This window comes from Streptomyces sp. NPDC085927 (assembly GCF_044540975.1).
Taxonomy (GTDB): domain Bacteria; phylum Actinomycetota; class Actinomycetes; order Streptomycetales; family Streptomycetaceae; genus Streptomyces; species Streptomyces hirsutus.
The window spans coordinates 439194-550671 of record NZ_JBITSN010000005.1 but is presented as its reverse complement, the minus strand read 5'-3'; the positions used below and the strand labels follow the sequence as shown (position 1 = coordinate 550671).

Below are 111478 nucleotides of genomic sequence, written 5' to 3'. Positions count from 1 at the left end.
GGCCGGGCACGCGGCAGCGGAAGCCGTCGATGAACGGCAGGAGGACCTGGGCCACTGCGGCCGACATGTAGCCCACCTCCAGCGTGCCGGCGATGCCGTGCCCCGCCGCGGTCGCCCGTGCGATCGCGGCCTGGACCTGCGCGTGCGCGGGCCGCAGATCGTCCTGGAGCTGCCTGCCGAGCGAGGTCAGTTCGACCCGGCGGGTGGTGCGGCGGAACAGCGGCGCGCCGAACCGGCGTTCCAGCTTGGCGACGGTCTGGCTGATCGTCGCGGCCGAGACGTGGAGGCGCCCGGCCGTGCGCGCGAAGTGCAGCTCCTCGGCGAGCACGAGGAACACCTCGATGTCCTGACGCTCCACCGCTCCCTCATTCTTCAGTAGGTGCGAACAATTGTTCCAGATCTCCTCATTGATGCGACCGTGCGGTGAACGCGAGGATGTGTCGGCACACCGACGATCACAGGGGGAACGATGGCGAACATGAGCGCGGCGGACGGACCGGCGCCCACGGGCGGGCACGGGACCGCACCGATCACGGATCTCACCGCCGGGCACCTGGCGCACCTGTCCCCCGGCCGGTGACCGGCATGTGGGAGACGGTTCCCCGGCTGCTCGGCGACAGCCGCTACCTCGTGCTCGCCACCGCCGATCGCCAGGGGCGGCCGTGGGCCACCCCCGTCTTCTTCGCCGCCCGCGACGAGGACCGGCTCTTCTGGGTGTCGGCGCCGGACAGCAGGCATTCCCGCAACCTCGCCGAACGCCCGGACGTGGCCATCACGGTCTTCGACTCCCATGCGCGCATAGGCGGCGCCGAGGCGCTCTACCTCGAGGCGACCGCCGGCCCTGCCGGCGATCCCGCCGCGGCCATGGCGACGCTCAACGCCCGCCTCCCCGCGGGCAAGGGGCTCACCGGCGACGACCTCGCGCCGTCCGGCCCCCTGCTGGCCTACAGCGCCGACGTGCGAAGGCACTTCGTCCTGATCCGGGGCGGGGACTCGCGCTTCGACAACGTCACCGACGCGCGGCTCCGCGTCACACGCCCCCGGCAGGGGGCCCGGCCGTGACCGCGGGCATCCCGCGCGGATCCCCGGTGGCGAGCCGCACATCGATCATGAGATCCATGCTCAGGACAGGAAAGAAGGCTTACCATGGGCAAACTCGTCTACTCGATGATCACCTCCCTCGACGGCTACACGAGCGACAGGGACGGCGATTTCGGCTGGGGCGGCCCCGAGGAGGAGTCGCACAGGTTCATCAACGAGCACGGGCGATCGATCGGCACGTACCTGTACGGCCGCCGGATGTACGACACGATGGCCTACTGGGAGACCGCGCACACGGTGCCCGGCCAGGAGCCGTTCATCCTGGAGTGGGCACGGATCTGGCGGGCCGCCGACAAGATCGTCTACTCCACGACGCTGCGGAAGGTGGCCGGCGAGCGGACCCGGATCGAGCGGACGTTCGACCCGGAGGCGGTGTGGAGGCTGAAGGCCGAGACCGACCTCGACATCGCGGTCGCCGGGCCGCACCTGGCGGCACAGGCGATCCGGGCCGGGCTGGTCGACGAGTACCACCTCTTCGTCGGACCGGCGATCGTCGGCGGCGGCACCGCGTTCTTCCCCGACGACGTACGCGTCGACCTGAAACTGCTGGACGAGCGGCGCTTCGGTAACGGCATGGTCCATCTGCGGTACGGCGCCAGGGACGTCGCACGGGGCTGAAACGCCGGCGCCATCCCGCCCTGGCTCACTCTCCGCCACCTTCCAACCGATTACATCAAACGAAGGGATCTTTCATCAGAAGTAATCGCTTGGCAGATCCGCAGATGAGAGCCCTATCGCAACAAGCCGGCGACGGCTGCTGACTTGATCTCGCCACCGCCGCCCCACAGACGCGAGCAGCAGGCCAGCACCTCTCCGCGATTGAACTTCCTGTGTGAAGTGGTCGGAGATTTCATCCGCTGCAATAGCGTGCGCTTGGACCAGCGGTACAGCCCTTGGCGCCAGGACAGCTGGCTCGGACACCCTCTGCTCGCCGAGACCGATGGCTCTCTCCGGGAGAGCCTCCTGGAGGCCGGCTTCACCGAGGTGGCCACCGTTCGCTCCTACCACTGGAGCCCGCCGGGCAGCCACGAGACGACCCGCCCCGCACAGTTCCTCGACTGGCTCCACGACGACGGTCCGCTGTGGGACCGCTTCCACACGGTGTTCGACTTCAAGCCGAGCACCACCTACCAGCCCGCGATTACCGATCCTGTTCCTTCCGCGGTCTGGCACCTGCACTCCCGCCACCGCCTCGTCCCTGGCCTCCCCGCGGAGCTCGACGCGATGGTCCAGCGCGGACTGCCCGCCGCCACCGAGCCCGGAGAATTCGTCTACTGGCTCGGCTGGAATCACGACGGCTACCGCTACAGCCCCCGCCGTACCGACGTTCCCGGGCGGCCGCCCCGGCCCGGCAAAGGCACCTACCCCAACGGCGACTACTACCTCCACCTCACCGAGGACCTGCGTCTGGGCACCCTTCAACCACCCATGGGAACAGAGACTGACCGTCTGGGGAGCGGCGCTGCTCGCGGCCGTCGAGACGGAACTGACCGAACTGCTCGGAGAGGCGGTCAGGCGCCGCAACTGACGGCCGCCGCCTGATGCCGTGTCCTCGTCGCCTGTTCGGGACGGGAGCACCACGGCAGGCCAGGATCGGTTTGCCCGGCCACACCCGCTGCGGCGCAGGCTGAAGCGGTGCAGTTGGCCGGACTCCTTGACGCCAACGGCCGTACCACTGGTCCCCATGGCCGCAAAAGGCGGCGCCCTCCAACTCGGCGCCGAGGAACCCGGCCTGCCCGGACCGTTCGGCACCTGGACCGATCAAGGCAGTCAGGAAGACGAGCACGACCCCGCCGAGGACGCCGAGCTGCGCTGCCGATTCATCAAGATCATCTCGTGGCGGCTTTTGGGCTCACTTTGGCTGGACCCCCTGGTGAACCGGGAGCTCTACCTGCCGAAAGCCTGGACTGCAGACCGTGACCGCTGCCGGGCCGCGAAGATCCCCGACGACGGGGCCTTGCGACCAAAGGGGAACTGGCCCGGGACATCGTGCGCCGCTGCCTGGCCGCCGGCCTGCCCGCCGAGTGGGTCACCGCGAACGAGGCATACGGGCAGAACTGGAACTTCCGCCGCCTGCTCGAACAGCTCGACGTCGGCTACGTGGTGACGGTGCCCAAGTCCCAGCAGATCACGTCCCTGGCCGGCATCCGGCGCGTCGACGAGCTCGTCGACGACGCGCCGGGTGATGCCTGGCAGCGGCTGTCCTGCGGCAACGGGGCCAAGGGACCGCGCGTCTACGACTGGGCCGCGGCCAAACTGCCCGCCGACATCGTCTTCGACCCCCGAACAGCCGCCCCGTCACCGCTGGTGATGGCCCGCCGCAGCCTGTCCGACCCCGGCGAGATCGCCTACGCACCCGTCGGTACCGAGGTCGCCGACCTGGTCCGCGTCGCCGGCTCCCGCTGGAAGATCGAGGAATGCGTCCAGGCCGCGAAGGACGAGTGCGGCCTGGACGAGTACGAGGTCCGCCGCTCCACCGGCTGGTACCGGCACATCACCCTGGCCATGTTCGCCCACGCCGTCCTTGGCCGCACTCGCCGCCGAGGCCGGCGACGAGGCCGCGAAGGGGGCCGCAGAATCGGATCAGCCACCGTCCCGCTCACCGCGGCGAAGATCCGACGGCTCCTGGACACTCTCCTGTCCCACCCATGAGCCGACCACGATCCCGTCACCCACGCACTGAACCGGTCGGTCCGGAGAAGACGCCGCCAGGCCATCGCCCGCTGCTGCCACTACCGAAAACGCAGCTCAGGACACGAACCGCTGCTGGAGTACCAAAGCTGTTCAGGCGCACTGCGCGACCGCTCCGAGTCCCGCGTCCGATGCTTCTTCGCGAGCGCACAGCCTACGCTTACCAAGGACGCCCGACGCTTCAACCCCAACCCCGGTCGGCCCGTCCTGGAGCGTTCGTCGCATCACCAGATTCCGTCGATACCCTTCCGTGAGTCCGTTTCTCTGGACAGATCACGGCGTTTGCGCCGCGGGGTCGGTGCTCCCGCGCACGATCAGCCGATGCGGGATCGTCAGATCGGAGGCGGGCACCTCGTTTTGGGGACTGTAGATGCGGTCGGCCAGGCACTGCAGGGCACGCTGGGCGATCTGCCGCTTGTCGGGGGAGATGCTGGTGAGGGGCGGGTGGCTGAACCGGCCGTCCTCGATGTCGTCGAACCCGACGATCGCCAGTTCCTGCGGCACGAGCACCCCGCGGACATGCGCGGTGTGGAGGGCCCCCAGAGCCAGTTCGTCGCTGAACGCGAACACCGCGTCCGGGACGGCGTCGCCGTCGAGCAGTTCTGACATGGCCCGGGCGCCGTCCGCTCGGTGCAGTGAGGTCACGGTCCGCTCCCACTCCGGGCGGGGTGTGACGCCGGCACGGCGCAGTGCCCGGCGGTAGCCTTCGGCGCGCTGTTCCGCCGTGCCGTTCTCCAGGTGCGGCTGAAGGCCGATGGCGGCGATGCGGCGGCGCCCTTGCGCCAGCAGATGGGTGGTGGCCTCGTCCGCAGCGGCCACATTGTCCACTGCCACGCGATCCGCCAGCCCTTGGGGACTGCGCTCGCCGAGCAGCACGACCGGAAGTGAACGGGCGGTGGCCGTCAGATCCAGCGCACCCAGCGCCCAGGGGCTGATGACGAGTCCGTCCATCACCCGGCCCCCGTCGCCGGTCAGCAGACGCCGCTCCGCCTCGGCGTCCCCCTGCGTCTGGTCGATGATCACGGTCCACGACCGACGGCGCGCCTCGTCCACCAGCAGTCCGGCGAGTTCGCCGAAGTACGGCGAATGCAGCTCCGGGATCGCCAGGCCGATGATGCCGGTGCGGCCGGCCCGCAGGCTGCGAGCCGCGAGGTTGGGCCGGTATCCCAGCTCGTCGATCGCTTCCTGCACCCGCTGGCGGGTCTGCGCCGCCACCCGGGCGGAACCGTTGACCACGTTCGACACCGTGCGCGCCGAGACCCCGGCGCGGGCGGCTACGTCTTTCAGGCTGATCCTCACCCGCACATCGTGGCATGCGGCGCCCAGCGCGGAACAAGATCCCTCCAGGAAGGTATTGCCACGTTGAAATCAACGATGCAACATAGCTCGGACAGTTCTGCTGCAAGGAGGCACGCATGAGCCCGCACGCCTACCCCGGCATCGAGCCGACCGACCTCGACGTCGACGTGACGGCCGACGTGGAGGCCCTGTACTCGGATGGCATCACCGCGCGGAAGGGCGCGTTCACCACCGAATGGACCGACCGGCTTCGCGAGGACATCGAGGTGGCCTTCCAAGAGGCCCTGGAGCGGCCCGGCGGCGCGGTCGGACGCGGCCCGCACCGCTACTACGTGGAGATCCACCCCGAACAGTTGCGTGGCTTCGTCGACCTCGTCGAACACCCCTGGGTGCGTTCGGTCTGCACGGCCGCGCTCGGTCCTGACTACCGCATCGTCGAGCTGGGCTTCGATGTACCACTCGAAGGCGCTGTGAACCAGCCCTGGCACCGGGATTTCCCCATGCCGGAGGAGACCCGCGCCGAGCGGCGGCTGACGTCGCTGGCCTTCAACGTGACGGCCGTCGACACGGAGGAGGACATGGGCCCCTTCGAGATCGCGCCGGGCACCCAGTGGGACGACGGACCGGAGTTCGGGCACGGGATGTTCCCGCCCCGGTCGCGCTACCCGCGCTATGAGGAACGAGCCGTGCGGAAGTATCCGCAGCGCGGCGACATTTCGGCACGCACCGCGCTGACGATCCACCGTGGCACCAGGAACCACTCCGCGAAGTCCCGTCCCGTGCTGGTCCTGGGAGTCGACGGCCCCGAAGCCACGAACGGCGACCGGCACGACACCGCCGTGACCCGGTCCTACTGGGAGGGTCTGCCCGAGCGGGTCCGACGCCACCTGGGCTGCCCGGTCGTCGACGTACTGGAGCCGGTGACGCAGAAGCACACCATTGAAGGTCTGGTCATGGGTGATGCCTGAGCTGACCGCGCAGCCCCGGCGCGCCGATCCGTCCGCCGGCGCATCGCCCAAGGTGCCGACCGCGGTCTACGCGGTCTCGGCCGTGTCCGCTCTGGGCGGTCTGCTGTTCGGCTACGACACCGGCATCATCTCCGGAGCTCTGCTGCACCTGCGCGAGGATCTCCACCTCACCTCCCGTGAGCAGGAGATCGTCGTCAGCGTCATCCTGCTCGGTGCGATGGTGGGGGCGTTGCTGTCGGGACGTCTGGCCGTGCGCCACGGACGCCGCAAGATCATCGTCGCGGTCGCCGCGGTCTTCGCGCTGGGGGCCGCCGCGGCGGCGGCCGCCCCCGGAGTGGGCACCCTCATCGCCGCGCGTTTCGTCCTCGGGCTGGCCGTGGGCGGTGCATCCAACATGGTGCCGGTCTACATCGCCGAGGTCGCCCCCGCGAGAGTCCGTGGCCGCCTCATGGTGTTGTTCCAGCTGATGGTCGCCACCGGACAACTCATCGCGTACCTGTGCGGCTGGGCGTTGTCGGGCAGCGGTGGCTGGCGCGTCATGTTCGCGCTGGCCGTCCTGCCGGCCGTGGCGCTGGGCATCGGCATGCTGTTCCTGCCCGAGAGTCCTCGCTGGCTGGTCGAACGCGGCATGACCGACCGGGCGCTGACGGTTCTGACCCGGCTCCGGCCGGCCAGCACCGATGTCCGCCGGGAGATCGAGGAGATCGCCGAGGTGGCCTCGAGCACCCCCACCGGGGGCTGGCGCGATCTTCGGCGGCGCTGGGTGCGGCCCGCCTTGCTGATCGCCGTCGGAATCGCGGCCTTCAGTCAGCTGACCGGTATCAACGCCGTGGTCTACTACGCACCGACCATCCTCGTCGACGCGGGCTTCGGTGACTCGGTCGCGCTGCTCACGGGCATCGGCATCGGTGTGATGCTCGTCGTCGCCGGGGTGGTGGGGGCGGTCGCCGTGGACCGAGTGGGACGGCGGCGCACGATGCTCTGGTTCCTTCCCGGCTCCGGCCTCGCCATGGCCGTCATGGCACTGGCCTTCCTGGGGCAGGGGGGTTCGCAGGCCCAGCAATGGACGGTGATCGTCGCCCTGTTCGCGTACATCCTTTTCAACGGGGTGGGCATGCAGGCAGTGGTCTGGCTCATCGGGCCGGAGATCCTTCCCCTGAGCGTGCGCGGACCGGCGATCAGCCTCGCCACGGTCACCGTGTGGGGCTTCGACCTGCTCATCGCCCTGACCGCGCTGACAGCCATCGAGACCATCGGCCGGTCCGGGACCTTCTTCTTCTACGCACTGATGAACGTCGCCTGCATCGTCTTCGTCGCGGCGAAGGTGCCGGAGACCCGGGGCAGGTCTTTGGAGAGCATCGAACGGGCACTGCAGCGCGGAGGAAAGTTCCGCAAGGCGCTCGACGGCTCATGACTCCGCGGCCCGACAGGGCGCAGTGATCGGTGGACGCGCCGGAACCGGGAGGCCCGGTCGACCGTGTGGTGGTGGACCGGGCGTCCGGGGCCCGAGAGGACACGGGGGCAACCGCCATGCCGCTCTCGTAGTCAGTGGGAGCCGGATGAGTCCTGCGCAGGGCGGCCTCTCGGAAAGAGGCGGATAATCACTGAATATAGGCATCTGGGGTAAACGGGGCGACATGGTGGTGCACGAGCGGCAATCGTTCAACGCCGAACCGCCTCGTGTCGAACTGGCCGGCAGGTGGACCACGCCCCTGGACGCCTTCTGCAGCCGCAACCACGGCTCCATCCCCGATTTCACAACAGACCCTAACGAGCTCGTGCATGGTGGGCGGTGGCGCGTCGAGGGCTGCGGGCTCGCCCTCAGGTTCACATTCGCGGATCGCCGGACAGGGTGGCGGTCTGCTGGTGTGAGGGCAGTCCGGCGACGGCCTGGACGGTATCGGTCATGTGCTCGCGGCGGCCGTGGTGGTGTCACGACTCGCCCGCCCGTCTGCGCACCCAGTCCCTGATAGCCGGCATCAGCGAGGATCCTCCACTGCCGGCCCGCCCTCCAGGAGCTTGACCAGGCCCAACTGCCGGGCATGGGTGATGTCCGCGCAGCCGGCCGGCTCGGCCGGGCTGCAGAACAGCACCCGTCCGTCGGCGTCCGTGAGCACCGTGGACTTGACGGCGTTCTGCTTGTTCTTGCCGGAGATGAACTTCTTCCGGTCCCTGCGCCCGGTGGCCGGGCGGCGTACCCGGATCTCGATACCGTCGATGATCCCGGTCTGCCCGCTCGCACCGAGATGGTCGACGATCTCGGCGAGCGTGCGCAGTCGGATGCCGGGTGCGACGATGCAGCCCCGAATCGCCAGCAGCGGACGTACTTCGCTGATTGCGCGCGTGGTGGTGAAGCGGTCCACACCGAACCAGCAAGCCAGTACGTCGTGGATAGCGCCGTGTCGGAGGTGGACGAGCGTGGCCAACAGGCCGGTCGACAAAGACCAGTTTGTGTTTCGTCCCGGCACCAACGGCCGGCGGCGAGGACGTGAGGTCAGCACGGCCCGGTACCGCTCGTGCCACAACGGGCCGACCTCAAAGATGAGTTCAGCGATCGCATCGGGCGTCAGCCCCGTAATCTGCTGGCTTCAAATGATCGCTGCACGTGTCCGGTTCCCCACCACACAGACCATGATCAACGACCACTGCCTCGACGTGCCACCGCCCACCATGCACGAGCTCATTAAAGGCTGTCCCGTAACCGCGGGTCATCCCCTCAACGACGGGTCGCTCCGCGCTCCGTGGTTAGCCGAAGATGAGCTCAACGTCCTTGTCCACGCAGAACCGCATGACGGTGACCAACTGACTGACGTCTTCGATGCGACGTCGGAGGATGGGGTCGCTGTCGTCCGGCTGATGTTGGTCGAGAATTGCTTCCAGCCGGGGCAACATGGCCGCGCATTGAGCGGACGCGAGGTCGGGACCATCGTCGTCTGGATGGTTGAGTAGTGGCGCCAGCGTGGTGGAGACGCTGCACCACTGGCGATCTCCGCCGAAGCCGTCCATCTCCACGAGCGTGATCCCCTCGGCCTGGGCCAACCACTTCCTGAACATGCTGAAGCCGGTGTAGGACCAGGAGATGTCCGGGCTCGCCACGTCATCGTCGCCTGGGAAGAGCATCAGCCCCATCTTGTCCCCTTGCTTGCTCGGTGCCCAGGATCAGTCGTGGGGAGGGGCATCGGCAACTGAAATGATCCGCGGATGGCTGGTGTGATCACGGCGGCGGAGCCGTCCTGGATAGCCCCGTTCACTGGGCTGAGCCCGCGCGCCTTGAGCAAGTTGGTGACCCAGCTGCGTAGGGAGGGTGCCGACGCTCCGGGGCGCGGACGGCCTTGGAGGCTGCCGCTGGAGGACCGGGTGCTGCTGGTCGCCGCGTACTGGCGGACCAATCTGACGTTGCGGCAACTGGCGCCACTGTTCGGTGTGTCGAAGTCCTCGGCCAGTCGCGTCATTGACCACCTCGGCCCGAAGCTCGCGCTCGAGCCGCGCAAACGGTTCGCGAAGGACGCGGTGCTGATCGCGGACGGCACCCTGGTACCCACCCGCGACCGCAGCATCGCCGAGCAGTCCAAGAACTATCGGTACTCCACCGCCCACCAGGTCGTCATCGACGCCGACACCCGCGTGGTCGTGGTAGTCGGCCGGCCCGTGCCCGGCAACCGTCATGACTCCCGTGGCTGGGAGGAGTCCGGCGCCAAGGACGCCGTCGGTCACACCATGACCATTGCCGACGGCGGCTACCAGGGCACCGGACTCGTCATTCCGCACCGCCGCACCAAGGGCAAGGAACTCCCAGCTTGGAAGGAGGAACACAACCGCTCTCACAAGCGAGTTCGGGCGCGCATCGAGCACACCTTCGCCCGTATGAAGGGTTGGAAGATCCTCCGCGACTGCCGCCTGAAAGGCGACGGCGTCCACCACGCCATGCTCGGCATTGCCCGCCTGTACAACCTCGCCCTCACCGGATAACCGAGCCGACCGCTCCCCGGTCACCCGCGTCCGCATCGCCTCCAAGATCATTTACGGGACAACCTTTAGAGGACATCTCATTTGGCTCGGTAGGCTGTCGGCCGTGGCAGGGATCGTTGAGCGGCTGGTGCCGGATGAGTTGTGGGAACTGTTCCAGCGCGTGGTGCCGGAGGCGCCTTCGCGGCCCCAGGGCGGCGGCCGGCGCCGGCACGGTGACCGTGAGGTGCTGGCCGCGATCGTGTTCGTGACGACCTCCGGGTGCACGTGGCAGCAGCTGCCTGCCGCGTCGTTCGGGCCCTCCGGGGCCACGGCCCACCGCCGGTTCACCGAGTGGACCAAGGCCCGGGTGTGGGCCAAGCTGCACCGCCTGATCCTGGACGAGCTCGGCTCCCGGGGCGAGCTGGACTGGTCCCGTTGTGCGATCGACTCGGTGAACATGCGGGCCCTGAAAAGGGGGATCTGACGGGTCCGAATCCTGTCGACCGGGGCAAGTACGGGTCGAAGATCCATCTGATCACCGAGCGGACCGGTCTGCCCATCTCCGTCGGAATCTCCGGCGCCAACCTCCACGACAGCCAGGCCCTGATTCCGCTGGTGAAGGGCATACCCCCGATCCGCTCCCGCCGCGGCCGACGCCGCCGCAGGCCCGGCAAGCTCCACGCCGACAAGGGCTACGACTACCGCCACCTGCGGCAATGGCTCTCCCGCCGGGGCATCCGGCACCGCATAGCCCGCAAGGGCGTCGAGACCTCGCAGCGGCTCGGCCGACACCGGTGGACCATCGAACGCACCATGGCCTGGCTCGCCGGCTGCCGCCGTCTGCACCGCCGCTACGAGCGCAAGGCCGACCACTTCCTGGCCTTCACCAGCATCGCCTGCACCCTGATCTGCTACCGCAGACTCACCAAATGAGATGACTTCTTAGTCTGAGCAATCGTGAACAGACGGCGGCAGAAGAAACTGTCGAAGCGCCTCGTCGAGGCGGCGACGTTCGGCGACAGCACCCATATCAACGCTCTGCTAAGAGCCGGGGCCCGCCCAGAGGCAAGCGACACCGAGGGCACCACGCCTCTTTACGCGGCATCAGTCAACGGAGCCACCGACAACGTCCTGTGTCTGCTGGCAGCCGGGGCCTTGCCCGACACTGAAAGCGGAAGCGGCGCGGAAGGCACGCCCCTGTGCGCGGCCGCATGCTGGGGCCATGCCGAAACGGTGCGTTCCCTCCTCGCCCACGGCGCCGACCCGATCTCCGTGAAGACCACGGCAGGGGCCGTTCCCCGCTCGAATGGGCGATGACCGGGCCCTACCCCGAAACGATCGCCATGCTTCTCGCCGCAGGCACCCGACCACACGACCGAGCCGCATGACCCCTCCCGCAGCGTCAGGTCTCGTGATCCACTTTCAATACACGCCCTACGGGAGTTGCACCCACCTGAGACCTTCCGCTTCACTTCAGGCCTCAGGCGGGTCCGCTGCGCTCCCCCACCTGACGGTCCTTCCGGCTGCGCCTGCAGTCCCTCTGGCCCGCTGCCGCGGGCCGAGCCGACTGCGAAAGACGGATGTTCCGGCCCAGCCGGCGGCTAGTCAGGCATGCGCGTGGCGTGGTGCAGTTGCCCTCCGTGATGCGGCGTGGTGTGCAGGAGTGTCTGAACCTGCGGCCTTGAGACGTTGCAGCCACAGGGAGGCCGTGAGCAGGAGGCCTGTGAAGACAGCCAGGAGGAGGGCGGACACCCACATCTGCCGGCTCCCTGGAGACTGCCAGCCGGTCCAGGCGGTCGATGCCGCCCACAGCAGGACGCCTGCCATGTAGAAGGCACGGACCCGGCGCAGCTGCCGCACGGCCCGCAGGGACATGACGCGATCAGTCTTGGATGCCATGCCGACCCGTATACCCCGGTGGACGCTGTTCAGCGGTTCGGGTTCATCCCTGCTGTTTCGCTGGTTCGGTCACCTTTGCTCTTGCTGCTGGGTGCGGCCTTCGAAGTCGCGTCGTACTGCAGCACCTTGGTCTTCGATGAGCCCTGCATCGTCGGGGAGATCCAGTACGGCACCGCAGTGCCTACACAGTTTCCCGTCTTCGGCCGGCGTGCCGCACGCCTTGCAGAACCGGTTGCCCTTCTCGTTTTCAGTCTTCTGTGTCATGACTCTCCGGGACAGGGTGGACGGTGAGGGATGCAAAGTACCCATGACGTCTGTGTTGATGCGCTAAGGATTCGCAGATCATCAACGTGTTGCTTCCCGTTCCGGAGCTCGTTGACGTGGTATGCGCGTCCCGGACGAGACCTGCGGCCGGCCGTCCTGACCGACGGCAGGTCCCCGGCGCCCCGGGCATCGGCGATCTGCTGATCGAGTTCCTAACGGCAGGCGCCTCGGCGATCTCGCCGCCGGTCTGCGTCGAGTGCGGCAAGAAGCTGCGAACCTTCCAGCGCCAAGGCCAGGACTGGTACTGCTCGGTCTGCGGACAGGAGACCGCTGAGTGCACCGCCTGCGGCAACGTCCGACACGTCGGCTTCCGAGATCGCAAGGGCCTGCCGCGTTGCAAGATGTGTCCCGACCACGACGATCGCGATCCGGTCACGGTCGTCCACGAGGTGATCACCGCGATCGCCCCGGACGCCGACCGCGACGTGATCGCCGAAGCCCTCCGCCGCACGGCACCCCAGCGTCCCACCTACCGGCAGCGACTGGTCTGGTCCCTGGAGGAGAACCCTCGCCTGCTGACCGGAGAGGGCTGTCTGGCGCCACATCGCGCCACCCTGCGGTTCATCGACCTGCTGCACGAGGAAGGCGTCGCCGGGATCGTCCGGCCCGCCTGCCCCCGCTGCCACCGGGTTGTCCGCATCGACAAGCCGCTCGGCGGGCAGCGCGTCTGCCGCAACTGCATCGCCAAGTCCCGCATCGAAGAATGCGTACGCTGTGGTGCTCGGCGCGAACCGGCCACCCGCGACGCCCAAGGGCGACCGCTCTGTCCGAACTGGCTGATCAGGGACCCGGCCAACCGGGAGACCTGCACCGTCTGCGGCGAGTCACGAATGGTCAACTCCCGCACCCCGGCCGGGCCGATCTGCCCGAACTGCCGTCCCCCGCCCATACTGCTCTGCTCGATCTGCGGCCGCATCACACCCAGCACACTCTCGAAACTCACCGGCCTGCCCCGCTGCGGCGGCTGCGACAGACGCCCGGCTCACTGCACCGTCTGCGGACGACTCCGCGGCATCCACTCCGGCACCGCGCCGATGCCCCCGTCTGCGGCCCCTGCACCACACCGGACGCCGAGCTCTGGCGCCCCTGTCCCACCTGCGGACAAGCCGAACGGCTGCACGCGCCGGGTCCCTGCCCGCGCTGCACCCTCAAGCAGCGGCTCCACGAACTCCTCGCCGATGACACCGGCTCCATACGCCCGAAGCTGCAGCCCTCCACGAGGCCCTGGGCGGCACCGAACGGGCCGGCACCGCGATGCGCTGACTCTCCAAGGGCATCGTCGCCACCGTCCTGGCCGAATGCCAGATCCTGCCGCCCGCGCGTTGCCGGACGCGGCTTATCGGTTGAAGCTCCCTCCGAGCCCTGCGCCAAGGCCGAAGGCGAAAGAACCGGTGCCGGTCGTGCCGTCCACGGCACCGCGCAGGACCCACACTCCGCCGCCCCGGTCGTTCTCGCCAGGCGTGCCGATCACCAGCTCTGCCCTGCCGTCGCGGGTGGCGTCCACGAGCTTGACGGCCTTGCCGAACCAGTCGCCGCGTGTGGAGGTGCCGTTCTCGACCGTGCCGGGTATGCCGGGGGTGTCCTGGGTGAAGAGTCTGGAGCCCGCCGTGAGCAGTCCGTTCCCGCTTCCCCTGAGGAGGAGGACGCTGCCCGCGTTCCGTTTAGCGCCCACGTCCTCTCCGGGAGCCCTCACCGCGAGATCGGTGTAGCCGTCGCCGTCGGCATCCCCCACCGCGATGGAGCTGCCGAACTCGTCACCGGCTTCCGCGCTGCCCGGCACGCCCGAAGTGTTCTGATCGATGGTGCGCCAGCTACGGGTGTCCGGCCCGGTGGCGGAACCGCTGAGGACGCCGAGGACACCGCCCTTGCGGTACGCCTCTGAGGTCGAGACGTGCCCGACGACTATCTCGTCGTAACCGTCGTCGTTCAGATCGCCCAGGGCCAGGTCCCAGCCGCCTCTCACCGGGGTGTCGTCGAGGGTGACAGCTGCTGTCAGGCCGTCCCGCGACCCGGCGGCATACTGGATCAGCGGGGGAAGACTCGGAACCTCGTCTCCGTCCCCTTCGAGCTCGGCGGCGACGACGAGGTCGCTGATCCCGTCACCGTTGGGGTCACCCGCCGCGAGGCGGAATTCGGTCCAGTCGCCGTCCTGCGCGTCGCGGGCCGCCAGAGGCACCGCAGCGGTGCGCGCCGCATCGCCGTTGCGGGTGAACGGGCCGTGGTGGACGTGGGATTCGGTGGCGAGGTCGTGGTGGCCGTCCCCGTCGTAGTCCCCGGCGACCGCGTTCATGCCGAGGAACTGATCCCTCTTCGTACCCTTGATCACCGCGCCGCCGGACAGGCCGTCGCGGCCGCCCCACAGCACCGTGAGACTGCCGGCGTTGTCGATGGCGCCCGCGTCCTCCCCGTACGATCCGACGACGAGGTCGGCGTATCCGTCGCCGTCGAGGTCACCACTGGTGGCGGAAGAGCCGAAGCTGTCGAACTCCTCGGCCGTGCCCGGGACGCCGGGCGAGTCCTGGGTGAACGAAGCCCGGGGCGCTGTTTTCAGGGCCGGCGCCTTCGTCCCGTAGGAGACCGTGATGCCGCCGGCGTAAAGCTTGCCGCCGACCTCCGGGACCGACCGACGGGCCGAAAGGTCGTACCGAAGATCACGGTGGTGCGTCCGGGTGAGGACGCGGTGCCGCGCGGGATACGACATGTCGGCTTCCCGCCCCTGCGCAGACCCCGCATGCGCACCGGACAGCCGTCTGTTGTACCCCTTTGGTCCAGCACGTGCCTGTACCAAATCAGGATGGTTGTCACCAACGGCCTTTGCTGACCTACGGCTTCGGTACGGCGAGGCACGGCAGTTGTCACCAGGTCGGCGTGCTGCTCGTCACCAGCAGCGCGCAAAGCGTCGCTGTGGTCACCGGCTCCGGCGCTCCCTCGGCCACCTGGACTGCACGGCGCCCCTGTCAGCCTGCCCTGTGCGCCCTGTTCAGCAGACCTCTCACCCAAGACTGCCGCCAGCGGGGGTCCTCACGCGTGCCGGTGGCACGCGGCGGCAGCCCTCCGGAGGCCGGGTCCCGGACCGTCCGCCACAACTGCTCTTGACCTGGAGCGCGCTCCAGATCCGAGGATGAGCGGCATGTACACCACCGACCCCCAGATCGTCCTCGGGACGATGGACTTCGGCACCCGCGTTGCCCCCGATCGGGCCTTCGCGATCCTCGACTCCTTCGTCGCCGACGGCGGTAGTTGGCTCGACACCGCGAACTGCTACTCCTTCTGGACCGACCCCAGTGGTGTCGGCGGCTCCAGCGAGCGCCTCATCGGCGCGTGGCTCCGGGCCCGCCCGGGCGCGCGCGACGTGGTACGGATCGCGACGAAGGTCCGGCAGAACCCGCTCGTCCCACACTCCTGGCCAAAAAGCGCCGAAGGGCTCTCCGCCCGTGCCGTCCACACCGGTGTGGAGGGGAGCCTGGGGCGTCTCGGGGTCGAGCACGTCGATCTGCTCTGGGCCCACTCCGAGGACCGTACCGTGCCGCTGGAGGAGACGGTCGGCGCCTTCGGCGAGCTGGTCACGAAGGGAGTGGCCCTACGGGTCGGGGCGGCGAACCATGCCTCCTGGCGCGTCGAGCGCGCCCGGTCGCTCGCACGGGAACAGCACGTGGAACCGTGGACGGCCCTGCAACTGCGCCACTCACTCCTCCAGCCGCGCCCGTTCACCCCCCTCACGGAGGCCGGCCACCGCATGCTCACCGCCGAGGACCTGGACCTCGCCCGGTCGGAAGGGCTCGCCGTGTGGTCGTACAGCTCGCTGATGTGGGGTTCCTACGTACGCGCGGACAAGCCACTTCCGCAAACCTATGATCATCCCGGGACCACCCGGGTGCTCGCGGTCCTGGACGACGTCGCCGACGAACTCTCGGCCACAAGGAACCAGGTCGTCCTCGCCTGGCTGATGCGGCAGGGAATCGATCCCATCGTCGGCGCGAGCCGGGTGGAGCAGATCGAGGAGGCACTCGCCGCACGCCATGTGCGGCTCGGTGACGAGCACCTGGCGCGCTTCGCCGAAGCGCGGTAGCGGCGGTCACGAAAGGAGCCCCATGACCACCCTCACCCCGGCAGCGGCCGCCGGCCGCACCGGCGTCTCCATCGACACACTGCGGTACTACGAGCGTGAAGGGCTCATCGGCCCGATCCGGCGCTCCGCCGGCGGGCGCAGGGAGTACACCGAGGACGACGTCTTCTGGATCGGCCTGGTCACGTGCTTCCGCGAGGCCGGCCTTGGCATTGCGGACCTGCGGGGGTTCGTCGCCATCCTGCGCGCCGAGCACTCTCCGCAGGACCGAGTCGCCTTCCTCCGCGAACGCCGCGCCGCCTTGGAGCAGCGAGTGGCGGCACTGTGCCGGGCCATGGAGGTCCTCGATGAGAAAATCACCTACTACAGCTGAGCGCCAAGAGCCCCGGCGCTCAGCTCGCGCCCGGTCCGCCGCACGATCCCGAACTCTTCGGCGTCTGGAGCCGGCAGCGGCACAACGTCTGCCACTGACTCAGGCGGGCAAGCGGGCGGGCGGAGGATCTCCCCCCACTTCCAGCAGCCGAGCCTGTGGCGGTGAAGGTGGGCGTATGGATCGCCAACATCCGCGCTCGGCGGGGCAAGCTCGTCCAGGAGCAGCTGGACGAGCTGCGGGAACTGGGCGTGCAATGAACGTGACACCACTGCCGGCGGGTCGTTGAACCGGCCGTCTGTGTCACGCCCTCGCGCGGCAGGGGTTCCGGCCGTGGTAGCCGACAGGGATGCCGATGAAGACTTCTGGTGACGCGGACCGTTCATCTTGGTTCGGGCGGCTGCGCCGCGTGATCAGCCGTTCACCCGTCGGGCGCGGATGGCGGCGGAGCAGCGATCTCGAGTTGTGGTCGCGTGCGCTGGGCTTCGCAGCGCTGGGGTTCCTCACGCTGGTGCCGCTACTGATCATTGTCTCCTCTGCCGATCCCGAACACGGGCGGGGGTTCGCGCAGTGGCTCGGCGAAGGCCTCGGCGTGTCGACCACCTCCAGAGCAGAGGTCGAGCAGTTGTTCACCCGACCCGGCCAGGCCCTGCGGACCACGACCGCCTTCGGCATCGCCGCCCTTGCCGTGTTCGGCTTGAGCTTCGGGGCTGCGGTGCAGACCGGCTACGAGAGGGTCTGGGATCTCCCGCCGGCCCGCTGGGGGGCCAGGTGGCGGCATGTGGTGTGGCTCGGCGTCCTCACCGGGTTCCTCTTCGTCTCCGCCACCACCACGCTGCGGCGCGAGCCCCTTGCGGGTGGGGCCGTCGCGTCGCTGAGCGCCGTCCTGTTCCTCTGGTGGTCTCAGCGATTGCTGCTCGGTGGACGGATCCGCTGGCGTGCCCTGTTTCCCGGCGCGGTCGCCACCGTGATCGGACTGCTCGGCCTGAGGGTCTTCTCCCGGCTCGTCTTCTCTCCGCTGATCGCATCCAACACCGTCAGCTACGGCCCCATTGGAACCGTCCTGGTCATCCAGGCCTGGCTGGTCGGTGTGGGTGTCGTTGTCTTCGGCGGTGCGATGGTCGGCCGGCTGCTGTACGAGGAACTTCCACGCATGGCACACGCACTGAAACGGCAAAGGTGAGGGATCAAGGGACCAAGGGACCAAAAACAGCTTCACTGAGCTGAGTGCGGTGGGGAGGAGCGCGGTCGAGCTGTTTTAGGCGCGTGCCAGGCCTACGGGGGTGCTTCACCCGTAGGCGCATTGGCCGGGTGGGCGACGCGGCGGCAGCGGTCGGGAGCCAGCGAGCAGGACGCTCTGCAAGGCGCCTCAGCAGTCTCGCCCTCCAAGGAGTGCATGGAACGAGGGCGGTGAACAACAGGAGGGCCCCGCTGCGCTACCACCTGGGCGCGGCAGCGCCCAGCCCATGGCCATCAGGCCGACTGGGCGCTACGCCGGGTGTTCTTCCCAGCACGGGAGCCGAAACGGCCCGAGGCCGGGCAGGAGCCGGGGCCACCACCTCGTGCCCTTGTGCCATGGCGCTACGCCACCAGGCGATCAACACACTCTCGACACCGACCTGATGCAGGCCGACACCGGCCTGGAAGTCCCCGTCGACGTCACCCGCGACCACGCCGGCCGGCCGCGCCATCCCGCCCGGCCGCACCGCATGCGCACCGGCATCGAGGCCCAGCAGGTGCCGCTGTCCGGCAAGGACAGCACCTCGTCATGAGCCTGGTCAGGTCGGCCCCGTCGGCCCGCCCACACTGTCATGCCTCAGCTGCGTGCGCGGCCGGGCGCGGGCCCCGTGTCACTCGCGCAGCGCGGTGAGGACATCGTCCTCCCGCACCTCCCTGGACAGGACGGGGCCGGCAGATCGAGCCCGCGGACGCGGGCGAGGGCGGCGTGCATCGCATCCGCACCGCCGCCGTTGGTCATGACGCCCGTCCCGGCGGCGAGCCGAGCGAGCACCGCGGGATCGGCAATGCTCAAGCCGTCGGTGAAGCAGGCGCAAAACAGACGCTCGGCCCTCTCCCCGGCCTTTCCTTGCCCCGATGCCTGTGCGGCGAGACGGTGCGCATCGAAGGTATGGGCGAACACCGCACAGTGGAAACTGAGTTCGAGGCCGTCGTCGGCACCGAACGAGGTGCCGGCAACGAGCTGGACCGCTACGACCGCACCGCGCTCACACGACCAGACAGCGATCAGCGGCTCACCGGCCGACGACACGTCGGGCCGGAGCCGGACGGGGCGCGGCGAGGACCAGGAGGAACGAGAACTCCGGCTGGGGGCATGGATCGGTAACCAGCGGTCCCGGGCCGCGACGCTGGCACCGGAGCGTGTAAAACAGCTCTCCGCAATCGGCATGCGCTGGACGTAGCTGCGTACGGACAAACAGCGCGGGCCGGGCAGGAGTTCCTGTCCGGCCCCACTGACGTTCCGATACGGCATGAGATCTATGCAGTCAACCCGGTGGCTGCGGCTTCGGGGTCTCGTTGACGGCCGTTACATCGCTCAGCAGTGCGTGACATTGAGAAATGAGCTGGTCATAGGTCATGACGGTGATGCCGTGCATCCTGCTGTTGAGCCCGTGTAGAGCGTGCAGCTTCGTTTCGTCCCAGTCATGGGACCGTCCGATGATGACGACGGCACATGGGTGGTACGCGACGATGTCGGGGCGCGCGGGCCGCAGGCCGAACTCTCACATCCTCACCGGCGGTGGACGCTGACGGCATAGCCGCCGCCGTCGTAAGGGGCGGCGTCCCAGGTGGCGAAGCGGTCGACGAGGGTGAGGCCGGCTGCGGCGCAGCAGTCGTCGTACTCTGACAGCGTGATGCTGGGCGGCACGGGCAGGTGGGCTTCGTCCAGGCCGAAGCCGGCGACCATCAGACCGCCCGGACGCAGGGCCGCGGCCAGGCGCTTGACCACCGTGGCCTCGGTGCCGGCGGTGAGCAACGGGAAAACGTTGCCTGCAGCGACCACGAGATCGAAGTCCGCTGCGATGCCGAGCAGGTCCGGCTCGAACCCGGCCAGATCGACCTGGAACCAGGGCAGTCCCGGCGCCTGCTTCTGCGCCACTGCCAGCATCGACGCATCAACGTCCACCCCGACACAGTCGTACCCGAGCTCCGCAAGCCGGATCATGACCCGTCCGGTACCGCACCCGGCGTCCAGCACCCGGGCTCCGGCAGGCACGAGAGCTGCGCAGAACCGTGCCTCACCGTGCACATCCTTCCCGCTACGGGCCAGGGCCGCGAACCGTGCAGCGTAGTCCTCTCCGGACGTTTCCCCGGTCAACTCCCTCCAACAGCTCATGAGGCCAACTATAGGTCGACCGTGTGCCACGGGATCGGGTCGCCGTCCGACTCGGCGAGCTTGCGGGCCTCCAAAGCGACCGCGTCGGCGGTCAGGGCCCCGGCCCGGTAGGCGGCGGCCAGACCGGCCACGACCTGCTCGTGGTCCATGTGCCGGGCCGGCAACAGCACCTCGATCAGCGCACAGGTACCGACCCGCTCACCATGAGCGGTGGCCTCGGCGGCGTACATGATCTTCGTCGGCCGGGTGCCGACGGCAGTGCTGTCGGTCATGGCCGGCCTCTCCCGAAAACAGGTGTGCCCGAGTGCATCGCGCACAAGGTACTGACCGGTAGGGCCGGTCTCACTGCCAAGGGGTGGCGACCGCGGTAACGGCTGTCCGGGGACCCACTGCGCGGCGGGGGCGGCGGTCATCCCGCCGTCCCCGCCATGGGTGGCACGCGACCGGGCTCGCTCGCCCTGCCTTCAGCGGTTGCCCCCACGGTCACGCTCTCCGCGGCCCTGCCGATCGCGGTCGTTCTGGCCGTTCTGCTGATCGCGGTCGGTCTGGCCGGGCTGGGTGGTCTGGGGCGGCTTGTTGAGGCAGGCAGTACGGTTCAAGGCCTCCGCCTTGCCGGCTGTGTAACCGGCGAAATAGTCCGCGTTCCTTGGGCCTTCCTCGTCTTCCTGCGCGTCGGTCACAACGCGGCCCAGACGGCAGCCGGCCAGACCGTCCGCCAACCCGTCCCTGCGTCCCTCGTCCCGTACGGCAGTGGTTCCGGTTGCCGGGTCGGTAGGCGTGGGCGTGGTCACTGCCAGACCAACGCAGGTTGCAGTGATTCCCGAATCCCGGCCTACCAGGGTGTAGCTCCGAGCCGTCAAACTGATGTTGCTGACGCCGACTATGCCCGCGGCGTTTGCGGTTGGGTTCCTGATGGTTTGCCCGTCCGCGGAGATCCGAACCTGTTCGTTGGGCGAGAATCCGCTGCCCCGGATCCCCCCGAAGGGGTTGGGGGGCGCGTCGGCAATCGCCGAACAGACTGCGCTGGGCACAACCGATGGCGAGGCTTCCGCCGCCTGGGCCGAGCCGCCCGGGACCAGCATGAACGAGGCGCCGAGCGGTACACCGAGCAGCGCGAGATAGCGCTTGGGACGCATGAGTCGCTCCTTTCGTTGCAACCCCCTCAGCGTTACCTCGCGGGCGTGACGCGGGCGTGACGGCCGCGTGTCCCAGGTGCCAGGAGGCCCGGTTTCCGGCGAGCGCAAGGTCGGCGGGCGCGGTCCGCCCCCGTCCCCGCCCGCTGCGCGAGCCGCCACAGCTCCTCGCGCAGCCGCTCGACCTCCCTCGCGCCCAGCCCCGCCGCCGAGAGCAGCGTGCCCGGCACCCGCGCCGCGCGCTCGCGCAGTTCCTCCCCTCGCCCGGTGACCGCGACGAGCACCGACCGCTCGTCCCGGGCCGACCACCCCCGCCGCAGCAGACCGGCCGCCCCCAGCCGCTTCAGCGGTGGGGAGACGGTGCCGTAGTCGAGCCGCAGCACGCCGACCAGGTCCTTGACCGTCGTCTCGCCGTGCTCCCGCAGCGCCAGGTACTGGGGACAGGTGAGACCCAGGTCGTCGAGGAGCGGCCGGTGGGCAGCCGTCACCGCGCGCTGCGCCGCGTACAGCGCGAAGCACGGCGGTCGTCGAGCAGCAGCGTGCCCTCGACCGCATACGAGGCCGCCTGCGTTGCCCGCCCCTTCCCCCAGGCCGTGAAGAACTTCTTGCTCGCCTCCTCGGCCTAGCCCTTGTCCGGCGGCACGGACTTCTTCGTCTCCGACGCGCTCGCGCCGCTGCCCCGTCACCGCTCACAGCCGAGACGATGTTGTAGGCACCGTACCCGGCCCCGTCCACCATCACCGCGAACACACCACCGATGACGGCGGCCTTGACCCCCTTGCCCATCGGGTGTTCCCTTTCGCCGCCGGACCCCACGGCTTTCTGAACGTATTCAGAAAGCCCGACGGAAAGCGGTTTATAGGAAGTGAGTGACGAGCGGGGCGCCCGTTTCCGTTTGTTGGCCGAACGGAGATCAGCCGACTGGACCGGACCGCGGACAGAACAGAGCGTTCCGTGTCAGTCCCGGGGGGCGGGTCGACGGCGCCGGTGGCCCGGGAGGGACGGTGCGGCGATCGCGCACTGCCTATCGCCGCAGCGACCCGTTGACACTGTGCGTCCGCCGGACATCGGCCACGAGTTGGTGCAAGCGTTTCGTGGGGCACAGTCCCAGCTCGTCGCCGAGGCGCTGCGCGTACCATTCGAAATGGTGTACGGCCTCGGAGGTGTTGCCCTCGGCGAGGTAGGCGCGGATGAGAGAGGTCTGGCTGCTCTCTCGCAGAGGATCCGCCTGAACGGCTGCTTGGGCAGCCGACACCGCTCCGGCGAACTCCTTGATGTCGATGAAGGCGTTCGCCAGCGCCTCAAGGGCGTGCAGGCGCAATTGGCGCCAGATCTCGGCCTCCAGGAGGGCCCACTCGTCGTACCAGCCGGGCAGCAGGTCCGCGGAGAGTTCGTCGACGGTCGCCGCCGTCACGTGAAGCGCCTCCGCCGGGACGCGGGGCGCTAGGAGCCGCTGGGCCAATGACCGCGCGTGGTACAGGTCCACTGTGACGTTCCGCGCGAGCCGGATCTCGGTGGGGTGCACCTCCAGCGCCCTCCTGCCGATGGTTCGGAGCCGTGACAACGCCGCCCGCAGGTTCGTGTACGCACAGTGCTCGGGAACCTTGGGCCAGAGGTTTCCGGCGATCAGGCTCCGGGGCACGGGAGTGCGGCAATTGAGCGCTACGAATGCCAGAAGTCTTTTCGAGCCCACGGGGGCCGCCACCGGAACGTCGTTGACCAGGAGGTCAAAACCGCCGAGGAGGGTGATGTGTACGGAGGGCCGGGTCTTCACGGCCAGAGCGGAGGAAGCGAGATCACGTGCCGTCATAGTTGCCTTGACCCTTAGGCGGTTGGCCATGGCCTTTCGTCGGCCGACCGCGCTGTCGTCGCCCAGAGGCTTACGATCTACTGTCCTACAGACCCATCTTGCTGTGCCGGTGCGCGCTTGTCGAATTGTTCCTGCTTGTTGAAAGCAGACGTCGTCCGCGGTGGCTTTCCAGGGCCTGAGCCGGCGCGAAGGATATCCCATCTCTCAATCGTCTGCTATTCAGTTTTTCGAATAGTGATTCTCGGGGTGAGGTCAATTGGGTGCGCCATCCTCGATCTTTCGTGACGGCCCGTCGGTTTCTTTGGCGGGCCGTTTCGGTGTTTTGGCTGGTGGTGGGCGCTCTGGTGGCCCGGCTGTCGCGTCGGGTGAGCGCCGGGTTCCACGGCTCCGACCGGGGTGATGCTGGTTGGAGGGGCGGAAACGTGCTGGTCAGCCAGGGTTCAGAAGAGTTTCGAGTCGTGTCAGGGCGTCGGTGATCGCACCGGTCCAGGGCCAGTGGCGTGCGAGGCGGAGGATGCGACGTCGGCCGGTGGTGACAATCTGGGCGGTGGCAGAGAAGAGGCGGAGCCTCAGCAGGCGGGGCTACCACCCGCGGGTTGTGCCGGTCAGAGCGAGCATGGGCATCCAGGCCAGTAGGTCGAGGGAAATCTGGACGATCTCCAGCCAGATCTGGTTCTGCGCGGTGTCGTGCAAGGGCAGGTTGCGCAGGCCGGCGGGCCCGGGCCGCGCGGATGCGGTCCTCGGCGCGGGCCCGCCGGCGGTGCCGCGGCTCCAGCTGGGCGATCAGGATGTCGGCGGTGTTGGTGGCTAACGCAGTGAGCCGCATCCCGTCGGCGTCGGTGAAGCGCAACTGGGCCCCGGGTGCGGGCGTTTCTTGCGGACGATCAGCTGCATTCCCTTCGCCAGCCGGTGAGACAGTCGTCGGCAAGTTCGGCGACCCGGGCGCCGTAGCGGATCTCGCCGCCCGGTTCGGTTCCAGCACCCCGGTACGGGGGTGCGGCGGTAGGCTCATAGTCGGAGTGCGGGAAACGGGTGAATGCCCGCCCAGCCGGGAATAGCAGGCACGGGTCGTTGTTGATCACACCATGACTTCTGAGACGCGCGAGGCATTCGGACGGGTCGGCATCTGGAGCAGTGCCCTGCACGGGTCGCGGGCGGACGACGCGGGCAAAGAGGCGATCGCGGATGCGGTCGCCGAGCTCGAAGAGCTGGGGTACGGCACTCTCTGGATCGGGGGCAGTCCCTCGCCCGACGACGCCGCGGCTGTCGTCGCCGCCACCCGTACGGTCACTGTGGCCACCGGCATCCTCAGCATCTGGGACCACACCGCCGAGGAGGTGGCGGCGCGAATCGCAGCGATCGACGCGAGTGCGCGCGGACGATTCGTCCTCGGCTTGGGCGTCAGCCATGGCCCGATGGTGCCGCGGTACGCGAAGCCGTACAGCGCGATGGTGGCCTATCTCGACGCACTCGACGCCGCCGCCCCGCCCGTGAACTCCGGACATCGGGTCCTCGCGGCGCTCGGCCCGAAGATGCTGAAGCTCGCGACCGGCCGGGCGCTGGGCGCACACCCCTATCTCGTCACCACCGAGCACACGGCGGAGGCACGCGAGGTGCTCGGCCCCGACGCGCTGCTCGCCCCGGAGCTGTCGGTAGTCCTCGACACCGACCTCGACCGGGCCCGCACCACTGCGCGGAACATGCTGAGGATGTACCTTCGACTGCCCAACTACACCGACAACCTGCTGCGCCTTGGGTTCGCGGAGAGCGACTTCGAAGGCGGCGGCAGTGTCCGTCTCCTCGACGCCCTCTTCGCCCTGGGTGACGCCGAGCACGTGAGGGCCCGGACGCGGGAGTACCTCGACGCCGGCGCCGACCACGTCGCGCTCCAGGTGCTCACCGCCGACAAGGGCGGCGCCGGCCTGCCGCGGGCCGAATGGCGTCAGCTGGCCAGGGCACTTGCCGACGAGCTGTAGAGGACGGCTCGCACGGGCAGCCGGACATGAAGGTGCTGCCACCGCTGACTCTCATCTCGTTGAGCTGGTCAATCTCACGAGGCGGACGAATACTTCTCAACCAACGCATGTAAAGCCCCGGCTCAGCACCGCTCAGGCCCGACACCAAAGTGACCCGGCAGCACGGCAACGGAGCGAAAGTCAGCAGCCACCCGGAAGGCCGACCAGATCGAGTAGCGGCGTGTCGAGGGCCTGTCGGTGGAGTCGTCGGCCGGGGCCATGCCGCCCGAACGGCGTGAGCAGTTGGAGAGGCGCTGCCACGTTGTTGGGTGTGTGAGTGTCTGAGGGAGCCGTCAGGGCGTGGGGGCGAGATCGGCCCGCTCACCCTTCAGCCTCACCCGGGACGGCAGTGGGCCGAACACGGCGGACGGGACAAGAACTCCGGGCGGGAGCCGGCGGGATCACCGCGCTCGTCGAGGGCGCGCTTGTCGTCGGCTCAGTGCCGGGTGGACTCGCTCCATGCGTGGACACTCGGCACTCACCCACCAGCCCTGGCCCGTTGCCGTGACGACAGCCACATTGACCGGGCTCCCTCACCCCGCACCATTCCCGGTGGTTCCCGCGGTCCCGGCGTGGGCGGCCCGCGCCGGGTGGCGCGTCTTCGTCACCGTCCGAAGCGGATTGTGGCGTACGCGTAGGCCTCGCCCTCCCGCGGCGCACGGTTCCAGGACCGTGTGGTCAGTTGCGGCAGTATGCCCTCGACCAGGGCGTGCCAGGGAAGGGACAGACCGAACTCGTCCTGCACGGCGGCCAGCAGGCACCGCTCGCGGTCCGCCTCGCCGACGCCGTGCAGGACCCGTTCCGGATCAAGGGTCCCGGGCACCGGCCCCGAGCGTTCGACGTCTGTGCCGCGCAGCGTGTACGCGTACAGCTCCTCGCCCCGCTCGGTGACCGACAGGTGGAACACCGCCAGGCGGCCGTCACGAGCGCTGCGCGCCCGCAGCACCACCGCGCGTCCACCGCGCGAGGCGTCGGCGGCCGGGGAGACGAAGAAGTGCCCGGCCGCCGACGTCCGCGGAGCCGCGTCACAGGCGAACGCCCACCCGGAGCCCGTCCGGCCCACCGACACAACGGCCCGGTCCTCCCACGGCGCCAGGTCGTCCCACTGCCCAGGACCGTGGTGGAACCACCCGGTCCGGCGGCCGGACGGAGCGGTCAGGCCTGCGCACCCGCCCTCGCCGACCAGGTCGGGCAGCGCCTCCGGTTCCGCGCCCTCCACCCACAGACACCGGTAGGAGTCGTGCGGGGCGTTCCACCGCGGAGTGTCCGCCAGCCAGCACAGTCCCGGCGGATCCAGGTCCGGCACCGGATCGGGCACAGGGCCCGCCCGGCCCGCTACGGTCCTCCTCACCGCGGTGACGACCGCCGCTCGCGCCGCCTCCGGCGGGTCTGTCGAACGAACGGCCCTGTCTCACATTCGGTGGTAGCGGAGAGTGGCACCAGGGCGTGTTGCGAAAGTGCGTGCGGCGACGGACGGGGCGTAGTACCCCTGGACAGTGCTGGATCCGTGTCTGTTCTCATCCGGAGTCGTCGATGGCCGTTCGCCGTGTCATGCCCATCATCCAGTCAGAGGCTGCGCAGGAGAGTCGGGAGTTCTATGGCCTGCTGGGCTTTGAGGAAGTCATGAATCTCGGCTGGATCGTGACGCTTGCCTCGCCGTCTAGTCCGACGGCGCAGGTCAGCGTTATGACCGGCGACAAAACCGCCCCAGTCACCCCCGATATGAGCGTCGAAGTCGACGACGTGGAGGCGGCTTACGTGGTCATGCGTGACAGCGGCGCGGAGATCGTTCACCCCCTGCAGGACGAGGAGTGGGGAGTACGGCGGTTCTTCGTCCGCGACCCCAACGGCCACGTGGTCAACGTTCTGAGCCACCGCTGACCTTCACGCGCCAGGAGGACAGCGCTGGTCACATCCACTCGTTGAGGACTGCGACCAGCACGGTCGCCTCGTAGCGGACGGCGAGTTTGCCGTATCTGGTGGCGACCGCGCGGCGGCGTTTGAGCCGGTTGATGCTGTATTCGACCGCGTGCCGGGCTCGGTAGTCATCCGGGCTGAACCTGGGAGGGCGGCCGCCGCGGCGGCCGCGGCTCTTGCGGTGTTGTTGTTGGTTCGCTGGTCCGGGAATGGTGCAGGCGATGCCTCGTCGGCGCAGGTAGGCGCGGTTGGCGCGGGAGCTGTAGGCCTTGTCGGCCCGGACCTTGCCGGGTCGTGTGCGGGGACGGCCTGCGCCGATGCGCGGGACGTTGATGCCGTCCAGGACGGCCTGGAACTGGGGCGAATAGCCGCGCTGCCCAGCGGTCACGACCAGGGACAGCACCTTCTGGCTCTGTTCACAAACCAGGTAAATCTTGGTGTGGTCAGCCCGCCGCGGGAGCGTCCCAGCGCGTGGCCGTTTGGTTCTGCCGAGAGGCCACCGGCGGCTCTTGCCGCAGCCCAGGGTGTCGGCGGGCGCCGGCGGCGTGCCGGTCCGCCCGGGCGATCGTTGAGTCCGCGCTGACGCCCCAGGTGATCAGTCCGGCCGCGTCCGCCCGGGTTTGCAGGGTGGTGACGATCTGCGTCCATGCCCGGCCCGCTGCCGCCGCCGGAACAGCGTATACACCGCCCGCCAGGAGCCGTAGCAGTCCGGGACGTCCCGCCAGGGCGTACCGGCCCGCACCCGCCACCTGATCCCGTCGATGAGCTGCCGTTTCGTCCACGCCGACAGCCGAGCCGACCGCGTGGGCACAGGCAACGGCGGTTCCAGTCGCGCCCACTGCTCATCGGTCAGGTCAAGCCGTTTCGTCACCGCTGGGGTCGTCACGAGGTCTCCGGTGTTCAGGTTCTTCTTGGTCGATGAACCCTCTACCGGAGACCTCGGCGTGACCGATGAGCATCAGAGTGGGGCGAGGCGGGCCTTGAGCAGGCAGAACTCATTGCCTTCGGGGTCGGTCAGAACATGCCACTGCTCCTCCCCTGTCTGGCCGATGTCGGCCGGGCGCGCACCGAGCTTCAGGAGGCGTTCGAGCTCGGCGTCCTGATCGCGGTCGGTGGCGTTGACGTCGATGTGCAGCCGGGATTTCCCCTTCTCCGGCTCATCCCTGCGACTGAGGATGATCGTCGGCTGCGGACCGCCGAACCCTTCGCGCGGCCCGATCTCGATGCAGTCGTCCCCTTCGCGATCGAGCACGACGAAGTCCAAGACCTCGCACCAGAACCGCGCCAGCACCTCAGGGTCGCGGCAACCGAGTACGAGTTCACTGATACGACATGCCATAACGAAACCTGCTCTCAGCCTGGGAACTGCCGGGGAGGCCGCACGCGAACCCCATGGGCTCCCAGCAGTGAAAACAATCCCGCGACCGTACCGGACGAGGCGGGCACGGGCGAATGATTTCAGGGCCGACCCTGTCCGGGCAGCTGGGCAAGGCCGTTGGCCATGCGGAAGGGAAGCCGACTTTGAGACACGACCCAGGAGCTGGTCCGTCACCCAGTACGGGGCGCCGGTCGCCTCCGAGTGGCCGGAATGCGGGATTGGCGGCCCCCGCGGGCGGTGTCGGATCGTACGGCCGCACGGTTGCGGGTGGGCCATGCCCTGACGGTGACGGAGAGCGGGCTGGTGTTCGTGCAGGACGCCCGGCACCGCAGCCATCACCAGCTCACCCGACCGGGATCAGCAGGGCGTGATCCTGGGGACCTCGACGACGCCCGTGCCATATATAGCGTGCTCGAGCATGTCTGGCGTCACGTGGACTCCGGTGAGCTCCTCGGCGAGCGCAACATACTCCTCGAGGTCGTATCTGCCTTCTTCGAAGTCGAAACCCACGTGGCGCATCAGGTCGACGAGTTCGTCGACCTGATGCCGTCGCGGTGAAGTGGGCCTTCGAACCTGGTGCGCAGTTCACCGTCCTCCCATCAGGAGAACAGGGTCATGGCGTGAGGGCTGCAGAAATGGGAGACACCCCGGGTGCGGCGAGTGGCGTTCTGCATGCCGTTGGCCCGGATCTCGATGCCGCCGTTGATCTCGAGGGCGAGGACCCAGTCGGTGTCTTTGCCGCGGACGCGGGTGGCGCCAACGAACATGAAGTCGCCCCAGTCCGTCTGACTGTCCTGAAACTCAAGGTCCCGTGTCACAAAAGCTTCGAAACCGGTAACCTCTCCCGTCGGATCAGCGTCAATGCGATCGAGGAACTCTTGTGGGGACAGGCCGCGGACCAGCGTCAGGGTGTACCCCTCGAGCAGGTAACCACCGTGGAAGTCCCGAAGCCATGAGCGATTGGACGACTCACTTTTCATGAGCTGTCATGCTGTCACAGGGCTGTGGCAGGTTCCTATCCATGGTTGGGTTGCCAGCGGGTGCGAAGATGCCGGGGGTCGGTAGCGCAACCTGGGATCTCGCTAATCCAGGATACTGACTTCCGGGATCTGCGGCATGACAAGTGGCAGAGGGACGCCAACGGCCCTACATCTCTTTCTGCTCTGGACGAAGATGACGGCCGCGGTGCCGACGCTCGGCTTCGGGCTGCTGATGACGGCCTGGGCTGGTGGGGCCGGCGCGGCGGTGCCGCTCTTCGCGTTGAGCTTGCCGCTGACGGTGGGTCTGCTGTCCATGGCTGGCACACCCGCGCGGACCGTGATTCCGCTGTGCGGCTCCGTGTCGCAGCGGCTCGGCTGGGCGGTCCTGGTCTTCGTTCTCGGCACACTCGGCATCCTGTGGTGAACGCTCTGGGCCCGCGGCCGAGTCACCACCGACCCGGTGCCCCTGCGGATGATCCGCAGCAGCGCCTGCCTTCGACATCGTCGCTCTCCCGAACCTGAAATCTGTTGGCCGCGCCGCCAGTGTTCGCTGAACGCGCCGATGAGGAATGGACCCCGATCGGCGCGTCGCGGACTGCAGCGGCACGTGCCGCGACCGGCAGCGTTCGCCTTGTCTTGACGGAGTCCGAATCGGTAATCGAGCCGTCGGCATGCGCGACTGGATCTCGCCCCCGACCGGCCAGGGCCAGGATCACGGTGGATCCCGACATCAACAGCCGACCGGCTACGACCTCGAAGGTCCGCGATCAGCCATGGGTATTCAGGCCGTTGTGATCGAGCGCTGCTCGGATCTGGCCGAGCCACTCTGTGCCCAGCCGGCGCCCGTTGGGGAGTTGGTCGCCTCGATCCCAGCGCCACGTTGTGATCATCGCCAGCACGAGGATCCGGCACTCGCGCAGCAGGTCTTGATCGACACCCGGATAGTGCTCGCTGACTTCTTCAGGTGCATGGGCGAGGTCGAATTCGACGGGCCCACGGCAACACGTCTCAAGGTCTATGAACAGCAGCCCGTTCTTCGTGGTGAGCACGTTGCCCGGGTGCGGCTCGCCGTGCAGCAGCTGCTCGGCGCCGCCACGCTCGCGGATCACTCGTCCCAGGTTTCGTAACGCGTCGCCGAGCAGTTCCCGGTCCGCGTCGGCGAGCGCCGGAGTGTGGTCGCGGTTCGCCACGAGTTGTTGAGCCTGCTCGACCCGATCCGTGAAGTGCGGCGTCGGGACATCGAGCTTGCGCATGCCGGCATGCAGCCGCTCGAGCGCATTGGCGTAGTCGGCTGGTGAGACCTCTCGAGGTGTCACTGGTTCGTAGTAGGTCCATAGCGTGACCACGAAGCCATCGCGCTCATGGACGCGTGGCTCCACTCGAGGCTCGAGAACAGCCACAGGGCACCCGGATTCGGCGAGCCGCTGAGCAAGCTCGACTTCGAACTGTGCGACCTGATGTGCTACAGGTGCCACCCGGGCCAGGACGTCACAAGGCAGCAGACGCAGAGCGAGCTTGTTCGAGTCATGAAGAACGATCGCGTCGTCGACTGTCAGGCCAAGTGATGAGGCGGTCGACATGGCCGCGGCCACCGCACGCGGGACCTCTGACGCCTGCATCGTCGCCTGGCCCCTCTCCCTTGCGCACGGCCATAACTTTCCAAGCGGTGCGACCTGCGCACCATACCAAGTTGTCGATGGAGAGCCGCGGTAGCGCGACGGGCAAGGCGCGACTGAATCGGCGATCTGCCCCTTCGGCTGCTCAGCCGACAACCGTCAAACAACGCAAACGATTCCGGTCGCGGCACCAGTGACCTTGGCGCTTGCGCTCGACGCCCGCCCCAGGAAGAGTTTCATCCGGCGGACGCTCATCGGGGCGATGTCGTGTGAGCCAGGGCGGAGGCCCGAGGGATGTGCGTAGTGGATGCGGCGGCCAAAGAGGCTGCCGTCGCTCAGTTCCTCCGCGAGTATCCGCAGACAGGGCAAGCCGAATGCGACCACCCCGCGCTTGTGGGCTGCGCCGATGCCGCCTGGTCGCAGATTCCCGGTTGTCCTGCTGGGATCCCGTTCCTGCTCCGTGGTCTCCTCGATCAAGCCGCCGGCCCCGAGGCCCTGCGCGTGCTGGACAACGTCCTGATGGACAGCGTCTTTCACGCGAGCGCGGCGATGTCGGCTGCCTTGCCCTTCCTGATCCGCCTGGCAGCCGTCCCTGACATCGCGATGCGCCCCGGCCTGGTCGACCTCTTGGTCGTTGCCGCGGAGCTTTCTCAACCCGTCGACGCGGACAACGAACGCCAGGTGCTGCTCCTCGGCAACGACTGCGATCACCCGGAACGTGAATGGTGCAGGACCGCGTTCGCCGCACACGCCTCTGCGCTGTGCGCGTTGTTGGATGACGAGACCCTTCCGGACGGGCTGATCAGCGCAGACGACCGCGAGTGCCTGCTCAAGGCTGTGGAACCGCAGCGAGACCCCTCCTGAACACCGCAGGCCAGCACTTGTGAGGCCCGTGCAACTGTCCCGCAGTGACTGGTGTGATCACGACGTCGGAACCGACCTGGACAATCCCGTTCACCGGGCTGAGCCCGTGCCGGTTCAGCGAACTCGTCACCGCGCCGCGGCGCGAAGGCATGGACCCAGTACACAAGGGCCGGCTCCGGAACCTGCCACTGAAGGACCGCGTGCTGCTGGTCGCCGCCGATTGGCGCATGAACCTGACCCTGCGCCAATCGGTGGGTGACACGGAAACGGACAGATCACCCAGCACGTCAGAGGTTATTTACGGGACGGCCCTTAAAGACCCGTCAGGCCATATCCTTTTCGCCAGCTCCATGTATCCACCCTCTTCTCGGTTCACTGCCAGCGGGTACGGGCCGGTCACTTCTGATCCCGCTTGTACCGTCAGTACCGGAAGAGGGCGGCAATGAGCATGACCGCACCTCCAAGGAGCCATGTGGCGGCGGGGTTACTTGTAAACCCGATTCCGACCACAGCAAGGCTCATCACTGTCCCCTCCCCTGCATGACGCTCGACGTCTTGCCCACCATCGGTCACCGCATACCCGCCACTCGGGTAACTACCCGCGCCTGTAAGGCATTCACCAACCGTCAGTTTGGCTACGGTGTCGGCGTACTCGCGGAAGCGCTCGGTAAGTACGGATGAATGTGCTCACAGGATGAGCGGCGGGGAGAACGCTGATCGATGGGCAAGGGATGCGCTGTCCACCGATGGAGGGTGGGCTCTGGCCCGGCGGTTGGCCCGTCGGATTCTCGTTGAGGAACTGGGTGAGTGGCAGCAGCCCCTTCCGGAGATCATGGTTATCCGATGACGGGCTCTGCTGTTCTCACTGGTCAGGCGGTCTACGGACTCGGCGGCCGTGAGGTTGCGGACCATGTTGCCGAGGCTGATGAAGTAGATCGAGTAGCCGGCCCGGCAGCCCGCGAGGGCGAGGGCGAGGGCGACGGCAATGTGGGTCTTGCCGACTCCAGACGGCCCTGGCAGGGCGGTGTTCGCCTTGGCCTCGACGAACGACAGGGTGGCCAGGTCCTTGACCTTGCGCGGGTCGAGGCCGGGCGACGGTGGAGGCGGCCTTGACCGACTGGGAGTCGACGATCAGCGTCACGGGGCAGCGTCCTTTGCCGGTGTGGATGCGGCGGCGGAGTTGGGCACGGATATAGGTGACCGCTCCGGCCCGGTTCCACCTCCAGAAGAACCCGTGAACCGTCTCCCACGGAGAAGAGTCCGCAGGCAGAGCCCGCCCTCTTTGCGCCATTGTCCACGATCTAGCGGATTGCGTTCACGATCACCCACCCCGCCCCGGACCTCCGACACTCCTTCTCAAAAACCATCAACATCCCAGCCCACAACACTCCCGCCACACCAGCTACCCTCTCTGAAACGACACGATGGCAACGAACGCCGGGCGCCTGAGGGCTTTGATACACGCGTCTCGCTTTTTCGTGGTTGGCGTCTCGGCTGCTTCCTATTCGGCGTGGTCCCTTCAGCGCGCGCCCTTGCCGCCCAGGCCGTTCCGCCCGCAATCCGGTTGCCCGGTGAATCGGGTTGCGAGGTGGTAGACGACGGTGACGTCGTCGTACTGCCGGCCGGGGACGACCCTGTCGGGGAGGTTGGTCCGGTCGCTGTGGGACGTTGATTCACGTTCGCCCGTGCCAGGGAAGCTGACGGCTGTCCGCGGTTCCTCCGCGAATCGGAGGCGTTCGGATCGGACCGTCGCCTGGAACGAGACGTCCGGTTCCGAGTCCTCGCCTCCGCCGACGGCGGACCGACTGGCGCCTTGTGGCCTAGGGGCGTCAGCCGTTCAAGGCGGCTCGTCCCGCCTTTCGGTGGTGCGGCGGGTGGGCCGACGTGGTTCCTTCCCGTCCTCGCCGCGGACCCGGCGCGGGCGGGTGCCGCGGGTGCCGCTCTCGCTCCGGGCGGTCCGGTCCCGGTCTCCGCCGGCGGGCCTGCGCGACGTGCTCGATCCGGCCGACCTCGTTCGGCGCGCGGTGTCGTCTGTCGTCTCGGTGACGTCCTCGACGGCCTCGCCACCCTTCTGCGCAGTGTCGCCCGCGACCTCAGCCACGTCCCCGGCGGTGTCGTCGACAGCCTCACCGACGTCGTCGATGACCTGGCTCGCCCCGGCACCGACGTCCTCCGCCGCTCGCCCGGCGCCCTGACCCACGTCCTGCGCGGCCCTCCCGGCGCCGCGTCCCACGTCCTCGACCGCGCCGCCGGCACCGCGCCCCACGTTTTGTACGGCGGACCCGGCGCCCTGGCCAACGTCCTTGACTGCCCTCCCCGCGCCCGTGCCCAGCTCCCCAACGGCCTGACGGGCGCCGCCACCGACGTCCTGTACGGCGGACCCGACCCCGCGCACCAACTCCTGAACGATCTCCGGGTTGCGATCGAGCGTGGTCAGCACCCGGTTCACAATCGTCACGACGTTGTCGAGACGCACCTTGAGCTGGGCCTGCGCCTCCACGCCCGAAATACCCAGGTGCACCCGGCCGAGCGCGACGTCGGCGCCCACGTTCAACTTCAACAAGTCCAACACCTCGGCCTGCAGTGAGACATGCGCCCGCAGGTTCTCCACGTCCAAGTCGATCTGGTCGACCTTCAGCACAGGAACGTCGAGGAAGACGTCAGGAGCCGCGTCGGCCGTCGCGCGCCTACCGTCCGGCCCACCACCGGGAGCTTCGGTGTCTTCGTGGGCTGTGGCCGCCTCGTCCTCGTTGTAGGGTTCCGGCTCCTCGTCGCCGTACGGCTCCGGCTCGGCGGACCTGTCGACGTCCTCGGTGTTGGGTTCGCCGTCGTCCAGGTCGCGCTCCGCGACGGGGCCCTCGTCCTCCTCGGCGTTGTTGCGCATGGGTCCGCCTCCGTGAGCTCGCCGGATGTTTCGCACCTTTTGAGACAGTATGGCGCACAGGTGTGCGGCGCGATGCTGACGGCCGCGATGGAACCGGAGGGTGGCCGGGAGCGCACAGAAGGTGCCAGGAGGGCGCCCGCGCGAACGGGGCCAAACGGGTGACAGCCGCCGTGGCCGGCTTTGCGGCCACGGATGGTGCTGGAATGCACCAAGGGGCGACTCGATCATGGCAGTCCCGTCGGCAAACCGTCTGGTCAGCCAGGCGAACGCACCGAGGGGGCAACTGTTCGTCACCGAGGCGGGCCGCTGCCGGCCCCAGCCCGAGGACTGAAAGCTCCTGCGCGCCCTCGCCCACCCGCACCGGAATCCCACCGGCCACCGCGATCAAGCCGCACACGCAGGGGCATCGACTCGAAGTGCGGGTCCAGGCGAGCCGCCGGGATAACCCACTCCTCGGCCTGGGACGAGGCGAACAAACTCGTGGATGAGCTGACTCGGGAAGAGCGGAAGAAGCTGTGGGAGTGCAAGCAGCGCATCCTTGCGGGCGAAGCGCAAAAGCGGCTTCAGTCAAAGTAGCCGTCCCCATCCCGTCCCGTGCCACACTGGCATGGGCCCGCTGCGCATCCCCCGTCGCAGCGGGCCGTTCGCCTGTCCATCCCCAGTCGCAGCCGATGCCGTCGCGGTCGAGGTGACTGCCGGAGTCGGCGGCGGGCTTCGCGGTAACCGTCTCCCTTACCTCAACCTCCACGGTCGGCGCAGGCTCGGGTTTCACGGTCGGCGTGGCTGTCATGGTCGCGGCGACGGTGGCCGTCGGCTGGGCTCGGGCCACGGTCAGCAGAACATCGAAGGCACCCGCGCCAAGCTGAAACGCCTGGCCAAGCTCGGCTTCCTTACCAAGGTCGACACCGGTAGCTTCGCCAGGAAGCAGTAACCGCCCGAGTACCGCGCTCAGTTGCACCGACTCAGCCTCACCCGAGAACGACGTACTCCACGAACCGTCTTCTGACAGGTCGGATAAGGCAGGTGCCGAGCGTTACTGCGTACCGCTCGATGGCGATCGGAAGCGGGCCACGATCTGGTGTGCGTATTGATCGTCCGGGCCGGGGTCGTGGACCGCTTGATGGACCTCTTGGGTCCGACTCGTCTCACACAGCAGCCGAACAAGGACGTACAGGGCACCACGATCACCGTTTTTGACGCGGTTGCGCAGCGCCGCCTCCCTCCCCCGCTCGCGAAGCGATGTGTTGAGTCTCCGACGTGCGTGGACATCCGTGAGAGCGCGCTCCGTGGGTTCCGAGAGCCGTTCTGCACAGGCGAGCAAATCCATGTGCCACAGATGGCTGTCGTGCCTGTAGGGATCGGTGGAGTAGCACTCGGCATGGGCGCTTACCAACGCGATGGCTGCACCCCCATTCCGGCGCTGTTCTCCGCTGCCTGGGCCTGCTCGGACCACTCCATAGGACGAGTATCGCGTAGCGCTGCCTCGTACAGCGTCGTGGGAGTGGTCGCCGACGAACGTCCGCCAGGATCCAGCACCCACTGCTGCCTGTCGAATCCTTTCAAAACGCCCTCTCGCTACTCTTGGCGCAGCCCGCATCGACGGCATCCGCGACCTCCACGTCATCCAGGGCCGCCGGACGGCCACAGCATGCCTGGATGACGGGCACATCACACCCGACCTGCGGAAACCCACACGTCAGATACGGAAAGCAACGGCTTCTCACCCAAGGGAGGAGATTCGGGTTCATGCAGTCGCAACCGGTCCCATCCGCCTGTGCCGAGGCAAGAACCACGGTGCTGCTCGCTTCAACGACACAGAGCCACCGCCTCACCCCGGAGGTGTGATGTCGGAAAAAAGGGCGAGCAATAAGTGGAGCAGACCCACTTGAGGCGAGGAGTGTACGCGCATGGGAACCGTCGTCCACGTCCCGCAGACCCGGGACATGATCGGGGACGAACTCTCCGGCGACGAGGCGTTCGCCGCGCTGCGGCACTACGGAAGTCTGCGGCTGCTCACCGACTCCTTCGCCCGCTTCCGCTATGCGGACGGGTTCACCAACGCCCGGGCGCTCGCCTTCCAAGTCGTCCTCGGCCTGGTGCCCTGCACCGTGGCGTTGGTGGGCCTGGCGACCTCGGTGCACACCGAGAGTGTGGGCCGGGTCATCGAACTCACCCTCGGCCGGATCGTGCCCGGTGCCAGCGCCGGCCTCGTCCAGGACGCCTTCGACGGGACGCGGCGCAGTGCCCACCACGACCTCGGGGCCACGCTGGCCCTGTGGCTCGGTCTGGGCTTCGCCCTGCTGAACCTCGCCTCGGCCATGGGCCAGATCGAGCGGGGCGCCAACCGCATCTATGGCATAGAACGCGATCGTCCCTTCCCTCGTAAATACGGCAGGGCCATCCTCCTCGCGTTCACGGCCGGTCTGCCGCTGGTGCTCGGTTTCGTCGTGCTCGTCGCCGGCGACGCCGTCGGCGACGCGGTGGCCCGCGTGGTCGGGGGTCCGGGCAGCGACACGGGGTGGTGGGGCGCGCTCGACCTGCCGGTGGGGCTGGCGCTGGCGTGGGTCGCCTCCGCGGTGATCTTCCGCTGGTCGCCCCGACGGGTCCAGCCCGGCTACACGTGGCTGGCTTTCGGCTCAGCCGTTCATCTCCTGCTATGGGTCGCGGCGACGTGGCTGCTCGCACTCTACGTCGAGGGGAGCGGCGCGTTCGGTGCCCTGTACGGGCCGCTCACCGCTTTCGTGGCCCTGCTGCTGTGGGCCAACCTCACCGCCGTCGTTCTCTTCCTCGGCATCGCGTTCGCGGCCCAGTTGGAGGCGGCGCGTGCCGGTATCGACACCGCGGTACGGCCGGACCCCGGGCCGGGCCGCTGACCGTCGAGGGGACACGCCGCGCCGGTACGAGGCGTGCCGTTGCCGTGTTGTCAGTTCTGCAGCCCCTGCCACGGCAGCCCGCCCACCACCATGTCCCCCCACTCAGCCCCTCCCCACATGACGAACACACCGCTCGGAAGCCGTTGCCCTTCCGAATGACACCGCCGCATTTCCGCTGGTCAGGCATGAGGCTGGTACTTCGGCGGAGTGATGACGTGTCGTGGGCACACTCCTCGCGCCGCATCCGCGTCGAGCACGCCATTGCCCACCTGACGAACTGGCGGGCCCTCGTCCGCCACCACGGCCGCCGCGAGCACATGAGCGACATTCGCGTCCTGGGCCGACCTGCTGCGCGACTGCCGCCGGCGCGGCATGCAAGATCCCGAGCTCGTCGTCGGCGACGGCGCCATGGGACTGTGGGAGGCGCTCGCTGAGGTGTTCCCGGCCGCCCGCCTCCAGCGCTGCTGGGTCCGCAAAACCCGGAACGTGATCAACGCCCTCCCGAAGTCCGCGCAGCCCGGAGCGAAGAAGGCCTTGCAGGAGATCTACAACGCCGAGGACCGGCAACACGCCGAGAAGGCCATCGCCGCGTTCGCCAGGACGTACGGCGCGAAGTGGCCCAAGGCCGTCCAGAAGAGCGCCGACGACACGGACGAACTGCTCGCCTTCTATGACTTCCCCGTCGAGCACTGGATCCACCTGCGTACCACGAACCCGATCGAGTCGACCTTCTCGACCGTCAAGCTCCGCACCAGGGTCACCCGCAGCGCGGGCAGCCCGGCCGCCGCACTCGCCATGGTCTTCAAGCTCGCCGAATCCGCCCAGGCCCGCTGGCGCGCGATCACCGCACCCCACCTCGTTGCCCTCGTCCGCGCCGGAGCCCGCTTCGAAGGCGGTCACCTGGCCGAACGCAGCGAAGAGATCGCCGTATGAACCAGCCGCCCACCAATGCGGCGTCGCTTCCTACGCCCGGCAAGGTGAGCGTCCTCACCGGCCCGCGCGGCGCGGGAAAGAGCACAGTGGCGCGTTTGCCGGCCGACCGGCTGTCGCCCAGCGTCCACCTGCTCTCCACCCGCTCCACGGGTGTGCAGCACCTGCGGGCGGTTCTCCATATCCGCACCACCAAAGCTCCGGTCCCTGGGTACCTGGGTACCTGGGCACCTGGGCACCTGGGCACCTGGGCACCTGGGCACCTGGGACGGCAACGGACCCACGTGCGTTCACATGCGGTCAGGCTCGGCGTTTCCACGACGGGTCGCGGCCCGCCAGTCCCAGAGCGCGGTCAAACAGCGGCGCAGTCGCAGGCACGCTGACTTCGGGGCCGAACGCCCCGTACCGCCTGGCCATCTCGGCCTTGCCGGCGATATCCTCGTACAGCGCCGCCGCGAGTTCCTCGTCCACGTTCAGCTTCTGCCCGGTCGCCACCGCCAGGTCCCAGCCGTGCAGCAGCCACTCGCCCAGCACGATCCCACCGATGAAGCGGGCCGGCATCCGCCCGCTCCCGGTCAGCGCCGTCTCGCCGACCCACGCCCGCGGATCGCTCCAGACGGCGGCTGTCGCCGCCGACCGGGCGGCATACGCCTCGGCCCAATCCGGCTCCGCGGTGAAGTCATGTCCCTCCGCCACCTCATCCGGCCGGGCCTGTGGAGGCTGCTTCAGTCCCGCGGCGTGCCCCCGCACGCTGGTCCAGAAGATCAGGTGATTCAGGAGTGCCCCGACCTTCAGCTCCGGGCACGGTGTGCTTCCGCCGAACTCGTCCGGCCCGATCCCGCGCACGATGTCCATCGCCGCTTCCGAGGCCCGGGCCATCACAGATCTCGTCTCCGTGCCATCCCTTCCCCACTTGCCCTCAGGCATAGTGGACAGGAGGACGATGACGGGTATTGAACAAAAGCGACAGCGGGCCATCCTCGACCCGCACACCGCGGCGGAGCGGTTCCGGCTCGACCACGAGCCGACTCCGGCGGATCTGACCCCATTCGTGGACGGTTACCGGCTCCTGCCGCACGAGGCCGCGTTCGGTAACGGGTGGACTCCCGTGCCGCTGGAGCTGTCCGGCTTCACCGAACCTCGCTGAACCAGGGAACTGTCGGCACGGGGGCCGGCCTCCGCTACGTGTCGCCCACATCATGGCCCGGCTCCCGCGAACACGCCGCGGCAGCCCAGGCCTGGCCCGCGCAGGGATCCAGGTTCACGGAGTTGCAACCGACCCCATCCGCCTGTGCCGAGGCGAGAACCCACGATGGTCAGCTCTGGCCCTTCCTCTTCCAGGGCGCCTACTGCATCACCTGCTGATGAGGGTGGTCGAAGGAGTCGGGACACAGGTAGACCTGCAGGGTGTAGCCGCGGCCGATCGAGATCATCGTAGGTTCGTGGGAACGCGGATACAGCGGCTGTTGCGTCGGGGGTGGTTCCTCCTGCGGGCACCAACTGCCCGTGCCTCCGTCCCATTCGGAGCTGTCCACCGTCAGGAAAGGACGCATCGTGCTGCCGCAGTCCTGGCAGAGGATCGGCCAGGGGTCGCAGAAGCTCCAGTTGCCCCACCCGCCGAGTTTCCAGCCGGGCGCCACGGCGAGGTCACCGTGGTAGTCGTACAGGCGGCCCTCCTCCCAGGCGTGGATCCGCCTGCGCAGGTCCTCCTCCAGTTCGTGCGGGGCGGGGTACTCGATGACCGTCTCGGGGTGGAGGGGACACGGCTCCGGCAGCGCCTCGCCCTCACTGACCACAGCAGGCGGCGGGGTATCCCGTACAGCGCCGACGGTCTCGGCCGAGCGCCAGCGCAGTTGCACCCCCGGCATGCAGTCCTCACCGTGCTCGAAGGAGCACCAGAGGACCTGCAGCAGGTCGGTGCCGGGCGGGCGGGGCAGTGAGGGGACGTCGCGGGCGTGGACCTGTAGTACCGGCAGCAGGGGCACGGGGCCGTCGACGGGCAGACGCACGCCCGTGTATCCAAGGCCCTCGACAAAGGCGCGTTCGTCGGGGGTGAGGAAGTCGGTTCCCCGGGTTCTGGGGCGGGCCCAGCCTTCGGTGAGGATGCGTCGCTGCTTGCGCAGGTCGTCCGGGTGGTAACCGACCAGCCAGGGGCCCGTGTGCTCCGGACAGGTGGGCCAGGGTTCATCCGCAGGCCACAGCAGCGGCCCGCCCACGGAGCTGGCGGCCGCCGTCGGCGCGCCCGGTCGCGGGTGCAGACGAACGGCGGGGCGCGCCAGCGGCACCAGTTCTGGGAATACTGCGGTGATGTCGACGGGGCGGGGCGGTGTAGTGCGTGGCATGGCGTGAGGCTAGCGGCCAGGTCCGACAGTGCCCGTGCCTGTCGGCCACGGCCGGGGTACGGGACCTGCGCAGACGGACGACGGCGTTGCGGCGTCCGCTCCTCTTCCAGCGCAGGGCGGCGCCCATGACACCGGAGCAGAGGGCGGCCGCCGGCCAGGGGCCGTGGACGCTGTCGAGTTGGCTGTGCTGCTTCGACCCGACCGAAAATGGGGCCGGTGACGATCGCAGCCGGTGGCGGCACGCAGGCACCGATGCATCGGAAGGCGGCCGGGTTCAGGTGGCCACCACCGGCCGGCCGTTCGGCAACGGTTCGTTGTCCTGGCTGGTTGAGGCCGGCGGCGGCGCGGATCTCGCCCATGGGCCGTGAGCATTACACACCGCGTGCGGCACGACTGGAGTAGCGGCTGACAAATCAAGAACGCGAACTACGGCTGGAGTACCAACGGCCCGTCGTCTCCAGCGAGCGAGGTCCATAACGGTGCTGCGGGGGCGAACAAATGGAGCAGTTCCGCCGCCCGTCGTTCGTTCGCCTCATTCTCTATCCGCACCCGGGCCCGGGTGACGTGGATGCCGCCCACGTCCACACGCTCAACGTCCAGCTGTCAGCCAATCAGCCCGTAGAAGCCATCGCCGTGGACACCTTCTCCAGCGGCACGCCGAGGTCCAACGGGAGCTCCGGTACGCCAACTCTGGCTGCTCTCAGTGCTTTTCACCCCACCTGCGTGCAGCACCCTACTTCTGCCGTGCCTCGCCGCGGGCCTGCTGAAAGGCGTCGGAGATCGTCTGCGCGGCACCGGACAGAACTCCCTTGGTCATGCCGCGGGCCCCCGACTCGTTGATGCGTCCCGGGAGTTCGGCGAGCCCGGCCGGCTTGCGCGGTCCCGCCTCCAGATCGAGACGGTTGCACGCCTCGGCGAAGCGCAAGTAGGTGTCGACACTTGCCACCACGACCCGAATGTCGATCTTGAGTATCTCGATACCGACCAGCGAGACCCGCACGAACGCGTCAATCACCAGCCCTCGGTCAAGAATCAGTTCCAGTACGTCATACAGGCCGCTGGAGCCTCCCCCACCGCCCTGCTGCGCAACCACAGTCATCACGATCAGCCCCTTCCCTATCCCATGTGGCCCCGCTCGGAGGTTCCCCTCATGTCCGGCCGCTGGAATCCGGGAACGTGATGGCAGCCCCGAAGAAGCCCGTGGTTCCCGGCTGCTGGACAGTCAGCATGTCCCCGCGCGAGCAACCGCCTTGTCATACACCTCGAATAACCCGTAACCACACACTCACGCCCTGCGCTACCTGTCTGGTTCCTGGAAAGCCCGCCCATCACCCGGGATCAGCCAGTGGTGACAGCCGGAGCCCGGCTGCCAGCCGTACCGGTCTGCTTCCCCGCGCCGAGGCAGTTCACCAGGGGTGCACGGATGTGAGGAGGCCGACGCCGGGCCATAAGGGGACTCCGGCTTCCACCTGCAACAGGTGACTGCCGATCGTGGCGAGGACCTCGCTGCGATCGGCCGGCCCGCATGCCCGATAGCGGCCGGTTGCGGGGTCGAGGATACGGACCTGGCTGTAGGGACCGGTACGCACCAGTGCGCGGGCGATGGGCGGCAGGTCGAGGCTGAGCACGTCGCAGCCTCGGGCCTGGATCAGGCACACCAGGTCTGAAGGTCCTACGGGAGAAGCTGCCGAGAGCCCGAAGTCGTCCGAGTCGTTGGTGGCCCTGTTGGTCCTGCGAGGCACTGGCCGAGGAGTTCGCTACCCAGGCCGGGGGTTGCCGCGCCACGGGGCGAAGGCGTGCAGGGACCGTGCCGCCCGGGGCACCGTGCGGGGCCCGCGCCGGCTCGGGAACCGGTGCGGGCCCCGCCCGTCCATCATCCCCCGACGCCCGGCCGCAACAGCATCACATCGCCGAGGGTCCTCCATCGGGGTGCGGCCGGTGGAGCGCCGCAGCCTGCCAGGATCGCGGTCCCGCCGGTCCGCGGCCGCGTCGGCAGCCCGCGCCGCAGACCTCATTCACTCTTCGCCGATCACGGCTACGACCACGACATCTACCGAGACCAGGTCCGTGACCGCGGCCTCGTGCCGGCCATCGCCCGCCGCGGCACCTGGCACGCCACCGGCCTCAGCATCTGCCGGTGGGTGGTCGAGCGTACTTTTGCCTGGCTGCACGGCTTCCGGCGCCTGCGCATCCGCTGGGAACGACGCGACGACATCCACGAAGCCTTCCTCGGCCTCGCCACCTGCCTCATCACCCACCGACACGTCCAACGCCTTTGTTAGGACCTCTTAGCCCCGCGAGCCCGGCGGCGCCGCGGCCCGGGCGTCGGCGAGGTGATCGTCACGAGCAGCTCTCCTCGGCGGTGTCGTGTCTTCCCGGTGTGCGTTCGGTGCGGAACAGGCGACTGACGAGAACAGACTAAAGGCGCATACCGGGCACCCTAAACAATTCCCGTACGCGCTCCATCCGATGTAGTGAACTGCGCAGTTCAGAAGGGTTTTTCGTCCGGATTGCCCCTCATGATGGCGTCCTCTCGCCCGTCCCTTCCACAAGGAGTACGACCATGTCCGCGACGACTGAGCCCAACGTCGGTATCTTCACCCTCGGCGGTCCGCTGACCACCGAACCCGCCGAACCGATCGAGGTACCGGAGCGCGAGGAATGGGCCCTGCCGAACGGCTTCGCCTGGGTGTTCCCCGGTGAGGGCAACCGCGGTGGTCTCGTCCGGCCCGTGATCATGGCCGACGGTTTCAATCTCGGCCGGAGCAGGCTCGACACGCTCTACCAAGGGCTGGAGAGCGGCTTCCCGTTCATCTCCGAGCTGCGCCGGCGCGGCAGGGATGTGATCCTGCTCGGCTTCGAGGAGCGCAGCGCGTCGATCCTGGACAACGCTCAGGCGGCCGAGGCCGCCATCATGCGGGCCATCGCCGAGCAGTTGGGGGACGCCCGCCTGGTCGTCGGCGGCTTCAGCATGGGCGGCGTGGTCACCCGCTACGCACTCGCCCATCTGGAGACGCAGCGGATGGACCACCGGACCGGGCTGTACTTCTCCTATGACAGCCCGCACCGCGGCGCTTCCATCCCGGTCGGCGTGCAGGCGTTCTCGCACTTCATCCCCTTCCCGAACAATTTCGCGAAGCAGATGAACAGCCCGGCCGCGCGCCAGATGCTGTGGCGGCACTACGACAAGGACACCGGCAAGGTCGGGGTCGCCCCGGAGCGCACTGAGTTCCTGACGGCCCTGGACCGGGTCGGTAACTGGCCGCAGATCCCGATGACGATCGGCGTGGCGAACGGTCGCGGCGACGGGGTCGGCCTGCCGGACGTGAAGCCCGGCGAAGTCGCGCTGCGGGTCGACCGGATTTACCCGGGCACCACCTTCTACACCCAGGCCCAGGGCGACGACGCGACGGCCGCCTACCTGAACCGGAGGTTCCCGAAGGCCGAGAAGACCATCACGACCAGCGGCTTCCCGGAACTGGACGGCGCGCCGGGCGGAACCCTGCACACCTACAAGATCCTCGCCGATGCGATGGAGCATCTCGGCGGCAAGGCGGACCTGCGGCACGAGGACGTGTGCTTCGTCCCCTCGGTCAGCGCGGTCGCGGTCCGCGACATCGACAAGCAGGACGACCTGTACGTGAACATCAACGGACTGGCCCCGGAGGAGAGCGAGCTCGACGACTTCCTCTGTTCGTCCACGACCACCGCGCACACGGCCATCACCGAGGAGCTGTGCACCTGGCTCATGGACCGGCTCCCCGACTGATTGCCGGGCACTGACCGGGGCCGCTGTCCGCTCACGTCGGGCGGACGGCGGCTCTTTCGTTGAGCCGCGCTCTGACCAGCCCGCTCAACCTTCGTTGAGAAAGCACCCGACCCGACCTGTCTTCGGTGAGAACGCTCGACCTTCGCTGCGAGGGATCACTCACCCGCAGGGATTGCTGTCTGGCCAACGCATCACAGAATCGAATGCGTGAACGATCCAGGTGCTGCACGTCTCGCGCTGCTGCGCTCCCTGGAGCGCGTGCAGCCGCGTGACCTGGAACGCGCCCGACGGTGGATCGCCGACGAAGAACGCCACGAAGCCGAACGGCAGCGCGGCATCGACGACGGCGCCCGTCTCCCGTCGTACCGCCTCCGTCACACGAATCATGCGCCTGTGGGCATCCCGCGGTGATCGTTCCTCATGCCAGCGGGCTGTCGGCCAAGGACGCGAGCAGCTGGGCGGGGTCGTCGTAGACCGCCCGCGCGCCCGCCTCCTCCAGGTCGGCGCGCGGGATCCCGCCGCACAGCACGCCGACACAGTGCACCCCGGCGTTACTGCCCGCCTTCATGTCCCACACGGTGTCACCGACGAACACCGCGCGCTCGGCGGGCACCCCCGCCAGCTCCAGGGCGTGTTCGACGGGTTCGGCGGCCGGTTTGCCCTGCTCCACGTCGTCGGCGCTGGCCGTGGCCTTGATCGCATCGTCCGCGTCGATCGCCCGGCGCAACGCGGACAGCTCCGAGCCCCCGGCGGAGGTGGCGAGCACCACCGTCCAGCCGTCCTGGTCGAGGCGGCGCAGCAGCCGACCGGCGTCCCGCAGCGCGGGCAGCCGGTCGAAGTACTGCCCGTAGAGGGCCTTGTGGGCGGCGCTCAGCTCCTCGTCCAGGTCCTTGTCCCGGTCGTCCCCGAGCAGATGGGCGACGAGGTCGCCGGAGGCAAGCCCGACGGCCCGGTGGATCGCGTGCATCGGCACTTGGTGGCCCGTCTGCCGGAACGCCTCCCACCAGGTGGTCACGTGGAGGTGGTTGGTGTCGACGAGGGTTCCGTCGACGTCGAACAGGGCAGCTCGTTCCATGCGCGGGCCCCTTCCTCTCTGTCGTCGTGTGCCGCGAACGTGTGTCGTCCTGTGGGTCACGGACGTCCGCGTCGATACGGGTTCCACGTCAGGGGCTCGTCACTCCGACCGGAGTGCAACGTGGCGCGGCGGCCAGGAGACGGCTGCTCACCGCCGGTGCGCGGACTCCGTCCACAGGCCCCGCCCCGAGCATCGCTCGTGAGGCTGCCGCGATCAGCGAGGCGGCCCGTGCGTGAGGAGCCTTCATGCCCGACACCACCACGCCGCTCGCTCCGATGCCCCCTGACGCGGCCATCAGCGCCTTCTACTACCTCCGGACCGTCCGGGCCGGCGTCGTCGAAGCCGTCCGCGAGTTCGCCGGCGCCGAGCCGCGTATGCCGCGCTGCTCGTGGACGTCGCCGAACGGATCGTCGCCCCGATCACCGCGCTGCCGGGCCCGGACGCGGGCGGGCCGTGCGAGGACACCTTCCCCTGGAAGCCCTCGGGCGCGTCTTCGTGACCTCTCTGCGGACCTGGGCGCAGGCCGGGCCGGACGCGGCGGAGGGCCCACCCGCAGCTGGCCGACACGCCGCTGCTCTCCGCGAAGCGGATCCTGATCACCTCCCATCGATGGGCGAACAAGATGGTCCACGTCCTCACTCCCTTGGTCGCTCCTCTGCTGTCCGCGAACCCTGATGCCTGGAGGGCGACCGCCGCTCGACACCCGGGCCTGGGTGACCGTGGGATCGGATGAATCATGATGCGCCGCCGTCTTCAGAGCCGGCCCGGCTCGTCGGCCGTTACTCGGGCGGTGGCGCCCGTCGGCAGCTCGGCCTTCACGAGGTTGTTGCGACCGTCCCAACCGTAGGTGGTGGTGTTGCCGCCGGGGTGGTGTCGGCCGCGGCGATGCGGTGGGCAAGAGGGTGCAGGCGCCTGTTCTGGCGTGACGCCTGGTGATGATGGCTGTGGCGGACGCTGTGCGACGGCATGAGCTGCAACGGCGCAAGGGAGAAGGGTCTGCCTCGCGAGCAGGCGTTGAGCGAGGCCGCTACGGTGACGCGTCTCCTTCCGCCGGATCTCTCTGCGGCTTTGAACGGCGAAGGCGGCCGTCCCGGACGCCAGGCGCGCCCCCTGCTCCTGCCGGAGACCTGGCAGCCGCACATCACCCTCGGCCGCAGTTGCCGACCGGAAAGAGCGGAGTCCAGGGCAGTGCCGTGCGCCAGTTGTCGCCGCCGCGCATCCAGTCCCCGATGACCTTGGCCACCGGCTCGGGCCCGACGATGTCCCCCTGCCACGGCACATGCGCCTCGAAGTGCAGGTGGTCACCGCCCTCGCGGTACTCGACCTGGTAGCTGAAGTCATCGTTCAGGTAGACCTGCATGAAGTGCTGGTCCACCGGTTCCCTGTCGGTTCGCTCGACGATCACGAACGGGTGCGACAGATTCATGTCGGCAAGCAGGTCGTGGACGGCCACCTCCGACGGGTCGTCGATGGACTTCCCGGCGGCTTCGATGGCCCGGATCAACGGCTTGGTCATGCGGGCGACTGTAAAGGCGCGGTCCGACAGTCAGGCCGCTCAGCCGGCCCGTTCCAGTGCCAGGGCCTCCTCGGCCACGCCTAGGGTCTGCCTCTTTGGGCCGCTGCAGCATGGCGGGACACCATCCAGACACGAGGCATCTCCGAGGTCATCGACAGCTACGACATTCTGATCATTCACGTGGACCAGCGGAGGGCTTCGCTGCCCGGAACCATGAGGCCCGGGCACTACGAAGCGCGTTTGCGGGGCGGCCGTCGCGCCTGGTGCAGGACCGCCTGGTAGGCCACGGCAAGCCTGTCGGTGCGCATCGCCGGACCCCGCCACTGCTTGAGCGGTTGATGCACCGCTCGACAGTGTTGCGCTGCTTGTATGCCTCCGTATCGAAGCACGGCGGACAGCCTGCGGCACGGCCTCGCCGCAAGCAGTGTCCGACCTAGTCGGCGGGTTGCGAGACGACAGCGCGGATGCCGTGCCGACACAGATGACCGCGGATCGCGCGGGAGGAGTAGGCGCGGTCCGCGAGGACGGCCTCCGGTCGAGTCCTGGGTTCCACCGAGTCCGCGTCGCGGAACGCGGATCCCGGCCATGACGGCCCTCCAATGCCGGTGCATCCCCGGCCTGGCCTGCGGTGACGTAGAGGGCCAACGGACGTGCCCGGCTGTCACCGGCCAGATGCACTTTTGCGCTCAGGCCACCGCGAGAGCGTCCGGGTGCGTGATCGTTGGGTTCGGACCGGCGTGGAGCCCTTTTTCCCAGCACCGGCCTCATGCTGGTGGGCCCGGCAGATTGTGGAGTCCGCCAAGACCGTCCGGCCCGCATCGTCATCCGCGTCCGCCGCGGCCAGGGCGGCGGCGAGAATCCGTTCCCGGGTGCCGCCCACAGCCCACCTGATCAGGCGTTTGTGCGCCGTCTGGGGCGAGCCCAGCTCGGCAGGCAGGTCGCGCCAGGGCGAGCAGGTGCGGTACTTCCACGCGATGACCTTGAGGGTGCGACGGTGGACGGCTCACCGCCGCCCGCGGACCGGATCGGCCGGCGTCAGTGGCTCGATCCGATCCCACATCGCATCAGTGATCAATAACCGGACAGGCACATCCGATCAACTGACCAGCCCACCAAGGAGACACGCTCAGGGCCTGCGGGCCCGAAGGGGAAGAGCGCGCGCCGGATTGGCGTGCCCAGACGTCAGGCGGTCGATCCGTCCGGCACCCGGGCCCCGTCCGGTCACACGAGTACGTGATCGAGGAAGCACCAGCGCCAGTTCTCTCCGGGCTCATGGGTACGCATCACGGGGTGGCCCGTTTCCCTGTGGTGCCCCGTCGCGTGCCGTCCCAGCGACGAGTCGCAGCAGCCGACGTGACCGCAGCTGAGACACAGGCGCAACTGCACCGGATCCGTGCCGTCCCGCAGACACTCCGGACACGTCTTGGTGAGTGGGACGGGTTCCGGGAGCGGCAGCGCGTCGGCGTGCGTGCACTGTTTCATGATGGCCAGATTACGACGGTTGCACGGATCACCGCGCGGAGATTCGAGGGTGGGCACGACATGGACGTGATGCCGCTGCTGTTGCTGGTGGCGGGCAGTGCCGCGATCTCCGCTGCCGCCAGACGCACTCCGGTGCCGGCCCCGCTCCTGGTGGTCGCCGCCGGTCTCGCGGCCGGCTACGTCCCCGGCGTGCCCGTCTACACGCTCGACCCGCACATCGTCCTTCCGCTCATCCTGCCTCCGCTGCTGCACACGGCTGCCACCGACAGCTCCTACCTCGGTCTGCGGGCACAGCTGCGGCCGGTCGCGCTGCTGTCGGTGGGGTACGTACTGTTCGCGACCTTCGTCGTCGGCTGGGCCCTGTACCTGCTCGTGCCGGGCCTGTCGCTCACTGCGGCTCTGGTGTTCGGTGCCGTGGTGGCCCCGCCGGACGCGGTCGCGGCGACGGCGGTGGCGCGCCGGGTCGGACTGCCGTCCCGGATCACCACGATCCTCCAGGGCGAGTCCCTGCTGAACGACGCCACCGCGATCACCGCGTTCCGGGTGGCCGTGGCGGCGGCCGTCGGCGAGGGCGCGACCTGGGCCGGGGGGATCGGCGAGTTCCTGCTCGCGGCGTTCGGCGGCCTCGCGTTCGGCCTGGTGCTGATGGTTCCGCTGCACTGGCTGCGCACCCACGTGAAGGAGGCGCTGCTGCAGAACACCCTCTCCCTGCTGATCCCGTTCGTCGCCTATGCCGCCGCCGAGCAGGTGCACGCCTCCGGGGTCATCGCGGTCGTGGTCGTCGCGCTCTACCTGGGACACCGCGCGTGGGAGGTTGATTTCGCCACCCGGCTCCAGGAGGAGGCGGTGTGGAGGATGGTCGCGTTCGTCCTGGAGGCCGCGGTGTTCGCGCTCATCGGACTGCAACTGCCGATCGTCCTCAAGGGGCTCGGGGAGTACGCGGGCGCCGAGGCCGCCTGGTACGCGCTGGCCGTCTTCGCGGTGGTCGTCGTCGCGCGGTTCGTGTGGGTGTACCCGGCGACCTTTCTGCCACCGCTGCTGTCGGCGCGGATCCGGGAACGCGAGGGGAGACCCGACTGGAAGTCGCCGTTCGTCATCGCATGGGCCGGCATGCGCGGCGTGGTCTCGCTGGCCATCGCCTTCTCGATCCCGCTCACCGCCGGCGGCGCCGGCTTCCCGCAGCGCAACCTGCTGCTCTTCCTGACCTTCACCACGGTCATCGGCACGCTGGTGGTGCAGGGTCTGACCCTGCCCCCGCTGATTCATCTGCTGAAGATCCCCGGGCGCGACATCCAGGCCGAGACCCTCGCGGAGGCCAACGCCCAGGCGCAGGCTTCGCGGGTCGCCGAGCAGCGGCTGGACGAGCTCCTGTCCAACGAGCGCAACGCTCTTCCGGCCCCGCTCGCCGACCGTCTGCGCACCGTCCTGGAGCGCCGCCGCAATGCCGTCTGGGAACGTCTGGGCCAGGCCAACCCGGTCACCGGGGAGTCCGTGGACGACACCTACCGGCGGCTGTCGCGGGAGATGATCAGCGCGGAGCGTGACGTGTTCGTCAGACTCCGCGACGCCCGCTACCTCGACGACGAGATGCTGCGTACCTTGCTGCGGCGGCTGGACCTGGAGGAGGCAGCGGTGTACCGGGAGACGGCATAGCACGGCTCCCGGTGCTCACGGGAAGGGGTGCCCGGTGACGACGGCGGCGACCGTGTTTCCGCGCGGGAACGCCTTCTCTTCGGCCAGGATGACAAGGGCGTACAGCATCTTGGCGGCATAGACGCGTTCGACGGGTATGTCGTGGCGGTGTTCGAGGTCCTGGGCGCACTCCTCGAGTTCCGGGGGGGTGCGGGCAAAACCGTCGAAGTGGAAGCGGTCGTCGAGAGGCCAGTCGCCGCGCACACCGTCGAACGCCCCGGCCTGCAGCGCCCGTATGTCCGTGGCCAGGAAGCCGCCCTTGGGTACCGGAACGCCCAGCGCACGCCCCGGGAGCCCAGTCCGGCGGGCAGCCCGGCGAGCGTGCCGCCGGTGCCGCAGGCCACAGCGACCACAGCGCGTGTCCTGTCCATCTCACCGGCGAGCCCCATTCCGTTCGCGATACTGCGTCACTGGTTGTCCGAGAGCTACACGTCCACAGGTGCAGCGCCGTGGCAGCCGCGTCAAGAAGACTCCTCACCAGCGGGTACGGCGGCAGCGCCGGATCCAGCCCGCGGGGCTTCCCTCCAGCACTCCAAGGGTGGAGCCAGAAGAACTCGGAACCCTGGTCCCAAAACAAGGTTCTGGCTCAACTCCTGTGGTGCGGAGAAGGAGCATCTCCTTCAGGAATCTGCTCCACCTGGCTGACCTGCGGGATACCGGGCACGGCATCGCGCTGGACCCGTGTGCCGGCGCCTCTTTGCCCACCGGACCAGGTCGGTGACCGGGGTGGCGACGGGCAGGTTCGTCATCCAGTAGCCGGTCGGCTCGGTCGCTTCCTCGGGCCGTTCGACCAGCAGGGGCCGCACGCCGTTCCACCGGCTGCGTCCGCCGGCCTTCTCCTGGGCGGTGCGGGAGGCTTCTTTGCCAGAGAGCCGCACTTCGAGCACCACGAACCGCGAGGTCATTGCGCCCTTGCTGCCCTGACACCTGGTGACCGACTCGAAGCGTGCGTCAGCGTCGACGAACGTCATCAGAGGCTTGGCGGCCTCGCGGTAGCGGGGCAGGGTGGGCGGTCCCAACCTTCCGTAGACGGGCTGGAACGGCTCGGCCGCGGCCGGACGGGCGATCTCCCTGGGGTCCACCGCCGCCATGTATGACCAGCCGCGTTCCTCCAACGCGAGCCGGAAGGAGACGCTGCGGCCGTAGCCGGCATCGGCCACGATCAGACCCTGCGCGGCCAGTCTGTCCAGCAACCCCGGTCCAGGCGCGTCTTGGACCCATGGCCGACCTCGTCAGGCACCCCGGCCCGTCGGCGCCGCAGATCGTCGTGCGCCCACTCCACGGGCAGGAGCAGTTCCCACTCCAGCGGGCAGGACGCGGTGCCGGTGGCCGCGACCTGGCAGTTGGCCCGCTTGCCCAGCGCACCGCAGCACTGCCGGCCACCCGGCCGACGCGGTACCGCACTGGGGAAACGAGACATCATCGACCACCCGCACCCGAGACGGACCGCCTTGCGCAACCGCTCGGCGATCCGCTGCCGCACCGGCAGCGGGTGCCACGGCGGCTGATTCACGAACTGCTGCAGGTCCTGCATGTCGCCGTCCGGCAGACGCTCGGCCATCGGCTGGATCGACTTGCGTCGGCCGTCCAGCATCAGGCCCCGCGGATAACACTCACCCCGGAGCCGTTCCACTTCCCCAGTCTCACACCAGCAAGATGCCACCACCAGGCGAGATCACCCAACGTGACGAAGCACTACTAAAGGAAGTGTCGCCAAGTGCTCCCAGCCGGTGCCGCTACTTGCCACTACCGAATTCCATCACACGCCAGCGCATGCTCGGGAAGCTACACGGGTCGAGTGGTTACAGGGGCCGCCCTATTGGTGCCACAGAAGTGACCCAGAGCTGCCGGTGTGGAAGCGACGCTTCACAGTGGGTGACGGCGACCCCGACGGCGGCGCGGATCGGACAGGCGGGACGGCCGGGCTAAAGGTCGGGCAGTTCATCGGGGCGGGCCGGATCACAGCCCGCGAGTTGGCCCAGCCCGACAAGGATGGGTGATGGCGCAGCAGGCACGGTCTTTCGTTGCGGTGATCAGCGGATTCGGCATTCCGTGATCACCGGAAGCCGTGCCTGCAAGCGCACCACTGCCCGTCACGAAACGCTCACGGGCACCGACTTGGGTGTTGGACCCACACCGGAAGCTTCGAGCCGACCGCGAGAACGACGGAGCACTGCCTCCGTCCCACACCCACTACCAGGACATACATGTCGCGCTTCCGCTGACGTCCATCCGCTGCCATCCCACCACCCACTCGCACCCGAACACGTTGCCGAAAACAGGACAGGCAAGCGGAAGTGAGGTACCAAGGAATGAAGACCGCGTCATGAGCAAACCCCGCCCTTGCACAGGGGGCACAGGAAACGCAAGGCGACCACCCGTACGCGGCCACCTTCCCCCTTCGCGCAGCGCCGTCTGCAGCGAACACCCGGTTTCTCTCATTACCTGGGTAGTGCGGTCAAGCTTCCCCAAAGCCTCACTACCGGAAGGAGATCGCCATGCGTGCACGGAAGATTGCGGTCTCACTCGTGAGTCCGCTCGTCTTCGCCACCGCCTTTGCGATCCCATCAACCGCGGCCTGGCAAGCCTCCGCTGCCGTTCTCAGACCGCGACCGCAGTGGCACCGGAGGCCGGCCAGGCTCTGGCGCCCACCTCAATCGCGGACTACCGGCGCGACGGTCGCAGGGACGGTCGCCACTGCGACTACCGCGACAACTACGACGACCGGACCCGCCGCCAGGGCAACCGTGACCACCGACGCGGCTACCGCGACGGATACAGGTCCGGGTACGACGTTGCGTACCACCAGGCGTTCAACCGGCACTGCCGCAATTAGGCCCGCATCACGGACCGCGACAGAGTCATTCCGCTGCGGCGCCCCTCGCCGTTGATGCACAGAGGTTGGCCGAGAAGCACCTCACCGTGCACTTCCTGCGGACCTGCCGGTGGTCCGGGGGCGGGAGGGGACCGGCAGTGCCGTGACGTTCCCCTCGGAATGCCGCAGCCGTTCGAGGAGCCGGGCGTTTCCCGTCCTCAACTCAACGTTGCGCAAGATCAGGACCCGGAACTGATGAGGATCCCCATCACTCACCGCTGCGGGTTTGGTGCGTCGCTTCCCGGTCCGGGCGATCTCGGTCACCGCACCGAGACCCACAGAACGACGAAGGATCTCCCGGGAACCCATTCGGTGAATCCGAGCTGGGCAAAGACACCACACCGCGAGTTCCATCTCAGTAATACGAATCTGCTCTTCACACCCGGTGCCGAGGCCGTTGCACCCGAGTCCTCCGGCATCGACGACTCCTCGTATCTCGCCACCATGATCGAGTCGAGGGGCACCCCGTCGACGGATGACGGGGACCAGAACGTGATGGTTCCGTGAGTGCTCAAGGAGCTTGCATGCTGGAGAAGTCTGCCGAGTCCCTGACGACCGTGCCGGATGAATCTGGAGTCGCCGAACACAGGACGCACGGCCCATCGAAAGAAAGCAGCCCGTCGACAGACACGGAAAGGAACCTCGCCGAGGTACTCGCCGGCGTCGTGCGCGTCGAGCACGTGTCGGTCGACAGTAATTTCTTCGACGACCTCGGCGCCAACTCCTTGGTGATGGCGCAATTCTGTGCACGCGTCAGGAAACGGGCGGATTTGCCGTCGGTGTCGATAAAGGACATCTACCGTCACCGGACGATCCGCAGCCTGGCGGCGGCGCTCACCGATGCCGGCACCGATGCCGGAACCGGTATCGCTGCCACACCCGCCCCCGTCAGCTCGCCGGACCCAGCATCCTCGGAGGCCACGACTCCCATCGGTACGCTGCAGTACGTCCTCTGCGGTGTGCTACAGTTCCTGCTTTTCCTAGGATATTCTTCCCTCGCTGCAATTCTCACCGCACGTGGTTATGCATGGATATCCGCCGGCTCGAACGTGACGGAAATTTACCTGCGCTCGGTCATGTTCGGCGGCGCCGGCTTCGTCGGCGTGTGCACTTTCCCGATCGCGGCCAAATGGATCCTTATCGGCCGGTGGAAAGAACGCGCGTTCCCGGTCTGGGGTCTGACTTATCTGCGCTTCTGGACCGTCAAGGTGCTGCTCCACGCCAACCCGATGGTCTTCTTCGTCGGCAATCCCCTGTATGTGCTCTACCTACGGGCACTCGGCGCACACATCGGCACGGGTGTCACGATCCTCTCGCGCAACGTTCCGGTCTGCACCGACCTGCTCACGATCGGCGCCGGCACAGTGATCCGCAAGGAGTCCTTCTTCCTTTGCTACCGGGCACACGCCGGCCGTATTCAGACGGGTCCGGTCACCCTTGGTCAGAATGTGTTCATCGGCGAGAAGACCGTGCTCGACATTGCCACGTCGATGGGCGACGGGGCGCAACTCGGTCATGCATCATCACTGCACAGCGGCCAGACGGTCCCCGACGACCAGCGGTGGCACGGATCTCCGGCGCAGCGCACCGAGGTCGACTACGTGCGGATCCCTCCCGCCAGGTGCGGCACTTTGCGCCGGGTAGGCTTCGGCCTCGCCACAGTGGGTCAGCTGTTCTTCCTCTCCGTGCCGTTGGCCGTCGGGGGCCTGTACATGCTGTTGGCAGAAGTCCCGTCGCTGAACGACCGGCTGGGATCGGGCGTGGCAGGGCTCGTGTCGTCCAAGCTCTATGTCGATGCGCTGATCGTGTCCTGCGTTCTGTTCTTCAGCTTCGTCGTCCTGGGCGTCGTCTTTCTGTTCACCGTGCCACGCCTGTTGAATCTGCTCGTCAAGCCGGGCAAGGTATACCCCCTGTATGGCTTTCATTACTCAACGCACCGGGCGATCGCGCGCATCACCAACGTGAAGTTCTTCAAATGGCTCTTCGGTGACAGTTCCTACATCGTCCACTATCTGCGCGGCCTCGGATACGACCTGTCCCAGGTGGAGCAAACCGGGTCCAACTTCGGCACGGAAGTCCAGCACGAGACCCCGTATCTGTGCTTTGTCGGCAGCGGTACGATGGTCGCTGACGGCCTGTCGATCGTCAATGCCGACTTTTCGAGCACGTCTTTCCGGGTGTCCCGTGCGTCGATCGGGCGGCACAACTTCCTCGGGAACAACATCGCGTACCCGTCCGGGGCGAAGACGGGCGACAACTGTCTCCTCGCGACGAAGGTGATGGTTCCACTCGATGGCGAGGTACGCAGGGGGGTGGGCCTACTCGGCTCGCCGTGCTTCGAGATTCCCCGGTCGGTGGAGCGCGACTTGCGGTTCGACCACATGCGGACCGGGGCCGAGTTGCGTCGCAACCTCGCCGCCAAGAACCGCTGCAACATCCGGTCGATGGTCCTCTTCCTGCTCGTACGGTGGTTTTTCTTCTTCGTCCTCACGGTGTTTGCCCTCGCGGATGTTGAACTGTACGGCGCCTTCGGATATGTAGCGATCGCGGCATTCCTGGTGGTCACCCTGGCATTCACTCCCCTCTATTTCGTACTGGTGGAGCGTGCCATCGTGGCTTTCCGCGGGCTGCGACCGCAGTTGTGCTCCATCTACGACCCGTATTTCTGGTGGCACGAGCGTCTGTGGAAGGTTCCTGACGAGTACCTCAACATCTTCAACGGCACCCCCTTCAAGAACGTGATCTGGCGGCTCCTGGGTGTCCGGCTCGGCAGCAGGATCTTCGATGACGGCTGCTATCTGACGGAGCGGATGCTCACCACCATCGGGAACGACTGCACCCTCAATGCGGGGAGCAAGATCCAATGCCACTCGCAGGAGGACGGCACCTTCAAGTCCGACCGCAGCACGATAGGGGACGGATGCACCCTCGGTGTCGGCTCCCACGTCCACTACGGAGTGACGATGGGTGACGGCTCAGTACTTGCACCCGACTCCTTCCTCATGAAGGGCGAGGAAGTCCCGCAGCACGCGCGGTGGGGTGGAAACCCGGCCACGGAGATGAGCGATGCCCCCGGTCAGCCACCGGTACTGGCGCGGCAGGGGTAGCACAGGACCGTCCTGGTCGAACCGGCTCGACCGGCCGGACAGTCCGGTCTGCCGACAGCAACGACGACAGAGGCGCCGGCCCGGCCGGCGGCGACAGACATGGTGGCCACGGCGAGTGGAGAGGGACTGATCGATGGCAACGCGAGTGACGGACCGGGAATTCTGGCGCGGTGTGCTCGTCACCGGCGGGTCCACCACGATCCCTCGGTGGACGCTCCGTCCGATGACGGGCGTCGACGAGCACGAGGCCACGATTTCGGACGACGTCATGAGCGCCTTGCGCCGGTTGGCGGAGGATCTCACCATGCCTCTCGGCTCCGTGATGTTGGCCGCGCACGCCAAGGTACTCGCCGTGCTGTCGGGCGAGCACGAGGTCACGACCGGCTACGTCGTGGAGGAGGGCGGCCAACCGTTGCCCTGCCGGCTGACGACCGCGCCGGCATCATGGCGGGCACTACTGGTTGACACCCATCGTGTCGCGTCGGAACTGCTGTCGCACAAGGACTTTCCGGTCGACGAACTCAGGCGCGAGTCGGACCTCACCGAACCGTCGATCGAGACCGTCCTCGATCCGAATCCGGCCTTCGGTCCCTGTGCGACGGGCGTCGCCGACGATCTCGCCGGAGACACCGTGCTGTGGATGGCATTCTCGGAGCGCAGTGGCCGGCCCACGCTGCGATTGCGGTACCGGACCGACGTACTCGACGCGGACTACGCCGCCAGGATCGCCGGTTACCACCTCACCGCGCTCGCACTCGTCGCAGCGGATCCGGATGCCGAGCACGCGCGGCAGAGCCTGCTTTCCGACGAGGAGCGCCGGTTCCAGCTCGAAGGGCTGTCCGGACCACGCCGTACCCTGCCGGACGCCCGGATGCACGAACTGTTCGAACAGCGGGTGAGGCTGCAGCCGAATGCCATCGCGGCCGTGCACGGCGACCGGGAGTGGACCTACCAGGAGCTCAACGCCCGTGCCAATCGGCTGGGACGAGCCCTGTTGGCGCGAGGGCTGCGACGCGAAGGTGTCGTCGCGGTGGTGACCGAGAGGAACCTGGACTGGATGGCCGCCGTCCTCGCGGTCTTCAAGGCCGGAGGCGTGTACCTGCCCGTCGAGCCGCGCTTCCCGGCCGATCGCATCGCGGCCATGCTCTCCCGCGCCGAGTGCGGGCTCGTGCTCACCGAACCCGGAAGCACCGACTCGCTCGACCAGGCTCTGGACTCGCTACCAGGAGTCCAGAAGCTCTTCATCGGCACGGCGTACGACGAGGGCGATCGCGACGACGACCTGGGCATCGCCGTCGCACCGGACCAACTCGCCTACATCTACTTCACCTCCGGCTCCACTGGAGAGCCCAAGGGCGCGATGTGCGAGCACGCGGGCATGCTCAACCACCTCTACGCCAAGATCGAGGACCTGGAGCTCGACGTCGACGAGGGACAGGTGGTCGCTCAGACCGCCCCACAGTGCTTCGACATTTCGCTGTGGCAACTGTTGTCCGCCCTCCTGGTGGGCGGGCAGACCGTGCTGGTCGAGCAGGAGGTGATCCTGGACGTCCAGCGGTTCGTCGACAGGATCGCCCGCAGCCGGGCCGCCGTGCTCCAGGTCGTGCCGTCGTACCTCGAAGTCGTCCTGACGTATCTGGAGCAGCACCCGCGCGAGCTGCCCGGCCTGCGGTGCGTGTCCGTCACCGGTGAGGCGTTGAAGAAGGAGCTCACGCAGCGCTGGTTCGCGGCCAAGCCCGGCATCAAGCTGGTCAACGCCTACGGCTTGACCGAGACCTGCGACGACACCAACCACGAGGTCCTGGACCGGGTGCCGGACCGCGAACGGGTCCCACTCGGTCCCCCCGTCAGTAATGTGCACGTATACGTCGTCGACGAGCACCTGTCACCGGTGCCACTCGGCGCCCCCGGCGAGATCGTCTTCTCCGGTGTCTGCGTCGGCCGTGGATACGTCAACGACCCCGGCCGCACCAAGCAGGCCTTCATGCCCGATCCGCACCACGAGGGAGCACGGCTCTACCGCAGTGGCGACCACGGCCGCTGGCTCCCCGAGGGCAAGCTGGAGTTCCTCGGACGTCGCGACACCCAGGTCAAGATCCGTGGCTTCAGGATCGAGATCGGCGAGATCGAGAACGCCCTGCTGCAGGTGTCCGACGTCCGCGACGGTGCGGTGGTGGTCACCGAGCGGCCCGACCGGAGCAAGCACCTTGTGGCCTTCTACTCCGGCCCGAGGTCGCTCCCCGTCGAAGTCCTGCAGGACTGGCTGGGCGAGTCGCTGCCGGAGTACATGGTGCCGTCTGCCTTCCACTGGCGGGAAAGGCTGCCGCTGACCGCCAACGGCAAGATCGACAAGAGGGCACTGGCAGCGCTCGTGGAAGAACCGGACCTCGTCGAAGACGACGAAGAGGGCCCCCACCTGCCGGATACGCCGACCGAGCAGCGCCTGGCGGCCGCTTGGGCGGAAGTGCTCGGCATCCCGCGGGCTCAGATCGACCGACGGGCCCATTTCTTCGACCGAGGCGGCACATCGCTGTCAGCTGTACAGCTGGTGATCACCCTGGACCGCGCGGTATCGCTCAAGGACGTGACCAAACATCCGGTCCTCGCCGATCTCGCCGCGCTGGTCGACGGCCGGTCCGATCGGCGTTCCGGGCTCCTTCAGCCGCTGTGCGAACCGGACGGTGCGCCGACTGGTGCCCTGGTGTGCTTCCCCTATGCCGGCGGCAACGCGGTGAACTTCCAGCCGATGGCCAGGGCGCTGCAGGGCAGTGGGCTCGCGGTCTACGCCGTTGAGCTGCCCGGTCACGACGTGGCCGCCGAGAGCGAGCCTTTCGCGTCGATGGCAGATGTGGTCGCTCGGGTCGTCGCCGAGATCACCGAATGCAACCTGAGCGGAGTTCTGCTGTGGGGTCACTCGTCGGGCGCGGCTTTCGCCGTGGAGACGGCCAGGCAGCTGGACGAGCGTGGGGTGGAGGTCCAACGGGTCTTCATCGGCGCGCAGTTGCTCGGCAATGCCGCTGACCGGCGCGACGCCGTCACCGAGCTGGCCGAACTGAGCGACGCCGAGATCGCCGCGAAGCTGAGCGCGGACAGTGGCTACGCCGAGCTCCATGAGCTGGATGCGCAGCGCGCCGAGCACATCGGTGCGGCCTACCGGCACGACTGCGTGTCCGCACACCGCTATTTCGCAGATCTCCTCGACACTCCCCCGGCGGTGAAGCTGTCCGTGCCGGCCACCGTGGTCGTCGCCACCGACGACCCGATGACGGCTGATCACCCGCGACGCCACCGCGACTGGGAGCTCCTCGCGGCCCACGTCGACCTGCACGAACTCGCCGAGGGCGGCCACTACTTCCTGCGCAGCTGTCCGATCGAGACAGCGCAGGCCGTGCTGCGCACCGCCGAACCACTGCCTTCTTCCTGAGCGGCACACAGCCGCACACTGAAAGGAGAACAGGATGTCCTTCATATCCCCGGCGTTGCTGCTCGACGAGGTCGAACTCCGACCCGGCCGACCTCCGATACTGCGGGCCGAGATCACCAGTGACGCACCGCGCTGGGCAGCCGAGCACCGGGAGGCGCTGCGCGCCGTCGTCGCCGAGCATGGCTGCGTCCTGATCCGCGGCCTCGGGCTGTGCGATGTGGCCGGGGCCGGTGCTGTCTTCGGGCAGCTGAGTACCGGGCTGATGGCCGAGAGGGAGGCCTTTGCGCCCCGGCGGACCTACGCCGACGGCGTGTACTCCTCGGCCCAGTGGCCGCCGAACCAGCCGATGTGCATGCACCACGAACAGAGTTACACGCTCGAGTTCCCCGGGCTGATGCTGTTCGCCTGCCTCGCTGCGCCCCACCAGGGCGGAGCGACCGGAGTGGCTGACGCGGCGACCGTGCTCGAGGAACTGCCCACCTCGTTGACCGAGCGGTTCGAGCGGGAGGGCTGGCTGCTCACCCGAAGCTACAACGACGAGATCGGGTCGTCCCTCATCGAGTCGTTCGGCACCGACGAGCGGGGTGCTGTCGAGAGTTACTGCCGCGCCAACGCGATCGAGTTCGCATGGCAACCCGACGGGGCCCTGCGCACCAGGCAGCGTCGCAGCGCCGTGATGCGCCATCCGGTCAACGGGCGGCGCTGCTGGTTCAACCAGGTCGCGTTCCTCAACGAGTGGACATTGGCCCCCGAGGTCCGCGAGTACCTCGTCGAGGTCTACGGCGCCGACGGACTGCCGTTCAACACCCGTTTCGGAAGCGGCGACCCGATCGGCGAGGACGTGGTGCAGTTGCTCAACAAGGTCTACGAGACCAACACCGCACGCGAGCCGTGGCAGACCGGCGATCTGATGATCGTCGACAACCTACGCACCGCGCACAGTCGGGAGCCCTTCGAGGGACCACGCGAGGTACTCGTCGCGATGGCCGACCCGGTGCGACTGTCCGACTGCTCGCCGACCTTCGAGGTGACCGCCCGATGACCAGCATCCCCTCCTCCGTGACGGCGTCCGCAGCAAGCGAACCGCACCCCGTGCGACCCTTCGCGGTGATCTCCGGTGCCCAGGTCCAGCAGGTGCTGGAGGGACGCGAGAAGCAGCTCGTCGAGTTGGCCGAGGCCACCTACCGGCTGCACGGCGCCGGTGACTCGGTGAACCCACCGTCCTACTTCCTGCGTTTCCCCGACCGCCCGACCTCCCGGATCATCGCGCTGCCGGCCTCGATCGGCGGGCACGTACGGGTGGACGGCGTAAAGTGGATCTCCAGCTTCCCGGAGAACGTTCAGGCCGGCATCCCGAGGGCGTCCGCCGTGCTGATCCTCAACGACCAGGACACCGGCTACCCGTTCGCCTGCCTGGAGAGTTCCATCATCAGCGCCACCAGGACGGCCGCGTCCGCGGTGTTGGCCGCGGATCGGCTCAGCCGGGACCGGCCACGGCCCACGCGTGTCGGGTTCTTCGGGACGGGCCTGATCGCCCGCTACATCCACACGTTCCTGGCCGGCAACGGCTGGTCGTTCGACGAGATAGGCATACACGACCTGGCCGCCGACAGCGCGGCCGGGTTCCACCGCTACCTCGAGCAGTCGGGCACCACAGGCCGGATCACGGTGCACCACAGCGCCGAGGAGCTGATCCGCGGAAGCGACCTGGTGGTCTTCGCCACCGTCGCCAGTGAGCCACACGTCAGCGACCCTACGTGGTTCTCGCACAATCCTGTGGTCCTGCACGTGTCCCTGCGCGACCTCGCACCAGAGATCATTCTCGCTTCAACCAACATCGTGGATGACGTCGAGCACTGTCTGAAGGCCGACACCTCGCCGCATCTGGCCGAGCAGCTCACGGGCGACCGGGACTTCCTGCAGGGCACGTTGGACGACGTGATGGCCGGGCGGGTGACCGTGCCGGCGGGCCGTCCGGTGGTGTTTTCACCCTTCGGCCTCGGGGTGCTCGACCTCGCGGTCGGCAAGTACGTCTACGACGAGATGGTCCGCTCCGGAGAACTGCACGTCATCGACGACTTCTTCCACGAACTGCGCCGTTACGGATAACCGTCCGAGAGCGCCCTGCTGCAGATGAGGAGAGGCCGTCGTGCCTGTCATATCCGCTCCCCACGCCTTCAACGAGTCCCAGCTCTATGTCGACCTTGAGCCCCTCTTCGGGCGCCCCCTGTTCCTGAAGTGTGAGGGCTTCAACTTCGCCGGCTCGATCAAGCTGAAGGCCGCGACCGAGATGGTGGAGACCGCCGAGCGGGACGGAGACCTCAAGCCGGAGTCGATCCTGGTCGAGTCCTCGTCCGGCAACCTCGGCGTAGCGCTGAGCATGATCGCGGCGAGCAAGGGCTACCGGTTCCTGTGCGTGACGGACTCCCGCTGCAACCTGTCGACCAGACTCCTGATGGAGGCATTGGGCAGCCGGGTGCACACCATCGCCAGCTCGGACGCCAAAGGCGGCTTCCTGAGCGCGCGAATCGACTACGTCCGTGCGCTGTGCGATTCCGATGACCGGTATGTGTGGCTCAGTCAGTACACCAATCCGAACAACTGGAAGGCGCACTACCGCAAGACGGCGCCGGAGATCGCTCAGCACTTCCCGCGCCTGGACGTACTGTTCGTCGGCGCCGGCACCACCGGAACTCTGATGGGCTGCGCACGCTACTTCCGCCAGTGGCACCGGCCGGTACGGATCGTCGCAGTGGACAGCGTCGGTTCGGTGACCTTCGGTGGTACTCCGGGCCGCCGCATGATACCCGGACTCGGCATGAGCATGCCTCCGCCGCTGCTCGACGAGTCCTACGTGGACGAGGTGATACGCGTCGAGGAGACGGACACCATCCGTGCGTGCCATCGCCTGGCCAAGCGCGGATTCCTCTTCGGCGGCTCCACCGGCACGGTCGTCAGCGGTGCGATGCGTTGGCTGGACGACCATGACACGCGTGAACTCACCGCGGTGGCCATCGCCCCGGATCTCGGCGAGCGCTATCTCGACACCATTTACCAATCCAATTGGCTGCACGATCTTTACGGCGAGGACATGCTCGACTCCGATGAAACGGCTGACGGTCCTTGGGCAGCCGACCCCGTGCCCACTCTCCAACGGAGCCGCCCACCACACCCGCCCGCAAACCGGCGCCGGCGGCGGTGACGAACACCGTCAGCACCAAACCGAGAAGCGTAGGTGTTCTGTCCACCCGGGGGCGGCAACCGCACGGTTCCATGCACCTGGGCCGTGAACAGCTACGGGATCGGTGGAGGCTCTGTGCGTTGGCTCCAGCCGCCGCTTGGGGTCGGTATCGACCGTGGTAGTTGGTCTCGTGCTCGTGGGGCGGGATGGTCCCGATCGCAGTGACGATCCCGACCAGGTGGCGACATAGATGAAGTCAGCCACCCAGCACTGGTTCGGCCGGGATGCGGTGACGTCACGCCTGAGCAGGTCACCGGCCCGCTCCTGGCCGTCGTCGCGGATAGTGGTGCGGATCTTCTTCCCGCGTCGGACGCTCTGGAGACCGAAGTCGCGCATCAGCCGGGAGATGGTGCGGCAGGCCACTGGTATGCCTTCGTGGTGCAGTTGCCGCCGGACTTTTCGAGTCCCGTAGACGCCGAAGTCGTCCGTGTGGACACGGCCGAGCTGCCTCCTCAGCTCCGTGTCGCGGACCGACCGGGCGCTGGGAGCGCGATGCTTGGCAGCGTAGTGGGTGCTCGTCGCGATCTTCAGTCCGTGACTGGTCAGGACTCGGCAGATCGGATCGGCTATGCACACCGGTCGGCGTGCGTAGATGAACGTCACGAGTACTTCGACGGCCGGTCGAGCTCGGCCGCGGAGAAAGCCGAGGCCGCCTTGAGGATCTCGTTCGCCCGTCGCAGTTCGGCGACCTCGGCCCGCAGCCGCTTGATCTCCACGGCCTCCTCGGAGTGACCTGGTACGACGCCCGGCTCGGCCGGCCCGCGGTGGTGCGTGAGGACCTGTTCGTCATCCCCGTCTACGGACACCTCTACCAACAGCCGGCAACCGGTCAGGAAATGCGCCACGCGAAGGCGTAGGGCTGCGGGAAGCGGGTGATGCGGTGAGCGTGGACGATGACCGCGACGTCTCCGGCGGGGATGCCGTCCCACTGGACCTGTTCGACGTTGTTGGTGCGGTCGAACCCGGCGGACGTGCCCATGTTGCCGTGGCGCTCACGGCCGTCGGTGGTCCGGACGACGAGGTCGAGGTCGTTCTGCAGGGCCGCGCCGGGAGGGTCCGTCCAGACCAGCGTGACTTTGAACGTCGGCTCCGGACCGCCGTCCCGCTCCGGGATCCGTATGCGCAGCAGCTCCTGTTCGCCCTGGTCCAGCGGGCCGCCCTCGTGGAAGCCCGCATGCCCGTCCTCTCCGGGGAGGACCACCGAGCGGGAGAGGTCGACGCGGCCGAAGCCGGAGTCGTTGTTGGGCGACGGGCCCGCCTCCGAGGGGTTGTACTGGCCCGGGAGTTCGACCGCGCCGTTGATCAGCATGGCTTTGATGAGCGCCGCGCCCGGCTGGAGGATGCCGTTCTTCACCAGGGTCTCGCGCAGGACCGCCACGCAACCGGCGACCAGGGGCGTGGCCATGCTGGTGCCGCTCAAGAAGAAGAACTTCGGGTCCGCGGAGGCACCGAAGGGGTCACCGGGGATGCTCGCCGCGGCACGTGACAGCGCGGAGAGGATCGAGGTGCCCGGGCCGACGGCATCCGGCTTGATCCGGCCTTCCCGGGTCGGCCCGCGGTTGCTGAAGGCGGCCATTCCGTCCGGGTCGTCCGCCTGCCGATCGTCGCGGATCGGGTTGACGGGGAAGTCCCGGCCCCAGAGCTGGCCGTAGGTGGAGCGGATTCCCGGGCGACCGTTCTCGCTGGCCCCGATGGTGATGCAGTTCTTGGCCGTCCCTTCCGATCCGACGTCCCCCAGGTTGACGCGACCGTCACGGTCCCGGTCATTGCCGTCGTTGCCCGCCGCGAAGCAGATGACCAGGTCCTGATTGCGCCAGACCATGTCGTCGATCTCGAACGCGCTCCTGTCGTACGGCAGCCCCGGCACGGTCGAGCCCCAGGAGTTGGTGTGCACGCGCGCACCGTCGTTGTCGTAGGGAGGTGTGAAGAGGTCACGCAGGTCCACGGGGATTCCGCCGAGCCCTCCGTTACGGTCCAGCAGCGACTGCAGTACCAGGGTGGCCCGGGGTGCGGTGCCCTGGACGGCTCCACCCATCGCAGCAGACGCGGCGTTGCCGAGCACGGAGCCCGCGACATGGGTGCCGTGCCCGTCGGGGTCGTCCGCCCGGGTGGGCCGGCCAAGGGCGTACAGACGGGCGATCCGGCCCGTGAAGGCGCTGTGCACATTCGTGGTGGAGCCCAGGTCGAAGCCGGTGTCGGCCACTGCCACGACCTGTCCCTCACCCTGCTGCGGCGTGCCGTCCACGACCACGTCGGCGTGCAGGATCGGCCGGGCGACGCTGTTGTACAGACTCCGCTCGGGGACTTCTTCGACCTGCCGCACCTCGTCCACGGCCGTGAGCGCGGCCAGGGACTCCTCCGGCACCTCCACACGAAGTTTGTCGCGGGCCGGACGCAGGTCGTCGGGGCTGAGCCCGGCCGCCACCGCGATCCGCCGCCGCACTTCGTACGAGCCCGGGTCGACATCGTCATGGAGGACGATGTCGACGGTGCGCGTCCCTGGAGCCAGGGCGTCGGCGGGTGCCCGAAGGACCGAGATGTCCGGCCGCAGCCCTTCCCCGCGCAACGAAGGAGCGATCTTGAAACCATCGAGATACACATCCGCCCAGGTCACGAAGGGCAGGTCGCGGACCGCGTCCAGGTCGGACGGCTGGTAACCGCACAGATAGGTGTTCTCCGGAACGTATTCGTGGATCACCGCGCCCAACTGCGTCAGTTGTGCCTTCTCCTCGGCAGAGAGCACGTGGTCGGTCTGGACGAGCACGTAGTTGGACTGTGAGGCGTCCTCGGCGATCAGGGAGGCGTCGGCCAGTTCGTTTCTCTGGGCCAGCGGGTCGACCGTCACCCCGTTGATGGTGATGAGAGCCATGCTTGCGCTCCGTGTTCCGTAAATTCTGTCTTTCAGGGGTTTTCAGGCGATGGTGAAGTCCATGACGACGGGACAGTGGTCGGACGCCTTGGGCTTGTCCGTGCCGACGCCCGGGAACCGCGGCCCGGTGTAGCGGACCGCTCGCAGCGGCATGCCCTTGCGGAGGATTTCGGGCACCGACTCCGAGGACGCCGCGGCGACGGACGCCGAGGGGAGCAGGTAGTCGAGTTGCCGGTACTCCTTGCCCTCCTGGAAGAAGTGGGTCCACCGGTCGGCCTCAGGAAGGCGGGTCACCACGTTCTCGACCTGGTCCCATTCGACGAGGCCCTCGATACCGGAGCTGCCGTCCGGCCCGAGGTAGTCATTGAGGTCGCCGAGGATGACGAACGGGTGGTCTCCGGGCGAGGCGGATCCGAAACGCCCCGTGACGAGCTCCTCCACCTTCGCGGCCTGGCGCTGCCTCTTTTCCCGGGTTTCGGGGCGCCCGCCCATCATGGACTTGAAGTGGTTGACGAAGAGCGTCACGGTCGTGCTCTTCGATTCACTCTCCCTCACCTCGACATCGACCTCAAGGCAGTCCCGCGAGAACAGCGCCGCGGTCGGACTCCCGGGGTCCATCAGGTGCTGGTGCGAGCGGATACGGGTGATGGGCAGCTTGGACAGCACGGCGACGTCGATGAGGCGTGGATCGTTGCCGTCCACTCCCGCGACATAGGGGTACTCGGCGCGCCCGCCGAGGGCCTGTGCCCGGAAGTGCTTCAGGGTGTCGACGTTCTCGACCTCCTGGAGAGCGAGCACATCCGCACGGATCTCACGCACCGCTGCTCCCGTGATGGCCTTGTCGTCGACACCCAGCTCCTCGAACTGGGTCTGCTCGACGGCCCAGCCGCGTGTGTTCGCGGTAGCGGGGTCGACACCGTCTTTGAACCGCCATCGGGCGAAGAGGTTCTCGACGTTGAAGGTCGCCAATCGCAAGGTGGTGGACATGGGCCCTCCCACGACCGGATCACAGCCCCGGCGCCGCCGGAACCAGCGGTGGAGGGCATACCCGTACCGGGGGCATCCGAGGCTTTGGACCGCCCCCGGCCCCGGTCCACGGGTAAGCCCGCGGGTCATACGATCAGTGTCCGCCTGGCCTGGGGTCACGGCAACTCAGGGATGTTCCGTCAGCTCCCCATCCTTCCTCACGACCACTGCACTCTGATTCTTCGTCACGAATGGTCGTGATCACGGTGACAGTCCCGCAGGCGCTCCAGGGCGATTCGTTTGGGTCACTCCCGCCGGCCGAGGTTGTCGTTGACGATGTCCGTGTGACTGGCCTCGCATTTTCATGCAGCGGGCTGTCCGACAGGCAGTCAGGCAAGCAAAAAAGCATCTCTGACCAGCAAGTATGAGGATTGCCCAGGTCCTTGTTCCCGCTGAAACCAGAGGCACTTTCCGGGCGAGGAAGCCTACCGGGTCCTCCTCCCCCGTGTCCGTATCCGGGATGACGGCCGGGCCGTGGTCTCGCAGGCCGATTCGGTCCTGCCGATCGAGACCGGACGCCCGCGGTCGAGCGGGACGGGGAGGTTCGTGACGGGGCCTGGGTCGCCGAACTCACCGGAGACCTGCTCGACGGCTGGCCGCAGGGCGTTCGGTTGCTCGTCCGCAAGGAACGACCCCATCCCGGAGCCCAGTTGAGGATCACGGATGCGGACGGCATGCGTCTCACGTGCTTCGCCGCCAACATCGCCGACCGGTTGGTGGCCACGCTCGTCCGTGTGCGGCACGACCTCCCGCACGCTGTGGACCGATGCCCTGCGATCCGGTGTTCTTTGACGAGGACATCGAAGGCACGCCCCGGAGCGGCAATGGTGTCGCCGGCGGCTGGAAGGCGGCGACGAAGTCGTCGGCGGTTGTACACAGTTCAAACACCGCCCACCACGTGGTGCGCTCAGGAGGGCTCGCCGAGCGAGTGGGCCTGTTCTTCCTGCGACCGGTCACCGACGTCGTGCGGTTCGGCCTGGTTCGGAAAGACACCGGTTCGCCGGCCGCGGCACCAGCCCGTACGGACGGGCCTCACCCTCACAAGATCACTCCGCAACCCGGTGCGCACTCCCACGCCCTCGGCCACAACCGGGCCAACTCTCTCGAATCTGCACCATCCACTCCTTTGCACATACATTCCCCATCTGCAAGCATCGGTAGCAGAAAGCACTTTGTGAACAGCAGTGCGCCGTACATCATCCGCGCGCATCCCCGGCAGAGCCGACGCCTTCACCCGAACGCCGTCCCGCCTGCCTCAGAAGAACCGTGTCTCAGACACCACCGCCACAATCAGACCAGGCCAGGAGGCGGATCATGGTCACGGCGGAACTCGCTTCCGAACGAGAGTCGGACTATCTGTCGCAACTGACGATGGCCGCGGCACGCTATGCGAACCGAACCGAACGGCGGGAGAAAAACCAATCCGTTCTCGAGACGCGTGGCCCGCTGTACGCGGACGCCCCCGAGCGAGTCGAAAAGCGGCTGGCACGTCTCGGCGCCGACTGGGCCATGGCCCGGGCCATCGAGCGGACACCGACGGAACCCGCCAGCAGCGCGGGAAGCACCCTGCAGCTGCCCCCAGAGGCCTTCACCAGTGAAGTGCTGGGACTGGAGCGCCTCATCGGACGCAACAACCTCACCCCCATCGCGTTCCTGGAGGAAGGCGTCCAGGTCTCCCGCTCGGTCGGCCGGATCACCATCAGCGGACCGGGGGGCGGACACGGCACCGGCTTCATGGTGTCCCCCTCCCTGCTGCTCACCAACAACCACGTGCTGCGCGGCACGGAGGAGGCGAGCCGCAGCAAGGTCGCGTTCGCGTTCCAGGACGGCGTCGACGGGAGCCCGCTCGTGCCGGCGGTCTTCCAGCTGGAACCGCTCCGGTTCTTCGTCACCGACCGGACGCTGGACTACAGCCTCGTCGCGGTGGCCCCGCACGGCGTTCAGGGCGAGGCGCTGTCGTCGTTCGGCCGGTTGGTCCTCAGCGAGGCCGAGGGGAAGGTCGTCGTCGGGGAGTTCGTCAACATCATCCAGCACCCCCGAGGTGAACCCAAGCAGATCGCGCTGCGCGAGAACCAGATCGTCGACGTGCTGGAGCGGTTCCTGCACTACGAGTCCGACACTCGTGAGGGTTCGTCGGGTTCTGCGGTTTTCAACGATCAGTGGGAGGTCGTCGCGCTGCACCACTCGGCTGTCCCGAAGACCGACGCCGAGGGCCGGCCACTGAGCATCGACGGCACGGTGTGGCGGCCGGAGATGGGTGAGCAGCAACTGGCCTGGCGGGCCAACGAGGGAGTGCGGATCAGCCGCGTGCTGCGGGCTCTGCACGAGGCGTCACTGTCCGGTGAGGCGGCCCGGCTGCGGGACGAGGTGTTCACCACAGGGCTCACTCCACCCCCTACAGAGAGCGTCCCTCCGACGCCCTCCCCCAATGGCAAGTCCACCCGGCCGGGGACCAACGGCCCACGAGCACAGGCACAAGAACAGACGCACGCGGCCGACGGCACCGCCCAGCTCACCATCCCGCTGCGGATCACCCTCGGCTTCGATACACCCTTGTCCTCGCAGGCCGCCCTCTTCGCCCCGCTGCCCGCGCTCGCACCGACGCCGAAGACCCCACCGCAACCGCCCCCGACCGGACGACCGAGCGTCGTGTCAGCGGTCGAGAAGGACGTCGACGCGGCCCTGATCAATCACCGGCTCACGCAGGAACGGCCCTACTACGACCGGACCGCGGACTTCACCGCACGCGACGCGTACTACGCAAACGTCGGCACCGGCGACGGTGACGGTCTGCGCCGCACGCTGACCACTCTGCTGACGGAGACCCATGAGCCCCAGCCCAGGTACAAGCCGATGAGGCTGGTCTACCCGTGGGTCGACCTGCACAAGGACGGCCGGCTGCGCAGCGTCTACTCGGGCAAGGACTTCTCCGCCGAGGAGCTCATACGGGCCGACGCGGCCGTGGCGGAGGCCCGGCTGGCCCGAGTGCAGGAACTCCTGTTGCAGGAGAGCACGGCGGGGCCGGCCGAGTTCGAGGCGGAGTTCGATGCCCTGGAGGCGTCCATGCCGTTCAACTGCGAGCACGTGGTGCCGCAGTCGTGGTTCGCCAAGAAGGAGCCGATGCGGGGCGACCTGCACCATCTGTTCGCGTGCGAAGTGGGCTGCAATAGTTTCCGTGGCAACTTCCCGTACTTCGACTTCCCCGACTTCGACGAAGCGGTCCGGGACGCCTGCGGAATGCGCGAGAGCGTGGGATTCGAACCACAAGAGGGCAAGGGCGCGGTCGCCCGTGCCACCCTGTACTTCCTGCTCCGCTATCCGGGCCAGGTCGGCGACGCAGCGCGCGAGTTCCCCGAGGACCGGCTGCCGGTCCTGCTGCGGTGGCACGAGAGTGAGGCGGTCACCGAGTACGAACTGCACCGCAATGCGGCCATCGCGGAGATCCAGGGCAACCGGAATCCGCTGGTGGACCATCCCGAGTGGGCACGCGAGATCGACTTCACCGGCGTCTGGCCCTGAGGCCGGCGCCAAGACCCGACTGATCCCTCACATCCGCGGCGACTGAACGTGGAGAGCCGCATCACGGCCGGGAGAACGGCAGAGCCCCAGGTCGCGGCACGGAGTGGTTCGCGCCGCGACCTGCCAGGACAGGCGGAGGGCCGGATCGGAGGATCGGCTTCGTCGAAGCCGTGGAAAGAGACCCCTGCCGGCCCACCGGCCCCCATGACCGCCCGCTGGTTCTCCTGCGCGCCTTCGCCGAATCCCTGAACGCAAGTGATTCGGACAAGTCGGTTTTCCGGAGGGGGAACCTTCTCCGGAGAGGTTCTCTTCCCGTGTGGATCCGGGGACTTCCGGGTGGCAGTTCGATGGCTGGGGCCATGGAGGAAGAGCCGAAGAGCGCCGGCGATCACCGGAACCATCCTCGAAGGCAGTCCCGGCCCCGGGGCGTGGTCCGCGCCGATAGTCGCTCGGGAAGCATCCGGGCGAACCGCGGCGAGGGCGCGACGCCCAGTTCCTCGTTCAACAACCGGCAGAACGCGTCATAGTGGCGCACCGCTTCGCTGATGTTGCCCTCCGCGAGATGCGCCGACACGATGGCCCGATGCGCACTCTCCCGTAAGGGCTCCGCGCGTACGCCTGCCCAGGCAGCCTCCATCGCCAGGGCCGGTCTGCCCTGCCGTATCAGGGTCTCGGCCAGCGTGTCGAGCGCGTGCAGTCGCAGTTGCCGCAGGCGTTCACGCTCCACCAGTACCCAGTCCTCGTCCCACCCCGGCAGCAGATCCTCTCCGGTCAGGAGTCCCAGTGGCGGCCGGGCATGGAAGGGCGGGCCGCGGTCTTCCACGACGTCGAGCGCCGTTTGCGCGAGGATGTGGACGTCAACGCGCAGGGCCGGAGTGACCAGCAGTGAGTCTCCGCAGCACCCGATCAGAGGTGGCTCCCCGCGCGGCAGCTTCCACAAGGTGGTGCGCAGGCTGCCCCGGGCGTGCTCCTCGGTGACCTCGGGCCACAACGTGCCGGCGAGGACCGTGCGGGACACCCGGCCCCGCAACCCCATGAACGCCAGCAACCGCTGGCCGTTGCGGCACAGTTCGACGGTCTCGGTACCGAGTTCCAGCCGGAACTGGCCGAGCAACCGCAGCTGGGGAGGAGACACCAACCTCATCGCCTCGCTCACAGTGTGTTGCGTGAGCGCACCTCTGAAGGCTGTCCGGCCTCGCCGTCAGTACGTCACCGCCGCCGGTCCCCCGGTGCGCCCCGAGGACGTACCGCATCCTCCGAGGAGGCAGTCACTACCATTTTCAGTCCCTCGTCCGCACTGTGCAACCCCGCTGGGCGGAGGTCAAAAGGGCGGCTGTGGGCGACGCGTGACTGGTCACGGCGGTGGTCCGCACCGCCGCACGCGTGCGGAGCAGCTTCACGGCTTCCGCCTGGTGCGGCGCGCCCCCGCTCCACGAGCGGCACACAGCTTCTCATGACCATCGGACGCCACCGTCCCTGAGCACATTCTCTTGGGTCGATGACGTCAGGATGACGTCGCGCTGACAGTGATTCCGTAGCGTCGGACACGACGGGTGCATCGGCGACGGCCGATTCCCGTAGCCCCGGAAACAGCCCTCTGACCGGAGGGGAGATGCCATGACCGCCACGGCGACCATCGAAGAGGTCGTGTGCCTGCGGTCGGTGACATCCGAACCGGACAGCCCTCTGGGGCCCGGTGGAACCACGGTCGAGGCCGGCGCGGGAAACCGGATCGCCGTGAGAATCACGATTCTCGTGGACGGTTCCCAGGCCCCTTTCCGTGGGACCGCGAAGGAGTCGGCCCCGTGCCGGCCGGGAAAGGACGCCACTGCGGTGAATGCCGCGCAATGCCCTGCGGCAGCTGCCCCGGCAGGACCGCGGCCAACCACGATCGGCAGTGGGAGCCGCACGACGGCCGACCCGCACGAAGCGCACGTCCGTCTCCCCCTGGTGGACGATCCAAGCTACGACGACTTCCACAACTGGAAGCCGCCCATTTGGGGCGAGGCGCCGGGCGGACACATTTCCCATGCCTTCATCGACCATCCGGCGGCCTGGCCTCCGGACATCGGTGCGTGCTGAGCCGGTGAGGATCGTATGTCCACGCCCCAGAAACTCCCCATCGTCTACGTCCGCGGGTTCGCCGGCGACACGGCAGGCATCAACAAGGCCGTGACGGATCCCTTCTACGGATTCAACGAGGGCTCCACGCACATCCGTATCGGTCCGGACGACGAGCCGGACTTCTACCAGTTCGAAAGTCCGCTGCTGCGCCTGCATCTGGACGAGGGCTACCAGATCCTGGTCGACGGCAGTCAGGCGATCTACCTGAATTCCCATGCCACGATCCCACCCGAAAGCATCTGGATACACCGCTTCTACGATGTGTCCGCGAGCACTTGGGGCGGCAGGCCGAAGGAATTCCGTATGGAGACTGCTGCGGAGGACCTGCTGACGCTGATCGACACGATCAGGGAGAAATCCGGGGCACCGCGCGTCCATCTGGTCGCGCACTCCATGGGCGGCCTGGTGTGCCGCTGCCTGATCCAGAAGATCCTTCCGGACCTCGGCCGCGACCCCGCCGAGTGCGTCGGGAAGCTCTTCACGTACGGGACACCGCACGGTGGCATCACCTTCGGCTTCGGCTTCGGCATGCTGGAGAGGTTGCGCGACGCCATCGGCGTCAACGGCGCGCAGATCTTCGGCCCCGAGCGGATGTACGAGTATCTGACGCCTGAGTCCGTCGCCGATCCGGACGGCCGGCCGGAGGGCTGGGATCCCCGCGAGATGCCCCTGGACCGGCCGTTCGCCTTCCCCCGCGACCGGGTCTTCTGCCTGGTCGGCACCAACCCGGCCGACTACGACGTGGCGCACGGTCTTTCCGCTGCCGTGGTCGGGCCCCGCAGCGACGGTCTGGTACAGGTCGACAACGCATACGTCCCCGGTGCCCATCAGGCGTACGTGCACCGCAGCCACAGCGGACGCTACGGGGTTGTCAACTCCGAGGAGGGCTACCAGAATCTGCGGCGTTTCCTGTTCGGCGACCGCGAGGTGAAGGCCGCGCTCGTCGGCCACCGGCTGCCGCAGCGCAAGGAGACGGCCTGGCAGGCCGAGGTCGGTCTGTCGGTACGCGGTCTCCAGATCGTGATGCACGAGCGGACGAGTGCCCAGTGGTGCCCGATCCAACTGCGGGACGGCACGCGGAGCGTCACCACTGAAGGCCCGGCGGAAGCCGCCACGGACGCCGACGGAGCCGTACCACTGGTGGACACCTTCCTGTGCAGCGACCTGGCCCGTCCCGGCGATACCGGCACCATGCGGTATGCACTGCATCTGCGGATCCTGTCGCTGCGTGAACGCAACGGCCTGCTGAATTTCGGCGACCACTTGGAGCAGACCGCCGACTTCGACGACATCCTCGTCGTCGACGTCGGCGCCGACGGTGCGACCACCGGGCCCGCCCTCTCGGCCGTCTGGAACTCCGCCATCGCCGGCTCCATCAGGGACTACCGCCCGGGCAGCCATGCCCGCGGCGACGAGAATCCGGGCCCCGACATCTGGGTCAACCACATCGAACTGCCTGACACCGCCGCCCCGATCGTGGGTGCGGACGCCCGGCTTCGGCTCACAGTGACGCCCTGGCAGTAACGAGAGGACGTGAGTCCGTCATGGTCGCTTTGTCCAAGGTCCAGTTCGGCAAGAAGAACGAGGACGTACGCGCCGTGCAGAAAGCGCTCATCGCCCGTGGCCGCAAGATCCCGGACGGAGCCACCGGCTTCTTCGGCAAGCAGACCAAGGCCGCCTACCGGGCCGAACAACTCGCCCAGGGATTCAAGGGAACCGACGCCGACGGCGTCCCCGGCTGCACCTCACTCACCGCCCTCGGCCGCAATGCCGGCTTCGCCGTCGACTGCAAGGGCACCGCACCCACCACCAGGCAGGGAGGAACCTCCGGCAAGGGACGTGTGTCGTCGCCCGTCCCCGGTCACAAGGTCACCTTCGGCTTCTTCTCCCGCGGGCCCTACGCCTGGAAACCGGACGGTGTCGGCCGGCACACCGGACAGGATTTCGCCGCCGGCTCCGGCACCCCCGTGGTCGCGGTGCGCAAGGGCACCATCGCCTGGTCGAACGGCAAGGGGGGAGCGTACGGCCAGTGGATCGGGCTGCGTGCTGACAACGGCCACGTCTACACCTACTGCCACCTGTCGCAGCGACAGGTGAGGACCGGGCAGAAAGTCACCGCCGGACAGCGGCTCGGCGCGGTCGGCAGGACAGGCAACTCCACCGGACCGCACCTTCATTTCGAAATGTCCAAGGGCCCCACCTGGTCCTACGGCAACGTGGCGAGGCCCATCTGGTGAGCGGGCGAAGGAGCTGCCCATGCCCCAGCACAATTCCTACCCGGTCCCGGGAGGCGGGCGGGCCATACGAACCGCAGGACAGCGGCGAAGGCAGACAGGAGCACGGCGGGGCCTTCACGCAGAGTTGGACATGTGTGGGCGAGTTGCCGCTTCTGGGGATGCCGTCGCAGTTCGCCCACGGAGAACGCGGCGGGGACGGCCTCACAGGCAGGCTGCTCGACCGGGCCTGTACGGACAAGGGCGTCACGCAGCTGTACCTCCGGAGTTGAAGGAATTCCCTCGCTCATGCCGACGAAGCGACGCGATGGTGACCCGGCTGAACCGATGTCGTCCGGGGCGGGAACGGCCTCTGCATTCCTCGAACGCTCCGCCTCCGTCTCGGAGGCGTGGGAGACCGGTCATGGCATCGGCGGGGATGTACCACCCCCTGTACAGCTACCGCTGACGCCCGTTGTGCGGCCCTTCCAAGTCCGTTCGACCCGCATTCTGGAGGAACATCATGACGAACCTGACTGAGGACAGGACACCCGCTTTCATCCGGCATGCCGCGGAATCGGTCCGCGCCCACCTGGCCACTTCGCGGCCGTTGAGCAGCTTCCTCGAAGGCGCGGGCACTCTGACTCTGGAGGAGCGCCGCCTCATCGTTGATCAAGCACTCGTCCTGCTGGATCAGAACTACGTCCATCTGCCGCTCAAGACCGCGATGCACGCCGTGAACCCGGTCCAGCGCCTGCGGGTGCTGCGCCGGCGTCTGGAGCGGCAGACGCAGCAGACCATGCCTCCGGAATGGCTCTTCCACGCCGAGATGTCGGAGGTCTTTCACTCGGTCCGAGATCTCCACACCAACTACCTGCTCCCCGAACCTTTTACGGGCAGGATCGCCTTCCTGCCGTTCCTCATCGAGCAGTACACGGACGCGCAGGGCCCTCACTTCATGGTCACTCACGTGGCCGAAGGTTTCTCCGCGCCTGGCTTCACGCCCGGCGTCGAGATCACCCACTGGAGCGGCATCCCCATCTCGGCAGCCGTCGACCTGAACGCAACCCGGTTCGCCGGCAGCAACGCCCCCGCCCGGCGCAGCCGAGGCATCCAGTCGCTGACCGTGCGACCGCTGCGCATCCACCTGCCTCCCTTCGAGGAATGGGTGACCGTCAGCTATGTCGACGAGAGCGGCACGCAGCATGAGCTGCGCGAGAACTGGCGGATCGTGGAGAACCTGCCTCCCATGGTGGACGCGGACGCGATCAGCACCGCAGCCCTGGCCCAGGGCCTGGACCTCGACGCGGACGAGACCGGCCGGGCCAAGGTGCTGCTTTTCGCCCCTCGGGTCGTCGCCCAGGAACAGGCCGTCCATGCCGACGAACCGGCGCCCGGGCTACGCCGGGGCGAGATCGCCACGTCCATGCCCAAGGTGTTCAAGGCCCAGCATGTGGAGACGTCCTCCGGGCGGTTCGGCCACATCCGCATCTTCACGTTCAACGTGGACGACCCGGTGTCATTCCTCCGGGAGTTCGTCCGCCTCGTCGGACAGCTGCCCCAGAACGGGCTCATCGTGGACGTCCGGGACAACGGCGGTGGTCACATCCACGCCGCCGAGTTCGCCTTGCAGGTCCTCGCTCCCCGCCGGATCGCCCCCGAGCCGGTGCAGTTCATCAACACCCCGCTCAACCTGCGCATCTGCCGCAGGCACCAGGGTTCCTCCGGCATCGACCTGGGCGCTTGGGTCCCCTCCCTGGAGCAGGCCGTTGAGACCGGCGCCGCCTTCTCGGGTGCCTTCCCCCTCACCCCCGAGGACGGTGCGAACGCCATCGGGCAGCAGTACTTCGGGCCAGTGGTTCTCATCACCAACGCCCGCTGCTACTCGGCTACCGACATCTTCGCCGCCGGTTTCCAGGACCACCGGATCGGCCCCGTGCTCGGTACCGACGAGAACACCGGCGCCGGCGGTGCCAATGTCTGGACCCACAAACTTCTCTCCGACCTCCTCGAAGGTGACCGAGCCACACCGTACGTACCGCTGCCGAAGGGAGCCGGCATGCGCGTATCCATCCGCCGTACCCTCCGGGTCGGTGCCTTGTCCGGCACTCCTGTGGAGGACCTGGGCGTCGTCCCCGACGAGTCGCACCGGATGACCCGCCGGGACCTCCTGGAGGACAACGCCGATCTCTTCGACCGGGCGGGCCTGCTCCTCAAGGACCGGGAGCCGCACACCGTGTCCGTCACGGACGCCGTTTCCGTCAACGGCTCCTTGAAGCTCAGGGTGAAGGCGGCGAACGTCGATCGCGTGGACGTCTACGTCGACCAGCGACCGTACGCATCGGCCGATCTCACCGACGGCCAAGCCGATGTGACGGTGCCCGTCGCAGCAGCCGCTCGGGCAGCCCGCATCGATGGTTTCGAGGCCGGCCAGTTGGTCGCCAGCAAGACGGAACAGCTCCCCTGATACTTCATCCTCGAAGGCCGGAAGCTGACGGTTCGTGATCCCTGTGGCTGAAGTTCCACCTCATCCGTTCCCGCTGCGGGCCTCACCGTCGGCACCCGGCCCGGCCGCCGTCGCTGAGTGGTGGGGCCTGACGATCGCTGACCGACGTCGTCGTCTTCGTCCCTGGTGCGGACAACGCGGCTGCCGGCGGCAACGAACCGCAGCAGTCCACCGCAGCCACTACCGACGAGGACCGCCGAGGGGGCCGTTGGGCAGGTCGCGAGACCGTACTGGAGTCAGGCCTCCTCATGGGCACGGCCCTCTCCCGCCATGTACCGCCAGACGAGGGCGTGGGCCAGGATGACCAGGACGATCAGCATGAGTGCCTCGGTCTGGATGGGACGCAGCCGGACGTGGCGGGCGAGTTCGGGGAAGGCACCGACGACGGCGATCAGGGCGTAGAGCAGTGCGACAGCCGCCTGCTGCCAGGTGATGAAGCGGTCACCGCGGGCGCGGGCCAGCAGCCGCAGGGTGCATACACAGCCGATCACGGAAAGGACGATGAAGGCCCCCCGCCAGATCCGTGGCTGTTCGGTGCCGCCGACCTGGGCGAACAGGCCCATCACGGCGGGCAGCAGAAAGGACAGGTAGATCCCGCCGACGACGCGACGCTGGGCGCGGTCGCGCATCCAGTCGGTATGGCTCTGAACGACGCTCCACCACAGGCCGACCAGGGTGAAGCAGGTGGTGGAGAAAAGCGCGTAGAAGGTACTGACATTCATGGATGACGAGAGTGGCAGCACTCCAGGTCCCGGCGGGCGCCACACGCCCTGCACTCACCGAGCGCCGCCGGTACGGACCAGCCGTCGGGGCTGAAACCGGAGGTCAACGGTTGTCTGTGAGCGTACGGAAGTGCCCCGGGGGCGACCAGAAGCGGTCTGGGGCCTCGTCCCGCCGAGGCGAGTCGGTCGAAGACGAAGGAGGCGACGACGGGGGCGTCGGGGTCCTCGTCGAGGATCTGGTCGATGAGGCGCCTCACTTCCAGGGCCCGGCCCATGCGTTTCATGGAGGACAGGAACACACCTTCGGCCCAGGCATCGGCAGTGCGCCATGTGTAGTCGTCGATCTTCTGGCCGGGGATGTCGGGGGGGCTTGGACTTCAGGTGCACGTTGAGCACGTGCACCGTGGTGTCGGGGGCATCCTGTCGGGTGAGCAGCTCTTGCAGGGCGAGCAGGGCACGGGGCTGACCGGGGCACTCCTGGCCGTGAACTTCCTGGAAGCAGGCGATGTCGGCGCGAAGCCGGGCTGCCTGAGGCCTCATCAGCGCGACGCGTTCGGTCAACGAAGGACGCCGGCCGGGCGGGATCTCATCGAGGTTTTCCAGGTTGAACGTGGCAACCCGTATCTGTGTCACTGTCGTCCTCGGGGACGTGCCGGGTGGAGCATGACGTAGGCATGCCATTACTCAGTGCACTGCACTGGCGTCGCAGTGCCTTGTCCTGTGACTGGGCTTGGGGCTCACTCGCCCGCCCCCTCTCGGCGGGCGGTTTGCCGAGCCGACCCTTATAGGTGGACTGATGAGCGCATGCGGTGAGACCGGTGCGGCTCGCACAGAAGTACCGGAGGAGCAAGGAGTTCTGAGATGGCAGCCGAGGCTGTACGGACCGAGAGTCCCTGTGCCATGATGCGCCGCGCGGCGCAGAGTGCCCGCCAGGAGATCAGACGCCGCAGAGACGAGATTTCCCGGCTTCAAGGCGAACTCGGTCACCTCCAGGGGCAGCCAGACCCGGACCAGACGGCGATCACAGCCCTCAAGCAGCGGCTGGAGGTCCTGAAGGAGCAGCTCAAGCAGGACGAGTTGTCTCTCGACACCCTCGAACAGGTGATCAGCGAGAACTGCTGACGGGCCGACGAGCTCTGCTCCAGAGCTACCGGAACCGCGGGCGGGCCGCCGTCTCATGGCCGCTCGGCCGCCGCCAAGGCGGTGAGGACGCGTCGGGTCTTGCTGTCGGGGTGCTCGGAGAGCGCCACTCCGCGCTCCCGCACCGCGTCCTCCAGTTCGCGCTGCTTGCGCTCGGCCCGCGCCGTGAACTTCTCGAGGTCGTCCTCGTCCTTGGGCTGCACGACCCGCCGAGGGCCGAGAGCACCGGTCAGGTCGCATGCCTGCTCGGCGAACGTGCGGGCCGTGGCCTTGTCGAGTGCCACTCCCAAGTCCTTCGAGAGGCGTACGGAACTCTTGGTGACGGCCCCGGGATGGCGACAGTCCACACCGAATTCGGCTCCGGCTCCGAGTTTGGCCAGTGAGGAGCAGCCGGGGAGTCCATCGGCAGCCGAGCCGGTGAGCCCCAGCACGCGCTGCCATTCCACGTAGGCCGTTCTCGTCTGCTCGCCGAAGAGTCCGGTGGCGCCCGCGGGTATGCCTGTTCCGACCGCGATGAGCGCCGTCCGGATGGCCTTGGCCTCATCGTTGCGCTTGCCGAAGCGCACGTCGGAAAGCCTCAGGCGTTGGGGACCTCGAGCCTGTCCCAGCTGAACCGGCCGGGGACACCGTCGGCAGCGCTTCCCTCGAAACCCAGCTTCTGCTGCCAGGCGGTGTACGACCTCACATCGCCCGCTCCCCACACGTCGAGACCGGCGCTGGACGTGTAGCGGTCGCAGTCTTCGGCGACGAGCCGACCGTGCATTCCCTCGATGATGGGCGATTTACGTCCCGCTTGGAAGAACGACGCACCGGGGAACGGCTCGAACTGGGGCTCAGCAGGAGACGGTCCAGTCGGCTGGGACACGAACGCCGGCCAGGAACCGGGGTCGACGTGGTCGTTCTCCGGGACATGGGCATGGGCGTACCACCCGCCCTGCGCCCTCCACTTGTCGGCCGGACACGTATTGCGGGACAGGGAGGTGGGGCGGCCCATGGGCCAGACGTCCGGTACGTCCCACGAACTGATCCATGCGTGGAGATCGCCCCAGCCCTTGCAAGGAGTGTCGACCAGCCTTGTGAACACTTTGCCGTTCACGCGGCAGTGCGGGAAGAACAAGGACTCGATCTGGATGACGACTTTGCCGGCCCGGTTGGTACGAGTACCACCGGCCGCGTCGAACACGGCTTTGCTGCGGGACGTGGCGGGGAAGAACTGGGCGAACGCTCCGGTGAAGGGATCCCAGAGGATGTGCGGAGCCCGGCCCTTGCCGCTGCCGGTGAAGAAGTCTTTGAGATTGGCGAACGGGATCAGCTCCAGGGGAGCTTCGGCGGTGGCCTCCCGGTCCGCTGTGATGTGCGCGATCGCCCTTGCCGGGAACTCGGGGTCACACGGCGCATGGTCCCCGACGTCCGCCTTGAGGGCTTGGGGCATCCATGGATGGGGCATGGTGAAATCCTTCCCTCTTCGCACCGCACATGATCGTGGGGTGCAGCGGGGTGAAATGGGGAAGCGGGCGCCGGACGAACAAAGGGCCGTGCAGCAAGCCCTCCCCCGCTTCCTACGATGCGTCCGGTGGAGGTCTGCAGCAAACCGTAAAAGTTACAGGAAGCGGTTACCCGGCCACGGCCTTTGCCATCAAGGCTGTTGGGCTGTGGCGGGCGCCGGAGGCAACTGATCACCGGGCGCGTCGCGAAGGCGCGGATGTGGTGCGCGGAGCCTTCCGTCGGAGGACCGGTTTCTGCACGTCGCCACGCTTGCCGCCCCCTACACGGCGTCGTAACGTTGCGTGAAGAGGACCTGGTATTGCCTTGGTCCGTATCGAGCAGGCGCACATTCGGGGGTATGCCTCCGCTGGGCCTTGCCCCCCCCTGATCGTGGACACACGAGACACTGGATCTTGAGGATCTGAGAACGGACATCTCGTGGTCATGAAGCATTGCCCGCCGGAGTTCAAGGCGGACCCCGCGACCAGCTCGGCCGCCTCCTGCCGCAGCCGGACGATTCGCCGCGGATCCGCCCAGAACCGCATGCTCCGCTTGGCGCCCACCCGCGCTTGGTACAGCCGTCCGCCGTCCTGACCCGGAGACTGCCCGCCGTGGGGCATCTCCCCGCGCTCATACGTGGTGGGCTGGGGCCCGTAGGGCAGCTCGTCCTCGCTCATCGCGGCCAGAGTTTTCTTCACGGATTTCTTCGGGCCGCGAAATACAGGGACTCGCGGCGCCAGCCGTGCGGGAACAGACGGATCCTCCAGGGACGGTTTCCCGAACGGATACCGCCGAGCGGCGGTTCGGCCGGAGCGCGGGACGATGTCATGGAAACGGCGACGGACATGGCTGTCTCCCCGAACCGCACTTTCCCTGCCGTTGTGCTCCAGCACGCCGCGCATGACCGGTCGGACGGCGTCCGACCAGGCACGTCCGCATCACTCGCCGCACAGGACTGGTTGAACCGTGAAATGTGTGGAGAGAGACGCGGGGAGAGGAAGGAAAACGGATTTGCCACCGCCGGATCAGCGGCAGAAAATGAAAGAAGAATGAGACGTGGAGCCACCGAAGGTCCGACTCTGCGCCACCCCGACAGGAATCGGACAAAAGGGGTTGACCCGGTGGAGAACGAATTGCAGATCCTCCTTTCCGAGGAAGGATCGGACCCCGAACACGTTGCGCGGAGAACCCGCAATCTGCGCGAGGAACTGCTCCAGCTCGATGTGGAGGACGTACGCTCGGTCCCGGCCGGGGAGGTCCCGCCCGGGGCGCGGGCCGTCGATGTCGCGATGATCGGTTCCCTGCTGGTGGACCTGGGCAGTGCGGCCACCGGGCTGGGCCAGGTGGTCGCCGTGATCCGCGACTGGTGGGGCCGGCGCCATGACACGCGCCCGTCGCTGCGCCTCACCCTGGACGGCGACGTCCTGGAGCTGTCCGAAGCGACCGACGAACAGGTCGCGGAGGCCTTCGACCTGTTCGTCCGGCGCCACGCCACGGCGGTGACCTGACCATGGGCGAGGAATCCCGGCATGCGCTGATCATCGCCAACGACAGCTACGAGGACCCCGGTCTGAAGAAACTGCGGGCACCCGCTCAGGACGCTGTCGCTCTCGCCGAGGTCTTGGGCGACCCGCAGATCGGCGGCTTCGACGTACGGGTGATGCGCAACGAACCGGCGCACGTCATCAGCATGCGGGTCGACGACTTCTTCTCCGACCGGAGGCCCGGCGACACCCTCGTGCTGCACTTCTCCTGCCACGGGCTGAAGAGCGAGACCGGCGAGCTGTTCTTCGCCGCGCCCAACACCCTCCCCCGGCGCCTGGCGTCGACCGCCGTCGCGGCCAACTTCGTACGCCGCTGCATGGCCTCGACCCGGGCCCGCAGCATCGCGCTGCTGCTGGACTGCTGTTACGGCGGAGCCTTCTCCCAGGGCCCGGCTTCCGTCCGCGCCGGAGGGGACGCGCACGTGCTCGACTCCTTCGCGGGGGACAAGCTCGGCGGCGGACGCGGCTGGGCAGTGATCACGGCCTCCAACTCCATGGAGTACGCCTTCGAGGGCACCGACCTCGCCGAAGGTTCCGTGCCACAGCCGTCGGTGTTCACCCGCGCGGTGGTGCAGGGCCTGGCGACCGGCGAGGCGGATCTCGACGAGGACGGCCGGGTCTCCCTCGACGAGCTGTACGAGTATGTCTTCGACCACGTACGCCGGCAGAACCCCCACCAGACCCCGGGGCGCACCGTCGACATGCAGGGGGACCTGTACCTGGCGCGCAGCCATCGCCGCCGCATCGTTCCGTCGCCGGTGCCGGACGATGTCCGGGCGGCCATGCGCAGCCCGGACATCTACACCCGGCGCGGGGCCCTCACCGAACTGCGCGCCCGGATGGAGAACAGAGATCTTTCCGTTGCCGTGGGGGCGCGCGAGGCACTGGAGGAGATGGCGCACCGGGACATCCACGCGGTTGCGGAGGAGGCGTCCCGAGCCCTGAGCGAGATGGGCATCAACCCGCACCCGACCCGCCTCGACTTCGGTCCGGTACGGCAGCACACGAGCCCGCCCCACCGGACCGTACACCTGCTCGGTCCGCCCTTGGCCCGCAGTTGCACACCGCACGTCAAGGGGCCGAGGCTACGGGCCCAGGAGTCGGGGGACGGCCTGGATGTCTGGGTCGACACGGTGTCGACGGGGTCCGTGCGCGGGGACATCGTGCTGAAGGGGGCCGTGGGGGAGGCGGTAGTGCACGTGGAGGGAAAAGTGGTGCCCGCGGAAGAGGCCGCGTCGTCGCCGCAGGGCCGGACCGCATCGCCGTCGCCTGCCTCGCCGTCCGCTCACGCGACGTCGCCGGCAGCCGGACCGAAATCTCGGCCCGCCAAGCCGGAGCCTCCGCCGAGCGTGACCGCACCGGCATCCCAGCGGGCCGGCTCCCCTGCCCCGCCCTCCACGCACCGCACGCCACCCTCGCCCGAGGCCAGGCGCCCGGCGTCCCGGGAGACAACCGGCGCCACGGCCCGGCCCCGTGTCCCGCCGCCTCCGTTCTCGCCGCGCCCCCGACGGTACGGCGCCGACGAACAGCCGACCCGCCCCAACACCGCACCGTCCTCGCCGCCGGAGAACGGCGCACCGGCCTCCCCGGACGCGCACGCCCGCCGCACCCCCACGTCGCCCAGGTCCCTCCGCGCCCCCACCCTGGCCGCAGCCGGACTCGCCCTCGCCGCGCTCGCCGGCGACAAGGTGATCGAGGCCGGTGTCAGGGTGTCAGAGATCGCGAGGAGCGCGGAGAACACCGGAACCACCGTCAAGGGTCTTGTCGAACAGACCGACTTGCTCACGCCGCTCGTCATCTGTCTGCTGTCCGCGGTGACCGGCCTCGTCCTCACCGCTCTTGCCCGTCACGAGGCGAAGGTACGGCCCGAGCGCTGCACGCCGTCCGCCACCGTCACCACCAGGCTCCTGACGGCAACGGCGAAGTGGCTGGCAGTCCCCACCTTGATCCTGGCCGCACTGATGCTCATCGCCTACCTCGTCGTGCAAGCGTGGTAGACCCGGGGCCCGTTCAGTCGTCTCGCCGTCCGGGAACCGACGAAAAACGCCAGTCGGGTCTGAGCCCGGACCGCCGGAGATCGTGTTCCCGCGCAGATCCAGATCATTTCCCACGCCTCTGATCACCGTGGCTGTCATACCAGGCGTCCGGCTTACACCGTGTCCTATGTGGCGGTGGTTCGTTGGGCCGTGCACGGGGCGGGGTGAGTGGAGTGGGATTGTTCCGGACGGGCTGTGGGAGATCGCGAAGCCGCTGATCCCGCCGTCGAAGGTGCGGCCGCAGGGCGGCGGGACGCAGGACACGCCTGATGAGACGCTGTTCGCGGCGATCATCTACGTGCCGGTGTCCGGCTGCGCCCGGCGGGCCCTGCCCCCGCGTTCCGGGATCTCGAAGTCGACCGCCCACTGTCGCCGGCTCAGCCCTCGTTACGAGCGCGAGCCCCGCAACTACCTGGCCTTTCTCGGCTTGGCCGCCGCCCTGTGCCGCTACAAGCGACTTGTCCGGCTCACCACATAGGACACGGTGTTACTGCCGTCCTGGGAAGTGAGGTTGCCGGCCGGTGCCGTCGGCTGCGTGGTGGGGTCGGGTGGTTGCAGCAGACTGAGGCACTCAGATGAGAGGAGTGCAGGTGTCGACTGGCCGGCAGCCCATGGACCTCGCGGCATACGCGGCCCGCACGCGAAACGGGCCGTGCTTCGTCTGTGCGTTCCTGACCGGGCATCCGGACTACTCGCACGAGACGGTCTTTGAGGACCGGGACCACGTGGCGTTCCTCGACCGGTGGCCCACCGTGCAGGGGAAGGTGCTTGTCGCGCCGAAGGCCCACATCGAGCACGTCGTCCGCGACCTGGCCGAAGTGGCCCACCTCCGGCTCATGCAGGTCGTCCGCGTGGTCGCCTTGGCCGTCGAGAGTGTCTGCGGATCCGAGCGGACGTACCTGTACTCCCTCGGCAGTCAGCAGGGGGACGCACACCTTCACTGGCACATCGCCGCCCTGCCGGCTGACGTCCCCCACGAGCAGCAGCAGTTCCACGCCTTGATGACCGAGAACGGGGTCCTGTCCGTGCCACCGAAGGAGGCGGCCGACATGGCCGCACGCCTCCGCGCGGCCGTTGCCGCCCAGGAGGTCCTTCACATGCCGGAGGAGCCTCGCAGCGCGTGACCATGCTGGTCGGGGACGGCCCTGCCGTTGGGCAAGAGGTGCGGACGCCGCTGGTCATCGGTGTGTGAAGACAAACGATCAAGCGACGGCCGCAGGTCGCAGCATGGACCCTGCCCGCTGGCAGGAGGCGTTCGAGGAATTGACGGGGCAGATCGCAGGACGTTTCGCCTAGGTCGAACCCCGCCGCCGCGTACGGCGGTTGGTGTTCGGGCTGCTGTCGGACCTGCCGCGCAAGAACTGCTGGTCGATCGCCGAGTGGGCCAGGGAGGCGAGTCCGGACGGTATACAACACCTGCTCGGCCAGGCCAGGTGGGATGCCGACTGCATGCGTGATGACGTACGTGAGTACGTGCTGGAACATCTGCACGACACGGACGCGGTGCCGGTGGTCGACGAGACCGGGGACGCGAAAAGGGCACGCACACCGTCGGTGTCCAGCGCCAGTACACCGGCACCGCCGACAGGATCGAAAACGCGCAGGTCGCCCTCTACCTGGTCTGCGCGGGACTGTGCGGGCAACCGGCGGTGGGCCGTCAGCTGTACATCCCGCGCTCGTGGACGTGCGACCCGGACCGCTGCCAGACAGCAGGGCTGGGCGACGACACCGTCTTCGTGACCGAGCCGGAGCCGGCCGCCCGCATGATCGGCCGGTTCCTCGACACCGGGCACCTCCACGCAGGGTGAGAGGGAAGTAGGCGTATGGCGAGGTCATTCGGTCAGGCGGTTCTCTGGTACTGGTTGATCAGGCCGCCGAGGGGGGTTGTCGCCGGATTCGGTGGGCCTGGAGGTCATGACGGTGGCTGGAGCGGGCGGTTTGGTGCTGTCCGGGGGCAGTTGCCGCCGAGACCGGTGGGGGCGGTGCTGGTGGTAGTACCGGACGTACTCGGCCAGGACCGCTGGGGCGTGGGCCTCGTTGTGGATCAGGATCCGGGCGAGGCGCTCGTGCCGAGAGTGCTCACGGCTCTCGCCGATCGCGTTCGCTCTGGGTGCCTGCGGCGGGCTGAGCAGGATCTGCACGTCGCCGGCCTGATCGACAGCGGCATCGGGGGATCGTCCCGGGCGTCGCGGAGGCCGTGACCCCGCACGGAGAAGCACCAGGCCAGAGCAAGAATCATATTTCCGAGTGGGACAGGGAGTGCGCGGAAGGCCCCGGCCCCTACCAGCGATTGCGTGCTTCCTCGGCCCAGCCGACCAGCCCGTCGAGACTCGTCCTGGTCCCGTCGTCGGTCAGGGCCCAGCCGGTGAAGTGTCCGAAGCACTGGTGCGTCTCGTTTCCGACGATGCCCAGGTTCGTCCGGGCGACTTTCTCGTGGAACGGATGAAACTGCGCGTCCACCCGCTCTCCGCTGATACGCCAGGGGCGCAGCCAGTCCGACCGGTCGTAGCTCCACCGGAGCTCCTCACCGATCTTGTGCAGGCGACTGTCGACGAACAGGGCGTTCTCGGTGACACCGGTTCCGTCGGTCCACTTCCCGCCCAGCTGGATCGCCCGCCCCGGGGCCGCTCCCGCCGCCCAGTTCCACGTGATCGCGTACGGCCACTTGCCGCGGCCGTGATCCAGCACCGCGAACGCGTCCGGACCGCCCACCTCGTATGTCCGCCCCTGCAGCACCAGCGTGCCGTGGACCGGCCGGCCGATATCCTTGAGCGTGTACTGAAACCGCGTGCCGCTCCACGGCACGACCACACCGAGCGACTCGTGCCCCTGCGGCAACGGCACCTCCACATCCAGTCGTACGCCGCGAGCCGCCGCGTGGATTGTGGAGCCGTCCGGACGCTGCGAAATCCTGATCGCCAGCCCGCCCCCGCGCACCGAGACCTCGCCTTCACCGCTGCGCGGGGGGAACAGCGCCCCACGGGCCAACGGCACCACCACGTCTGCACTGGTTTCCCGGCCGGTCGCGCGGTCCAGCACATAGAGCCCGTGCACGCCCGCGTAGTCCAGCGACGAGGCGACCAGGCCGATGATGTGGTCCGGCGTGACGATGCCCCAGTACTCCCAGCGCTTCGCCCGCCCCCACCCGCGCAGGTTGGCGGTGTGCAGGGGGCGCCGGGTCCAGCCGACCGCAGCCGGGTTCAACCGCCCGTCGGGCAGACACAGTTCCACGAGCGAGGTCAGCTCCGATGCGTGTGTCATCCGCGCAGGATAGCGCCATCGAACAGGCCGCCCGGGCTGGGGGACAACCCTGTCGACTGCACCGAGCGTGCGGAGCGGCTCAGGCGGCGGGAGCCGAAGTCATATTTGTCACCGGCGCCGAGCTGAGCCTGATGAGCAAAGGATTCCTGCCCGGCGACAGCGTCGACGAACGCATCGCGTTGCTGAGCCGACCGCACCGCGTGCGCGAGCACATCGGCGGGGTCAGCGCGCGCGTCAACGACGTCCTCGACAAGGCCACGGCACTCGTGCGCGAGCGCTTCGGCGGCAAGACGACCTACGCCGCCGTACTGTTTGAGCGCGTCGACTGGGCTTCCTTCGACATCATCTCCATGGATCTTTACCGGTCGGCCGAGATCGCCGGCCAATTCGCCGAAGGCGTCCGTAACCTCGTCACGCAGGAAAAGCCGGTCGCGATCACCGAGTTCGGCGCGGCCAGCCACCATGGCGCGGGTGACAGGGACGCTCGCGGTTTGGAGATCGTCAAGTACGACAAGGACACCCGTGAGCCTATTCGACTGAACGGAGAGTACGCTCGCGACGAAGCCGGCCGGGCAGCGTATCCGCGCGAGCTGCTGGAGGCATTCGACGCCGGAGGCATCGACAGCACCTTCGTGTCCGCCTTCGCGCTGTACGACCACCCGCACCGCACCGGCGGCGACCCCCCGCGAGGACCTGGATCTGGCCAGCTGCGGCATCGTCAAAGTCCTCAAGGACCACCTGGGGCGACCTGCCCCGACATGCCATGGGAACCCAAGGCAGCGTCCACCGCCGTCGCCGACTGCAACCGCGACCGGATCGCGCCGGGAGTGGAGGAGCAGCGGATGCCGCCGCTGCCCCCGGGTGCGGAGGCAGGCACGCCGTGAGCTTGTAGGTGGAGGCCCCGTCGGCACGGTGCTTCACCCCGTCGGTGCCGGGCGGCGCCGTCACACCCCCACAGACAATCGCGCGGCACGCACTGGCCGGTCCTCGACGTCAATGTCCTCGGACTGTTGCGCGTCGCACAGGCCTTCGCGCCGGCCCTCGGCCGGAAAACGGCGGCGGCACCTTGGTCTGGCCATGCCGGGGAACAGTCCGAACGACGTTGCCGGTGAGGTGCCGGCTGCTCTCCTCAAGGGCGTGACAGCGGTGCGGCTACTCCTTCACGAACGCCAGAAGATCGGGGTTGACGACGTCGGGATGTGTCGTCAGCATGCCGTGCGGCAGCCCTTCGTAAGTCTTCAGCCGGCCGTTCTGCAGGAGCTTGGAGGACAGCGGAGCAGAGTCCTCGTAGGGCACGATCTGGTCGTCGGTGCCGTGGGCGACGAGCACCGGGACCTCGATCTTCTTCAGGTCCTCGGTGAAGTCTGTTTCCGAGAACGCCGCGATGCACTCGTAGTGGGCATTCGCCGCGCCCTCCATACCCTGCCGCCACCAGTTGTCGATCACGCCCTGGGACACTTCCGCACCTGGCCGGTTGAATCCGTAGAACGGGCCGGTCGGCACGTCGATGTAGAACTGTGCCCGGTTGGCGGCGAGGGCGGCGCGGAACTCGTCGAAGACGCTGATCGGGAGGCCGCCCGGGTTTGTCGGCGTCTGCACCATGATGGGCGGGACAGCGCTGACGAGGACCGCCTTGGCGACCCGGCCGGGCTCGGCGCGTGCGACGTAGCGTGCGACTTCACCGCCACCGGTCGAGTGGCCGATGTGGATGGCTCCCCGCAGGTCGAGGGCGTCGGTCAGTGCCGCCACGTCGGCGGCGTAGGTGTCCATCTCGTGGCCGGTCGCGCTCTGGGAGGAGCGGCCGTGCCCTCGCCGGTCGTGGGCGATGACACGATAGCCCTCGGCGAGGAAGAACATCATCTGGTTGTCCCAGTCGTCACCGCTGAGTGGCCAACCGTGGTGGAACACGATCGGCTGGGCCTCGCGGGAGCCCCAGTCCTTGTAGAAAATGCTTGTGCCGTCATTGGTGGCGACCGTGCCCATGGCAGATCCTTCCGACTTGCGTGCTCATCGAGGGCTCGCGGGGATCCGGCAGCCGCGCAGGGAAGTCAGGACACAAGATGCCGACCTAGTCGGTCACGACTGCGGTCTTGTCGGACATTACCCTCTAGCGGGTCATCACGCTTCTGGAGGGCACCGAGAACCTCCCACCCGCACAACTGGTCCAGGGCGGCTGCGTCCAGGGTACGGGTCGGCGGCGCGGGTGGCGCGGTGAAGGCGGCGCGGGTGCGAGGGTGCTGCCGCAGCCGGGCGTGGAGGCGGGCGTCGTCGCGCGGGACGAAGCCACCGCAGGCACGGGTGAGGCCCGCACCGCCGCACCGAACCGGATCGGTGACATCCTCATCTCCGCGCCCGGGACCACCCGCACCGAGTACGGGCAACTCAAAGGAACAGACCGCACCGATGCCCTGGCCGGCTGCGGCCGGCCGGGGACCCAGTCCACACTGCGGTCCTCACCGCGCTGTGGTCAGCGACCCCCGCAGCCGCCGCACATCACTTCGGAGTCCGGCCTGCCAGGCCCTCTCCCCCAGCGGGCGCGCAGCAGATCCGGCGCATCACCCGTCAGGGCAGTCGGCACACGGATCGGCCGGGACGGTGTCCTCGGGCGTCCGGTCCCCGTCGAACAGCGCCGCGACCAGGCACATATTCTCGTCGGGGAGTTGACCAGCGCGGTGCTTGGTGCGGGCTTTGGCGAGCCGGGCTCCGAGCCCGGCCGTGTCTTCGTCCACACGCATCGTCTCGCGGGCGGCGGGGGCGCGGCCTTCGCAGCACCGTCGGCTCCCTGACCTGTCGGCCTGCGGACAGGTCGGGGAGGCAGGCTCCTCCAGGCGCGGCGGCGCTGCCACTGAATTCGAGTACGGCGATGCGCTGCACGACAGCTCGGCCTGTCGGCAAGCCACGGTGGCAAACGGGCCGGGTTCGCTGTCACAGGACAGATGCCACGCAGCCTCCCGCTGCGTCACAGGTTCACAGGTCACCTTCCAGGAACGCCCTCTACCTGGGGAAACAGCCTCCTGCCTCACAGGCATTCCGGGTATTTTCGGCCCCCGGTTCTCACAGGTGAGCCCGGGGGTCTGGGAAGTTGGCGGAGGGTGAGGTCAACTCTGGTCGGACCGGGCGCGGGCGAGGAATACGGCGAGGCCACCGGCAGCTTCGGGTTCGGTGTGGCCTGTACGGGGGCGCCCTGTCCGGCACCCCGCAGACGCTGGGCAACGACCGCAAATGACAAGCCTGCCTTTGTGAGCGCCGGGCAGACCGTCGTAGCCGGAGGTCCCGGTGCCCACCGGGCTGCCGGTCAGGTCCCAGACCTGGGCCAGCACCGCCACGGTGGCTGTATGCCCGCCGAGTCGGGAAGCCGAGGAGCCGATACACAGGTCGCGAAACGGTCGGCTGCTTCACAGCGGGCGGGTGTCGGGGAACCGGACACGCCCTCTCATCGCGGTGGCTCGACGAGTTGGTCGCAGGGGTGCCCCGGTCAGCGGTCCAGTGCGGGCAGGTGGGCCAGGCCGGTGTCGTACATGATGCGGTCGACGGTCTTCTGCAAGGTGCTGCCGGCACCGATGACGGTCTCGAGCCCGTCGGGCAGCAGATCGCGTTCCCGGTACCAGTCGCGCAGTTGCGTCTCATGGACGTCATCGGCGATCGGCTTGGTGGCGTGCCGGGCGAGGGTTTCGGTGAACGGCACGTCCAGGTAGTAGCTATGGGTCGGGCCACGGTGGTCGGCGCGCAGCCGGGTGAGCATGTCGCCGTAGCGGTCGGCGTAGAGGATGCCTTCGACCACGACGTGATACCCGGCGTCCAGGGCGTAGCGGGCCGTCAGGTCGATCAGGCCGATGTTCGCGGCGCCGGGCCGGTCCCGCTCGCGCAGCACGATGCGACGGAGGTTGTCCTGGCCGACCAGGGCCAGTCCGCGGCCGAACCGCTCGCGGAGGCCGGCCGCGACGGACGACTTCCCCGAGGCGCTGTTGCCGCGCAGCACGACCAGCCGGGTTTCTTCGGTTCCCACCCTCACGGCGGTCACGCTACCCACGGCCGGTGACACCGCCCGGGGCGTTACCCGGCGCCGACCGCATCGACGCCAGGGCGGGTGGCCTTTCCCCTCGCGTACACGGGCGCAGTCCTGGAGCGTGTATCGGAAGTGCTGCCATGTGCCTGAGGTGTGTGTGCGAACGATGAGCGCAACTCGGTGGCGTCTGGAGTGGAAGCCGGGAAGGCCGGCGCGCATGGTTTCGGTATTGCAGAACGTGGCGGTTGACTGTGCGGATGCCTACGAGCCGGCACGGTTCTGGAGCAGGGTGACCGGCCATCTACTGCATCCGGAGGACAAACCGGGTGATCGGGAGACTCAGGTGCTGCTGGCGGAGGGCCCGGTGCTGTACTTCAACCAGGTGCCCGAGTCCAAGAAGACCAAGAACCGGATCCATCTGTGTCTGCGCCCTGAGACCTCGCGTGAGCAGGAGGTGGAGCGGCTGCTGGGGATCGGTGCCATCTTTGTCACCGATCACCGGAATCCCGATGGCTCTGGCTGGGCAGTCCTTGCCGACCCCGAAGGCAACGAATTCTGCGTTCCTCGCAGCGAGTCCGACCGGGCCGCGATAAATTTCTGAAGCTCACGCGCCGTCCTGGCCGGTTTCGTATGGCAGCTGCTCACAACCACTCGTTGATGGCCGCGATGCGAACGGTCGCCTCGTGGCGGACCGTGGGTTTCTCGTACCGTGTGGCCACGGCCCGGTGCCTCTTGAGGCGGTCGACGCCGCATTCGACCGCGTGACGCCTGCGGTAGTCGGTCCTGTCGGATTTCGGCGGACGGCCGCCGCGGGAGCCGAGCTTCCTGCGGTTGCGGACGTGATCGGCCTTGTCCGGGATGGTGCAGCGGATCCCGCGTCTGCGCAGGTAGGCCAGGTTCTTCCGAGAGGCGTACGCCTTGTCGGCACGCACGCGGCCGGGCCGGACACGGGGCCCTCCCGGCCCGGTGCGGGGCACACAGATCGCCTTCAGGACGGGCTCGAACTGCGGGGAGTCGCCACGCTGCCCGGCCGTGGTCACGCGGGAAGCACGATCCGGCCGGGAAGAACAACGGCAACAGTCGCAACGGCACTCGTGCGAAGACCGTGCCGACCGGCATCGGCCCGGTCGAGGTCGGGGTGCCCCGGGGCGCCGTCGGCGGCTTCGAGCCGCAGATCGTCAAGAAGCGGCAGCGCCGTCCGTCCGGCGTGGACGAAATGGTGCCGGCTGCCGTGGCCGGGTCACCGCGGTGGGCGGGTGTGGCCCCGGCGGCTCGGGCGGCGGCACAGTTTCCGTGGCGGTGCGGTCAGCCGGTTGCCCGGTGGGTGGGGACGTCGGCTTCCTGAGTGGCCGCCCAGGACGCGAGCAGGCGCAGGCTCTCTTCGGAGGACGAGCCGGGTTCGGCGGCGTAGATGGTGAGGGTGAGGCCGGGTTCGGCGGCCATCTCCAGGCCCTCGTAGGCGAGGGTGAGGTCGCCGGCGGCGTGGTGGTGGTAGCGCTTGATGCCGGTGCCGTGGTGGCGGACGTTGTGGGCGCCCCAGCGGGTGCGGAAGGCATCGCTGCGGGTGGAGAGCTCGCCGACGAGGTCGTGGAGGTCCTTGTCGTGCGGGTTGCGGCCGGCTTCGGTGCGCAGGATGGCGACGGCGATGTCGGCGGCCTGGTCCCAGTCGGGGTAGAAGCGGCGGGAGGCCGGGTCGAGGAAGTTGAAGCGGGCGAGGTTCGCCTGGTTGTGGGGGTTGGCGTAGACGTCGGCGTGGAAGGCGCGGGCGAGCTGGTTGACGGCGAGCAGGTCCATGCGGCCGTTGCGGACGAAGGCGGGGCCGGCGGTGATGGCGTCCAGGGTCCACTGCAGGCTGCGGTGCGCTTTCCACTGCCGGGTGGTGCGGCGGCGGGGCCGGGTGAGGGCGTCGGAGCCGTCTGCGGCCTGGGCCAGGTGGAGGAGGTGAGCGCGTTCGGCGTCGTCGAGCTGGAGGGCGCGGGCGACGGTTTCGAGGACGGCCGGTGAGACACCGGCGAGGTGGCCGCGCTCGAGCTTGGCGTAGTACTCGACGCTGACGTCGGCCAGGGCTGCGACCTCGCTGCGGCGCAGCCCGGGGACGCGGCGCCGGGTGCCGGCGGGCAGACCGGCCTGCTCGGGGGTGATCCTGGCTCGCCGCGAGGTGAGGAACTCACGGACCTCTTGCTGGTTGTCCACCCTTCGACCGTACGTGCCGCGCGCTGCCGGAGGGATGTACTGCCAGTACACCCTTTGACAGTGACTCGCTGCGCGCCCGAAGAGCGGGTTACCTGGATGAGGAGGCACTTCCCGTCCGGCCCACCGGACTGAGGGGAGAGGCCCGGACCCGTTCTGCGGGCGGCGCTTCGCTGCTCGCATCGGGACCGCCCCAGCACACGGCTCCTACCGGCCCCGGTAGGAGCACCCCGGCACGTAAAGGAATCCCTCTCATGCGCGGAGCAGTGATCCACGCCCCCGGCGACGTCCGCTTCGAGACCTTGGACGACCCGAAGATCGTCCATCCGACCGATGCGATCATCCGTACGGCCGTCACCTGTGTCTGCGGCTCGGACCTGTGGCCCTACCGCGGCGCGGAGCCGATCGGCGACCCTCATCCGATGGGGCACGAATACGTCGGCTTCGTGGAGGAGGTCGGCAGTGAGGTCACCTCGGTCAAGCCGGGCCAGTTCGTGGTCGGCTCCTTCGCCACCTCGGACAACACCTGCGTGAACTGCCGCAACGGCTTCCAGTCGAACTGCCTGCACCGCGAGTTCATGAGCACCTGCCAGGCCGACTACGTCCGCATCCCCAACGCCCAGGGCACCCTCGTCGCCACCGACGGAGTGCCCGAGGAGCCGTTCTGGCCCGGTCTGCTGGCCGTTTCCGACGTCATGGGCACGGGCTGGTGGGCCGCCGACGCCGCCGAGGTCAAGCCCGGCTCCACCGCTGTCGTGGTCGGGGACGGGGCGGTGGGCCTGTGCGCGGTGATCGCGGCCAAGGAGATGGGTGCGGAGCGCATCATCGCCATGTCCCGCCACGAGTCCCGCCAGAGGCTGGCCCGGGAGTTCGGCGCGACCGACATCGTCACCGAGCGCGGCGACGAGGGCATCGCCCGGATCAAGGACCTCACCGGCGGGATCGGAGCCGACAGCGTGCTGGAGTGCGTCGGCACCGCCCAAGCCATGCAGCAGGCCCTGCACTCGGCCCGGCCCGGCGGCAACGTCGGCTTCGTCGGCGTCCCCCACGAGGTCGCCGTCGACGGACAGGAGCTGTTCTTCTCCCACGTCGGCCTGCGCGGCGGCCCCGCCCCCGTGCGCCGCTACCTGCCCGACCTCGTCGACCGCGTCCTGTCGGGCCGGATCGGCCCGGGCAAGGTCTTCGACCTCATCCTGCCCCTGGACCAGGTCGCCGAGGGCTACACGGCCATGGACGAGCGCCGCGCCATCAAGACGCTCCTCAAGCCCTGACCCCGTACACCGACGACGTCCCCGGCCCGGCCCAACGGCCCGGCATCGTCCGTCCGGCGCAACGGGTCCCGGCCTCGCGCCGAGCCCCTGCCCGACCGAACCGGGACGCCTCCCATGCTCCGCGCCGCCCGCCGTGTTGTCCCCGCCGCCGCGCTCCTGCCGGCCCTGACAGCCTGCGGCGCCCCCGTCCCCGACGGCCCCGCCGTCGCGGGCGCCGTCACACCGAAGGCGGACGATCTCGCCCACTGCACGCCCTGGGGGAACCTCGCCTTCTTCCATCGCGACGGCGAGCATCCCCCGGGCCTGGCATCCTCGGCCGCCTCGCCGACAACCACGACCTCGGCCGCCTCGCCACAGCCGAGCGGATCCGCATCGAAGTTTCCTGATCCCGGCACCGCGCCGCCCCGCGACCTGTCCGTTCAGTTTTCGACGGGAGAACATCTTGAATCCCACCTACGACTTCCACGGCCAGGTCGCCTTCGTCACCGGCGCCTCCTCCGGCATGGGCCTGGCCACGGCCTCCGCCTTCGCCGAAGCGGGCGCCGCCGTGGCGCTGGCCGACATCGACGAAGCCGCCCTGGAAGCGGCCGTGGAGCAGCTCACCAACGAAGGCCACCAGGCGCTCGCCCTCACCTGCGACGTCGCCGACGAGGACCAGGTCGCCGCCGCGGTCGACCGCACGGTGGACACGTTCGGCCGTCTGGACATGGCCTACAACAACGCCGGCGTCCAGATCCCGCCTGCCGACGCCGCAGAGGAGTCGGCCGAGATCTTCGACCGGGTCAACGCCGTCAACCTGCGCGGCATCTGGGCCTCCATGAAGCACGAACTGCGCCATATGCGGACCCGGGGCAGCGGCGCCATCGTCAACTGTTCTTCCCTGGGCGGCCTCGTCGGCATCCCCGGCCGCGCCTCCTACCACGCCTCCAAGCACGGCGTGATCGGCCTGACCGGCAGTGCCGCCCTCGAATACGCGCCGCGCGGCATCCGCATCAACGCCATCTGCCCCGGCACCATCGACACCCCCATGGTCAGCAACATGATCGCCAAGGGCGATCTCGACCGCGCCCAAGCCGAGGCGGGCCAGCCCATCAACCGCCTCGGCACCACCGACGAGATCGCCCAGGCCGTCCTGTGGCTGTGCAGCCCCGGCGCAAGCTTCGTCATCGGCGTCGCCCTCCCCGTCGACGGCGGATACGTGGCCCAGTAAGCACCCGCTCACCACCAGCAGGAGAAGCAGCATGGAATTCGTCGAGCAGCAGTCCACCAGCAAGGCTCCGGCCGAATGGTTCACCGGCGACGTCTGGTGGGACGTCATCGTCGCCGGCCAGGAACCCTCCCGCATGCGCGCCAACCTGGTGCGCTTCTCCCCCGGCGCCCGCACCAACTGGCACTCCCACGCCGTCGGCCAAACCCTCCACGTCACCTCCGGCATCGCCCTCATCGGCACCCGCGACGGCACCCTCTTCGAGGCCCATCCCGGCCAGACCGTCACCTGCCCGCCCGGCGAGGAACACTGGCACGGCGCCGCCCCCGACCGCTTCATGGAACACATCGCCCTGTGGGAAGCCACGACAGACGGCACCCCCGAGACCACCTGGGCCGAGCCGGTCATCCCCCTGCAGTACAACGGTCCCCGCACCCACCACCGGTAATTCTTCTCTGGGCATGGCCCGTCTGCGTGTCCCCCGACCGCGTGGTCGGCCTCGCACCAGGCCGGACATGGTCCTGGCCGAGAGGGCGTACTCCTCCCGCGTGATCCGCGACCACCTGCGCAAGCCCGGCATCCACGCGGTGATTCCCGTCCCGGCGGACCGGCGCGGCCATCGGCTGCGTCGCGGGTCAGCGGGCGGCGGTGGCGGGGCCGACGGGGGTGTCCCCGCGCAGTGTGATGCGGTGCATGACGCGGTGCCGGTCGCCGTAGTCGCGGTTGGCGTAGTGGGCGGTGCTGCGGTTGTCCCACAGGGTGACGTCACCCGGCTGCCAGCGGTGCCGCACGACGTGCTCGGGCTTGGTGAGGTGGGCGTACAGGATGTCGAGGACGCCCCGGCTCTCGTACTCCGAGACGCCCACGATGTGCGAGGTGAAGCCGGGGTTCACGAACAGGCCCTTGCGGCCGCTCTCGGGGTGCACCCGCACCACCGGGTGCTCCACCGGCGTCAGACCGGTGAACACCTCGCCCTCCCACACGTTGCCGCGGCCCTGCCGGCGCTGGGCCAGGTAGTAGCCGAACTCACGGGTGCCGTCGTGGACGGCGGTCAGCGTGTCGACGTACGCCTGCAGGCCCGGCGACAGCGACTCGTAGGCGAGCTGGCTGTCGGCCCAGTTGGTGTCGCCGCCATTGGGCGGCAGCACCACGGCTCGCAGCACGGAGATCGCCGGGGGCCTGCGCACGAATGTCACGTCCGTGTGCCACACGTCGGCGAACCCGTTGTCCTGACTGTCCAGGGAGTACACCTCGGGAGCCACGTCACCGGAGTCGTGGACGGGATGCCCGGCGGTGACCTCGCCCAGACGCCTGCCGAAGTCGATCTGTGCTGAGTCGTCGAGGCCGTGCTGGCCGCGCACGAACAGCACCTTGTACCTGACCAGTGCCTCGCGCAGGGCGAGGACCTGGTCGTCGTCGAGGCGGCCGAGGTCGATGCCGTGGACCTCGGCGCCGAAGTGGGGGCCGAGTTCGATGACCGGCAGTTTCGTCGCGGCGGGCCGCTCGCTGAGGATGCTCATCCGTGTGTTTCCTTTCGTGTGGTACGGAGATCAGGCCGCCGCGGCGGCCTTGACTGCGTGGGAGACCTGCGCGCGCAGCTCGGCGAACTCCCGGGAGCCGCGCAGTTCCTCTGCGTCGACGTCTCCACGGGGCAGGGTGATCGGCAGGTCCAGGGCCACGGTTCCCGGGCTCCTGGTCAGCACGACGATGCGGGACCCGAGGAAGATCGCCTCGTCCGCCGAGTGCGTCACGAACACCGTGGTCCGTCCGGTCCGGTCGGTCACCCGACGGAGGTCCTCCTGGAGCCGCTCCCTGGTCAGGGCGTCCAGCGCCGCGAACGGCTCGTCGAGGAGGAAGAGCGGGTTCTCGGCGGCGAGCGCCCGGGCGATGGCGACGCGCTGCTGCTGGCCGCCCGAGATCTCCCAGACGCGCCGCTCCTCGGTGCCTTCGAGGCCGACCCGGGCCAGCAGCTCCGCGCGGCGCCCGGGCCACTGCGCGCGGTGCACCCCTGCGTACCGCAGCGCCAGGTCGATGTTGCCGCGCACGGTCCGCCACGGGAACAGCCGCGGCGTCTGGAACACCACGCCGGCCGCCTCGCCGGGCCGCGGCTCAGCCCCGGAGATACGTACCGAGCCGTCGGTGGGCCGTTCGAACCCGGCGATCAGCCGCAGCAGGGTGCTCTTGCCGCAGCCGGAGGCGCCGACCAGGACCAGGAACTCTCCGGCCGGCACGGTCAGGTCGACCGGGCCGACGGCGGTGAACGCCTCGCCGTCCCGGCCGTACCGGTGGGTGACGTGGTCGAGGCGGACGGATCCGGCACGCGTGGAGTCCGCTTCGTCCCGTGTGCTGGTGAGTTCACTTGACGGCATCGGACAGTCCCTTGAGGTAAAAGGCCTTGCGGACGGCGTTCTCGGACGGTGCGGCGTCGATCTGCTTCTGGCCGGCCAGGAACCGACCGGTGTCGGTGACGTAGGTGAGCAGTTTGCCCGGGCTGCCGTCGGTGCCGAGCCAGTCTGCTGAGGTCACTTGCTCCGGGGTGAGGAAGACGCCCTGCTTCAGCTGCGCCCTGGCGTCCGCGGTGCTGATGCCGAGTTCGGCCGCGACGGCCTTGACCGAGCCGTCGGGGTCGGACTCGAGCAGGCGCAGGGCTTCGGCCTCCGCCTTGCGCCAGGAGTCTATGGCCTGCGGGTCCTTGGCGATCAGGTCGTCCGAGACGACGGCGAGGTCGAGGGTGGGTTTGCCCGCTCCGCCGATCTCCTTGCTGCTGGTGAGCTGGGTGCCGGTCCTGCGCAGCTCGTCCAGGGTCGGCAGCCACACATAGGCGGCGTCGATGTCGCCGCGCTGCCAGGCGGCGAGGATGGCCTGCGGCTGCAGGTCGACGAGCTTGACGTCGGACGTCTTGAGCCCGGCCGTCTCCAGCGCGGCCAGCAGACTGTAGTGCGAGGTGGAGGCGAACGGTGTGCCGATCGTCCTGCCCTTGAGCCCGGCGACGTCAAGGATGCCGGTGTCCTTGCGCACCACCAGGGCTTCGTTCTCCCCGGCGACGTCGAGGATCCAGGCGACCTTGTACGGGATCGGCGAGCTGCCCGACACGCCGCGCGCGAACGGGCTGGAGCCAAGCGCGGCGATGTCGAGGGACTTGCCGAGGAAGGCCTGGTTCACACTGGCGCCGGAGTCGAATCTGATCCAAGTGATGGTGTGGTCGGGCAGTGCTTTCTCCAGCAGCTTCTTGTTCTTCACGATCAAGTCGCCGCTGGGGAAGGCGAAGTAGCCGATACGCAGCCGCTTGGAGCCGCCTGGCGTGGAGGCCTCGCTGTCGGAGGAGCAGCCGGTGACGGCCGCGGAGACGGTGGCCAGCGCGCCGGTGAGGAGGAGGCGGCGGGACGGGCCTTGGGGGGCACGGGGCATGGCGGAGCCGTTTCTGTGCAAAGGGAAGTGAGGGTTCTACGCGCGACCGCGCCAGGGAACGACCGCGCGTTCCAGCCGCAGCAGCAGGCCGTCAATGACCAGGCCGGAGATGCCGATGGCGATGATGCCGACGAGCACGACGGGGGTGTTGTTGTAGTTGGCGGCGTCCTTGACCATGCCGCCGATGCCGGGCAGGCCGTTGACCAACTCGGCGGCGACGAGGGAGGAGTAGGCCACACCAACGGCAAGCCGGACCCCGGTGAGCGTCTCCGGCAGGGCGGACGGTACGACGACGTCCCTGACGGTGTCCCACCGTGACGCGCCGAGTGCCCGGGCTGCCTCGATCAGGCTCTTGGGCACAGCGGCGACGGCGGTGGTGGTGGAGACCGCCACGGGCGGGAACGCCGCCACCGCCAGCAGGGTGACCTTCGGCTCCTCGTTGATGCCCAGCCAGATGACGAGCAGTGAGAAGTACGCCAGCGGCGGCAGCGTCCGCAGGAAAGTGATCCAGGGCTCGAACAGCGAGCGCAGCCGGCCGACGGTGCCCATGAGCAGACCGAACAGCACCCCGAGCGCGATGCCGATGCCGGCTCCGATCGCGATGCGGCGCAGGCTGATGCCCAAGTGCTCAACGAGGGTGGTGCCGTTGTAGCCCCGTACGCCGTCGTGGGTGGTGGACACGGTGACGAACGCGTCCCACACCCTGGCCGGCGGCGGAACCAGTGTCTCGCTCCACGTCCCGCTCACTGCCAGCAGCTGCCACAGGGCGAGGAACAGCAGCAGCGAGCCGAACGGCAACGCGGCACGGCGCACGCGCGCCCACGCCCTCCCCGACGGGAGGCGGCGTTCGGGCGGTACGTCGGCGGGTGTCTCCGAGGTGTCGGGCTCGGACAGACGAGAAGTCGTGGACATGTGGCGTCCTTCATGGGGCGCCGGGACATGGGCGGATGCCGTCGGCCGACAGGGGCGGCCGGCCCCGGGCGAGAGTGATGCTGGACGAAGCAGAGGGGGCACCCTGCGTCAGGGTGCGTGAACGGCCCCGCCGGGTGGCATCACCGGACGGCGCGGTGCGTCAGAAAGGCTGGATCAACAACACGAGCCCGTGCGTCGGCACAGGTCGATGACCAGGCGTCGCACCAAGGGCTCGGGAATCATGGCCCATTTCTACAGCAGCCCCGGCTCCGCGCCAAGAGGCGTCCACTTATTGGAACGGGGTGTCCATACGGTCTTCTGCGGCACGCTCCGAGGAACCGTACGGGGTGGGCGGGACTCGGAAGCTGTCGACAGACCAGCAATCGAAGCGACGTTTGCGGAGCATCCCTCAGGAAGAGCCCTGCTGTGCCGCTCGGCGGGTCGAGCGGCGGCGCAGCCACAGGGGGAGGGCGTACCAGGACAGCGCGAACCACAGCATCACCGCGCCGACAAGGAATTTCGCCATCAGGCCGGGCACAACGACGTGCAGGATCAGGAACAGGGTGCAGCCGATCGTCACAGCCAGCAGAGCCATGCCGCACATCATGAGCCGGTGCGCCACCTCCACCATCTCGTCCTTCATGCGCTGCCCGGACAGGAAGCGGTGGATCGACACCGGCGCTATCAGGGATGCGGTCGCCGCCGCGCCCGACACCACCGTGATGACGTAGACGACGTGGTCGAACGTGCCCAAGTCGTGGAAGAGGGGCGTGAAGGCGACGCTGAGCAGGAAGCCGAAGAGGATCTGGACTCCCGTCTGCGCGACGCGCGTCTCCTGCATGATCTCGTTCCACCGGCGATTGACGCGCTCACGTGGGGTTTCCGGCGCCTCGTCCCCAGGAGCGATGGCGTGACCGCCGCACTCACCGCACCGGCCGGTCTCCGCTTCCGACCGCTCGATCGACTCCACCGTCAAGCTCATGTTTCCTCCCGTTCCCGACCTTCGTCTGCCCGCCCGGCTTCGTTGCATGCCGGAGCAACAGGCGCCGCCCGGCGCTGATCACGCACGTGCACGAACTCGTTGGTGTCGCCGGTTCGATGCCTCGGCCGAGCCGTTTGTGCTTGTGCTTGTGGACGACGAGCGTGACTCTGACGCCGGAGGCGCGCGGTTCTCCGGCAAGCGTGACGGCTTTGTCCGGCTCGGGCCGCTGGGCGGCGTGGACGGAGATCTTCTTTCGCAAGCAACCATCCACGGAACGTCACGTTCTCAGTGAGTGTCTCGCGGCCGGTGCTGAGGCGGGCGATGCCGAAGTCGATGAGCTTGGTCGCACCCTGTCGAGACAGGATCACATTCGATGGCTTGACGTCCCGATGGACGACCCCGGCGGCATGGGCGTCCCACAGGCCCCGCGCGATCTGCCGACCCCACGACGCCACGTCCGCCTGACGGAGGCGGCGGGGAGCACACCCTGAAGATCCATCCGACCAGTCGGCACGCTCCGCGCTCAGTCCCGGAATGCCGCGGTCGCGTTCCGGACGAAGGAGCGGATCAGCGGATTCGTGTCGCCCTTGTTCCACGCCGCCACCATGCGGCTCGGCGGCATGTCGGTCAGCGGCACCACGGCGAGACCCTCCGGAGGCCTGTGGTCCGCGAGCGTCACGCCGACCGTGCCGTTCCACAGGACGGCCTGCCGGCACTCCTGGACGGCACGCACCACCGGGCCCTCGCGGGGTTCACCGCCGTTCCAGTACGACTGCCAGCGGGCGTCGGTGCCCTCAGGGAAGACGAACCAGCGGCGGCCGGCCAGATCTGCGAGCGTCAGGCTGTCCCGGCGGGCGAGCGGATCGTCGGCACGCAGCAACGCGCCCACCGGGTCGGCGCGCAGCTCGCGCACCGTCAGACCCGTCTCGCCGAACGGTCCCCGGGTCAGGGCGACGTCGACCAGCCCGGCGTGCAGCCCGCAGGTGGGATCGGTCAGGCCGGTCTCGCGGATGCGGACCTCGACACCGGGATGGAGCCGACGGAAGGCGTCGGCCAGCCGCATCGCCCTCGGGTCGCCGCTGTCCCCGAGGAAGCCGACGGTGATGGTCGCGGCGCCGGCCGCCGCGGTCACACGGGTGCGCAGCCGATCGGCCCGGTCGAGCAGGGCCCGCGCCTCGTCGAACAGCACCGACCCGGCGGGAGTGAGGGCAACACCGGCCGGGGAGCGGTCGAACAGCGCGCCGCCGACCTCGGCCTCCAGCTGCTTGATCGCCCGGCTCAGCGGAGGCTGGCTCATGTGCAGCCGGGCGGCGGCCCGGCCGAAGTGGAGTTCCTCGGCGACCGCCACGAAGTAGCGCAGCGTGCGTAGCTCCATGCCCGCGACGATACCCGTACGGTATCGGGGCTGCGCAACGGGTCTTGGACAGTCGGGGCCCGCCGGACGTGGAATCGCCGCATGACTGATGAACCGAAGGCCCTTGTGCCGGCCGCGGACCCCGCCGTGTCGGTCGTCGGGCCGGACGACGGCGAGACGATCATGCTGGGCACCACGCGAATGCGCCTCCTGGAGGACGGCAGCACCACGGGACGCCGGCTCGGCATCGCCGAGTCCGTCCTGGCACCGCACACCCCCGGACCGCCGCAGCACCGCCACGCCCAGCACGACGAAGGTTTCTACATCATCTCCGGAACGGTGCGGTTCACCGTCGGGGACAAGGACTACGACGCGACGGCGGGCACGCTGGTGATGGTCCCGCCGGGAGCGCCGCACACGTTCGCCAACACGACCGGCGAACCGGCCGTCATGCTCAGCACGTTCACGCCGGACCTGTACGTACAGTACTTCCGCGACCTGCAGGCCATGTTCACCGGCGGCCGGGCACCGACCCCCGAGGCGAACATCGAGACGATGAGCCGTTACGCCACCGAGCCGGCCACCGACTTCGCCGCGCGGCCGGCCGCCGGAGGGGTGTCGTGAACGTCGCCTACTGGAGCGTCGCCGGCCTGCTCGCCCTCTTCCACCTCTACGGAGGCGGCGTCAAGGTGGTGCGGAGCCGTGAACAGCTGCTGCCGATGATGGCCTGGGTGGACAGCATGCCGATGCCGGCCGTCAGGGCCATCGGACTGGTCGAGGTGCTCGGCGCGACCGGTCTGCTCCTGCCGCCGCTGACCGGCATCGCCCCCTGGCTGTCCCTCGCCGCGGCCATCGGGTTCGTGGTCCTGCAGATCGGTGCCACCGGGGTGCACCTGGCGCGCGGAGACCGCAGGATCGCCCTCAACATCACGCTCCTCCTCACCGCTGCCGTCACCACCTGGCTGGCGACGACGTGGCTGTGAGGCCGGACCACATGGGCGGCCTCCACCGGAGCGGGCACCGAACGGCCCTGTGACAGAAGGCCTCCGGTTCCCGGACGAGGGGGCGACAGTCCGGGACACGGGGGCCCTGCCCGCGGGACAGTGGAGGGGCGCCGGAGAGAGGAAGCCCGGTGCGGAGGTGTACGGGATGCTGAGGAATCCCGTCGACGGGACACGGCTGCGCATCCTGGCGCGGCTGAGCGAATCCGCTGTCGCACCGCAGGCAAACCGTCTTCGAATACTCACGAAGCGCCCTCTCAGAAGGCGCCGTACGGTGGGGCGATGGTTCCCGGCCGCCACCGGATGAGGGTGACGCCGGGTGACGCCCTGCGGCTCGGCGCGAGGCCCGCCAAGACGGGCCCCCTTCGGTCCCTATGACGCGATCGCGCGCGACGCTGGGGGCATGGAGAGCGAGGTCTTGGTCGTTCCGGATTTCCCGAACGAGAAGCCAATGGCCGAACGGTTGCGCAGGTGCTCGACGTCATCGGATCTCGGTGTGTCCCGGGTCGGAGATACGACTTCCGGTCCTGGTCGCTACGTAGCCTCACACCATGACCGAAGAGGCCGAGATCGTGCTGAAGAACTACGACTGGATGCTCCGTCACCAAGGGCTGGACCAGGTGGAGCTGGACTGGGACTCCCGCACTCTGGTGTGGGGTGGTGGGGGCTCCGACCTCGAAGACCTGTGCAGGCCGGGCTTTACGCCTGCAACCGATGTCAGCTGACGCGTGGAGCTGCCGGCCGATCATTTTTCCTTGTGGTCAGAGACCGACGCCGGGCCTCCGTTCGTGATCTTGGAGGGCGGACGCCGGCTCCTGGCTGTGGGCGGCTGAGGAGCGCCGTGGTGCACGCGGTGCTGGAGCGGCCTTCGGCCACCCGGCCGGGGTCCACGGGGTCGGTCACGGTGTTTCCCGCTGTACCGAGGAGGTCCCCCGGCCTCGGTGAACGGCGAAGCGGGTCGGCACCCGTTCGGCCAGGGCGCTGATGTGTGTGACGATGCCGACCATTTGGCCCCTGCGGATCGCGAGCTCTTCCAGCGTGGCGGCGACCGTCTCCAGTGTCGTCTCGTCCAGCGTGCCGAATCCCTCGTCGAGGAAGATGGACTCCAGCCGGGCGGCGCCGGCTGCGGCCATGGCCGGCAGCTGCTCCGAAAGCGCCAGGGCGAGGGCGAGGCTGGCCTGGAACGTCTCACCTCCGGACAGCGTCTTGGCCGGCCGACGGCCGTCCGCGTCGGTGTGGTCGATGACGAGAAAGTTCCCGTCGTCGTGGACCAGCTCGAACTGCCCGTCGGACAGTCCGGCAAGCATCTCGGAGGCATGCGCGACGAGTGCGTCGAGGGCCGTCGTGACAAGCCGGCGAGGAAACCCGTCTGCGCGCATCAGGTGGCCGAGCGTCTTTGCCACCTGATGCGCCTGCTCCGCGTGTTGCCGCCGCGCGTCGAGCTTCGCGGCCTGTTCCCGTCGCTCGACGAGGCGCCGTGCCTCCTGGCGGGCTCCCCTCAGCGCTGCCGCGACCGCCGGCTCGGCCGTCTCGGTGAACGGCCGTTCCGTAGCGACCTCCACGCCGGGGGCGGCGAGTACGTCGGCGAGCCGGTCCTCGGCAGTGGTGAGCCGGTCACGAACCCTCGTCAGCCTCTCGTGCGCACCGGACAGCGCCGTGGTGCGGGTGGCGGCGGCGTCGGCCGCCCAGGAGACGAGGGTCGTCCACGCCGTGGTCAGGTCATCACGGACCAGCGCCGGAGCCCCGAGCGTGACGAGTGGGTCGCGGACCTGCTCGAGCACCGACCAGAGCGCCTGTACTTCCTGGTGAACACCCGCCGCGGTCTTCTCGGCGCTCGCCCTGGCGGTCCGCGCACGCCGAAGCCGTGCGTCCGCCTCATCGGCGGCCCTTTCCAGCTGCTCCCGGCGGGCGAGCGCAGCGGTCACCTGCTCCAGGGCGGGGGCGTCGGCGAGATCGGCACGCAGGGCGGCGACCCGACCGATGAGCATGTTCAGCTCGCTGGTGGCCTGCTGCTCGGCCCGGGACGCCTTCGTCCACTCGCCACGCAACCGCTCCACCTCACGGTCGGCCTGGATTCGTGCTTGTTCGGCGGCATCGAGGTCGGGCTCGGTCGGAGGGCCGGGCATCGTCGTGACCCGCTGCTCGCACACCGGGCACGACGCGCCGACCCGCAGGTGCGGCCGCAACGCTGCGGCGAGATGCGACCGCGTCGCGACCTCCCGCGCCTGTCGTGCCTGCCGGGCGGACCTTTCGGCCTCCTCACTGACGGCGATGACCTCGCGGAGCGCCGCGGCGCGCCGCTGCCGCAGCGCCTGCGCGGTGAGCAGCCTCCCTTCCGTCTCGTCGAGCTCGGCATGATCGCGGCGGGCTCGCTCGAGTGAGGCCCGGGGCGGTGCCGCCGCAAGCTGCTCGCGGGCGGCCGTGTCGGCCGTCTCGGCTGCGGCGAGCTCCTCGTCGGCCGTCTCGCACGCGGCCCTGATCTCGCTTTCCCTCTCCCCGAGTTCCTCGAACCCGGCCGGCACGGCAACCGCCCTCAGCCGGTCCCGCTCCTCGGTCAGTGCCACGCACGCCTGTCGCGCCTCGGCCACCACCGCGCCGTGCTTCGCGAGTTCGGGCAGCATCGCACGAACCCGTTCGGCGACTTTCTCCAGCGCGGCCACCTGGCCCTGTGCCGCCTGGAGGGCGGGTTCGGTCGCATCGGTGAACTCCTCAAGCTGCCGGGCGAGGAGTTCGGCGCGCTGCTTCTCGCTCTCGGCCTCCGCATTCGCCGCCTGCGCGATCCGGTTGTAGAACTGCAGTCCCATCAGTTTGACGAGGATCTCCTGCCGCTTGGCAGGCTGTTCGTGCAGGAACTCGGCGAAGTCACCCTGCGGCAGCGCCACACAGGTGATGAAGTGCTCGAACGGCAGCCCGATCAGCTTCTCCACCGCGGGCGTGACCTCGGAGTCGGAGGCGAGCACCTTGGTGACGTCGTCCGGTGCGCCGAACGCGGCCGGGTCGGCGAGTTGTTCCAGCCGGGCATTCTTCACGTTGACGCCACCGGTGGTGCGGCGCAGCTCCCGGACGGCGACGTAGCGGTGTCCGGCGAGGTCGAAGACGAGCCGGACGATGCCCCGGCGGGTGGTCGGCGCGAGCGCGTTCGCGACCATACGCCGGTCGCCCCAGCGCGGCACCGATCCGTACAGCGCGAACGTGATCGCGTCGATGACGGTGGACTTGCCCGAGCCGGTGGGGCCGACGAGCGCGAAGTAGTCCGCCTCGCGGAAGTCCATCATGGTCGGCTCCCGAAATGAGGCGAAGCCGTTCATCTCCAGCAGCACCGGCCTCATCGAGGCTCCTCCCCGCCGTCAGGCGTTCGCGGTGGTGACCTGGTCGTGGAGCCTGGCGAACAGTGCTTCGACCCGTTCGTCGACCAGGTTCCGGGTGACGCAGTATTCGTGGAACAGCTCAGCGGGGCTGCGCTCCACGCCGTCGGCCGGCGCGGACGATCCGGCGGTGTGCACGGGTGCGGCGAACTCCGGATCGATGCGCACCTCCAGCGCGTTCGGCAGCAGCCGCTGCACCTCCTGCCGCAGACCCGCACGCGCCGGTTCGCACAGCAATACCCTCAGGTAGTCGTCCAGGTAGTCGTCGCCGAGCGAGTCGGCGCGCCGGGTCAGCTCGTCGACGGTGCCGCGTACGGTGCGCAGCCGCCGTCCGGACCCGATGGGTACCTCGGCGACGATACGGGCGGGCGCGCCGACCTCGGCCTCGACGACGAGGACCATCGAGGGGTCGTCCTGCTCGCCGAAGTCGAGGGTGATCGGGCTGCCGCAGTAGTGCACCGGACACGGCGCGGGCAGCGACTGCCGGCGGTGCAGGTGCCCGAGCGCGACGTAGTGCGCCTCGGGTGGGAAGGCATCGGCCGGCACCCAGTACTCGAGGATCGACTGGGCGGACCGCTCTCCCCCGCCGAGCTTTCCCCCGGCCACCGTCAGGTGCGCCATCACCAGGTTGACCGCATCGTCGCGGAAACCGGCCGTGAGTGCGGCAATCAGGTCCCGCACCAGCCGACCGTAGCCGGTTGCGGCCTCCCCGGGCGTCTTGCCGACCAGTTGGGCAGCACGTACCGCGTAGCGCTGGGACAGGAACGGCAGCAGAGCGACAGTGACCGGCTCTCCCGTCGAGCGCGCGGTGAACTTGACCACTCCGCCGTCGGCCGCGACGCGCACATTGCCGACCAGGGTGATCCCCGCGCTCGCCATGAGCGGCCGGTAGGCGTCGAAGGTGGGGGCGTGGTCGTGGTTGCCGGCGATCGCGATGACCTCGGCACCGGTGCGTCGCAGCGTGAGCAGCGCCTGTACCAGCAGCTGCTGGGCGTCCGCCGACGGGGCGGACGACTCGTACAGGTCACCGGCAACGAGGACTGCGTCAACCCGGTGGTCCCGTGCCACCTGGACGATCTCGCGCAGGACGGCCCGCTGCTCGTCGAGTCGGCTGTGCCCCTTGAGCACCTTTCCGACGTGCCAGTCCGATGTGTGCAAAAACTTCATGTCCTCGCCTCGTCGTCCCGTGGGGGGGTGTCGACGGCGGCACGCTGTCGGATCAGAAGGCCGGTACATCGTCCATTGCACTTGGGAAGTCCAGGTCGGTGAACGGCTCGTCCGCGCTGTCGTCGTAGACCTCGCGACAGGCCGTCTCGTTCCCGTTGTCCGGCCGGACCTCGGGAGCGGTGTCCCGGCCTTCGGGGTGGCAGTCGGCGCAGGTCAGGCCGATGGCGGCTGCCGGGTTCCAGCCCTCGGGCTGCTCCTGGCCGCTTGGCGGCAGGACATTCATGACGATCACCCGGCAATCTTCGACCGGGTCAGAAGGGGAACATGGGGCTGTTGCGGTTGTGGGGGGCGCTTTTGTCCCCGCCGGGGGCCTCCGGCGCGTCGTTCGGCGCGGACGGGGCGGTGTCGAAGAGGGTGCCGCCGGGCGCGCCCACGCGCGGGATCTTGCTGACCGTCGCGGCGGCGTAGCGCAGGGAGGGGCCGATCTCCAAGGCCTCCAGCTCGATGACGGTCCGCTTCTCGCCTTCCTTGGTCTCGTACGTCCGCTGGTGCAGCCGCCCCTGGACGATGACACGGGTGCCGCGCGCCAGGGACTGGGCGACGTGTTCCGCCATCTGCCGCCAGACCGAACAGCGCAGGAACAGTGTGTCGGCGTCCCTCCACTCGTTGCTCTGCCGGTCGAAGGTGCGGGGCGTGGAGGCGACGGTGAAGTGTGTGACCGCGTCGCCGGACGGGGTGGTGCGGACTTCGGGGTCGTCGGTCAGGTTGCCGACGACGGTGACGACGGTCTCGCCGACCATGAGAGGTACTCCTAACGTACTTACGGACGGGTGGAGTTGGATGTCTGACGACAACGCTGCCGCTTCGGTGTGTCTTCGGGCTCAGTGCCCGGCCCCTTTTCTTCTCGTCCGGCAGGCCCCGCCGCGATGAGTCTCGAAGCGTGGGCCGGCGCGTTCTGCAGCGGGATGCCGAGCCGGGGAATGGTGCAGGGACGGCCGGCGGCAGCCCGGCACCAGGGGCAGGGCACGCGGAGGGCGTGGACGCGGAGGTCGTTCCTCGGGCGGCCGGGGAGGGCGGGGGGTGGTTGCGCCGGGGCGGCGGGTGTCCGCTTGACGCGCTGTCCCGAGGCGATCGCGGTCACGATCGCGAGGAGTTCCGCGCGATAGCGGTGCGGGTCGTCCGGGTCGGTGTCCGGGAGTGGCAACGGGTCGCGGGCGAGCCGCTCCTCCCGGATCGCGCGCACCTCGGCGCGGATGTCGGCGGCGTCGATGTGGGACTGTGTGCGGCCCAGCCGGATCACGGCCTCCCGCGTATCGGCGACGTCCAGGTCGGCGAGCAGGAGGTGCCAGGCGTCCGTCGTGCTCTCCTCCAGATGCATCGACGGGCACATCGCCGCGACCAGGGCGGCGAGCCCCGCGGTCTCAGCCGGTGTCATCCGTTCTTCCCTTCCGCGGGGGAACACCCCGGGCGACTCCGGTACCCCGCTCCCCGCCCCGTCCGCCGGCTGCCGGTACAGGTACAGGACGGTCCCGCAGGCGCAGCGCAGCCGCCCGTCGTCCCCGAGGCTCCAGCGGCCGCAGCCGAGGTGACCGGCTTGTGAGATCAGGAACCACAGGGTGGCGGGCAACTCCCTGTCGGAGCGCACTGTGGCAGTGGTCATCACGTCTCACCACCGCCGAGGGCGAGCAGCCGGCGCAGGTCGATCTCGCCGGTGCGCCAGGCCCGGGCGACCCGCTCCGCTCCGCCGGGCACGGGCCGCAGGCTGAACGAACGCGGCTCGGGGGCCGGCGCCACCGTCAGCCCCGGGATCACCTCTCCGGTGTGCGGGTCGGCGACCGGGCCGGAGCAGGCGAGCCGGGCGAAGAACTCCCGCTGCCAGGCGGGGCGCACCCGGACCAGGGTCTCCACCTCGCCGGGGTGGTTCGTGGCCACCCAGCCGGTGAAGGCATCCTCGTCGGCGACCATGACCGCCGGCCGGGGGTCGATGAGCGTGAGGGTGGCGATCGGGGTGTCATCCGGCATGGTCACCCGCATCGACTTGAGGGCGAGTTCGGCGCGAGCCGCGCGCAGCCCGTCGAGGACCGCGCGGCGCTCGGCCCGGTACTCGGCCTCCACCGCGTCGCGCAGCACCCTGAGCACGACGACCCGGGTGGCGCGGTCCCGGAGGTTCACGCGGCTTCACCCTTCTGCTCGGTCCCTTTTCCTGCCTCTTTCTTCGCCGCGGTGCCGCGGCGCACGATGAGCTCGCCCAGCGTGGTCGAACCTCCGGCGGGGTCCAGGACGGCGGCGGCGAGCAGATTGTGCCGGCGCACCTCCTCGTAGAGGCCGCGGAGCTCCTCGTAGGTGGCGTGCGGGGCGGTGGCGATCGTGAGGTAGTCGGACGCACTCGGGGTGGGCTTGCCGGCGTTGAGCCACTCCAGGACGGCCTCGGCGAACGCTGTGTCCGGCTTGCGGATGACGCGCCCGGAGAGCGGCTTCGCCCGGGACTTGGAGATCACCAGGGTGTTCTCGTGGTCGAGGTCGCCGACGATGTCGAACTCGTATTCGATGCCCTCCCGCTGCTCGGGCTTGAGCCCGACCTTGCGCGGCACCTTGCGCCCGCGCTCGTCTGCCTCCACGACGTACTCGGTCTTGGTGCGCATGGTGGCGATGAGGTGGCCGGGATAGGCGAGCAGGGCGTCGATCATCGCCCGCTCCAGGGGGCGGGCCTCCCTCCAGCCGGCGAAGGTGTTGCCTCCCGCGACGCGCTTCGCGGCGTTGTCGACCTGCTCCAGCATCCCGCCCGAGCCGGACCAGAAGTGCGAGAGCGAGTCGACGATCACGACGTCGTAGCCGTCGTGGGCGGCCACCGCGAGCGCCTCGACGAGCGCGGGTGGCTCGAACGTCGTGAGCGGGAGGATGTCGAAGGCGAACTCGTCGGCGTACTTGGAAGCGCTGCCGTGTTCGGTGTCGATCAGGGCGACCCGGTCGCCGATCCCGGTGCCGATGACGAGCGCGCTGTAGGTCTTGCCCGACCCGGTGGGTCCGGTGAGCGCGATGCGGGCCTTGGCCTGTTCTTTGGTGGCGGGGATGAAGGTGAAGCTGTTCACGCCGTTCTCCTCTGGCGCATCCGACGGCGGTTCGGGGTGGGCTTGGGGAGGGACGGGACGCGGTCCTCACCCGGCAAGACGTGCACCCACACGGCCGAAGCCTCAGTTCGAATATTAGTTCGAAATTGCCTGGAACC

Annotated in this window: 105 protein-coding genes and 14 pseudogenes (1 of these 119 running past the window's edge); 55 read left to right on the top strand and 64 right to left on the bottom strand. The window is 68.6% G+C overall.

All coding sequences use genetic code 11. The features are described from left to right. A protein-coding gene (locus tag ACIF80_RS17170; protein ID WP_399805207.1) for a LysR family transcriptional regulator crosses the window boundary here: on the bottom strand, positions 1-358 show its start. The gene continues 509 nt to the left of window position 1, outside the view; 358 of the gene's 867 nt are visible here — the first part of the coding sequence; it begins with the start codon at positions 356-358; its stop codon lies beyond the left edge, outside the window. A gap of 227 nt (positions 359-585) precedes the next feature. Here ACIF80_RS17170 and ACIF80_RS17165 point away from each other — a divergent pair, with 227 nt between their 5' ends. The 4 genes from ACIF80_RS17165 to ACIF80_RS17150 all read left to right on the top strand — a co-directional run bounded on the left by ACIF80_RS17165 (position 586) and on the right by ACIF80_RS17150 (position 3753). Next, positions 586-1062 carry a pyridoxamine 5'-phosphate oxidase family protein gene (locus ACIF80_RS17165; RefSeq protein ID WP_399805204.1) on the top strand — a complete coding sequence of 159 codons (477 nt, stop codon included), beginning with the start codon at positions 586-588 and terminating at the stop codon, positions 1060-1062. 84 nt (positions 1063-1146) lie between these two features. After that, positions 1147-1719 carry a dihydrofolate reductase family protein gene (locus tag ACIF80_RS17160; protein ID WP_399805201.1) on the top strand — a complete coding sequence of 191 codons (573 nt, stop codon included), beginning with the start codon at positions 1147-1149 and terminating at the stop codon, positions 1717-1719. Between the two features lie 249 nt (positions 1720-1968). Continuing rightward, the gene (locus ACIF80_RS17155) at positions 1969-2643 is read left to right on the top strand and encodes a DUF2716 domain-containing protein (RefSeq protein ID WP_399805198.1); all 675 of its coding nucleotides are present in this window, start codon (positions 1969-1971) and stop codon (positions 2641-2643) included. Positions 2644-3090: 447 nt separating this feature from the next. Next, positions 3091-3753, top strand: coding sequence for a hypothetical protein (locus ACIF80_RS17150; protein WP_399805195.1), 663 nt, complete (start codon positions 3091-3093; stop codon positions 3751-3753). 312 nt (positions 3754-4065) lie between these two features. On the opposite strand, the gene ACIF80_RS17145 is transcribed toward ACIF80_RS17150, so the two are convergent. Continuing rightward, positions 4066-5091: a LacI family DNA-binding transcriptional regulator gene (locus tag ACIF80_RS17145; protein ID WP_399805192.1), complete on the bottom strand. Its 1026-nt coding sequence runs from the start codon at positions 5089-5091 to the stop codon at positions 4066-4068. Positions 5092-5207: 116 nt separating this feature from the next. Here ACIF80_RS17145 and ACIF80_RS17140 point away from each other — a divergent pair, with 116 nt between their 5' ends. Next, entirely contained in the window at positions 5208-6059 is an 852-nt protein-coding gene (locus tag ACIF80_RS17140; RefSeq protein ID WP_399805189.1) for a phytanoyl-CoA dioxygenase family protein, read from the top strand. Then, on the top strand, positions 6052-7473 hold the full coding sequence (locus ACIF80_RS17135; protein WP_399805186.1) for a sugar porter family MFS transporter: 1422 nt from the start codon (positions 6052-6054) through the stop codon (positions 7471-7473). Before ACIF80_RS17140 ends, ACIF80_RS17135 begins: the two co-directional genes overlap by 8 nt. A gap of 565 nt (positions 7474-8038) precedes the next feature. On the opposite strand, the gene ACIF80_RS17130 is transcribed toward ACIF80_RS17135, so the two are convergent. Together ACIF80_RS17130 and ACIF80_RS17125 are read right to left on the bottom strand one after the other, a co-directional pair. Then, positions 8039-8500 (bottom strand): transposase family protein, encoded by a 462-nt coding sequence (locus tag ACIF80_RS17130; RefSeq protein WP_399805184.1) that lies wholly within the window; start codon positions 8498-8500, stop codon positions 8039-8041. A 304-nt stretch (positions 8501-8804) separates the two neighbouring features. Next, complete coding sequence (locus tag ACIF80_RS17125; RefSeq protein ID WP_399805181.1) at positions 8805-9188, bottom strand: hypothetical protein; 384 nt, start codon at positions 9186-9188, stop codon at positions 8805-8807. Positions 9189-9260: 72 nt separating this feature from the next. Between ACIF80_RS17125 and ACIF80_RS17120 the strand changes: the two genes are divergently transcribed. The 3 genes and pseudogenes from ACIF80_RS17120 to ACIF80_RS17110 all read left to right on the top strand — a co-directional run bounded on the left by ACIF80_RS17120 (position 9261) and on the right by ACIF80_RS17110 (position 11395). Then, a complete protein-coding gene (locus ACIF80_RS17120; RefSeq protein ID WP_399805179.1) occupies positions 9261-10028 on the top strand; it encodes a transposase in 768 nt (255 codons plus the stop codon). A 112-nt stretch (positions 10029-10140) separates the two neighbouring features. After that, positions 10141-10940 (top strand): IS5 family transposase gene (locus ACIF80_RS17115; RefSeq protein ID WP_399805310.1). Its coding sequence is split into 2 segments (ribosomal slippage): positions 10141-10486 and positions 10486-10940, totalling 801 coding nucleotides; the frame shifts between segments, so codons are not numbered across the junction. Between the two features lie 24 nt (positions 10941-10964). Beyond that, positions 10965-11395, top strand: a pseudogene (locus tag ACIF80_RS17110) (ankyrin repeat domain-containing protein). A 580-nt stretch (positions 11396-11975) separates the two neighbouring features. Here the strand turns inward: ACIF80_RS17110 and ACIF80_RS17105 are convergent. The 3 genes from ACIF80_RS17105 to ACIF80_RS17095 form a co-directional block, all read right to left on the bottom strand. Then, a complete protein-coding gene (locus ACIF80_RS17105) occupies positions 11976-12170 on the bottom strand; it encodes a zinc ribbon domain-containing protein (RefSeq protein WP_399805176.1) in 195 nt (64 codons plus the stop codon). 212 nt (positions 12171-12382) lie between these two features. Then, complete coding sequence (locus tag ACIF80_RS17100) at positions 12383-12982, bottom strand: hypothetical protein (protein WP_399805173.1); 600 nt, start codon at positions 12980-12982, stop codon at positions 12383-12385. Positions 12983-13566: 584 nt separating this feature from the next. Further along, a complete protein-coding gene (locus tag ACIF80_RS17095) occupies positions 13567-14931 on the bottom strand; it encodes an FG-GAP repeat protein (RefSeq protein ID WP_399805170.1) in 1365 nt (454 codons plus the stop codon). 429 nt (positions 14932-15360) lie between these two features. On the opposite strand from ACIF80_RS17095, the gene ACIF80_RS17090 reads away from it, so the two are divergent. The 5 genes from ACIF80_RS17090 (at position 15361) to ACIF80_RS17070 (ending at position 18438) form a co-directional block, all read left to right on the top strand. Continuing rightward, a complete protein-coding gene (locus ACIF80_RS17090) occupies positions 15361-16299 on the top strand; it encodes an aldo/keto reductase (RefSeq protein ID WP_399805168.1) in 939 nt (312 codons plus the stop codon). A gap of 22 nt (positions 16300-16321) precedes the next feature. After that, complete coding sequence (locus ACIF80_RS17085) at positions 16322-16669, top strand: MerR family transcriptional regulator (protein WP_399805166.1); 348 nt, start codon at positions 16322-16324, stop codon at positions 16667-16669. Positions 16670-16830: 161 nt separating this feature from the next. Continuing rightward, entirely contained in the window at positions 16831-16926 is a 96-nt protein-coding gene (locus ACIF80_RS17080) for a helicase (RefSeq protein ID WP_399805164.1), read from the top strand. A gap of 89 nt (positions 16927-17015) precedes the next feature. Next, complete coding sequence (locus ACIF80_RS17075) at positions 17016-17849, top strand: YhjD/YihY/BrkB family envelope integrity protein (RefSeq protein WP_399805161.1); 834 nt, start codon at positions 17016-17018, stop codon at positions 17847-17849. 439 nt (positions 17850-18288) lie between these two features. Beyond that, a complete protein-coding gene (locus ACIF80_RS17070; protein WP_399805159.1) occupies positions 18289-18438 on the top strand; it encodes a hypothetical protein in 150 nt (49 codons plus the stop codon). 44 nt (positions 18439-18482) lie between these two features. Here ACIF80_RS17070 and ACIF80_RS17065 read toward each other — a convergent pair whose 3' ends face one another. The 7 genes and pseudogenes from ACIF80_RS17065 to ACIF80_RS17035 form a co-directional block, all read right to left on the bottom strand. Then, positions 18483-19073 carry a DsbA family protein gene (locus ACIF80_RS17065; protein ID WP_399805156.1) on the bottom strand — a complete coding sequence of 197 codons (591 nt, stop codon included), beginning with the start codon at positions 19071-19073 and terminating at the stop codon, positions 18483-18485. A gap of 342 nt (positions 19074-19415) precedes the next feature. Next, a complete protein-coding gene (locus tag ACIF80_RS17060; protein WP_399805153.1) occupies positions 19416-20021 on the bottom strand; it encodes a class I SAM-dependent methyltransferase in 606 nt (201 codons plus the stop codon). 8 nt (positions 20022-20029) lie between these two features. After that, positions 20030-20293 (bottom strand): hypothetical protein, encoded by a 264-nt coding sequence (locus tag ACIF80_RS17055; RefSeq protein ID WP_399805150.1) that lies wholly within the window; start codon positions 20291-20293, stop codon positions 20030-20032. A gap of 192 nt (positions 20294-20485) precedes the next feature. Next, positions 20486-21157 (bottom strand): hypothetical protein, encoded by a 672-nt coding sequence (locus ACIF80_RS17050; RefSeq protein ID WP_399805148.1) that lies wholly within the window; start codon positions 21155-21157, stop codon positions 20486-20488. 32 nt (positions 21158-21189) lie between these two features. Beyond that, a pseudogene (locus ACIF80_RS17045) lies at positions 21190-21692 on the bottom strand (MarR family winged helix-turn-helix transcriptional regulator). 486 nt (positions 21693-22178) lie between these two features. Next, complete coding sequence (locus ACIF80_RS17040; protein ID WP_399805145.1) at positions 22179-22964, bottom strand: BTAD domain-containing putative transcriptional regulator; 786 nt, start codon at positions 22962-22964, stop codon at positions 22179-22181. Positions 22965-23393: 429 nt separating this feature from the next. Then, a pseudogene (locus ACIF80_RS17035) lies at positions 23394-23935 on the bottom strand (transposase); the annotation flags it as partial. A gap of 114 nt (positions 23936-24049) precedes the next feature. Here ACIF80_RS17035 and ACIF80_RS17030 point away from each other — a divergent pair. Further along, positions 24050-24940, top strand: a complete 891-nt coding sequence (locus ACIF80_RS17030; protein WP_399805142.1) for a TIGR03620 family F420-dependent LLM class oxidoreductase — start codon at positions 24050-24052, stop codon at positions 24938-24940. 643 nt (positions 24941-25583) lie between these two features. Here ACIF80_RS17030 and ACIF80_RS17025 read toward each other — a convergent pair. Continuing rightward, a complete protein-coding gene (locus ACIF80_RS17025) occupies positions 25584-26297 on the bottom strand; it encodes a hypothetical protein (protein ID WP_399805139.1) in 714 nt (237 codons plus the stop codon). A 215-nt stretch (positions 26298-26512) separates the two neighbouring features. Here ACIF80_RS17025 and ACIF80_RS17020 point away from each other — a divergent pair, with 215 nt between their 5' ends. Continuing rightward, positions 26513-26860 carry a VOC family protein gene (locus ACIF80_RS17020; RefSeq protein WP_399805135.1) on the top strand — a complete coding sequence of 116 codons (348 nt, stop codon included), beginning with the start codon at positions 26513-26515 and terminating at the stop codon, positions 26858-26860. Positions 26861-26888: 28 nt separating this feature from the next. Here ACIF80_RS17020 and ACIF80_RS17015 read toward each other — a convergent pair. From ACIF80_RS17015 to ACIF80_RS17000, 4 genes and pseudogenes are all read right to left on the bottom strand, one after another. Further along, positions 26889-27767, bottom strand: a pseudogene (locus tag ACIF80_RS17015) (IS5 family transposase). Between the two features lie 87 nt (positions 27768-27854). Then, on the bottom strand, positions 27855-28235 hold the full coding sequence (locus ACIF80_RS17010; protein WP_399805132.1) for a VOC family protein: 381 nt from the start codon (positions 28233-28235) through the stop codon (positions 27855-27857). Positions 28236-28631: 396 nt separating this feature from the next. Then, positions 28632-28793: a DUF6461 domain-containing protein gene (locus ACIF80_RS17005; RefSeq protein ID WP_399805129.1), complete on the bottom strand. Its 162-nt coding sequence runs from the start codon at positions 28791-28793 to the stop codon at positions 28632-28634. Between the two features lie 80 nt (positions 28794-28873). After that, entirely contained in the window at positions 28874-29254 is a 381-nt protein-coding gene (locus ACIF80_RS17000; RefSeq protein ID WP_399805126.1) for a DUF6461 domain-containing protein, read from the bottom strand. A 193-nt stretch (positions 29255-29447) separates the two neighbouring features. Between ACIF80_RS17000 and ACIF80_RS16995 the strand changes: the two genes are divergently transcribed. Next, entirely contained in the window at positions 29448-29678 is a 231-nt protein-coding gene (locus ACIF80_RS16995) for a hypothetical protein (protein WP_399805123.1), read from the top strand. A gap of 343 nt (positions 29679-30021) precedes the next feature. Here ACIF80_RS16995 and ACIF80_RS16990 read toward each other — a convergent pair whose 3' ends face one another. Next, positions 30022-30873, bottom strand: coding sequence for a phosphotransferase enzyme family protein (locus ACIF80_RS16990; protein ID WP_399805120.1), 852 nt, complete (start codon positions 30871-30873; stop codon positions 30022-30024). A 300-nt stretch (positions 30874-31173) separates the two neighbouring features. Between ACIF80_RS16990 and ACIF80_RS16985 the strand changes: the two genes are divergently transcribed. Continuing rightward, positions 31174-31734 carry a hypothetical protein gene (locus tag ACIF80_RS16985; RefSeq protein WP_399805117.1) on the top strand — a complete coding sequence of 187 codons (561 nt, stop codon included), beginning with the start codon at positions 31174-31176 and terminating at the stop codon, positions 31732-31734. A gap of 44 nt (positions 31735-31778) precedes the next feature. Continuing rightward, a pseudogene (locus ACIF80_RS16980) lies at positions 31779-31982 on the top strand (IS5/IS1182 family transposase); the annotation flags it as partial. Positions 31983-32595: 613 nt separating this feature from the next. Here the strand turns inward: ACIF80_RS16980 and ACIF80_RS16975 are convergent. Continuing rightward, positions 32596-32820, bottom strand: a pseudogene (locus ACIF80_RS16975) (ATP-binding protein); the annotation flags it as partial. A 751-nt stretch (positions 32821-33571) separates the two neighbouring features. After that, positions 33572-34618 carry a hypothetical protein gene (locus ACIF80_RS16970; RefSeq protein WP_399805114.1) on the bottom strand — a complete coding sequence of 349 codons (1047 nt, stop codon included), beginning with the start codon at positions 34616-34618 and terminating at the stop codon, positions 33572-33574. A gap of 607 nt (positions 34619-35225) precedes the next feature. Between ACIF80_RS16970 and ACIF80_RS16965 the strand changes: the two genes are divergently transcribed. The 3 genes and pseudogenes from ACIF80_RS16965 to ACIF80_RS16955 all read left to right on the top strand — a co-directional run. Then, positions 35226-35549, top strand: a complete 324-nt coding sequence (locus ACIF80_RS16965; protein WP_399805111.1) for a hypothetical protein — start codon at positions 35226-35228, stop codon at positions 35547-35549. A gap of 976 nt (positions 35550-36525) precedes the next feature. Further along, positions 36526-37491 carry a YihY/virulence factor BrkB family protein gene (locus ACIF80_RS16960; protein WP_399805108.1) on the top strand — a complete coding sequence of 322 codons (966 nt, stop codon included), beginning with the start codon at positions 36526-36528 and terminating at the stop codon, positions 37489-37491. 333 nt (positions 37492-37824) lie between these two features. Further along, a pseudogene (locus tag ACIF80_RS16955) lies at positions 37825-38424 on the top strand (transposase); the annotation flags it as partial. A gap of 297 nt (positions 38425-38721) precedes the next feature. On the opposite strand, the gene ACIF80_RS16950 reads toward ACIF80_RS16955, so the two are convergent. Beyond that, complete coding sequence (locus ACIF80_RS16950) at positions 38722-39300, bottom strand: TIGR03086 family metal-binding protein (protein WP_399805105.1); 579 nt, start codon at positions 39298-39300, stop codon at positions 38722-38724. Positions 39301-39364: 64 nt separating this feature from the next. Here ACIF80_RS16950 and ACIF80_RS16945 point away from each other — a divergent pair, with 64 nt between their 5' ends. Further along, positions 39365-39568, top strand: a complete 204-nt coding sequence (locus ACIF80_RS16945; protein ID WP_399805102.1) for a hypothetical protein — start codon at positions 39365-39367, stop codon at positions 39566-39568. A 199-nt stretch (positions 39569-39767) separates the two neighbouring features. On the opposite strand, the gene ACIF80_RS16940 is transcribed toward ACIF80_RS16945, so the two are convergent. Then, positions 39768-40763, bottom strand: coding sequence for a hypothetical protein (locus ACIF80_RS16940; protein WP_399805100.1), 996 nt, complete (start codon positions 40761-40763; stop codon positions 39768-39770). A 125-nt stretch (positions 40764-40888) separates the two neighbouring features. On the opposite strand from ACIF80_RS16940, the gene ACIF80_RS16935 reads away from it, so the two are divergent. After that, positions 40889-41131: a hypothetical protein gene (locus tag ACIF80_RS16935; RefSeq protein ID WP_399805097.1), complete on the top strand. Its 243-nt coding sequence runs from the start codon at positions 40889-40891 to the stop codon at positions 41129-41131. Between the two features lie 365 nt (positions 41132-41496). On the opposite strand, the gene gvpJ is transcribed toward ACIF80_RS16935, so the two are convergent. Next, positions 41497-41862: a gas vesicle protein GvpJ gene (gvpJ, locus tag ACIF80_RS16930; RefSeq protein ID WP_399805307.1), complete on the bottom strand. Its 366-nt coding sequence runs from the start codon at positions 41860-41862 to the stop codon at positions 41497-41499. A gap of 307 nt (positions 41863-42169) precedes the next feature. Next, the gene (locus ACIF80_RS16925) at positions 42170-42421 is read right to left on the bottom strand and encodes a hypothetical protein (RefSeq protein WP_399805094.1); all 252 of its coding nucleotides are present in this window, start codon (positions 42419-42421) and stop codon (positions 42170-42172) included. A gap of 306 nt (positions 42422-42727) precedes the next feature. Here ACIF80_RS16925 and ACIF80_RS16920 point away from each other — a divergent pair. Further along, a pseudogene (locus ACIF80_RS16920) lies at positions 42728-43045 on the top strand (transposase); the annotation flags it as partial. Positions 43046-43326: 281 nt separating this feature from the next. Next, a complete protein-coding gene (locus ACIF80_RS16915) occupies positions 43327-44532 on the top strand; it encodes an esterase/lipase family protein (protein ID WP_399805091.1) in 1206 nt (401 codons plus the stop codon). A gap of 159 nt (positions 44533-44691) precedes the next feature. Here the strand turns inward: ACIF80_RS16915 and ACIF80_RS16910 are convergent, their stop codons facing one another. The 5 genes and pseudogenes from ACIF80_RS16910 to ACIF80_RS16890 form a co-directional block, all read right to left on the bottom strand. Then, positions 44692-44919 (bottom strand): hypothetical protein, encoded by a 228-nt coding sequence (locus ACIF80_RS16910; protein ID WP_399805088.1) that lies wholly within the window; start codon positions 44917-44919, stop codon positions 44692-44694. A 31-nt stretch (positions 44920-44950) separates the two neighbouring features. After that, positions 44951-45607, bottom strand: coding sequence for an HAD family hydrolase (locus tag ACIF80_RS16905; RefSeq protein WP_399805085.1), 657 nt, complete (start codon positions 45605-45607; stop codon positions 44951-44953). A 1141-nt stretch (positions 45608-46748) separates the two neighbouring features. Continuing rightward, positions 46749-47123, bottom strand: coding sequence for a hypothetical protein (locus tag ACIF80_RS16900; RefSeq protein ID WP_399805082.1), 375 nt, complete (start codon positions 47121-47123; stop codon positions 46749-46751). Between the two features lie 227 nt (positions 47124-47350). Continuing rightward, a pseudogene (locus ACIF80_RS16895) lies at positions 47351-48213 on the bottom strand (IS5 family transposase). 131 nt (positions 48214-48344) lie between these two features. Then, positions 48345-48605, bottom strand: coding sequence for a UBP-type zinc finger domain-containing protein (locus tag ACIF80_RS16890; RefSeq protein WP_399805079.1), 261 nt, complete (start codon positions 48603-48605; stop codon positions 48345-48347). Between the two features lie 60 nt (positions 48606-48665). Here ACIF80_RS16890 and ACIF80_RS16885 point away from each other — a divergent pair, with 60 nt between their 5' ends. Continuing rightward, positions 48666-50258, top strand: coding sequence for a Na+/H+ antiporter (locus tag ACIF80_RS16885; RefSeq protein ID WP_399805076.1), 1593 nt, complete (start codon positions 48666-48668; stop codon positions 50256-50258). A 15-nt stretch (positions 50259-50273) separates the two neighbouring features. On the opposite strand, the pseudogene ACIF80_RS16880 reads toward ACIF80_RS16885, so the two are convergent. The 3 genes and pseudogenes from ACIF80_RS16880 to ACIF80_RS16870 form a co-directional block, all read right to left on the bottom strand. Further along, positions 50274-50689, bottom strand: a pseudogene (locus ACIF80_RS16880) (1-aminocyclopropane-1-carboxylate deaminase); the annotation flags it as partial. 228 nt (positions 50690-50917) lie between these two features. Continuing rightward, a complete protein-coding gene (locus ACIF80_RS16875) occupies positions 50918-51490 on the bottom strand; it encodes a transposase (protein WP_399805073.1) in 573 nt (190 codons plus the stop codon). Further along, positions 51460-51891 (bottom strand): transposase, encoded by a 432-nt coding sequence (locus tag ACIF80_RS16870; protein ID WP_399805070.1) that lies wholly within the window; start codon positions 51889-51891, stop codon positions 51460-51462. The genes ACIF80_RS16875 and ACIF80_RS16870 overlap by 31 nt, the downstream gene beginning before the upstream one ends. A gap of 1023 nt (positions 51892-52914) precedes the next feature. Here ACIF80_RS16870 and ACIF80_RS16865 point away from each other — a divergent pair. From ACIF80_RS16865 to sbnA, 7 genes are all read left to right on the top strand, one after another. Then, positions 52915-53133, top strand: coding sequence for a hypothetical protein (locus ACIF80_RS16865; protein WP_399805069.1), 219 nt, complete (start codon positions 52915-52917; stop codon positions 53131-53133). Positions 53134-53292: 159 nt separating this feature from the next. Next, on the top strand, positions 53293-53679 hold the full coding sequence (locus tag ACIF80_RS16860) for a hypothetical protein (RefSeq protein ID WP_399805322.1): 387 nt from the start codon (positions 53293-53295) through the stop codon (positions 53677-53679). A gap of 17 nt (positions 53680-53696) precedes the next feature. Continuing rightward, positions 53697-56279, top strand: a complete 2583-nt coding sequence (locus ACIF80_RS16855) for a Pls/PosA family non-ribosomal peptide synthetase (RefSeq protein WP_399805066.1) — start codon at positions 53697-53699, stop codon at positions 56277-56279. 133 nt (positions 56280-56412) lie between these two features. After that, entirely contained in the window at positions 56413-59703 is a 3291-nt protein-coding gene (locus ACIF80_RS16850; protein WP_399805064.1) for an amino acid adenylation domain-containing protein, read from the top strand. 34 nt (positions 59704-59737) lie between these two features. Beyond that, entirely contained in the window at positions 59738-60745 is a 1008-nt protein-coding gene (locus tag ACIF80_RS16845; RefSeq protein ID WP_399805061.1) for a TauD/TfdA family dioxygenase, read from the top strand. Continuing rightward, on the top strand, positions 60742-61812 hold the full coding sequence (gene sbnB / locus ACIF80_RS16840) for a 2,3-diaminopropionate biosynthesis protein SbnB (protein WP_399805058.1): 1071 nt from the start codon (positions 60742-60744) through the stop codon (positions 61810-61812). Before ACIF80_RS16845 ends, sbnB begins: the two co-directional genes overlap by 4 nt. A 40-nt stretch (positions 61813-61852) precedes the next feature. Further along, positions 61853-62905, top strand: coding sequence for a 2,3-diaminopropionate biosynthesis protein SbnA (gene sbnA / locus ACIF80_RS16835; RefSeq protein ID WP_399805055.1), 1053 nt, complete (start codon positions 61853-61855; stop codon positions 62903-62905). A gap of 9 nt (positions 62906-62914) precedes the next feature. Here sbnA and ACIF80_RS16830 read toward each other — a convergent pair whose 3' ends face one another. The 4 genes from ACIF80_RS16830 to ACIF80_RS16815 are packed head-to-tail and all read right to left on the bottom strand — an operon-like array spanning position 62915 to position 66800. Next, on the bottom strand, positions 62915-63520 hold the full coding sequence (locus tag ACIF80_RS16830) for an IS3 family transposase (protein ID WP_399805304.1): 606 nt from the start codon (positions 63518-63520) through the stop codon (positions 62915-62917). Positions 63521-63543: 23 nt separating this feature from the next. Then, positions 63544-63750, bottom strand: a complete 207-nt coding sequence (locus ACIF80_RS16825) for a hypothetical protein (protein WP_399805052.1) — start codon at positions 63748-63750, stop codon at positions 63544-63546. Between the two features lie 23 nt (positions 63751-63773). Next, positions 63774-65813 carry a S8 family serine peptidase gene (locus tag ACIF80_RS16820; RefSeq protein ID WP_399805049.1) on the bottom strand — a complete coding sequence of 680 codons (2040 nt, stop codon included), beginning with the start codon at positions 65811-65813 and terminating at the stop codon, positions 63774-63776. Positions 65814-65855: 42 nt separating this feature from the next. Next, positions 65856-66800 (bottom strand): endonuclease/exonuclease/phosphatase family protein, encoded by a 945-nt coding sequence (locus ACIF80_RS16815; RefSeq protein WP_399805046.1) that lies wholly within the window; start codon positions 66798-66800, stop codon positions 65856-65858. Positions 66801-67354: 554 nt separating this feature from the next. On the opposite strand from ACIF80_RS16815, the pseudogene ACIF80_RS16810 reads away from it, so the two are divergent. Both ACIF80_RS16810 and ACIF80_RS16805 read left to right on the top strand, forming a co-directional pair. Beyond that, positions 67355-67561 (top strand): annotated as a pseudogene (locus tag ACIF80_RS16810) (IS1380 family transposase); the annotation flags it as partial. 592 nt (positions 67562-68153) lie between these two features. Further along, the gene (locus ACIF80_RS16805; RefSeq protein WP_399805043.1) at positions 68154-70358 is read left to right on the top strand and encodes an endonuclease; all 2205 of its coding nucleotides are present in this window, start codon (positions 68154-68156) and stop codon (positions 70356-70358) included. A gap of 388 nt (positions 70359-70746) precedes the next feature. Here the strand turns inward: ACIF80_RS16805 and ACIF80_RS16800 are convergent, their stop codons facing one another. Continuing rightward, entirely contained in the window at positions 70747-71502 is a 756-nt protein-coding gene (locus ACIF80_RS16800; RefSeq protein ID WP_399805301.1) for a BTAD domain-containing putative transcriptional regulator, read from the bottom strand. A gap of 473 nt (positions 71503-71975) precedes the next feature. On the opposite strand from ACIF80_RS16800, the gene ACIF80_RS16795 reads away from it, so the two are divergent. The 4 genes from ACIF80_RS16795 (at position 71976) to ACIF80_RS16780 (ending at position 77162) form a co-directional block, all read left to right on the top strand. Beyond that, the gene (locus ACIF80_RS16795; protein WP_399805040.1) at positions 71976-72440 is read left to right on the top strand and encodes a hypothetical protein; all 465 of its coding nucleotides are present in this window, start codon (positions 71976-71978) and stop codon (positions 72438-72440) included. Between the two features lie 15 nt (positions 72441-72455). Further along, positions 72456-74006 (top strand): esterase/lipase family protein, encoded by a 1551-nt coding sequence (locus ACIF80_RS16790; protein ID WP_399805037.1) that lies wholly within the window; start codon positions 72456-72458, stop codon positions 74004-74006. A gap of 20 nt (positions 74007-74026) precedes the next feature. After that, positions 74027-74719 carry a peptidoglycan DD-metalloendopeptidase family protein gene (locus ACIF80_RS16785; protein WP_399805035.1) on the top strand — a complete coding sequence of 231 codons (693 nt, stop codon included), beginning with the start codon at positions 74027-74029 and terminating at the stop codon, positions 74717-74719. Between the two features lie 499 nt (positions 74720-75218). After that, positions 75219-77162 carry a S41 family peptidase gene (locus tag ACIF80_RS16780; RefSeq protein ID WP_399805032.1) on the top strand — a complete coding sequence of 648 codons (1944 nt, stop codon included), beginning with the start codon at positions 75219-75221 and terminating at the stop codon, positions 77160-77162. Between the two features lie 275 nt (positions 77163-77437). Here ACIF80_RS16780 and ACIF80_RS16775 read toward each other — a convergent pair whose 3' ends face one another. Together ACIF80_RS16775 and ACIF80_RS16770 are read right to left on the bottom strand one after the other, a co-directional pair. After that, positions 77438-77923: a hypothetical protein gene (locus ACIF80_RS16775; protein WP_399805030.1), complete on the bottom strand. Its 486-nt coding sequence runs from the start codon at positions 77921-77923 to the stop codon at positions 77438-77440. Then, on the bottom strand, positions 77920-78207 hold the full coding sequence (locus tag ACIF80_RS16770; RefSeq protein ID WP_399805027.1) for a hypothetical protein: 288 nt from the start codon (positions 78205-78207) through the stop codon (positions 77920-77922). Before ACIF80_RS16770 ends, ACIF80_RS16775 begins: the two co-directional genes overlap by 4 nt. A 577-nt stretch (positions 78208-78784) precedes the next feature. On the opposite strand from ACIF80_RS16770, the gene ACIF80_RS16765 reads away from it, so the two are divergent. Continuing rightward, positions 78785-79045 (top strand): hypothetical protein, encoded by a 261-nt coding sequence (locus ACIF80_RS16765; RefSeq protein WP_399805024.1) that lies wholly within the window; start codon positions 78785-78787, stop codon positions 79043-79045. A gap of 53 nt (positions 79046-79098) precedes the next feature. Here ACIF80_RS16765 and ACIF80_RS16760 read toward each other — a convergent pair whose 3' ends face one another. The 3 genes from ACIF80_RS16760 to ACIF80_RS16750 form a co-directional block, all read right to left on the bottom strand. Then, a complete protein-coding gene (locus ACIF80_RS16760; RefSeq protein ID WP_399805021.1) occupies positions 79099-79629 on the bottom strand; it encodes a hypothetical protein in 531 nt (176 codons plus the stop codon). A gap of 11 nt (positions 79630-79640) precedes the next feature. Beyond that, a complete protein-coding gene (locus tag ACIF80_RS16755) occupies positions 79641-80510 on the bottom strand; it encodes a peptidoglycan-binding protein (RefSeq protein ID WP_399805018.1) in 870 nt (289 codons plus the stop codon). A 229-nt stretch (positions 80511-80739) separates the two neighbouring features. Then, complete coding sequence (locus ACIF80_RS16750) at positions 80740-81450, bottom strand: DUF6424 family protein (RefSeq protein WP_399805016.1); 711 nt, start codon at positions 81448-81450, stop codon at positions 80740-80742. A 219-nt stretch (positions 81451-81669) separates the two neighbouring features. On the opposite strand from ACIF80_RS16750, the gene ACIF80_RS16745 reads away from it, so the two are divergent. The 5 genes and pseudogenes from ACIF80_RS16745 to ACIF80_RS16725 all read left to right on the top strand — a co-directional run bounded on the left by ACIF80_RS16745 (position 81670) and on the right by ACIF80_RS16725 (position 85936). Beyond that, on the top strand, positions 81670-82056 hold the full coding sequence (locus ACIF80_RS16745; protein WP_399805013.1) for a hypothetical protein: 387 nt from the start codon (positions 81670-81672) through the stop codon (positions 82054-82056). Between the two features lie 2 nt (positions 82057-82058). Next, positions 82059-84089, top strand: a complete 2031-nt coding sequence (locus tag ACIF80_RS16740; protein WP_399805011.1) for a caspase family protein — start codon at positions 82059-82061, stop codon at positions 84087-84089. A 166-nt stretch (positions 84090-84255) separates the two neighbouring features. After that, positions 84256-84507 (top strand): annotated as a pseudogene (locus tag ACIF80_RS16735) (transposase); the annotation flags it as partial. Positions 84508-84718: 211 nt separating this feature from the next. After that, positions 84719-85252, top strand: coding sequence for an HIT family protein (locus ACIF80_RS16730; protein WP_399805008.1), 534 nt, complete (start codon positions 84719-84721; stop codon positions 85250-85252). A 202-nt stretch (positions 85253-85454) separates the two neighbouring features. Next, positions 85455-85936 (top strand): annotated as a pseudogene (locus ACIF80_RS16725) (transposase). Positions 85937-85960: 24 nt separating this feature from the next. Here ACIF80_RS16725 and ACIF80_RS16720 read toward each other — a convergent pair. After that, positions 85961-86269 (bottom strand): integrase core domain-containing protein, encoded by a 309-nt coding sequence (locus ACIF80_RS16720; protein WP_399805005.1) that lies wholly within the window; start codon positions 86267-86269, stop codon positions 85961-85963. A 139-nt stretch (positions 86270-86408) separates the two neighbouring features. Beyond that, positions 86409-87389 carry a DUF2804 domain-containing protein gene (locus ACIF80_RS16715; RefSeq protein ID WP_399805002.1) on the bottom strand — a complete coding sequence of 327 codons (981 nt, stop codon included), beginning with the start codon at positions 87387-87389 and terminating at the stop codon, positions 86409-86411. 131 nt (positions 87390-87520) lie between these two features. On the opposite strand from ACIF80_RS16715, the gene ACIF80_RS16710 reads away from it, so the two are divergent. Beyond that, positions 87521-88273, top strand: coding sequence for a hypothetical protein (locus ACIF80_RS16710; protein ID WP_399804999.1), 753 nt, complete (start codon positions 87521-87523; stop codon positions 88271-88273). A 268-nt stretch (positions 88274-88541) separates the two neighbouring features. On the opposite strand, the gene ACIF80_RS16705 is transcribed toward ACIF80_RS16710, so the two are convergent. Next, the gene (locus ACIF80_RS16705) at positions 88542-89372 is read right to left on the bottom strand and encodes an alpha/beta fold hydrolase (RefSeq protein ID WP_399804996.1); all 831 of its coding nucleotides are present in this window, start codon (positions 89370-89372) and stop codon (positions 88542-88544) included. Between the two features lie 1492 nt (positions 89373-90864). Then, on the bottom strand, positions 90865-91410 hold the full coding sequence (locus ACIF80_RS16700; protein WP_399804993.1) for an AAA family ATPase: 546 nt from the start codon (positions 91408-91410) through the stop codon (positions 90865-90867). A gap of 202 nt (positions 91411-91612) precedes the next feature. Between ACIF80_RS16700 and ACIF80_RS16695 the strand changes: the two genes are divergently transcribed. Beyond that, a complete protein-coding gene (locus ACIF80_RS16695; protein WP_399804990.1) occupies positions 91613-91996 on the top strand; it encodes a VOC family protein in 384 nt (127 codons plus the stop codon). Between the two features lie 40 nt (positions 91997-92036). Here the strand turns inward: ACIF80_RS16695 and ACIF80_RS16690 are convergent, their stop codons facing one another. Continuing rightward, positions 92037-92435 carry a transposase gene (locus ACIF80_RS16690; protein ID WP_399804987.1) on the bottom strand — a complete coding sequence of 133 codons (399 nt, stop codon included), beginning with the start codon at positions 92433-92435 and terminating at the stop codon, positions 92037-92039. A 5-nt stretch (positions 92436-92440) separates the two neighbouring features. On the opposite strand from ACIF80_RS16690, the pseudogene ACIF80_RS16685 reads away from it, so the two are divergent. Continuing rightward, positions 92441-92617 (top strand): annotated as a pseudogene (locus tag ACIF80_RS16685) (transposase); the annotation flags it as partial. Positions 92618-92700: 83 nt separating this feature from the next. Here ACIF80_RS16685 and ACIF80_RS16680 read toward each other — a convergent pair. Next, positions 92701-93588 (bottom strand): helix-turn-helix domain-containing protein, encoded by an 888-nt coding sequence (locus ACIF80_RS16680; protein ID WP_399804984.1) that lies wholly within the window; start codon positions 93586-93588, stop codon positions 92701-92703. Between the two features lie 251 nt (positions 93589-93839). Between ACIF80_RS16680 and ACIF80_RS16675 the strand changes: the two genes are divergently transcribed. From ACIF80_RS16675 to ACIF80_RS16665, 3 genes are all read left to right on the top strand, one after another. Next, positions 93840-94856, top strand: a complete 1017-nt coding sequence (locus ACIF80_RS16675; RefSeq protein ID WP_399804981.1) for a zinc-dependent alcohol dehydrogenase family protein — start codon at positions 93840-93842, stop codon at positions 94854-94856. 442 nt (positions 94857-95298) lie between these two features. After that, positions 95299-96066 (top strand): glucose 1-dehydrogenase, encoded by a 768-nt coding sequence (locus ACIF80_RS16670; protein ID WP_399804978.1) that lies wholly within the window; start codon positions 95299-95301, stop codon positions 96064-96066. A gap of 31 nt (positions 96067-96097) precedes the next feature. Next, on the top strand, positions 96098-96511 hold the full coding sequence (locus ACIF80_RS16665; RefSeq protein WP_399804975.1) for a cupin domain-containing protein: 414 nt from the start codon (positions 96098-96100) through the stop codon (positions 96509-96511). 187 nt (positions 96512-96698) lie between these two features. Here ACIF80_RS16665 and ACIF80_RS16660 read toward each other — a convergent pair whose 3' ends face one another. The 7 genes from ACIF80_RS16660 to ACIF80_RS16630 form a co-directional block, all read right to left on the bottom strand. Further along, positions 96699-97583, bottom strand: a complete 885-nt coding sequence (locus ACIF80_RS16660; protein WP_399804972.1) for a TauD/TfdA dioxygenase family protein — start codon at positions 97581-97583, stop codon at positions 96699-96701. 30 nt (positions 97584-97613) lie between these two features. Next, complete coding sequence (locus tag ACIF80_RS16655; RefSeq protein ID WP_399804969.1) at positions 97614-98432, bottom strand: ABC transporter ATP-binding protein; 819 nt, start codon at positions 98430-98432, stop codon at positions 97614-97616. Then, positions 98419-99471, bottom strand: coding sequence for an ABC transporter substrate-binding protein (locus ACIF80_RS16650; protein WP_399804967.1), 1053 nt, complete (start codon positions 99469-99471; stop codon positions 98419-98421). Before ACIF80_RS16650 ends, ACIF80_RS16655 begins: the two co-directional genes overlap by 14 nt. A gap of 36 nt (positions 99472-99507) precedes the next feature. Next, on the bottom strand, positions 99508-100383 hold the full coding sequence (locus ACIF80_RS16645) for an ABC transporter permease (RefSeq protein ID WP_399804964.1): 876 nt from the start codon (positions 100381-100383) through the stop codon (positions 99508-99510). Between the two features lie 409 nt (positions 100384-100792). After that, a complete protein-coding gene (locus ACIF80_RS16640) occupies positions 100793-101365 on the bottom strand; it encodes a DUF6328 family protein (RefSeq protein ID WP_399804961.1) in 573 nt (190 codons plus the stop codon). Then, positions 101362-101961 carry a protein kinase gene (locus tag ACIF80_RS16635; RefSeq protein ID WP_399804959.1) on the bottom strand — a complete coding sequence of 200 codons (600 nt, stop codon included), beginning with the start codon at positions 101959-101961 and terminating at the stop codon, positions 101362-101364. Before ACIF80_RS16635 ends, ACIF80_RS16640 begins: the two co-directional genes overlap by 4 nt. Further along, the gene (locus tag ACIF80_RS16630) at positions 101889-102740 is read right to left on the bottom strand and encodes a LysR family transcriptional regulator (protein WP_399804956.1); all 852 of its coding nucleotides are present in this window, start codon (positions 102738-102740) and stop codon (positions 101889-101891) included. Before ACIF80_RS16630 ends, ACIF80_RS16635 begins: the two co-directional genes overlap by 73 nt. An 81-nt stretch (positions 102741-102821) precedes the next feature. Between ACIF80_RS16630 and ACIF80_RS16625 the strand changes: the two genes are divergently transcribed. From ACIF80_RS16625 to ACIF80_RS16615, 3 genes are all read left to right on the top strand, one after another. Further along, positions 102822-103343: a cupin domain-containing protein gene (locus tag ACIF80_RS16625; protein ID WP_399804953.1), complete on the top strand. Its 522-nt coding sequence runs from the start codon at positions 102822-102824 to the stop codon at positions 103341-103343. Further along, entirely contained in the window at positions 103340-103702 is a 363-nt protein-coding gene (locus ACIF80_RS16620) for a DoxX family protein (RefSeq protein WP_399804951.1), read from the top strand. Before ACIF80_RS16625 ends, ACIF80_RS16620 begins: the two co-directional genes overlap by 4 nt. A gap of 569 nt (positions 103703-104271) precedes the next feature. Further along, positions 104272-104445 carry a hypothetical protein gene (locus ACIF80_RS16615; RefSeq protein ID WP_399804948.1) on the top strand — a complete coding sequence of 58 codons (174 nt, stop codon included), beginning with the start codon at positions 104272-104274 and terminating at the stop codon, positions 104443-104445. A gap of 174 nt (positions 104446-104619) precedes the next feature. Here the strand turns inward: ACIF80_RS16615 and ACIF80_RS16610 are convergent, their stop codons facing one another. The 7 genes from ACIF80_RS16610 to ACIF80_RS16580 are packed head-to-tail and all read right to left on the bottom strand — an operon-like array spanning position 104620 to position 111341. After that, the gene (locus tag ACIF80_RS16610; RefSeq protein WP_399804945.1) at positions 104620-107049 is read right to left on the bottom strand and encodes an AAA family ATPase; all 2430 of its coding nucleotides are present in this window, start codon (positions 107047-107049) and stop codon (positions 104620-104622) included. Between the two features lie 18 nt (positions 107050-107067). Further along, a complete protein-coding gene (locus tag ACIF80_RS16605; protein WP_399804942.1) occupies positions 107068-108252 on the bottom strand; it encodes an exonuclease SbcCD subunit D in 1185 nt (394 codons plus the stop codon). Positions 108253-108304: 52 nt separating this feature from the next. Next, positions 108305-108544, bottom strand: coding sequence for a hypothetical protein (locus ACIF80_RS16600; RefSeq protein ID WP_399804939.1), 240 nt, complete (start codon positions 108542-108544; stop codon positions 108305-108307). Positions 108545-108563: 19 nt separating this feature from the next. Beyond that, positions 108564-109052, bottom strand: a complete 489-nt coding sequence (locus tag ACIF80_RS16595) for a single-stranded DNA-binding protein (RefSeq protein WP_399804936.1) — start codon at positions 109050-109052, stop codon at positions 108564-108566. Positions 109053-109072: 20 nt separating this feature from the next. Beyond that, positions 109073-109912, bottom strand: coding sequence for a hypothetical protein (locus tag ACIF80_RS16590; protein ID WP_399804933.1), 840 nt, complete (start codon positions 109910-109912; stop codon positions 109073-109075). Next, positions 109912-110424, bottom strand: coding sequence for a hypothetical protein (locus tag ACIF80_RS16585; RefSeq protein WP_399804932.1), 513 nt, complete (start codon positions 110422-110424; stop codon positions 109912-109914). Before ACIF80_RS16585 ends, ACIF80_RS16590 begins: the two co-directional genes overlap by 1 nt. After that, complete coding sequence (locus tag ACIF80_RS16580; protein WP_399804929.1) at positions 110421-111341, bottom strand: ATP-binding protein; 921 nt, start codon at positions 111339-111341, stop codon at positions 110421-110423. Before ACIF80_RS16580 ends, ACIF80_RS16585 begins: the two co-directional genes overlap by 4 nt. Positions 111342-111478: the final 137 nt, after the last annotated feature.

What these genes read in the sequence shown, in the direction of transcription:
- ACIF80_RS16905 (WP_399805085.1), bottom strand. Translation starts at nt 45,607, where the DNA reads ATGGAACGAGCTGCCCTGTTCGACGTCGACGGAACCCTCGTCGACACC.
- ACIF80_RS16805 (WP_399805043.1), top strand. Translation starts at nt 68,154, where the DNA reads ATGGTCACGGCGGAACTCGCTTCCGAACGAGAGTCGGACTATCTGTCG.
- ACIF80_RS16785 (WP_399805035.1), top strand. Translation starts at nt 74,027, where the DNA reads ATGGTCGCTTTGTCCAAGGTCCAGTTCGGCAAGAAGAACGAGGACGTA.
- ACIF80_RS17075 (WP_399805161.1), top strand. Translation starts at nt 17,016, where the DNA reads ATGCCGATGAAGACTTCTGGTGACGCGGACCGTTCATCTTGGTTCGGG.
- ACIF80_RS16715 (WP_399805002.1), bottom strand. Translation starts at nt 87,389, where the DNA reads ATGACACACGCATCGGAGCTGACCTCGCTCGTGGAACTGTGTCTGCCC.
- ACIF80_RS16855 (WP_399805066.1), top strand. Translation starts at nt 53,697, where the DNA reads ATGCTGGAGAAGTCTGCCGAGTCCCTGACGACCGTGCCGGATGAATCT.
- ACIF80_RS16900 (WP_399805082.1), bottom strand. Translation starts at nt 47,123, where the DNA reads ATGACCAAGCCGTTGATCCGGGCCATCGAAGCCGCCGGGAAGTCCATC.
- ACIF80_RS16870 (WP_399805070.1), bottom strand. Translation starts at nt 51,891, where the DNA reads ATGCTGGACGGCCGACGCAAGTCGATCCAGCCGATGGCCGAGCGTCTG.
- ACIF80_RS16935 (WP_399805097.1), top strand. Translation starts at nt 40,889, where the DNA reads ATGACACCGGAGCAGAGGGCGGCCGCCGGCCAGGGGCCGTGGACGCTG.
- ACIF80_RS17125 (WP_399805181.1), bottom strand. Translation starts at nt 9,188, where the DNA reads ATGGGGCTGATGCTCTTCCCAGGCGACGATGACGTGGCGAGCCCGGAC.
- ACIF80_RS16595 (WP_399804936.1), bottom strand. Translation starts at nt 109,052, where the DNA reads ATGGTCGGCGAGACCGTCGTCACCGTCGTCGGCAACCTGACCGACGAC.
- ACIF80_RS17105 (WP_399805176.1), bottom strand. Translation starts at nt 12,170, where the DNA reads ATGACACAGAAGACTGAAAACGAGAAGGGCAACCGGTTCTGCAAGGCG.
- ACIF80_RS16795 (WP_399805040.1), top strand. Translation starts at nt 71,976, where the DNA reads ATGACCGCCACGGCGACCATCGAAGAGGTCGTGTGCCTGCGGTCGGTG.
- ACIF80_RS17055 (WP_399805150.1), bottom strand. Translation starts at nt 20,293, where the DNA reads ATGACCGACAGCACTGCCGTCGGCACCCGGCCGACGAAGATCATGTAC.
- ACIF80_RS16605 (WP_399804942.1), bottom strand. Translation starts at nt 108,252, where the DNA reads ATGAAGTTTTTGCACACATCGGACTGGCACGTCGGAAAGGTGCTCAAG.
- ACIF80_RS16610 (WP_399804945.1), bottom strand. Translation starts at nt 107,049, where the DNA reads ATGAGGCCGGTGCTGCTGGAGATGAACGGCTTCGCCTCATTTCGGGAG.
- ACIF80_RS17040 (WP_399805145.1), bottom strand. Translation starts at nt 22,964, where the DNA reads ATGACGGCACGTGATCTCGCTTCCTCCGCTCTGGCCGTGAAGACCCGG.
- ACIF80_RS16990 (WP_399805120.1), bottom strand. Translation starts at nt 30,873, where the DNA reads ATGCAGGCGTCAGAGGTCCCGCGTGCGGTGGCCGCGGCCATGTCGACC.
- ACIF80_RS16625 (WP_399804953.1), top strand. Translation starts at nt 102,822, where the DNA reads ATGACTGATGAACCGAAGGCCCTTGTGCCGGCCGCGGACCCCGCCGTG.
- ACIF80_RS16750 (WP_399805016.1), bottom strand. Translation starts at nt 81,450, where the DNA reads ATGCGCGGCGTGCTGGAGCACAACGGCAGGGAAAGTGCGGTTCGGGGA.
- ACIF80_RS16815 (WP_399805046.1), bottom strand. Translation starts at nt 66,800, where the DNA reads ATGTCCACCACCTTGCGATTGGCGACCTTCAACGTCGAGAACCTCTTC.
- ACIF80_RS16780 (WP_399805032.1), top strand. Translation starts at nt 75,219, where the DNA reads ATGACGAACCTGACTGAGGACAGGACACCCGCTTTCATCCGGCATGCC.
- ACIF80_RS16915 (WP_399805091.1), top strand. Translation starts at nt 43,327, where the DNA reads ATGTCCGCGACGACTGAGCCCAACGTCGGTATCTTCACCCTCGGCGGT.
- ACIF80_RS17120 (WP_399805179.1), top strand. Translation starts at nt 9,261, where the DNA reads ATGGCTGGTGTGATCACGGCGGCGGAGCCGTCCTGGATAGCCCCGTTC.
- ACIF80_RS16800 (WP_399805301.1), bottom strand. Translation starts at nt 71,502, where the DNA reads ATGAGGTTGGTGTCTCCTCCCCAGCTGCGGTTGCTCGGCCAGTTCCGG.
- gvpJ (WP_399805307.1), bottom strand. Translation starts at nt 41,862, where the DNA reads ATGACTGTGGTTGCGCAGCAGGGCGGTGGGGGAGGCTCCAGCGGCCTG.
- ACIF80_RS17020 (WP_399805135.1), top strand. Translation starts at nt 26,513, where the DNA reads ATGGCCGTTCGCCGTGTCATGCCCATCATCCAGTCAGAGGCTGCGCAG.
- ACIF80_RS17085 (WP_399805166.1), top strand. Translation starts at nt 16,322, where the DNA reads ATGACCACCCTCACCCCGGCAGCGGCCGCCGGCCGCACCGGCGTCTCC.
- ACIF80_RS16770 (WP_399805027.1), bottom strand. Translation starts at nt 78,207, where the DNA reads ATGAAACGCATGGGCCGGGCCCTGGAAGTGAGGCGCCTCATCGACCAG.
- ACIF80_RS16965 (WP_399805111.1), top strand. Translation starts at nt 35,226, where the DNA reads ATGGGCCCGCTGCGCATCCCCCGTCGCAGCGGGCCGTTCGCCTGTCCA.
- ACIF80_RS16910 (WP_399805088.1), bottom strand. Translation starts at nt 44,919, where the DNA reads ATGATTCGTGTGACGGAGGCGGTACGACGGGAGACGGGCGCCGTCGTC.
- ACIF80_RS16650 (WP_399804967.1), bottom strand. Translation starts at nt 99,471, where the DNA reads ATGCCCCGTGCCCCCCAAGGCCCGTCCCGCCGCCTCCTCCTCACCGGC.
- ACIF80_RS17165 (WP_399805204.1), top strand. Translation starts at nt 586, where the DNA reads ATGTGGGAGACGGTTCCCCGGCTGCTCGGCGACAGCCGCTACCTCGTG.
- ACIF80_RS16660 (WP_399804972.1), bottom strand. Translation starts at nt 97,583, where the DNA reads ATGAGCATCCTCAGCGAGCGGCCCGCCGCGACGAAACTGCCGGTCATC.
- ACIF80_RS16755 (WP_399805018.1), bottom strand. Translation starts at nt 80,510, where the DNA reads ATGCCCCATCCATGGATGCCCCAAGCCCTCAAGGCGGACGTCGGGGAC.
- ACIF80_RS16950 (WP_399805105.1), bottom strand. Translation starts at nt 39,300, where the DNA reads ATGGCCCGGGCCTCGGAAGCGGCGATGGACATCGTGCGCGGGATCGGG.
- ACIF80_RS17090 (WP_399805168.1), top strand. Translation starts at nt 15,361, where the DNA reads ATGTACACCACCGACCCCCAGATCGTCCTCGGGACGATGGACTTCGGC.
- ACIF80_RS17095 (WP_399805170.1), bottom strand. Translation starts at nt 14,931, where the DNA reads ATGTCGTATCCCGCGCGGCACCGCGTCCTCACCCGGACGCACCACCGT.
- ACIF80_RS16645 (WP_399804964.1), bottom strand. Translation starts at nt 100,383, where the DNA reads ATGTCCACGACTTCTCGTCTGTCCGAGCCCGACACCTCGGAGACACCC.
- ACIF80_RS17005 (WP_399805129.1), bottom strand. Translation starts at nt 28,793, where the DNA reads ATGCGCCACGTGGGTTTCGACTTCGAAGAAGGCAGATACGACCTCGAG.
- ACIF80_RS16940 (WP_399805100.1), bottom strand. Translation starts at nt 40,763, where the DNA reads ATGCCACGCACTACACCGCCCCGCCCCGTCGACATCACCGCAGTATTC.
- ACIF80_RS17060 (WP_399805153.1), bottom strand. Translation starts at nt 20,021, where the DNA reads ATGAGCTGTTGGAGGGAGTTGACCGGGGAAACGTCCGGAGAGGACTAC.
- ACIF80_RS17000 (WP_399805126.1), bottom strand. Translation starts at nt 29,254, where the DNA reads ATGAAAAGTGAGTCGTCCAATCGCTCATGGCTTCGGGACTTCCACGGT.
- ACIF80_RS16705 (WP_399804996.1), bottom strand. Translation starts at nt 89,372, where the DNA reads ATGGGCACGGTCGCCACCAATGACGGCACAAGCATTTTCTACAAGGAC.
- ACIF80_RS16885 (WP_399805076.1), top strand. Translation starts at nt 48,666, where the DNA reads ATGGACGTGATGCCGCTGCTGTTGCTGGTGGCGGGCAGTGCCGCGATC.
- ACIF80_RS16890 (WP_399805079.1), bottom strand. Translation starts at nt 48,605, where the DNA reads ATGAAACAGTGCACGCACGCCGACGCGCTGCCGCTCCCGGAACCCGTC.
- ACIF80_RS16995 (WP_399805123.1), top strand. Translation starts at nt 29,448, where the DNA reads ATGACGGCCGCGGTGCCGACGCTCGGCTTCGGGCTGCTGATGACGGCC.
- ACIF80_RS16945 (WP_399805102.1), top strand. Translation starts at nt 39,365, where the DNA reads ATGACGGGTATTGAACAAAAGCGACAGCGGGCCATCCTCGACCCGCAC.
- ACIF80_RS16695 (WP_399804990.1), top strand. Translation starts at nt 91,613, where the DNA reads ATGGTTTCGGTATTGCAGAACGTGGCGGTTGACTGTGCGGATGCCTAC.
- ACIF80_RS16845 (WP_399805061.1), top strand. Translation starts at nt 59,738, where the DNA reads ATGTCCTTCATATCCCCGGCGTTGCTGCTCGACGAGGTCGAACTCCGA.
- ACIF80_RS16710 (WP_399804999.1), top strand. Translation starts at nt 87,521, where the DNA reads ATGAGCAAAGGATTCCTGCCCGGCGACAGCGTCGACGAACGCATCGCG.
- ACIF80_RS17140 (WP_399805189.1), top strand. Translation starts at nt 5,208, where the DNA reads ATGAGCCCGCACGCCTACCCCGGCATCGAGCCGACCGACCTCGACGTC.
- ACIF80_RS17070 (WP_399805159.1), top strand. Translation starts at nt 18,289, where the DNA reads ATGCAGGCCGACACCGGCCTGGAAGTCCCCGTCGACGTCACCCGCGAC.
- ACIF80_RS16850 (WP_399805064.1), top strand. Translation starts at nt 56,413, where the DNA reads ATGGCAACGCGAGTGACGGACCGGGAATTCTGGCGCGGTGTGCTCGTC.
- ACIF80_RS16765 (WP_399805024.1), top strand. Translation starts at nt 78,785, where the DNA reads ATGGCAGCCGAGGCTGTACGGACCGAGAGTCCCTGTGCCATGATGCGC.
- ACIF80_RS16970 (WP_399805114.1), bottom strand. Translation starts at nt 34,618, where the DNA reads ATGCGCAACAACGCCGAGGAGGACGAGGGCCCCGTCGCGGAGCGCGAC.
- ACIF80_RS17030 (WP_399805142.1), top strand. Translation starts at nt 24,050, where the DNA reads ATGACTTCTGAGACGCGCGAGGCATTCGGACGGGTCGGCATCTGGAGC.
- ACIF80_RS17050 (WP_399805148.1), bottom strand. Translation starts at nt 21,157, where the DNA reads ATGCGTCCCAAGCGCTATCTCGCGCTGCTCGGTGTACCGCTCGGCGCC.
- ACIF80_RS16860 (WP_399805322.1), top strand. Translation starts at nt 53,293, where the DNA reads ATGCCGCAGCCGTTCGAGGAGCCGGGCGTTTCCCGTCCTCAACTCAAC.
- ACIF80_RS17160 (WP_399805201.1), top strand. Translation starts at nt 1,147, where the DNA reads ATGGGCAAACTCGTCTACTCGATGATCACCTCCCTCGACGGCTACACG.
- ACIF80_RS16590 (WP_399804933.1), bottom strand. Translation starts at nt 109,912, where the DNA reads ATGACCACTGCCACAGTGCGCTCCGACAGGGAGTTGCCCGCCACCCTG.
- ACIF80_RS17135 (WP_399805186.1), top strand. Translation starts at nt 6,052, where the DNA reads ATGCCTGAGCTGACCGCGCAGCCCCGGCGCGCCGATCCGTCCGCCGGC.
- ACIF80_RS16960 (WP_399805108.1), top strand. Translation starts at nt 36,526, where the DNA reads ATGGGAACCGTCGTCCACGTCCCGCAGACCCGGGACATGATCGGGGAC.
- ACIF80_RS16790 (WP_399805037.1), top strand. Translation starts at nt 72,456, where the DNA reads ATGTCCACGCCCCAGAAACTCCCCATCGTCTACGTCCGCGGGTTCGCC.
- ACIF80_RS16740 (WP_399805011.1), top strand. Translation starts at nt 82,059, where the DNA reads ATGGGCGAGGAATCCCGGCATGCGCTGATCATCGCCAACGACAGCTAC.
- ACIF80_RS16630 (WP_399804956.1), bottom strand. Translation starts at nt 102,740, where the DNA reads ATGGAGCTACGCACGCTGCGCTACTTCGTGGCGGTCGCCGAGGAACTC.
- ACIF80_RS16775 (WP_399805030.1), bottom strand. Translation starts at nt 77,923, where the DNA reads ATGAATGTCAGTACCTTCTACGCGCTTTTCTCCACCACCTGCTTCACC.
- ACIF80_RS16615 (WP_399804948.1), top strand. Translation starts at nt 104,272, where the DNA reads ATGACCGAAGAGGCCGAGATCGTGCTGAAGAACTACGACTGGATGCTC.
- ACIF80_RS16675 (WP_399804981.1), top strand. Translation starts at nt 93,840, where the DNA reads ATGCGCGGAGCAGTGATCCACGCCCCCGGCGACGTCCGCTTCGAGACC.
- ACIF80_RS16665 (WP_399804975.1), top strand. Translation starts at nt 96,098, where the DNA reads ATGGAATTCGTCGAGCAGCAGTCCACCAGCAAGGCTCCGGCCGAATGG.
- ACIF80_RS16820 (WP_399805049.1), bottom strand. Translation starts at nt 65,813, where the DNA reads ATGGCTCTCATCACCATCAACGGGGTGACGGTCGACCCGCTGGCCCAG.
- ACIF80_RS16655 (WP_399804969.1), bottom strand. Translation starts at nt 98,432, where the DNA reads ATGCCGTCAAGTGAACTCACCAGCACACGGGACGAAGCGGACTCCACG.
- ACIF80_RS17010 (WP_399805132.1), bottom strand. Translation starts at nt 28,235, where the DNA reads ATGGCATGTCGTATCAGTGAACTCGTACTCGGTTGCCGCGACCCTGAG.
- ACIF80_RS16640 (WP_399804961.1), bottom strand. Translation starts at nt 101,365, where the DNA reads ATGAGCTTGACGGTGGAGTCGATCGAGCGGTCGGAAGCGGAGACCGGC.
- ACIF80_RS17065 (WP_399805156.1), bottom strand. Translation starts at nt 19,073, where the DNA reads ATGCCGATTGCGGAGAGCTGTTTTACACGCTCCGGTGCCAGCGTCGCG.
- sbnB (WP_399805058.1), top strand. Translation starts at nt 60,742, where the DNA reads ATGACCAGCATCCCCTCCTCCGTGACGGCGTCCGCAGCAAGCGAACCG.